At 49.3% G+C, this 102397-nt stretch carries 90 protein-coding genes, 2 tRNA genes and 1 pseudogene; 67 read left to right on the top strand and 26 right to left on the bottom strand.

The features are described from left to right. The 5 genes from EOJ37_RS05400 to EOJ37_RS05380 form a co-directional block, all read left to right on the top strand. Positions 1-852 (top strand): autotransporter outer membrane beta-barrel domain-containing protein (locus EOJ37_RS05400; protein WP_127958619.1); only part of this gene is annotated, 852 nt, incomplete at its 5' end. A 521-nt stretch (positions 853-1373) separates the two neighbouring features. Then, a complete protein-coding gene (locus EOJ37_RS05395) occupies positions 1374-1784 on the top strand; it encodes a hypothetical protein (protein ID WP_127958617.1) in 411 nt (136 codons plus the stop codon). Positions 1785-1810: 26 nt separating this feature from the next. Then, positions 1811-2638 (top strand): heme oxygenase-like domain-containing protein, encoded by an 828-nt coding sequence (locus EOJ37_RS05390; RefSeq protein ID WP_127958615.1) that lies wholly within the window; start codon positions 1811-1813, stop codon positions 2636-2638. 43 nt (positions 2639-2681) lie between these two features. Further along, positions 2682-10511, top strand: coding sequence for a type I polyketide synthase (locus tag EOJ37_RS05385; RefSeq protein ID WP_127958613.1), 7830 nt, complete (start codon positions 2682-2684; stop codon positions 10509-10511). Next, positions 10508-11527, top strand: a complete 1020-nt coding sequence (locus EOJ37_RS05380) for an arylesterase (RefSeq protein WP_127958611.1) — start codon at positions 10508-10510, stop codon at positions 11525-11527. The genes EOJ37_RS05385 and EOJ37_RS05380 overlap by 4 nt, the downstream gene beginning before the upstream one ends. A 253-nt stretch (positions 11528-11780) precedes the next feature. On the opposite strand, the gene dsr1 is transcribed toward EOJ37_RS05380, so the two are convergent. Further along, positions 11781-15530: an anti-phage defense-associated sirtuin Dsr1 gene (dsr1, locus tag EOJ37_RS05375; RefSeq protein WP_127958609.1), complete on the bottom strand. Its 3750-nt coding sequence runs from the start codon at positions 15528-15530 to the stop codon at positions 11781-11783. A 599-nt stretch (positions 15531-16129) separates the two neighbouring features. After that, positions 16130-16267, bottom strand: a tRNA-Ser gene (locus tag EOJ37_RS14400). 5 nt (positions 16268-16272) lie between these two features. Between EOJ37_RS14400 and EOJ37_RS05370 the strand changes: the two genes are divergently transcribed. The 17 genes from EOJ37_RS05370 (at position 16273) to EOJ37_RS05290 (ending at position 32527) form a co-directional block, all read left to right on the top strand. Then, positions 16273-17172, top strand: a complete 900-nt coding sequence (locus tag EOJ37_RS05370) for a ParA family protein (protein WP_127958607.1) — start codon at positions 16273-16275, stop codon at positions 17170-17172. Next, positions 17165-18547 carry an SPI-7-type island replicative DNA helicase gene (gene dnaB-PI / locus EOJ37_RS05365; protein ID WP_127958605.1) on the top strand — a complete coding sequence of 461 codons (1383 nt, stop codon included), beginning with the start codon at positions 17165-17167 and terminating at the stop codon, positions 18545-18547. The genes EOJ37_RS05370 and dnaB-PI overlap by 8 nt, the downstream gene beginning before the upstream one ends. Continuing rightward, positions 18544-20142: a ParB family protein gene (locus tag EOJ37_RS05360; RefSeq protein ID WP_127958603.1), complete on the top strand. Its 1599-nt coding sequence runs from the start codon at positions 18544-18546 to the stop codon at positions 20140-20142. Before dnaB-PI ends, EOJ37_RS05360 begins: the two co-directional genes overlap by 4 nt. Before the next feature lie 33 nt (positions 20143-20175). Continuing rightward, positions 20176-20763 carry a DUF2857 domain-containing protein gene (locus tag EOJ37_RS05355; RefSeq protein WP_127958601.1) on the top strand — a complete coding sequence of 196 codons (588 nt, stop codon included), beginning with the start codon at positions 20176-20178 and terminating at the stop codon, positions 20761-20763. Positions 20764-20842: 79 nt separating this feature from the next. Next, complete coding sequence (locus EOJ37_RS05350; protein WP_127958599.1) at positions 20843-22168, top strand: STY4528 family pathogenicity island replication protein; 1326 nt, start codon at positions 20843-20845, stop codon at positions 22166-22168. Between the two features lie 97 nt (positions 22169-22265). Continuing rightward, positions 22266-22490 (top strand): hypothetical protein, encoded by a 225-nt coding sequence (locus EOJ37_RS05345; protein ID WP_127958597.1) that lies wholly within the window; start codon positions 22266-22268, stop codon positions 22488-22490. Positions 22491-22509: 19 nt separating this feature from the next. Further along, complete coding sequence (locus tag EOJ37_RS05340) at positions 22510-23388, top strand: hypothetical protein (protein WP_127958628.1); 879 nt, start codon at positions 22510-22512, stop codon at positions 23386-23388. Positions 23389-23569: 181 nt separating this feature from the next. Beyond that, complete coding sequence (locus tag EOJ37_RS05335) at positions 23570-24289, top strand: PFL_4669 family integrating conjugative element protein (protein WP_127958595.1); 720 nt, start codon at positions 23570-23572, stop codon at positions 24287-24289. Positions 24290-25214: 925 nt separating this feature from the next. Then, positions 25215-25700, top strand: coding sequence for an STY4534 family ICE replication protein (locus EOJ37_RS05330; protein WP_127958593.1), 486 nt, complete (start codon positions 25215-25217; stop codon positions 25698-25700). A gap of 91 nt (positions 25701-25791) precedes the next feature. Then, the gene (ssb, locus tag EOJ37_RS05325) at positions 25792-26271 is read left to right on the top strand and encodes a single-stranded DNA-binding protein (RefSeq protein WP_127958591.1); all 480 of its coding nucleotides are present in this window, start codon (positions 25792-25794) and stop codon (positions 26269-26271) included. A 147-nt stretch (positions 26272-26418) separates the two neighbouring features. Further along, positions 26419-26943 carry a PFGI-1 class ICE element type IV pilus protein PilL2 gene (gene pilL2 / locus EOJ37_RS05320; RefSeq protein ID WP_127958589.1) on the top strand — a complete coding sequence of 175 codons (525 nt, stop codon included), beginning with the start codon at positions 26419-26421 and terminating at the stop codon, positions 26941-26943. After that, on the top strand, positions 26940-27776 hold the full coding sequence (locus EOJ37_RS05315) for a hypothetical protein (RefSeq protein ID WP_127958587.1): 837 nt from the start codon (positions 26940-26942) through the stop codon (positions 27774-27776). The genes pilL2 and EOJ37_RS05315 overlap by 4 nt, the downstream gene beginning before the upstream one ends. 2 nt (positions 27777-27778) lie before the next feature. After that, on the top strand, positions 27779-28480 hold the full coding sequence (locus EOJ37_RS05310) for a TIGR03759 family integrating conjugative element protein (protein ID WP_127958585.1): 702 nt from the start codon (positions 27779-27781) through the stop codon (positions 28478-28480). Then, positions 28459-29076, top strand: a complete 618-nt coding sequence (locus tag EOJ37_RS05305; RefSeq protein WP_127958583.1) for a transglycosylase SLT domain-containing protein — start codon at positions 28459-28461, stop codon at positions 29074-29076. The genes EOJ37_RS05310 and EOJ37_RS05305 overlap by 22 nt, the downstream gene beginning before the upstream one ends. Beyond that, on the top strand, positions 29073-29591 hold the full coding sequence (locus EOJ37_RS05300; protein WP_127958581.1) for an integrating conjugative element protein: 519 nt from the start codon (positions 29073-29075) through the stop codon (positions 29589-29591). Before EOJ37_RS05305 ends, EOJ37_RS05300 begins: the two co-directional genes overlap by 4 nt. Before the next feature lie 112 nt (positions 29592-29703). Then, positions 29704-31791 carry a type IV conjugative transfer system coupling protein TraD gene (traD, locus tag EOJ37_RS05295; RefSeq protein WP_127958579.1) on the top strand — a complete coding sequence of 696 codons (2088 nt, stop codon included), beginning with the start codon at positions 29704-29706 and terminating at the stop codon, positions 31789-31791. Then, positions 31784-32527 carry a TIGR03747 family integrating conjugative element membrane protein gene (locus EOJ37_RS05290; RefSeq protein ID WP_127958577.1) on the top strand — a complete coding sequence of 248 codons (744 nt, stop codon included), beginning with the start codon at positions 31784-31786 and terminating at the stop codon, positions 32525-32527. Before traD ends, EOJ37_RS05290 begins: the two co-directional genes overlap by 8 nt. Before the next feature lie 127 nt (positions 32528-32654). Here the strand turns inward: EOJ37_RS05290 and EOJ37_RS14950 are convergent, their stop codons facing one another. Next, entirely contained in the window at positions 32655-32789 is a 135-nt protein-coding gene (locus tag EOJ37_RS14950; RefSeq protein ID WP_276318271.1) for a hypothetical protein, read from the bottom strand. 451 nt (positions 32790-33240) lie between these two features. Here EOJ37_RS14950 and EOJ37_RS05285 point away from each other — a divergent pair, with 451 nt between their 5' ends. From EOJ37_RS05285 to EOJ37_RS05200, 18 genes are all read left to right on the top strand, one after another. Continuing rightward, a complete protein-coding gene (locus tag EOJ37_RS05285) occupies positions 33241-33507 on the top strand; it encodes an integrative conjugative element protein, RAQPRD family (protein WP_240651668.1) in 267 nt (88 codons plus the stop codon). Beyond that, positions 33507-33749, top strand: coding sequence for a TIGR03758 family integrating conjugative element protein (locus EOJ37_RS05280; protein ID WP_127958573.1), 243 nt, complete (start codon positions 33507-33509; stop codon positions 33747-33749). The genes EOJ37_RS05285 and EOJ37_RS05280 overlap by 1 nt, the downstream gene beginning before the upstream one ends. Before the next feature lie 51 nt (positions 33750-33800). Continuing rightward, complete coding sequence (locus tag EOJ37_RS05275; protein ID WP_127958571.1) at positions 33801-34193, top strand: TIGR03745 family integrating conjugative element membrane protein; 393 nt, start codon at positions 33801-33803, stop codon at positions 34191-34193. A 12-nt stretch (positions 34194-34205) separates the two neighbouring features. Then, positions 34206-34571: a TIGR03750 family conjugal transfer protein gene (locus EOJ37_RS05270; RefSeq protein ID WP_127958569.1), complete on the top strand. Its 366-nt coding sequence runs from the start codon at positions 34206-34208 to the stop codon at positions 34569-34571. After that, positions 34571-35194, top strand: coding sequence for a PFL_4703 family integrating conjugative element protein (locus EOJ37_RS05265; protein ID WP_127958567.1), 624 nt, complete (start codon positions 34571-34573; stop codon positions 35192-35194). Before EOJ37_RS05270 ends, EOJ37_RS05265 begins: the two co-directional genes overlap by 1 nt. A 3-nt stretch (positions 35195-35197) precedes the next feature. After that, positions 35198-36094: a TIGR03749 family integrating conjugative element protein gene (locus EOJ37_RS05260; RefSeq protein WP_420820619.1), complete on the top strand. Its 897-nt coding sequence runs from the start codon at positions 35198-35200 to the stop codon at positions 36092-36094. Next, positions 36084-37637 (top strand): TIGR03752 family integrating conjugative element protein, encoded by a 1554-nt coding sequence (locus EOJ37_RS05255; RefSeq protein ID WP_127958565.1) that lies wholly within the window; start codon positions 36084-36086, stop codon positions 37635-37637. The genes EOJ37_RS05260 and EOJ37_RS05255 overlap by 11 nt, the downstream gene beginning before the upstream one ends. A gap of 6 nt (positions 37638-37643) precedes the next feature. Next, positions 37644-38060, top strand: coding sequence for a TIGR03751 family conjugal transfer lipoprotein (locus tag EOJ37_RS05250; protein WP_127958562.1), 417 nt, complete (start codon positions 37644-37646; stop codon positions 38058-38060). Continuing rightward, a complete protein-coding gene (locus EOJ37_RS05245) occupies positions 38060-40882 on the top strand; it encodes a conjugative transfer ATPase (RefSeq protein WP_127958560.1) in 2823 nt (940 codons plus the stop codon). The genes EOJ37_RS05250 and EOJ37_RS05245 overlap by 1 nt, the downstream gene beginning before the upstream one ends. A gap of 10 nt (positions 40883-40892) precedes the next feature. Next, a complete protein-coding gene (locus EOJ37_RS05240; protein WP_127958558.1) occupies positions 40893-41288 on the top strand; it encodes an acetyltransferase in 396 nt (131 codons plus the stop codon). A gap of 185 nt (positions 41289-41473) precedes the next feature. Further along, entirely contained in the window at positions 41474-41821 is a 348-nt protein-coding gene (locus EOJ37_RS05235) for a hypothetical protein (protein WP_127958623.1), read from the top strand. Between the two features lie 207 nt (positions 41822-42028). Beyond that, positions 42029-43024: an AAA family ATPase gene (locus EOJ37_RS05230; protein WP_127958556.1), complete on the top strand. Its 996-nt coding sequence runs from the start codon at positions 42029-42031 to the stop codon at positions 43022-43024. A 15-nt stretch (positions 43025-43039) separates the two neighbouring features. Then, complete coding sequence (locus EOJ37_RS05225) at positions 43040-45535, top strand: S8 family peptidase (protein ID WP_127958553.1); 2496 nt, start codon at positions 43040-43042, stop codon at positions 45533-45535. A 154-nt stretch (positions 45536-45689) separates the two neighbouring features. Further along, the gene (locus tag EOJ37_RS05220) at positions 45690-46094 is read left to right on the top strand and encodes a TIGR03757 family integrating conjugative element protein (protein WP_127958551.1); all 405 of its coding nucleotides are present in this window, start codon (positions 45690-45692) and stop codon (positions 46092-46094) included. Then, positions 46091-47059 carry a TIGR03756 family integrating conjugative element protein gene (locus EOJ37_RS05215; RefSeq protein ID WP_127958549.1) on the top strand — a complete coding sequence of 323 codons (969 nt, stop codon included), beginning with the start codon at positions 46091-46093 and terminating at the stop codon, positions 47057-47059. The genes EOJ37_RS05220 and EOJ37_RS05215 overlap by 4 nt, the downstream gene beginning before the upstream one ends. Positions 47060-47070: 11 nt before the next feature. Then, the gene (locus tag EOJ37_RS05210) at positions 47071-48468 is read left to right on the top strand and encodes an integrating conjugative element protein (RefSeq protein WP_127958547.1); all 1398 of its coding nucleotides are present in this window, start codon (positions 47071-47073) and stop codon (positions 48466-48468) included. Positions 48469-48477: 9 nt separating this feature from the next. Further along, positions 48478-48822, top strand: coding sequence for a hypothetical protein (locus EOJ37_RS05205; protein ID WP_127958545.1), 345 nt, complete (start codon positions 48478-48480; stop codon positions 48820-48822). A 2-nt stretch (positions 48823-48824) separates the two neighbouring features. After that, positions 48825-50360 (top strand): conjugal transfer protein TraG N-terminal domain-containing protein, encoded by a 1536-nt coding sequence (locus EOJ37_RS05200; RefSeq protein ID WP_127958543.1) that lies wholly within the window; start codon positions 48825-48827, stop codon positions 50358-50360. Between the two features lie 64 nt (positions 50361-50424). Here the strand turns inward: EOJ37_RS05200 and EOJ37_RS05195 are convergent, their stop codons facing one another. Then, on the bottom strand, positions 50425-50832 hold the full coding sequence (locus EOJ37_RS05195) for a hypothetical protein (protein ID WP_127958541.1): 408 nt from the start codon (positions 50830-50832) through the stop codon (positions 50425-50427). 213 nt (positions 50833-51045) lie between these two features. Here EOJ37_RS05195 and EOJ37_RS05190 point away from each other — a divergent pair, with 213 nt between their 5' ends. After that, positions 51046-51627, top strand: coding sequence for a recombinase family protein (locus tag EOJ37_RS05190; RefSeq protein ID WP_127958539.1), 582 nt, complete (start codon positions 51046-51048; stop codon positions 51625-51627). A gap of 124 nt (positions 51628-51751) precedes the next feature. Beyond that, a complete protein-coding gene (locus tag EOJ37_RS05185) occupies positions 51752-52315 on the top strand; it encodes a hypothetical protein (RefSeq protein WP_127958537.1) in 564 nt (187 codons plus the stop codon). A 176-nt stretch (positions 52316-52491) separates the two neighbouring features. Here the strand turns inward: EOJ37_RS05185 and EOJ37_RS05180 are convergent, their stop codons facing one another. Next, on the bottom strand, positions 52492-52848 hold the full coding sequence (locus EOJ37_RS05180) for a hypothetical protein (protein ID WP_127958534.1): 357 nt from the start codon (positions 52846-52848) through the stop codon (positions 52492-52494). Between the two features lie 1027 nt (positions 52849-53875). On the opposite strand from EOJ37_RS05180, the gene EOJ37_RS05175 reads away from it, so the two are divergent. Further along, positions 53876-54763 carry an integrase domain-containing protein gene (locus EOJ37_RS05175; RefSeq protein ID WP_127958532.1) on the top strand — a complete coding sequence of 296 codons (888 nt, stop codon included), beginning with the start codon at positions 53876-53878 and terminating at the stop codon, positions 54761-54763. Between the two features lie 96 nt (positions 54764-54859). On the opposite strand, the gene EOJ37_RS05170 is transcribed toward EOJ37_RS05175, so the two are convergent. Together EOJ37_RS05170 and EOJ37_RS05165 are read right to left on the bottom strand one after the other, a co-directional pair. Next, positions 54860-55147, bottom strand: a complete 288-nt coding sequence (locus tag EOJ37_RS05170; protein WP_127958530.1) for a type II toxin-antitoxin system RelE/ParE family toxin — start codon at positions 55145-55147, stop codon at positions 54860-54862. Continuing rightward, positions 55140-55382: a type II toxin-antitoxin system ParD family antitoxin gene (locus EOJ37_RS05165; protein ID WP_127958528.1), complete on the bottom strand. Its 243-nt coding sequence runs from the start codon at positions 55380-55382 to the stop codon at positions 55140-55142. The genes EOJ37_RS05170 and EOJ37_RS05165 overlap by 8 nt, the downstream gene beginning before the upstream one ends. Before the next feature lie 435 nt (positions 55383-55817). On the opposite strand from EOJ37_RS05165, the gene EOJ37_RS05160 reads away from it, so the two are divergent. The 6 genes from EOJ37_RS05160 (at position 55818) to EOJ37_RS05135 (ending at position 60570) form a co-directional block, all read left to right on the top strand. Continuing rightward, positions 55818-56186, top strand: coding sequence for a hypothetical protein (locus EOJ37_RS05160; RefSeq protein ID WP_127958525.1), 369 nt, complete (start codon positions 55818-55820; stop codon positions 56184-56186). Between the two features lie 87 nt (positions 56187-56273). Further along, the gene (locus EOJ37_RS05155) at positions 56274-56741 is read left to right on the top strand and encodes an antirestriction protein (protein WP_127958523.1); all 468 of its coding nucleotides are present in this window, start codon (positions 56274-56276) and stop codon (positions 56739-56741) included. 119 nt (positions 56742-56860) lie between these two features. After that, positions 56861-57313 (top strand): RadC family protein, encoded by a 453-nt coding sequence (radC, locus tag EOJ37_RS05150; RefSeq protein ID WP_127958521.1) that lies wholly within the window; start codon positions 56861-56863, stop codon positions 57311-57313. Positions 57314-57635: 322 nt separating this feature from the next. Next, positions 57636-58142: a hypothetical protein gene (locus tag EOJ37_RS05145; RefSeq protein WP_127958519.1), complete on the top strand. Its 507-nt coding sequence runs from the start codon at positions 57636-57638 to the stop codon at positions 58140-58142. 96 nt (positions 58143-58238) lie between these two features. Then, positions 58239-59573, top strand: a complete 1335-nt coding sequence (locus EOJ37_RS05140; protein ID WP_127958517.1) for a TraI domain-containing protein — start codon at positions 58239-58241, stop codon at positions 59571-59573. Positions 59574-59586: 13 nt separating this feature from the next. Beyond that, positions 59587-60570, top strand: coding sequence for a tyrosine-type recombinase/integrase (locus tag EOJ37_RS05135; RefSeq protein ID WP_127958515.1), 984 nt, complete (start codon positions 59587-59589; stop codon positions 60568-60570). A gap of 267 nt (positions 60571-60837) precedes the next feature. Here the strand turns inward: EOJ37_RS05135 and EOJ37_RS05130 are convergent. From EOJ37_RS05130 to EOJ37_RS05120, 3 genes are all read right to left on the bottom strand, one after another. Next, positions 60838-60913, bottom strand: a tRNA-Phe gene (locus EOJ37_RS05130). 256 nt (positions 60914-61169) lie between these two features. Continuing rightward, entirely contained in the window at positions 61170-62963 is a 1794-nt protein-coding gene (edd, locus tag EOJ37_RS05125; protein ID WP_206194025.1) for a phosphogluconate dehydratase, read from the bottom strand. Further along, positions 62963-63472: a gluconokinase gene (locus EOJ37_RS05120; protein ID WP_127958510.1), complete on the bottom strand. Its 510-nt coding sequence runs from the start codon at positions 63470-63472 to the stop codon at positions 62963-62965. The genes edd and EOJ37_RS05120 overlap by 1 nt, the downstream gene beginning before the upstream one ends. A 245-nt stretch (positions 63473-63717) precedes the next feature. Between EOJ37_RS05120 and gntU the strand changes: the two genes are divergently transcribed. The 7 genes from gntU (at position 63718) to menE (ending at position 72199) form a co-directional block, all read left to right on the top strand. Beyond that, positions 63718-65058 (top strand): gluconate transporter, encoded by a 1341-nt coding sequence (gene gntU, locus EOJ37_RS05115; RefSeq protein WP_127958508.1) that lies wholly within the window; start codon positions 63718-63720, stop codon positions 65056-65058. A 285-nt stretch (positions 65059-65343) separates the two neighbouring features. Next, positions 65344-66375: a substrate-binding domain-containing protein gene (locus tag EOJ37_RS05110; RefSeq protein WP_206194024.1), complete on the top strand. Its 1032-nt coding sequence runs from the start codon at positions 65344-65346 to the stop codon at positions 66373-66375. Positions 66376-66516: 141 nt separating this feature from the next. Next, positions 66517-68196, top strand: a complete 1680-nt coding sequence (menD, locus tag EOJ37_RS05105; RefSeq protein WP_127958504.1) for a 2-succinyl-5-enolpyruvyl-6-hydroxy-3-cyclohexene-1-carboxylic-acid synthase — start codon at positions 66517-66519, stop codon at positions 68194-68196. Next, positions 68190-68990 (top strand): 2-succinyl-6-hydroxy-2,4-cyclohexadiene-1-carboxylate synthase, encoded by an 801-nt coding sequence (gene menH, locus EOJ37_RS05100; protein WP_127958502.1) that lies wholly within the window; start codon positions 68190-68192, stop codon positions 68988-68990. Before menD ends, menH begins: the two co-directional genes overlap by 7 nt. Continuing rightward, positions 68974-69831 (top strand): 1,4-dihydroxy-2-naphthoyl-CoA synthase, encoded by an 858-nt coding sequence (gene menB / locus EOJ37_RS05095; RefSeq protein WP_127958500.1) that lies wholly within the window; start codon positions 68974-68976, stop codon positions 69829-69831. Before menH ends, menB begins: the two co-directional genes overlap by 17 nt. Next, complete coding sequence (gene menC / locus EOJ37_RS05090; protein WP_420820618.1) at positions 69831-70814, top strand: o-succinylbenzoate synthase; 984 nt, start codon at positions 69831-69833, stop codon at positions 70812-70814. The genes menB and menC overlap by 1 nt, the downstream gene beginning before the upstream one ends. Then, a complete protein-coding gene (menE, locus tag EOJ37_RS05085) occupies positions 70802-72199 on the top strand; it encodes an o-succinylbenzoate--CoA ligase (protein WP_127958496.1) in 1398 nt (465 codons plus the stop codon). The genes menC and menE overlap by 13 nt, the downstream gene beginning before the upstream one ends. 308 nt (positions 72200-72507) lie before the next feature. Here the strand turns inward: menE and EOJ37_RS05080 are convergent, their stop codons facing one another. Together EOJ37_RS05080 and tssI are read right to left on the bottom strand one after the other, a co-directional pair. Further along, on the bottom strand, positions 72508-72987 hold the full coding sequence (locus EOJ37_RS05080) for a hypothetical protein (protein WP_127958495.1): 480 nt from the start codon (positions 72985-72987) through the stop codon (positions 72508-72510). Next, on the bottom strand, positions 72984-75752 hold the full coding sequence (gene tssI, locus EOJ37_RS05070; RefSeq protein ID WP_420820617.1) for a type VI secretion system tip protein TssI/VgrG: 2769 nt from the start codon (positions 75750-75752) through the stop codon (positions 72984-72986). Before tssI ends, EOJ37_RS05080 begins: the two co-directional genes overlap by 4 nt. 448 nt (positions 75753-76200) lie before the next feature. Here tssI and EOJ37_RS05065 point away from each other — a divergent pair, with 448 nt between their 5' ends. The 7 genes from EOJ37_RS05065 (at position 76201) to EOJ37_RS05035 (ending at position 82469) form a co-directional block, all read left to right on the top strand. Further along, positions 76201-77505: an NAD(P)/FAD-dependent oxidoreductase gene (locus EOJ37_RS05065; RefSeq protein ID WP_127958493.1), complete on the top strand. Its 1305-nt coding sequence runs from the start codon at positions 76201-76203 to the stop codon at positions 77503-77505. 112 nt (positions 77506-77617) lie between these two features. Then, complete coding sequence (gene tmaR / locus EOJ37_RS05060) at positions 77618-77935, top strand: PTS system regulator TmaR (protein ID WP_127958491.1); 318 nt, start codon at positions 77618-77620, stop codon at positions 77933-77935. Positions 77936-78314: 379 nt separating this feature from the next. Next, on the top strand, positions 78315-79460 hold the full coding sequence (locus tag EOJ37_RS05055; protein ID WP_127958489.1) for an MlaE family ABC transporter permease: 1146 nt from the start codon (positions 78315-78317) through the stop codon (positions 79458-79460). Continuing rightward, positions 79454-80254, top strand: a complete 801-nt coding sequence (locus EOJ37_RS05050) for an ABC transporter ATP-binding protein (RefSeq protein ID WP_162473659.1) — start codon at positions 79454-79456, stop codon at positions 80252-80254. The genes EOJ37_RS05055 and EOJ37_RS05050 overlap by 7 nt, the downstream gene beginning before the upstream one ends. Before the next feature lie 3 nt (positions 80255-80257). Beyond that, a complete protein-coding gene (locus EOJ37_RS05045; protein ID WP_127958487.1) occupies positions 80258-81196 on the top strand; it encodes an MlaD family protein in 939 nt (312 codons plus the stop codon). Beyond that, positions 81196-81825, top strand: a complete 630-nt coding sequence (locus EOJ37_RS05040) for an ABC-type transport auxiliary lipoprotein family protein (protein ID WP_127958485.1) — start codon at positions 81196-81198, stop codon at positions 81823-81825. Before EOJ37_RS05045 ends, EOJ37_RS05040 begins: the two co-directional genes overlap by 1 nt. Positions 81826-82037: 212 nt before the next feature. Next, positions 82038-82469 carry an META domain-containing protein gene (locus EOJ37_RS05035; protein WP_127958483.1) on the top strand — a complete coding sequence of 144 codons (432 nt, stop codon included), beginning with the start codon at positions 82038-82040 and terminating at the stop codon, positions 82467-82469. Between the two features lie 67 nt (positions 82470-82536). Here EOJ37_RS05035 and thiI read toward each other — a convergent pair whose 3' ends face one another. Further along, a complete protein-coding gene (gene thiI, locus EOJ37_RS05030; protein ID WP_127958481.1) occupies positions 82537-83985 on the bottom strand; it encodes a tRNA uracil 4-sulfurtransferase ThiI in 1449 nt (482 codons plus the stop codon). Positions 83986-84245: 260 nt separating this feature from the next. On the opposite strand from thiI, the gene xseB reads away from it, so the two are divergent. The 3 genes from xseB (at position 84246) to dxs (ending at position 87449) form a co-directional block, all read left to right on the top strand. Continuing rightward, positions 84246-84512, top strand: coding sequence for an exodeoxyribonuclease VII small subunit (gene xseB / locus EOJ37_RS05025; protein ID WP_127958479.1), 267 nt, complete (start codon positions 84246-84248; stop codon positions 84510-84512). A gap of 2 nt (positions 84513-84514) precedes the next feature. Beyond that, on the top strand, positions 84515-85417 hold the full coding sequence (ispA, locus tag EOJ37_RS05020) for a (2E,6E)-farnesyl diphosphate synthase (protein WP_127958477.1): 903 nt from the start codon (positions 84515-84517) through the stop codon (positions 85415-85417). Positions 85418-85574: 157 nt separating this feature from the next. Continuing rightward, positions 85575-87449: a 1-deoxy-D-xylulose-5-phosphate synthase gene (dxs, locus tag EOJ37_RS05015; RefSeq protein WP_127958475.1), complete on the top strand. Its 1875-nt coding sequence runs from the start codon at positions 85575-85577 to the stop codon at positions 87447-87449. A gap of 160 nt (positions 87450-87609) precedes the next feature. Here dxs and metE read toward each other — a convergent pair whose 3' ends face one another. After that, complete coding sequence (gene metE, locus EOJ37_RS05010) at positions 87610-89889, bottom strand: 5-methyltetrahydropteroyltriglutamate--homocysteine S-methyltransferase (RefSeq protein WP_127958472.1); 2280 nt, start codon at positions 89887-89889, stop codon at positions 87610-87612. A 105-nt stretch (positions 89890-89994) separates the two neighbouring features. Between metE and metR the strand changes: the two genes are divergently transcribed. Continuing rightward, positions 89995-90924 carry an HTH-type transcriptional regulator MetR gene (gene metR / locus EOJ37_RS05005; protein ID WP_127958470.1) on the top strand — a complete coding sequence of 310 codons (930 nt, stop codon included), beginning with the start codon at positions 89995-89997 and terminating at the stop codon, positions 90922-90924. A 181-nt stretch (positions 90925-91105) separates the two neighbouring features. Here the strand turns inward: metR and EOJ37_RS05000 are convergent, their stop codons facing one another. From EOJ37_RS05000 to EOJ37_RS04950, 12 genes and pseudogenes are all read right to left on the bottom strand, one after another. Next, on the bottom strand, positions 91106-91633 hold the full coding sequence (locus EOJ37_RS05000; protein ID WP_162473658.1) for a lysozyme inhibitor LprI family protein: 528 nt from the start codon (positions 91631-91633) through the stop codon (positions 91106-91108). 25 nt (positions 91634-91658) lie between these two features. After that, positions 91659-91976 carry a hypothetical protein gene (locus EOJ37_RS14495; RefSeq protein WP_206194023.1) on the bottom strand — a complete coding sequence of 106 codons (318 nt, stop codon included), beginning with the start codon at positions 91974-91976 and terminating at the stop codon, positions 91659-91661. A 63-nt stretch (positions 91977-92039) separates the two neighbouring features. After that, positions 92040-92567, bottom strand: coding sequence for a lysozyme inhibitor LprI family protein (locus tag EOJ37_RS04995; RefSeq protein WP_127958466.1), 528 nt, complete (start codon positions 92565-92567; stop codon positions 92040-92042). A 348-nt stretch (positions 92568-92915) separates the two neighbouring features. Next, positions 92916-93953 carry a beta propeller repeat protein gene (locus EOJ37_RS04990; protein ID WP_127958464.1) on the bottom strand — a complete coding sequence of 346 codons (1038 nt, stop codon included), beginning with the start codon at positions 93951-93953 and terminating at the stop codon, positions 92916-92918. Positions 93954-94020: 67 nt separating this feature from the next. Next, a complete protein-coding gene (locus EOJ37_RS14490) occupies positions 94021-95208 on the bottom strand; it encodes a PAAR-like domain-containing protein (RefSeq protein WP_162473656.1) in 1188 nt (395 codons plus the stop codon). 345 nt (positions 95209-95553) lie between these two features. Continuing rightward, positions 95554-96552 (bottom strand): hypothetical protein, encoded by a 999-nt coding sequence (locus tag EOJ37_RS04980; RefSeq protein WP_127958462.1) that lies wholly within the window; start codon positions 96550-96552, stop codon positions 95554-95556. 32 nt (positions 96553-96584) lie between these two features. Beyond that, positions 96585-97919 (bottom strand): PAAR-like domain-containing protein, encoded by a 1335-nt coding sequence (locus EOJ37_RS04975; RefSeq protein ID WP_127958460.1) that lies wholly within the window; start codon positions 97917-97919, stop codon positions 96585-96587. A gap of 151 nt (positions 97920-98070) precedes the next feature. Beyond that, positions 98071-98436: a thioredoxin family protein gene (locus EOJ37_RS04970; protein WP_127958458.1), complete on the bottom strand. Its 366-nt coding sequence runs from the start codon at positions 98434-98436 to the stop codon at positions 98071-98073. Between the two features lie 16 nt (positions 98437-98452). Continuing rightward, a complete protein-coding gene (locus tag EOJ37_RS04965) occupies positions 98453-99760 on the bottom strand; it encodes a hypothetical protein (protein ID WP_127958456.1) in 1308 nt (435 codons plus the stop codon). An 18-nt stretch (positions 99761-99778) separates the two neighbouring features. Continuing rightward, positions 99779-100750, bottom strand: a complete 972-nt coding sequence (locus EOJ37_RS04960) for a hypothetical protein (protein ID WP_127958454.1) — start codon at positions 100748-100750, stop codon at positions 99779-99781. Positions 100751-100770: 20 nt separating this feature from the next. Next, positions 100771-102051: a PAAR-like domain-containing protein gene (locus tag EOJ37_RS04955; RefSeq protein ID WP_127958452.1), complete on the bottom strand. Its 1281-nt coding sequence runs from the start codon at positions 102049-102051 to the stop codon at positions 100771-100773. A gap of 135 nt (positions 102052-102186) precedes the next feature. Continuing rightward, positions 102187-102397 (bottom strand): annotated as a pseudogene (locus EOJ37_RS04950) (IS4-like element ISAs18 family transposase); the annotation flags it as partial.

The following is a 102397-nucleotide window of genomic DNA, read 5'->3' as shown; positions in this document are numbered from 1 at the left end:
GGCGAAGCGCGCAGCACCAGCATGTGGTTACGCAGCGAAGGCGCACACAACCGCTCACGCGACAGCAGCCAGCAGTTAAAAACGCAGGCTAACCGTTACGTGATCCAGCTTGGTGGTGATGTTGCCCGCTGGCAGTTTGATCAGCAGCGCCTGCGTATGGGGGTCATGGCCGGTTATGGCAACAGCCGCAGCAGCACCGTTGCTCAGGTTTCTGGTTACAACAGCAAAGGCAAAGTCGACGGCTACAACCTGGGGCTGTATGCCACCTGGTATGCCAATGCGATAGATAATAGTGGTGGTTATCTGGACGGTTGGGTGCAGTATAGCTGGTTTGATAACACGGTATCCGGGCAGGGTCTACAATCGGAGCAGTATGACGCCGATGGCATCAGCGCCGCACTGGAGAGCGGCTACCGCTTCAAACTGCGTGACAACCCGGCCCAGACAGTGAGCTGGTACTTGCAGCCACAGGCGCAAGTGGTCTGGATGAATGTCGAGGCGGATGACCACCGCGAAGCCAATGGCACCTGGGTGCGTGGTGAAGGTGAAGGAAATCTGCAAACGCGTGTTGGCTTAAAACTGTTTGCACAGCGCAGCCATGCTCACGAACAGGCGATGGCATTTCAACCGTTTATTGAAGCCAACTGGGTACACAACAGCAAAGATTTCGCCAGCAATCTGGACGGTGTGGTGATCAGCCAACGCGGTGCAGCCAATATGGGTGAAGTCAAACTGGGCATGACCGGCAAGCTGAACGGGCAACTGAGCCTCTGGGGCAACGTGGCACAGCAGATCGGCAACCACGGTTACAGCGACAGCGCCGCCACACTGGGTGTGCGTTATCAGTTCTAATTGTTCTGACCACTTCTGGCACCGGTGATATTGGGTGCCAGGATACGCAATCGCTAGACACACAGGTGAGAACCAAACGATTCAGTGTATGGTGAGCACTCAACGCCGTATTAAACACTATTTTGTGTTAATTTAAAGAATAGTGATGGCGTAGAGGTGGCTATTACTGATAATCTACCCGTGGCCAGTTTTGTCGCCGATGATTACGGTAAAGTAGTATCACTGTGTAGCGGTATAAATATTTACCTTAATCGACTTGGATAGATAGTAATCAACAGGGAGGTAAGTGACTTCGATTAATTAAAAATAAATTATGATAAAGCTGTCAGTGATAATTTCATTGATGATGGCTTATTGCATTAATGTTGTTGATATTATATTTTCACAGAGTGATTATATACCCTGTTGGCAGTTTTCTATGTGAAAATTGTTTTATGTAAGTTTAATTGTGATTAGTGAAATTTTTATTAAAAAAATAAAATAATAGTTTTTGTTTTTGTTAAATCATAAGGAGAAACACAATGGCTAATCTCAGTGCAATACTGATTGCCTTTGGTTGGTGTGGTATTGTGGTCGGTATTTTAATGGGAGGGATAATGGGAATGTATGCCTTTAAAGGCCCACTACCTGCACCCAAGGGACACGAAAATTATACTGACTTGAACCGAAGAATGTTAAGGCTGGCACATATTGCGTTTATTATGTTGCCATTAATATCGATACTCTACGGCATGTGTATCGATGAACTGCAAATTTCCTACCTCTATAAATATTATGCTGTGATCTGCATGATGGTGCTTTCTATCGGTATCCCTGTGCTATTGATTGCATCATGTTTTTACTTACCTTTTAAATACTTACAGGTAATCCCGTTCAGCTGTGGATTATTTGCTTTGATTGTAATGGCTATCGGCAGGATTGCCGCACTGTAAACTGTAAAATATCGGAGATGTAAAAAATGAAGACACAACTGAGCAGTCGCCAATTGGGACGTGATTCTATTATTTCGACTATTGAAAAACACCTTTATCAAGAGAATAGACAATTTGCTAATCGGTTGATTGATAAAGTTCACTCTCATCCTCTGATGAGAAACTCGATTTTGTCGAAAATGAACAGTGGTGAATTTGATCTTCAACAGATGCGAGTGTTTCATTTAGAGTTTTATCACGCATTTGCACAGGTTTTCACTGATGCAGTCATTGAAGCGTTAAGTGCGGCGAAACAGTTAGAAGCTCGCCTGGGCGCGCGAGCCAAAATGTTTGCACGTTTTCTGTTGCAAATTAATTTGATGGATGAACTTGGCTTCCAGCCTGGTACAGATTGTGAAAATAACTATTGTGGGCAGCCTGGTTTAGCCCACTATGTGCAGTTTTTTAATACCATCGAACAACTGGGTATGACCGAACAGGAGGTAAAATCTTGGCTGCCGATGTCCAGCTCAGTTGCCTGTCGTGCAACGTTTGAGAGCACTTACGGCGATTACACACAATTGGTTGCACTGCTGGCAGTGGCGGAAACCGTCTTCCATGATTTTGCTACACCGTGGGCAAGAAGCGTTGGTAAAGCGACAGATATCGATATTACTGAAGGGTACCATAGCATTCATGTTGAGAGCGAAACTGGAGAGTCGATAGAGGATGGTCACTCTGAAGATGCATGGATCTTGTTCTGCCAGGCCATCACCCCAGAGCGTTATGATGAAATTGAACTGCGGGTCGATCTGTGGTTGAAGGTATGGAACGAGTTCTGTAATGACCTGCTGGCAGGTCGTGCAGGAAAATAGTTTGGCCAATTTGATGACACTTTAAAATATAGAGCAACGTTTTATGCCGTCTTATAAGTTTATTAATAAAGGATATTGCTGCTTTAATCAACTATTGCCTGAGCTAGCGGTACGAAATGCGGATAAGACGGTATTTGAATTTCTACGTGGTGCTGAAGAAATAGAGCACCAAAGCTATCAGCAATTACATCAGCGCGCGGCATCACTCGCCAATGTGCTCATACAATCTGGGCAACGTGGTGATCGGGTAATATTACTCTATCCTGATGGTGAGGATTTTATTGGTGCGTTCTTTGGCTGCCTCTACGCCGCTATGGTGGCCGTACCGGTTCCGATGCCGGTCAGAACATCTACAGAGGCATGGCAGAGTGTTGTAACAGTGTTACGCGATGCGCAAACCGAATTTATTGTTACTACAGCCAAGGGCGTGGAAACATTATCTCGACTGGAACTCGGCCTGTCTGCCACTATTTTCACTTTCGAACACACTGGTAATGTCTCATTACCAAGCGGCTATTCTGTTCATCATCTCGAACGCACTTTCTCCGCTGAGTTTACTCCTGTTAGCGTGGCAGAAAGCGAACTGGCGTTCTTGCAATACACATCCGGTTCGACCGGATCGCCGAAGGGGGTTATGGTCACACATGGCAACTTGTGGGCGAATTCATCGGCGATCTACCGCCATTTTGGTCATCACAGTGAAAGTCGCGGCATGATATGGCTACCGCATTTCCACGATATGGGGTTGATTGGCGGTTTGTTGCAGCCAGTATTTGGCGCATTTCCCTGTCGGGTGATGTCGCCGACGATGTTAATCAAAAATCCACTCAATTGGTTGCAACAGATTTCGGAATACCAGGCAACGACTTCTGGAGGCCCTAACTTCGCTTACGATTTATGTTTGCGCAAAATCAGCCAACAGCAAATGGCGGGATTAGACCTCTCATCTTGGGACGTGGCTTTTTGTGGTGCTGAACCGATACGCTCGGCAACACTGCGTCAGTTTAGTGAGTACTTTGCACCAGCCGGTTTTCGTGCCAACGCGTTATTGCCCTGTTATGGCATGGCGGAAAGCACACTGATGGTTAGCGGAATGGCCAAAGGGCAAGGGGTGCAAGTTGCTACGGGAACCCATGTGGTTAGTTGTGGGCAAGCACAGCCGGAAATGGAGATAGCCATCGTTGATCCGGATAGTCGGCAACGGCTGGCTGAAGGTGAAACCGGCGAGATCTGGCTGCGTGGTGCCAGTGTTGCGGCAGGATACTGGAACAATGCAGCGGCAACAGCGGAGACATTCCGGGCACATATTGAGGGTTGCCAAGCGCACTGGCTGCGCAGCGGGGATCTCGGTTTTCAACAGGGTGATGCGTTATATGTTAATGGGCGGCGCAAAGAGCTGTTGATTGTCAATGGTCACAATCACTATCCAAGCGATATTGAGGAGACCATTCGACATGCCGACCCGCTACTCGTTGATGCCACGGTATGCGTGTTTGCCAGTGAAGCAGAACAGCCAGTGGCACTGCTCAATCTGGCTGAACGCAACAAAAATGGTTTGGACATGGCGCGATTAGCTGCCCGCATCAGTGCTGCGGTGGCTGAACATCACGGTATTACCCTGTATGAGTTGCTTCTGGTCGGGCGTAAAGCAATAACACGCACAACCAGCGGTAAATTGCAGCGCACCCGCGCTAAACAGCATTATCAACAGCAGACATTGACGGTGGAGTGGCGTAGTCGTCAATTAACATCGCAGCCGCCGGTTGATGATAGACAACACGAGAAACAGACCGTACGCAGTGTGGCTGCACTACTCGCCAGCATTATCGCCAGTGCGATTAACCGCACGGTGAACGAATCACAATGGGATGATGCGTTTACCAGCTTTGGTTTGAATTCACTACAGGCGGTGAGCGTTATTGGTGAACTGGAACAACAGCTACAGCGCGAACTCTCACCTTCACTCATTTATGACTACCCGACGATTAACAAACTGGCGGCCTCGCTGATCGCGCCCATTAGCGAACAGCCAGTCAGTGCTACCACGGCACAACATGACATTGCGGTGATCGGCATCGGGGTTGAACTGCCTGGACACAGTGGCGTACAGGCATTGTGGACACTACTACAGCAGGGGCAAAGCACCACAGCCGAGATCCCCGCACACCGTTGGCAGCAGCAAACCCTGCGTGGTTTTAATCCTAACGGCAGCTTCTTCACCCATATTGACCAGTTTGATGCTGGTTATTTTGCCATCTCGCCGCGTGAAGCGCTGTATATCGATCCACAGCACCGTCTGCTACTGGAAACGGTACAGCAGGCACTCACTGATGCTGGTCTTCACTCTTCATCATTGCGTGGCAGCAATACCGGCGTTTTTATCGGCATCAGTGCCAGTGACTATGCACTGGCCTGTGGTGATAACGTTTCAGCATACAGTGGTCTCGGCAATGCACACAGCATCGCAGCTAACAGAATTTCTTACCTGTACGATTTAAAGGGGCCGAGCATGGCGGTTGATACCGCATGTTCTTCATCACTTGTTGCAATCGACAGTGCGCTACAGAGCTTGCGTGCTGGACGATGCTCACTGGCGATCGCCGGAGGCGTGAATCTGGCACTGACCCCACATCTGCAAAAAGTATTTAGCGAAGCACAGATGTTAGCACCAGATGGCCGTTGTAAAACCTTCGATGCCAGTGCTGATGGTTATGTGCGTGGTGAAGGGTGTGGCATTGTACTACTGAAACCACTGGCACAGGCATTGGCTGACGGTGATCGCATCTATGCCACACTGGTAGCAAGCGCATTAAACCAAGATGGGCGCAGCAACGGCATTACAGCGCCGAATGGGCCATCACAACAAGCAGTGATTAGCTGTGCCATGGCAGAGGCAGGCATTGATAGCGACGCTATCGACTACATAGAAGCGCATGGCACCGGAACGGCACTGGGTGATCTGATTGAATACCAGGCATTAGAAACAGTGTTTGCAGATCGCCAACGTTCACAGCCACTGCTGGTGGGATCGATTAAAACCAATATTGGCCATCTGGAAGCGGCTGCCGGGGTGCTAGGGTTAGTGAAAACCGCACTGATGCTCTATCACCAACAGTATGTTCCCCATCTCAATTTTCAGCAAAAAAACCAGCATATTGCCGCTATCAGTCGCAAGGTTGAAGTGAGTGGGCACAAAACGGTGGCATGGCACTCGACGTCTGGCAAGCGCTATGCGGGTGTCAGCAGTTTCGGTTTTGGTGGAACCAACGCGCATGTGATCTTACGCAATGCACCAACGGGTGAGCCACGCATGGAACCGATGCGCCCCTATCAGCTATTACTGCTTAGCTCCCACGATCTCGATGCTTTTAACGCACAGCAACACGCGCTGTTAGAGGGATTACAGGCACAGCCAGAGAACGCCAGTGCAACCTGGTGTCGTCTGGTCAATACCCGTTACGATGCCGCCCGCTATCGCGCGGTGGCCTATGGCACAGATCAACAGCAGTTGGCAGCCAGTCTGGCAACACTCACACCGCAAAAGAGTGGCAACAAACAGCCACAAGTTTGGCTATTCCCGGGGCAAGGAACCCAGCAAATTGGCATGGCGGTCGAACTGTATCAGTACCTGCCACACTATCGCGCCTGTTTTGACACACTGGCAGCGACGATCCAACAGCGTTATCAGATCGACATCACACAGGCACTGTTTGCCGAAGATGATCGTTGGCAACACTGTGCCAAAACCTGCCAACTCTCACTGTTTGCCACCAGCTATGCGCTTGCACAAAGTCTAATGCAGTTTGGTGTGCGTCCGGCGGCAGTCATCGGCCACAGCTTAGGGGAGTATTGCGCGGCAGTGATTGCAGGGCAACTCACACTGGATGATGGACTGGCAATGGTTCACCAGCGCGCACTGTTGATGTCAGCACTGACAGCGCCGGGTGCGATGGCCGTATTGTTTGGTGGTGAAGTTGAGGCGCGATCGGCAATTGCTGCATCGGCAGCAGCGATTGATATTGCTGCCTTCAACACCCCAAACTTGACCACTATCGCTGGCAGCAGTGCGGCGATTGATAGCTGCCTTGCCGCCATTGCGACCCAGGGTGGCCATGCGCGTAAAATTAAAACGACCACGGCTTTTCATAGCATATTGATGGAGCCGATGCTCGCAGCCTGGCAGCAGTGGCTGGCCAATAATGTCAGCTTTGCCAAGGGGGATATTCCGTTCTACAGCAATCTGGATGGCAACCAGTGTGACCAAACGGATGTTGACTACTGGTGCCGACAGATCCGCCAGCCGGTACACTTCCTGCAAGGGATACAGAATCTGATGGCACAACAGCCGCACACCTTTGTTGACTTGAGTGCGGATAGCTCACTGGGCAAGTTTGTCACTGCGATTGATCGACAGCAGCAGGTAGTGACAGCAGGCGATCATCGTCACCAGTACCGATCATACCTGATGCTGCTCGGCAGCTTATGGCAGCAAGGGCATGACATTGATTGGCAAAAACTCTATATCACAACAGAACGTACCGCATTAACGCTACCTAGGATCCAGTTCCATCGCAAAAGTTATTGGTTGCCAGCAGCGCAGCCAGCTCAAACGCTCTCGGTATCTGAGGAAATCATGTCAAATAAACAACAATTATCTGATGAAATAAAAGGAATTATTGCTGGTTTTCTTGCGACAGATCCAGCAACGCTGGACGATAATCAGCCTTTCTTGGAGATGGGTGCTGATTCGTTGGTGCTGCTCGACGCCATCAATACCATTAAAGACCGCTACGGTGTCATTATTCCGGTACGTTCGTTATTTGAGGAACTTAACACACTGGCGGCGGTGATCCGCTATGTGGTGGAACACGCCACTGAGCAGCAGCGAGAGCAACAGGCACTTGTGCAACCGGCAACTGCCACAGAAGACACACAGCAGGGGCAACAGCCGCGCGAACCGAACAGCCGTGAGGCAACGCGACCACCAACAGCAGAGGCCCAACAACTGGTGAACCGACAGTTAGACCTTATCTCACAGCAGTTGGCATTGATGTCACAACAGATGAGCCTGTTGCACGGGGCTGAAAATAGCGTCCAGCCGACCAGCGCGCTGGTAACCGCTGCCGACAGCGTTCAATCTGTGCCAACGCCAACGCCAACGCCAACGCCAACGCCAACGCCAACGCCTGCTCCCGCGTTAACAGTGAAAGCCTCGGCTCACAATAGCTGGTTTAAAAAAGAGACCAACAGAGTCTCTTTGGGTAGCGAACGAGATCGGCATGTGGCGCAGCTCACCGAACAGGTGGTTGCTAAAACAGCCAGTTCTAAACGCAATGCTCAGCAATATCGAGCGCTATTGGCAGATAACCGTGCTTCCGCTGGATTCCGTTTATCGACCAAAGAGATGCTCTACCCCATCGTCGGAGAACGCTCGCAAGGATCGCGTATTTGGGATATCGATGGTAACGAATATATTGATTTTACAATGGGTTTTGGTTGCAACTTGTTGGGACACACACCAGAGTGTGTGCAGAAAGCGCTGGCGGAGCAATTGGCGCAAGGAATGCAGATTGGTCCACAAACTGCGCTTGCCGGTGAGGTGGCCACACTGATTAGTGAATTGACTGGGCTAGAACGTGTGGCATTTTGTAACTCAGGCTCTGAAGCGGTGATGAGTGCCGTTCGCCTGGCACGAGCGGTGACCGGGAAAAATAAAGTGGCGCTGTTCACTGGCTCATATCATGGTGTTTTTGACGGCATGCTAGGACGTCAGCAGGGGGGGACAACACCAGAACGCGCGACACCGATTGCAGCAGGAACACCGCAATCACTGGTAGATGACCTGCTGGTCCTCGACTACGGTAGTGAAAGGAGTCTGGAACTTATCGCCCAATACGCGTCACAACTGGCGGTAGTGGTGGTTGAACCGGTACAGAGCCGTTATCCGGATCATCAGCCACGTGAATATCTTCATGCTTTGCGCAAACTGACGGCAGATAACAACATTGCATTGATGTTCGATGAGGTGATCACCGGTTTTCGTTTAGCCGTGGGAGGCGCACAGGCTTATTACGGTGTTCAGGCCGACATTGCTTCTTACGGCAAAATCGTCGGTGGCGGGATGCCGATTGGTGTTATCGCCGGCTCACGCCGCTTTATGGATAGCATCGACGGTGGCTTCTGGCAGTATGGTGACGACTCCTGGCCACAGGCAGAACTGATCTTTTTTGCCGGCACCTTTTCCAAACACCCACTGACCATGGCGGCGAGCAAAGCGGTACTTGAATACATCAAACAGCACCCTGAGCTGTATGACGAGATTAACCAGAAGACAGCACATATCACGCAATCGCTGAATAACTGGTTTGCGGCTACCAGTACCCCGATTGAGATCGTCTCGGCAGGTAGTCTGTTTCGGTTTAAATTCAGTGGTAACTACGACATTCTGTTCCATCACCTGATGTTGCGCGGCATCTTTATCTGGGAAGGGCGTAACTGTTTTGTCTCAACTGCACACACGGCGCAGGACATTGAGCAATTTATTTCAACGGTAAAACAGTGTGTTAATGCCATGCGAGTCGATGGTTTCTTTGGTGAGCCAGGACTACACCCCGATACCCCTTATGCTACAGCCGATAGCCAGCAACGCTTCTTGCTGTTGGCGGCACAAGATCACAGTGGGCTGGTGGCAGGAAATATTGGTGGTGTGATTGAAACGCCAAAACAACTGGATGCTGATGTGATACGCAACGCTTGGTCTCTGCTCAGTGAGCGCCACGAAGCACTGCGTATGCAGTTCAACCATGCCGGTCAACTACAGGTGTCAGCGACAGCTTCTGTTGATATCTCTGAACAAAGCGCTGAACCATCAACTTGCCTCAGCGCGTTTGCCGCCCGTCCGTTCGATCTCACCAAGGCACCGTTGGCACGTCTGTTATTGCTACACCAGCAGCAGAAAACCACACTGGCGATTGCCGCACACCATAGCGTGCTCGATGGTTGGTCACTGATGGTGATATTGCGTGAACTACTGCAACTTTATGATGCCCTGATTTTGGCACAGCAGCCGAAATTGAGTACAGCGCCAAGCTATCTACGGTTTCTGCAAGTTGAGAAGCGAGCCAGTGGCGTGGAATTAATGCAGCGTCTCTCAGCACTGCCTGCGCGCCGTTTTGTTCCAGCCAGCGATCTGCCACTGTTGGAACCTACACTGACCTATCAGGGGCAGCGTTTAGTGCGGCGATTGGCGTATCCGGCACTGGCTGGAGAGTTGCGTAAGGCCTCGGCAGCGCTGAGTGTCACACGTGTTGTGCTATTAAATACCCTCTTTATTGTTGCACTTGAGCAGGCGATTGGACACTCATTGCTGCCTGTTGCAGTGCCAGATGCCGGACGCAATTTCGAAAATAGTGAAACCATGGTGGGAGAGTGCATTAGGCTACTGCCACTGTGCATCGACAGCGCTACGGCGACATCGTTCTCAGCGCTCGCCAGCACACTACAACAGCGTATCCTTACCCAACGTGAACAGGCTGCATTACCGTCGGATTGTTTCCACGGTGAACAGGCTTTATTGCCTCTGCTGGCGACCTTTAATGTTGAACCGCAACTGCCACAGGCGGAGATGCAGCAGTGGCAGGCCAGTCTATCGTTATTGCCGATTAGCGCAGTCGAGTTTCCGCTGATGATCAATCTGCTTGAAACTCAACAAGGCTTGTCGCTGGAACTGGATTACCAGATGCGTTACTTTAGCGCGGAATGGGCAGCAACTCTGTTAGATCAATATGTTGATTTAATCAAGCTATTGGCTGAACAGGGGGCAGAAATGGTCTGGCAGCAATGTTATTCCGTCGCGGACATGGAGGAAAGATGAAAAAACTGGTCGCTGCACTACTGATCGGCGCGGTAGTGGTATTTATCGTTAACCTATTGATTGATGCTGGTGTGTTCTACCAGGTTGAAGAACATGGCACTGAACAGTGCCAGAAAATTGGCGCGATCCCAGGTGTTGAAGATATTGCGCCTTTACCGCACGGCGATGCACTAGCGAGCAGCGTTGACCAGTATCACAAGACATCGGGTGCGCTTTACTATCTCAAACAGGGCGATACACCGCAGCGATTATCTGGCGATTATCCGACGGCATTTTTCCCGCATGGCATCGATGTTTGGCAACAGGATGGCGAGACGTGGGTCTATGTGGTGAATCATCGCCCTGAGGGAGATTATATCGAGGTGTTTCGCTTTGACCGTGCTGAGATGAGGCTGGCGTATCAGCCTACGATGTCACGCAGCGTGGGCAACAATATCAACGATATAGCTGTAATTGATCAATCACGCTGGTTGCTAACGCGTGATCATCATTGGTCTGGTCTGGCAGGGCGGTTCGAAGACTACCTTCGTTTACCGCTTGCTCGTGTCCTGTTGGTGGATGAGCACGGGCTGCACACCCTGCTTGATCGCCTGCATTTTGCCAATGGCATTTATTACAACCAACAGCGCGGGTTGTTGTATGTGGCAGAAACCACCACAGGCGCAGTGAGTAGCTGGGCATGGCATCCCAACGGCAAGGCTCCTGTGTTGGTAGGGCGTTTAACCGGCTTGCATGGTGTGGATAATATTATCCCGAAGGGTGATCAGTTATTGGTAGCAGCACATCCACAGTTATTAAAGCTGGCTGCATATCAAAAAGATCCTCAGGCACGTTCGCCATCAATGGTCTGGCGGTTAAAAATCAGCCCGCACGGCGAACTGCATGATGCAGAAATATTTTATCAAAGCGATGGCCGAGCATTGGCAGCGATAAGTGTTGCCGCACCGCTTGGCAAGCACGTGATAATGGGCAGTGTTTTTGATAACGGCTTACTGCTTTGCCAAGCACAGCAGTGATCGATTGACTTACTTTTACCCCCACATTACTGGAATAGAACCAGACAGCCTCGATAGGTTGTTTGGTTATTAGATCATTGACTGCCAGCCGACGGAAACCCGCCCTGTCAGCGGGCGGGGTCAAGGCAAAAAGTGTAAAGCCCGAACAGAGGGCATAGAGCGTGATATAGCGAATAAACTTAACGGCACCGCTGAGTAACTTATTCATTAAAATCATCACTTCCATGTTCAAACAACTTTGCCTTGAATCAGACTACGCCATGGGCGTAAAATTTTTCAACTGCTGGTAACGGGGAGTTGTCTTGAGTGAGGGATTTGCGTTACCGATATCATCTAAGCACTGGCTTAGGTCTTCAGGAAAAAAAGGTGATTGTCTGATGACACCATTAAGCAGTTGGAGTGCCTTATCAGGAAATCTGCTACATAAATCCGTTTCATGCAGTAGAGAGATAATATCGTGGTAGTTATCAGGTTCGATTCTGTCTAGCCAACCGTTGATTGCATCTATTGCTGCCGGGAATGCCTCCCGGGCAGTTATCGCTAAACGAGCCAATAAGTAGGACATCGATGGGGTGTTGAGATGTTTATCTTTAGGCCAAACCTGTTGCCAGAATGGCTGAATGCGATTCTCCCAATATGCTTCCCGTTGTGTATCTGCCCCTTCGAGGGCTTGCAGCAGGGCTTGTGCTGATGCCTCTAAGCCTGCTGGCGGAAGTGCTGCAAATACAGGGCAGAACTCTTCTAATGAGAGGCCCTCTAATCGCTCCAGTGCCGCATAGGTAAGGAATGTCGCAAATTGTTTGCCATGATTACCAAGAGCATCATAATGTTTGCTACGTGCTGCCAGCATATCTTGCTTCAATGCGAGCTGCACGGGTGGATACAGGCGTGCGGTGCTCAGAAAACCCGCCCACACCATTTTGGCTTCATCAGGGTTTTCCCAACTAAATAATGGCAAAAGGTGTTGCCTTGTCCATTCACTGTCGACACGAAAAATAGCGATTAGAGCACTCCCTAACAACACACGGGCATCGCGAAATTGTTGTTTCGATGGTTCACACAATAGAGTAAAAAAAACTTTAATATCTGTCGGCAGTGTGTCGCCGTCATTTGGAGTGTGGATTTTCAAGTAACAATTTATCATTGCCCGTGTTATTCGCCCGATAGGACGATTAATGGCACTATCAACAAAGTTAGTCTCGTTATTCTCCTGTTCACCGTCCTCCATAGACTTTAGTAGAACAACAATACGTTGAGCTAGCAAAGCCAGCTCTTCGCATTTGCTGATAGACTCGGCAACTGCCTTTAACCACCAAGCCAGTTCACTGAGCAGATCTTTAAGTTTTTCATCAGGTGCTGACACTATCCACAGTGAAACATGACGCCAAACGCGCTTTACCTTATATTTTGCACACCATTTTTCAAGAGCAACACGCCATCGTTCAATGGGCCAAATGTCGGAATCAGCTAGATCCTGCAACGCATAAAAACTATTCAACGGATGCTTGCGGCAGACATCAGCCCATGTATTTCTGTTAAACGCTGACCATCTATTCTGAACTGGAGTATCTTTAAGCCACTGCACCAGCTCTTTTCGTTTCCTTGGTGCCACACTGATATTGCGGCGATGGTTATCATCGGCAATGCTGCCTATCATCCTCTCATCCTCAGCTAATTGCCATTCTGGATAGCGATGAGTGAGTTCATCGAATTTAGCCATGGCAGAATCACCAAGCGTTACGCCTGAAGATATTAATTTGGCTAAACGCAGCCAGATAGCATAATCTGAGTTCTCTTGTCGCTGATTCTCCGACCATCCAGTGCATAGCATGTTTTCTGGTAGTCCATTTAATATAGCGCTTTCCAAACGCTGTTGTTGGGTGTTAGTCAATCGCCGACCCTGTAGTACAAACAGCCTCAGTACCTCACGTTTTGTTGCTTGAGACCATAAGCAAGACGCCTCTTCTGTTAGCAGCAGATCAATCCATTGCTTTGCTTTAATACCTGTGTGTTGACTAGCTGCAAATAGCGCTAGACGCTTAAAAGTGGGATAAGGTAGCGTAAACCATGTGTTAGCTATGCGCGCTGCTTTAGCTTTATCATCATTCAGCAAAGCTAGCCAGGCATCACGCAGTAGTTCAATCAAGATCATCCACTGTTTGTTTATCCAATCGTGGTACTCTCCGTTTTGTTCATGTGCTGAAATAGAGGGGAGATAGCTCTCCAGATGATCATCGGCATCACCCAGTTCACGCAGCAGATCCAAAGCATCACACAGTAATTGCTGTAACTCTTCCAGCATTGGTGACAATGGTGGCGGATTGTTGCCAGACAGTGTCGAGTTGATCTGATAATAACCACAGTTTAATACGACGCTTTTTCTAACAGGATCGTTACCATAATCTGACTTTTGCAGACACACTCTAGGTGCAAGTAATTGACGCAATTCAAAACGCAGGATATTTGTTGGTCCTTCTTGCTGTAGACGTTTTTTCCAAAACTGTAACTTATAATCATACTGTTTAGGGTTCACCTGGCCATTAATCACCAATTGCCATAATTTGCGCATTTTCTCATCTGGTATCGCATTGGGCGCTCGCTGCTTTATTTGAGCAATTTTGGCCGAGTGACCTTGGTACTGCCATTCTATCCGTTCTTTTAATGTTGCCTCGAGTCGCTGTTTCCAGCGGTTCTCTAATTGATGGTTTGGAGAGGTCACCCAGAGTAACAACTGTGGATCATTGAGATGGTCTAATAACCAGTCTGCTAATTCAACCATCACTTTATCCCATGATGTATTTTGATTATGGGTTATCTGCATCCTCTGTGCACAGTCATAAGATGCCGGGCGATTCATCAGACTAAATGATAACTGACTATTTTCACTGCTGTTTGGTGTGATACCAAACAGGGGGAGATCCTGATGTCCAAACGATGTTTCGGTAAAAACAGCTAACCACTTTAGTGATGGGGTGGGAGTGAAATTAGCGAAAAATTTAGCTGGTTCTCCTGAGCGATCAGATAATGCCCATAACATTCGTCCAACAAAATTATCTTCTTGAGTGTTCTGCTTTGGATCACAGTTAACATATTCGCGAATAATATCTTTTTTAGCTTTAATGCCATTAAGATAGACATTAGCCCACTGTTTTAATGTGTGATGTAGTAAGGAGTGATCATTTTCTTTAACATAATAAAGGATTGGAGTCACTCCTTTGCTTTGCCATTGTGCAGTTTGTTGGACTTCTTCTTCGGGTTCACAATCACTGAAAATCCAAGCTTTTGGGGAGTGTTCACCTAGCAGCCGATCTGCCGCTAGGGCATCGATCATATAACGCAGCACCGGATCATTGATGCTGTAACCAACAAAGCAGACGGTATAATCACGAAATAAGCGGGTAACAAAACGTGCTGCCCAACCCTCGGTCAGATAAGCTAAACCAAAATCACCACTGGTAATCACTAGACGGTTGAGATCGGTGCTATTTGGCCTCTCAGGCAATAAACCATGTAGGTAAACTAATCCATCCCATTGGCTTTTTTTCGGAGCAGGTAACAGTGGCGCAGCATATTCGTAAAATGTAGCTTCAACTGCATGGTGAAACAGGCGGTCAAAGTTAGTAGTGACCAAGCGCAGTTTGCCATCACGATTACGAGCCAGATCTAACAGTGCTCGGTGTGTTTCTATGGCGTTAGGCCGGTTAAGCTGTGGTTGCAACGCCTCCAGTAGCTTTTTTCGCATCTCGTCACGCCCACCAGGCAGGCGTTGTTCAAGCTGATGCAGGGCGACATCATACTGCTTACTGTTGAAAGCAAACTGTTCAGATTTTGAGTGCTCATATGATGTTCCATTAAGCTCGTAGAGCTTTTCTACCAACTTCTCGAACCCGGGTAGCCCAGCAGGATAGGAGATCCCTGCGCCACAGAAAAAGATCACATTTCCTTCTTCATGTGCATGGAGTAATTCATTCGGAATATCAGGTCCATTAGCAATAAATTGCATATTTACTCCTCGTTAGCTTTAACTTTTTACTGTGTTGAACGAGCACGAAGCGGATACATTATCAGTCAACTGAATGTTCTGTTTCGAGCTGGGTTTAGGCGCGATAACAGTTATCTTGGGTTAATTAACAGTAGAATTCTCTGACTGAATACCGCCATTCTTCTGCTGCATAATGATACCGCAACTGGCTATCTTATCACCAAAATCGTGCAGTAATGTTTAGTTGTGTTAATTGATTGATGTATTTGTATGTTGATGCATCAACATAAAATTAAGATTGAACGCTATGCGTTGTGTGGAAGGTTTGCGGTCTAATCTGCGATAGCAACATGATTGTGCTGGCTAGAAAACATGAGTTGGTGAGTGTTTGAGATGCCCGCGCCTGGAATTATTATAATTAATCAAAGGCTAATACACTCAACGCTTGCCGTTTGTGGTGTTCAATCCGCATCAGCAGATCCGGCAGCTTATCCAGCGAGTAGATAAAACAGATGCCTTATTGAAATGCGCTAAAAACGTTAAAGGGGATATTAAATAATGAGATATGGCAGATTGGAGACATAAAAAAAGCCACCGTAAGGTAGCTTGATTTTTATTGATGGTGCCCGGACTCGGAATCGAACCAAGGACACGGGGATTTTCAATCCCCTCTCTGGTGTTAATTTTTGCAAAAGTGGATGTCTTCTCAATAGTTATAATGAGTTAAATAGTTCTGCTTGCAACTTTACTATGCGAGCAGATTATGAAAATTTTACCGATCATTTCCCCTAAAGGCGGCGAAGGAAAATCTACTTTTGCGGCTTATCTTGCGGGCTTTATTGCTGATGCAGGACTCCGAACTCTGCTGATTGATGCTGACTGGTCACAACCCACTGCCAGTAGTATTTTCCCCTTGAAGCAAGAGGCGACCTGCGGCCTCTATGAGCTGCTGATGCAAATGTTACCCGATCCGCTTTTGGCTATCTCACACACGAGTATTGATAATCTCGATGTGATTTACTCCAATGACCCTGACGAACTGCTCCCTACGGCCATGCTACATGCCGCAGACGGTCGGTTACGGTTAAGGAATATTCTCCAGCAGCCTGCCTTTGCCACACATTACGATGTGATTATTGTTGACTCAAAAGGGGCGACCGGTGTCATGACTGAGTTGTCTATTCTCTCGTCAACTGGCACTGTGATGGGTGTGGTGAAGCCTATCCTGCCCGATGTGCGCGAATTTATTCGTGGCTCTCTCCATATGTTTGCTCGCCTGAAAACTTATGAGAACTACGGTATTCAACTACCTGATATCGCCATTCTGGTGAATTGTTTTGAAAACACGCTGCTTGATCGTGAAGCGATGGAAAGTCTCGCCACTATCATCAACCAGAAACAGTATGACAGTTCAGTACTGGGCAATCGTGATATTTATCGTTTGCTCGATACCCGAATTGAAGCGCTTGACATCTATAAACTGGGGCATGTGAAGTCGCAGCCTGTTCACCGTTTGGAGTATAAAACACGCCGTAAGGGGCCAGCGGCCGCAGAGACTATGCACAGTTTGGCCTGTGAGCTGTTTCCTGAATGGAAAGCTGAGTTTGATGGCGTGCTGGTTGCTCAACCAAGTAATGAGCCAGGTGAGGTGAAAAATGCCTAAAGCACAGCAAAGTTCACCGCATGATTTCCCACATTCAGTCGATGCTGAGCAGGCGGTGCTCGGTGGCTTGATGCTGGATAATGATCGCTGGAATGATGTGATCCTGCTATTAGCGCCTGACGACTTCCATCTCGTACCGCATCGTATCATCTATCGTGCAATCGCTGAGTTGGCCAGTGCTAACCAGCCGTTTGATCTGGTGACACTATCCAGCCTACTGGAAAACCATGATCAACTTGTACAGTGTGGTGGATTCGCTTATCTGGCAGAGTTATCAAAGAACACTCCCTCAGCGGCTAATATTCTGGCTTATTCCGGCGTCGTGTTAGAAAAAAGCCGATTGAGAAAACTCCAAAATGTGGGCACTACGCTGATCAGCGATGTGCAAGCACCTCAAGCCCACTCCATTTCAGTACTGGAAGTGGCTGAACAACAGCTCTTTCGGATCGCCGAACAGGGTATCGCACAGCACAATACCGATCTGGCAATTAATGAGGCACTCGATGCCCTGGTCAATCAACTTGAAACCATGATGGCACAAGAAGGTCTGGCGGGTGCGCCAACTGGTTTTAGTCAACTGGATGAGATGACCAGCGGTTTGCAAGCCGGTGATCTTGCTTTGCTGGCTGCTCGCCCTGCCTTGGGTAAAACGTCACTGGCCTTGGCGATGTGTACCGCAACAGTACGCGCCAAACCCACGCAACCGGTTTTTATTTACAGCCTGGAAATGCCCACTGCCCAGCTCACCATGCGCCTGATTGCCATGGAGGGGCGAGTGGAGTTGGCACGATTGCGCAACGCTCAACTGCACGATATTGAATGGGCTGGTATCTCGCGTGCTATCGGTGAGATTGGTCAGTGGAATAACAGACTCATTATTGATGATGCCAGCGAGCAAACGCCTACCACACTACGTGCCAGGACACGTCGCTATATCCGTAAGTACGGCTCTCCCGCCTTGATTATGGTGGATTATCTGCAATTGGTTCGTGCACCAGAACAAGAGAATCGCACCCAGGAAATTGCCGAAATATCACGAGCGCTCAAAGCGATGGCGAAGGAGTTTCACTGCCCGGTGCTGGCACTCTCTCAGCTTAATCGTCAAGTGGAGCAGCGTGCAGACAAGCGCCCCAATAATGGCGATTTGCGTGATTCCGGCGCACTGGAGCAGGATGCTGACCTGATCCTGTTCATTTACCGCGATGAAATTTATAACCCCGGTACGTTAACGCCAGGTATGGCCGAAATCATTATTGGTAAACAGCGACAGGGGCCGACAGGCAGTGTGAAAGTGAAGTTTGATGGTCGTTACACGCTCTTTTCTGATTATCAGGAAGGGTATGACTTGGGGTACCAGACAGGAGGGCAAGCATGAACCGTCATCGTAACAACAATATGGGGGCAGCGATGCTCCAGCCTGGGCGCAAAGCCTCTCAGGTGGCGGTACTCCCTGCGGTAGAAATGCCAATGGTACTGACACTGGATCAACTGGGTCCCAATCCTGACAACCCACGGACTACGCGCAATCCCCAGTATGAAGAGATCAAAGCATCAATCAGTGCACGTGGACTGGATACTGTGCCTAAAGTGACGTGCGATCCTGACGGCGAACCTGATAAATACATTTTCAGCGATGGTGGCAATACCCGCTATCAAATTCTCAGTGAGTTATGGCAGGAGACAAAAGACGAGCGTTTTTACCGGATCCACGTGCTGTTCAAACCTTGGCCGGGGCGACTGCAATGCCTGATTGGTCATCTGGCAGAAAATGAGGTACGGGGAGAACTCTCCTTTATTGAGAAGGCTAAAGGGATCCATAAAGCTCGTACTATTTATGAAGAGCAACTAGGAAAAAGAGTTTCTCTTCGTGAATTATCGGCTTTTTTAAGTAACGCAGGCTTACCTGTTCATAACTCAACGATAAGTCGAATGGAGGATGCTTTAGCGCACCTTTACCCCTGGATGCCAGATCTCTTGGAGTCTGGTCTTGGTGCGCCCCAAATCAGAGTGTTACTCGCACTACGCCAGGATGCTGAGAAAGTATGGGGCAAATTTAGCTTTCAACTCACTGATGGAAAAAACGATTTTTCCACAGTTTTTGGTACGTGCTGTAGCAAGTTCAATGCGCCTGAACTCTGGTCGCTCGATATGTTCAGGGATGAACTGATCGGTGATCTATTGCAGGCTTTACCCCACCCCGAACTGAATTATGACCGCTGGCTATTTGAACTCGATCCTAAACACAAAGGCGTGCTTAGCACGGCGTCGGTGTTACCGAACACTGATGAAGAAACATCAAGGGTTACTGCGCCATCAGACACGACTGAAGCGGCTTTTCCAGTCGTACTCTCATCACGGCAAGTTGAAAAACAGCCATCACCTTCACCGAAAAATGCGCCTGTCGCTGTGGAAGAACCACGTGAGGAAGAAGCACGACATGATGAATACTGCGCTGTCATCCTCAATCCAGAAAGACGTTCAATGGACGTGGCGGACGATGATGAAGACTTGATGTCGATGCTCTCACCAGCATTGGAGCCTGAGGAAGAGGAATACTCCCCTCTCCCTGTTGATGCGATTTGGCCTATCTCCTTGTATCAGGATGATATTGAACATCTCCAGAACCTGGCCTTTGTGAGTGCCTGGGAGTTGGCTGAACAACTGGGCTGTGAAGCAGAGATTTTACCTGATCGCACTCACACACATTCACCTGGTTATCGTGGGGCTGCGGCACAGTGTAGTTCATCTGCGGCACTGCTGTTATCACTGGCAGGCTGTTGTCCTGTGTCGTGCCCACCGATTGGATTGGATGCAATGTTGATCGGGGGGAGTGCCGAGCAGGATAGCCCAGTACTGGATGATACCCATGCGATCAAATTGCTGAGATTGATGCGCATTATGCGCCGGTTACGCGAATTGCAACGGTGCGTGGTTATTCTGGAAGAGGGCGAGCCTGATGAAGATGAATAACACGATATACCAACGAACAGGGAGAATGTGCGGATGAACAATTTATCTCAAGCAGCCAACGGATTACTGATGCAGTTAGTCCTGGATCTGAAAAATGGTTATTTGCGGCGCTGCGAGGCACTTGGCATTGCGCGTGAAGAGATGCAGATGTTGCTCAGTCTATCACTGGAAGAGTTGCACTATCTCTCCAACAGTGAAGTCTCGGTTGTCAGTGTCAGTATCGATCATAACAACTTGGTGAGTATGTTACAGCGAGCTAGGCAAGAGCAACAGCGGATGCAGCGTGTTGATCGTGCACTGGCGCTTGGCGCATCCATCGAACTGATGCAGACCTTTTTCGGGCTGACAAGCAGTGATGTGGCCACACGTCGCCGCATTGCCGGGATCAGTGCGCGTTCTGGTCGCAGCAGTACGCTCGGCGATGAAGAGAGTGCGGAAATCTGGCGGCAATGGAAAAAGTCAGAGGTCAAGGATGCAGAAAGCCTGGATGGACTGGAGGTGATGATGTTGGCTGCCGAGCAGTTGAATATTCCGCTGACCGCTGTTTGGCACGCAGTAAAAAGTTGGCATAAAACCCGCGTTGCCAACAATCGTACAGTCACCGTAAAAACCAATGTATAGCAGTGTGTTTATCCTGCATCTGTCGTTGCGGATGCAGGCATAAGCATACAGCGCTTGTAGCAAGGTAAGGAAGAAGAAGATGGCACTCCCCACAGAAGGTTTAATTGCGTATACGCTAGAGAAGATGAATGCTCGTCTGGTGGCCGCGCCACGCGAAGATGGACGGATACGCAGTGGTTTACTGTTTACTGGCAACGTGCATGATGCCATTCCACGCCGCCTGCTATTGGACACCCAGTTATCCCCCCTGGATAAGATGGCCTGGATGATGATCCGCCTGTACGCACAGAATAATGAAGGCGCGATTTTCCCTCGTTATGATGAGTTGCAGCAGCAACTTGCTTCGCCGGGTAAAGGCAAGGCTTCACGTGAAACGGTCAGCCGTGTGTTGCTGATGTTACGCCTGACGGGTTGGCTCAGTCTATGCAAACAGGTTCGTGATGAGAAAGGACGGGTACGTGGCAATATCTATGCGCAACATGATGAACCATTAACATTTCGTGATGCTGAGACATTTGATCCCCACTATGTTGATATGTTGACGAAGGCGTGCTTGAGTAAAAACCGCACTATCAGTCAAACAGCACAGCGTCTGCTTGAAGAGATAAAAAACGATCCGACCATGCGCCATTATCACAGCCATTTAGCCTTAATAGAAAGCCGGTTGGATCGCCCACAAAATTCGCAGCAGATGGCTACCCGCCTGGCGGTGTACCAGACAAACGAAGCCGACGAACCGGAAGAACCTGCACTGGAGTCAGTACTGAGTTCGGAAACCGAACTTGGCGAAAATGCAGCGCAGACCCTGAGTTCGGATCCCGAACTCAGTCAGGAAAGCATAAAAAGCGACCAGAAAAAGCTGGGTTCGGAAACCGAACTGAGTCACCCCCTACTGAGTTCGGAAACCGAACTGAGTCACCCCCTACTGAGTTCGGAAACCGAACAAACTAAAGATTCAATAAGTTATCCCAGAGTTCGGGATCCGAACCATTACGTACGTAATATTACACACAGTGTAATAAAAAATACGTACGTAGCAGGGGAAGGAGAACTGGTTTTGCCTGATAGCGCGAAAGCTGTGATCACCGATCATGACCAAGCTATGTTACTTGCTCAACTGCGTGCGTTACCTGTGGCGCAGGCTCAACAAATTTTGGCTATGTTGGCTAACCAGCAGGTGTTGAACCCGGTTGGCTGGTTGCTTTCGATGATGAAAAAAGCGCGTGAGGGCAAACTGAATCCTGTCAGAAACCTCAACAAATCCTCAGAACCCTCTCCAACCCAATACCCTGAACAGCGCCCCTTTGTTGCACAGAAATCGGAGGCACCGCCAATATCAGAGGAAGCCGTGCGTGGCTACCTGAAGCAAATCCGTGAGCAACTGAGTTCTAGGGGTAATAAGTGAATGGTCAATAAATACACACTGCTGGCAGTGCCAGCAGTGGTTAATAAGTATACAGCACCAACTCGACTAAAAAACAACCAGACATGAGGATATCTCAATGAAAGCGCCTATTTCTGCAGTCACTCGTACTGAGATAGAAAACAAATGTTGTGACAGTAGTGCAGTTTTTGTGCTTAATAACGGTAGTGATGATTTTGCTGTTTCGCTTGAAACGATACTTGCCTGCCTGAAAATAGCAGAGGAGCACGGGCATATTCCCCCACTCAACGCAGAGTGGTGGGGATTGATTGCCAACCACACAGCCTGGCAATACCATCCATGAAGTGAAACGGAGACGAATGATGGATATCTTCAAAATTTCTGTAGAGTCAATACAGGTTTATAAAATCACACAGGAGAATTTTGATGAAGCAACAAAAAAGCAGGCTCCCTGGTATCAACCCATCAATGGGCATGACGGGTGGTTTGCAGTGTGTCCTGCTTGCGATAATCCTGTGCAAATCATCGGGATGATGAGCAGAGAAAAACCATTTGGTAAGCACTTTCTCTCTTCTCAGGCATCCATGTTAGTGCCGTTAAAAGGCATCGTTGATAATGACGAATACGAATGGTGTCCTTATGCCAGTAAAAATAAAACATTAAACAAAAGTGCCCAGCGACACGCAGACAGCAAAGTGGGGCTGTTAATCAGACAGACACTACTTGAACAATTTGACCGGATCATTTACCTGTTAGAAAAATGTCTGGGCATAAAAATCACATTGGCGTTGGCGGAAAGTATGTTACGTGATTATTGTGCGGTCGAAGGATGGCGTTACCGTGGTGCGACACGACAAAACATTCCCTGGATATTTGCCTACATGATGCAGGCCAAGAAACTTTATGGTCGCATTTTTCTCAAACAGGGGCTGCTATTGGCGGAGGAGTTATGCCGTAAACGCCCTGACTTGCTGTGCAATCAGGAACATAAGATTGTGACGAAAACAGAGAAGGCTTTTTGTGATTTAACTTTTAGCTTTATTAAACATCGCCGTCACCTTGATGGGGAAACTCTGTCAGAGAGTATGGAACTCAACATTGCCGACTCTCGGCAACAGACGGTGTGTAGCAAAATCATCCCGTTTGATTACGACTTTTTCTTTAAGTTAATCAACAGTAAAGATGAGACTTATCGAAATGGGCAACTGCTCCGATTGGCACAAACCTTCTTGGCAGGATAGTGTTTTGATACATCAATATATTAGCAGCATAACGGCGAAACAGCCCAGGCACTGTTAGCCGTGCAAAACTCCCTACGCCGCCATTTTGGTTTTCTCTTGTCCACTGTGGCATTACTGCCGACTATCTCAACCCTGACCTGATACAAGCAAAGTCACTATGCAAAGTAACAATGGGGGCCATATGGCTGAGATAAAAAGTAAATCACAGAAAATAGCAGAGGGAGAACCACCCCGTTCAGGGGCATTAACCTCGACACTCTCTATTGCGCTACACACCCATTACGCCATACGGTTATGGGATGGGCGTAAAAGTGATGATGAGAAACACAAGCGCACAGATATTTTAAGCATGCCAGAAGTTATCCAGCGTGCTGGGCGAGTATTTAGTGATTCAGCCGCCGATAATCCTTATGCTGATGCGTTACTGATGAAACTGGAGACCACGCTTAACGCCAGTTCAGCAAAAATTGCGCTACAGGTGCGTGAGCTGGAGTCCATACTGGCTGACTTGCCAAAAGGTGTCACCCTGTCTGAAGTCACATCAACCCACCCACTGAATATTGGTGTCTACAGCCGTTCCCCACTGGGGTATCGCTGTGTATGGCTCCTTGTGGGTTATGATCAACTGGTGATGAAAACGTTTCAAGCCTGGCATTATGGGCTGATTGCGCGCTCAATGCGTGATCATTATCTCAGTGAAGGCGGGTACGCCGTCAGGCAGGTCTATGGCGTGATCCGCACTTACCGTGTCATGCCCGTTACCCGTGATGATATTCGTCATTCTACGGAACGCGGACAGAAGGCTCTCAGTCAACTGGGTGAGCTTGATCCTGATATTTTTTCAGGTAAAAAGCGATCTTCGTTTGTTTCTTCACAGCTTGTCGAGAAAGACGAACGGTGAGGTCAGCCAGATGGAGGATATTGCTGAAGTTCGGTTACCGTTGGAGAGGTTTATATAAAAGCAGTTTCATTGGTCTCGTCATTGGGTGGGAAAGGGTGTCAGTAGTACCGTAAAGCTCACAGTGGCACTGATGGCGGTATGGTGATTTATTCTGTTTTTTGTGCTATCCAGCATGAGATGGAATTGTTGACAGTAAAAAATCAGAAATAAAAAATGATTTGGGAAAATAACTCTGAAAGAGCAAAGTTAATTCTCTACTGTTTCTGTGATTTCTGAGTACCCCTTCAGGCCAGGTTCTGGTATGGTAAGCGCGCTTTGATGCATCAATAAGTACCCCGTCAGCCTCGGGAGTTATCTTGATCTCTCGCATAGGGTTCAAGGTAACTAGGCTCGACAGACAGTGCTCTGGTTGACGCTGGTCTGTAAGGCGTATGCACTCCGTGAAAACCGCGCCAGGTATCACTGCCAAGCACCTCGGAGCATGATGAGACACTACAGGTTACGTACTTAGCCCAAGGGCACCGGAAACGGTGCCTTTTTTTGTGGTTTTTTCATTCAATCGTGCTGAGAGTTTCCGTGTTGACATTTTACTGACGGGAAACAATGATAAACAGGCTTATCCGTTGCTTGTGAGCAACCACCAATGTTCCCGTCGTCTGTGAGGAACGCCTTAGGGTGGCGACACAATAACACTCCCGTAGCCTGCAAGGGAGTACATGCGAATGTGGTACATCTGCACACCTTTGGAAGCAGATATCGTCAATACAAGCGCACTATGACGCGACGATGAAGGTTGGTTTTATTAACTGCTAGACAGTCAGGATCAGAAAACAGCTAATCCTGATACCCCGACGGGAAGAACTCTCCCGTTAGGGTGATGTTCTTTCTCCGTTGTCCCTATTTTTATCTCCATGGAGAAAACATCATGTCTGAAATTAATACTACTACTGATACTACGGTTACCACTAAAACTGCTGACTACTTCAATCTGACACTAAAAGGATTGGGCTATCTCAGCCATATCCGTCAGGTGAATCATCAGAACGGGTCTTTCCTCTGTTGTGTCATCAACGCACTGAGTGGGCCAACTGATAATCCGACTTATGTACGTTTCGATGTCTGTGTTGCTGGCAAAGAAGCAACCAGCCTGATTGCACGTTGCCATAAGGCGGTGGATGAAGACAAAAAAGTGCTGCTGGGGTTCACCCTGAGCAACCCTTCCACGGATATTTTTACCTTGAACAAAGGTGAACATGCCGGTGAACACCGTGTTAGCCTGAAAGCCCGATTGATCAAAGTTGACTGGATCAAAGTCGGCCAGGTTATGGCTTACAAGGCGGAAAAATCCGACACAACACCACCACAGAGTGATGGCACACTTCAGCGCGAATACGCTGAAAATTCATTCTGATCACTGCGTTTACGCTTCTCCCTGAAAAACAGAACCGCCGTTTTTCAGGGTGGTCTGTTTTCTTTTCATTTCAACAAGAAGGAAATACATCATGGCTTCACGTGGCGTTAACAAAGTTACCTTGATTGGTTTTCTCGGCCAAGAGCCTGAAATTCGCTATCTGCCAGATGGCGGTGCGATTGCAACCTTGTCCGTGGCGACATCAGAAAGCTGGCGCGATAAGCAGACTGGTGAGGCTAAAGAATCTACTGAGTGGCATCGTGTGGTTATTTTCGGCAAACTAGCGGAAATTGTGGGGGAATATGCTCACAAAGGTACGCAAGTTTATGTCGAAGGTAAGTTGCGTCACCGGAAATGGCAAGACCAAAATGGCCAAGATCGCTACACCACTGAGGTGGTGGTAGACATGAGAGGGGCATTTCAGATGTTAGGTGCTCGTCAGCAAGGGCAAGGCAGCACAGCCTCTTCACTACAGAAAGCGGCATCTTCTGGTGTCTCTTCTCAAGCGCAACCACCGGTCACAGCTTATGCTGATATGCCGATGGATTTTGATGATGACATACCGTTTTGAATATGTGGTTTTAATCTTAACAAAACAAAAACGTCAGCCTTTCCGGTTGGCGTTTTTTTCATTTAACGCAGTATGAGTTGTTGATTGAGTGCATTGAGGGAGTTTCGCACAGTGAGCCCAGTTATCACTGTATAAGGAAACTTTCTGATGAAATGGCTATACCTACTGACTTCATCCTTTCTGCTACTCGGTGGTTGCACTCAGCACCCGCCAGAAAAATCACCCTCATCACAAACATCGCTCCGCGCCTCGGTACTGACCAGCAATGTGCAATCCGCTCAGCCAGATGAGTTTGCCAAGCCACCAGAGGTGATCCGTTATGATCGCTATCTGCTGCTCAACACGGATCCGATGGCGGCGCAACGTGATCCGCTTGCTCAGACGATTGAGATACGTATTCCGGCCTCATTAAACCCGACTGTGGGTGAAGCGATGCGTTATGCCATGAAGCAGTCAGGGTTCTCTCTGTGCAACCATGAACCGGCAAATCGGGTGCTCTATCAACAACCGCTTCCCGCTGTGCAGTACCAACTGGGGCCGATGCGCTTGCGCACTGCGTTGCAAGTGATGGCAGGGCCCGCCTGGCAGTTAGAGGTTGATAGTGTGCAGCGTGTGGTGTGTCACAGCCTGCGTCCTGGTTATCAACTGCCAGCGAACGGGGTCACACCATGAATGAGGTGACGAATGACACAGCAGAGAGCCAGCCTGTGCGCCGCCGCCACGGGTTACGCCGTGGTGCCATGAAGATAGTGTTAATCAGTGTGCTACTGATAGGCAGTGGATTGCTTGTCAGCCTGGTTTTTCTAGGGTTGGGCGAACTTGACCAGCGCTTGGCACGTCTGGAGTTGCAGGACAACACGGTGAGCACGGTGGAAGCGCTATCTGTGCTGCAAACCGATGTCTCTACCCTGAAAAGTACCCTGCAAACGTTGCAAGCTAGCCTGACGGAGAGCCAGCAACAGCTTGCTCAGTTGCAACAGCAAGTGACACAACAGGCCGCGCAGCGACAAGCACAGCAACAGGCGCTGGATAGTTTTCGCCAGACACAAACTCACCTGCAACAAACCCTACAAAATGCCCTGCAAACACAAGAGCAACGGTTGAACACGCTCACCGAGCAGTTCACTACGCTGAATGCGGCTGTGGACTCGTTGAAACTGAAACCGCTGAGCAGCGCAGCCAGCGCAACAAACCTGCCTGCCGAAAAAACGACAGCGACAAAAACCACGCCTACCGCAGCAACAAAAACCGCTGCCAAAAAACTCACGCTACCGACATCCCGCGTCCTCACAACAGTTCGCGCCCCGTTTATTTTAACGGCGATAGAGCGACGAGGCACAGCATCCTGGGCAGCGGTTGCGCCACGCGATTATCGAAGCTTGTCGCAAATCACATTAGTAGGAAAAGGTGACACGGTTTCAGGCTGGACGCTGGTACAGACTGGCATCGGTCAAGCCACCTTTCGGGTTAAAGGGCGCTTGGCCGTGGTGAAAGTGGAGAATTGAGCATGAAACGACAACTGATCATCCCATTAATGCTGTTATTCAGCCTGCCAGTAGTGGCAGCAAACAACATAGCAAACAGTGAGATCACACACTCACAAAATGAAAATAGCCCTTCACAGTCCCTTCAGGCACAGGCTAAACAATGGGGATTGAGTGAGGATGCCTATCAGCGTTACCAACAGTTGATGAGCGGCCCACGCGGCATTCAGTCGCCAGGACTTGATCCGCTTTCCGTCTTGGGTATTGAGGCGCGTTCAGCAACAGAACGGCGCGAGTATGCGGAAAAGTGGGTGAAAGCCGAATTTGCCCGCACGGAAAAAGAGCTGGCGTTTCAGCGTGAAATCAACGCTGCCTGGCAACGACTCTATCCCACTATTTTACCCGTGAATATTGGCAATGCTGATGGTGTCACGACAGGGCGCTTTGCGCTGTTTGTCAGAGCCAAGGATTGCCCAACCTGTGAGACGCGGCTGGCGGCTGTGTTGCGCGATAACCGCCAGGTCGATATCTATCTGGTCGATAGTCAGGGCAATGACAATACTCTGCGCCAATGGGCAAGCGATCATCATATTCCACTCGAAAAAGTACGCACACGCCAGATCACGCTTAACCATGATCGCGGGAATTGGCTGCGTTTTGGCGAAGGTTTAATGCCTGTGTTGCTGCAACAAAGGGAGGATGGATGGCATATCGCTGCTTTTTGATGATGCTGGCACTGTGCAGTGCCAGTGTGACGGCCGGTCAGTCAGTGCCTGAGCGCTATGAGCATATTGCCCAAACGCACGGCATTCCTGCTGAAGTGTTATATGCCGTGTCACTGACAGAAAGCGCCCTGTCACCTCAAGCGATCACCGCGTTACTCTCATCCGCTACCCCACAATCGCTAACCACGGTCAGTCGCCCTTGGCCTTGGACAATCAACGTGGCTGGCAAAGGTTATCGCTACCCTAGTCGGCTCGCTGCCTGGCAAGCCTTGCAGGTGTGGATGAAACACACTCCACTCAAGCGCATCGATGTTGGCATCGCGCAAGTCAATTTGGGCTGGCATGGTCAGCGTTTTGCTTCCACCTGGGCGGTTTTTGATCCGCAAGAGAATCTGCACGTAGCGGCTACGCTGCTGCGTGATTGTTGGGATCGCCGCCCCGGTAGCTGGTTAAACGCTATCGGCTGCTATCACCATCCTGCCGGAGGTAAAACGGCAGCACGTTACCAAGCGCAGGTACAACACCAGTTGAATCATGTGCTCGTTGCACCAACGCTGGCCACTTACTGGATCGAACCCAAGGAATTCACCCCATGAAACTGACCTACTCTATTGCTTTGCCATTAATGCTACTGTCGTTGTCAGGACAAGCTGAATTGCGTGTGATCGCCGATCTGGGTGGCGAGTCTACCGAAGCTTACTTTGAGAGTATCAACAAGCAGGAAGAGACGGCTCTCAGCCCACCACTTTCCACTCCGTCTGTCAGCGGATTAGCTGCGATGTTACCCGTGCGAACGCCAGAACTCTCACCGGGTGCGGTGGCTGATCGCCCACTGAATTTACCCGGTATCGGTGCGCTGTTTCTGGTGGGCGATGACGCCTTGTCACGCGCCTGGCTCATACAACATGCTGCCACACTGCGTGAACGGCGAGCGGTGGGCATGATCGTCAATGTTGAGCGTATTGAGGCAGTGCAAGCGTTACGCGATGCCGTGCCGCAGTTACTGTTAGTCCCTGCTTCCGGCTCTGAATTGGCGCAACGCTTGCAGTTACAACACTATCCGGTGCTGATCAGCGATAGTTTGTTAACCCAACAGAAGGTGCAACCATGATAGCGCCAACCCCACAGTGGCTTGCACCGTTTATCAACCCTGTACTTATGTTGTTACTGATTTTACTGGCAGGTAAGCCAACGTGGTTTCCTGCCTTTTATCAGGAGAGATTATGAGCAAGCGTTATGTGATCGAAGCCTTACTGCGACCCGCTGTAGAGCTCAATACTGCTGTGGTTGCTGGGGTGGCGGCCTTTATCTGTGTACAGGCACCGTGGGCGGTGGCGCTCGATCCCACGGTCAGTTACGGCATGGCGGCAGGCTTTGGCGTGTTATCAGTGGTGCGGGGGCGGCAAGGCTGGCAGATCCTGCGTTATCGGCGTAACCTAAAGCGTTTACCGCGTTATGTGATGACCGCACGGCAGATTCCCCTCAGTCAGCAACGGCTGTTTCTTGGTTTGGGATTTCGCTGGACGCAAAAACATACCCAGCGTTTGCAGGATACGCTGCGGCCAGAAGTGGAGAAATACCTGCAACCGAACAGCCTCTACCGTACAGCGCGTTGGCTTGAGCTGAAAACTGAACAGCGTCTGACTTGGCTTGGGCAATTGCTGCGCTATGACAGTCTGCTTAATCCGGTTCGTCCTTTACCACCGGTTGGCGGTAACCCCGTATTGCATGGTGTGGAGCCAGAAGAGCGTGATGTCTGGCTACCGCTGCTTGAGCGTGTCGGACACACCATTATTTATGGCACTACGCGCGTGGGGAAAACCCGCCTAGCGGAATTGCTGATCACTCAGGATATTCATCGGGGCGAGGTCACCATTGTGTTTGATCCGAAAGGCGACGCCGATTTGATGAAGCGTGTCTGGGCAGAGGCACATCGTGCGGGTCGTGGTGACGCGCTGACTATTTTCCATTTAGGCTGGCCGGAAATTTCGGCGCGTTACAATGCCGTGGGACGTTTTGGTCGCGTATCGGAAGTGGCCTCGCGTATTGCTGGTCAGCTTTCAGGGGAAGGCAACAGCGCTGCGTTCCGTGAATTTGCCTGGCGTTTTGTCAATATCATTGCGCGGGCATTGGTAGCACTCGGCGAACGCCCCGATTACACCCTGATCACCCGCTATGTGAATAATATTGCTGATCTCTATATCCGCTACGCCGAGCAAGTCATTCAGGAGCAATTGCCTGCTTTACAAGCACAAATCAGTAACAATGCTCAAGTGTTGGGAGAAAATGATGTGCCGCGCACTATGCAAGGACAACCGCAGGCGGTGCGGATTTGGTCGATTGAGTTAGCGCTCAGCTCAGAAATGGGTAAAGCCCTGTATGATCCGATCCTGGATGGCTTACGCAGCGCGGTACGCTATGACCGCACCTATTTTGACAAGATTGTCGCTTCACTGCTGCCGTTACTGGAAAAGCTGACGACGGGCAAAACGGCTGAACTGCTCGCGCCGGATTATCTGGATATGGACGATCCCCGCCCGATTTTTGACTGGGAACAGGTGATCCGCAAAAAGGGCATTGTCTACGTTGGTCTGGATGCACTCAGTGACAGCGAAGTAGCCAGTGCGGTGGGGAACAGCATGTTTGCTGATCTGGTGAGCATGGCGGGGCATATCTACAAGCATGGCATCATGAGTGGTTTACCTGGCACCAGTGAAAAGAAAACGCCGATCAACCTGCATTGTGATGAGTTTAACGAGCTAATGGGCGATGAGTTTATCCCGTTAATCAACAAGGGCGGTGGCGCAGGAATGCAGGTGACGGCCTATACCCAAACCTCCTCAGATATTGAAGCGCGGATTGGCAATGCGGCGAAAACCGCGCAGGTACAGGGCAACTTCAACAACCTGATCATGTTGCGCGTGCGCGATAATGTGACAGCGGAATTACTGACCAGTCAGCTCCCCCAGGTGGAGATTTATAGTAAAACCCTGGTCTCGGGTCACCAGGATACCGATAGCGAAAGTGGCCAGGATTTTAGCTCGAGCACGCAAGACCGGGTGGGCACAGTGAAAGTGCCGCTGTTAGAACCCGCAGATGTGGTCACCTTGCCCAAGGGACAGGCGTTCGCACTGTTAGAAGGTGGCCAACTGTGGAAAATCCGTATGCCACTGCCAGCGGGTGATCGTCGTGATGTCATGTTACCGGAGAGTCTTTCACAAATCGCTGAAGCGATGCGCCGCAACTACCGTAGTAGCGAAGGATGGTGGCATGAGACACCCGAGGCGGTGAATAGGGGGGAACATGGCTGAAATCAAACGTCAACCGCCCCCACCACAGCCAGAGAAGAAACATGGTCTGCTCTATAACCTGCTCTGGGCATGGCCTTGGGCACTGCTTGGCATGTTACTGGCTTCGCTGTTACTGAGCTTAGTGATTGAATACATCGGTATTGCCTTTTTCTGGCCGGAACTCGGATCAAAACACAGTGAAACGGTGATGAGCACCGAGCTGGGCTGGCTGTCACGCGAATTTACTCGCAGTCTACTGCTCTCTGACCCTGCTGTTACCGTGACAGGCTGGATCACCACAGCCTATCAATGGGCATTTGTTGACAGTGGCCTGTTGGCCTGGATCCAGCAATCGTCGCACGACGGCAATGCGTTCTCGCGCCAATTAGAACAATGGCACGTAGGATTAGCCAACTACCTGCATGATTACCTGATGGCCACCATTTGGGTAACGGTGATCGTGTTGGTGCGTGTCACCATACTGGTGTTATCGCTGCCGTTGTTTGTGATGGCGGTAGTGGTGGCACTGGTTGAGGGGCTCGGGCGGCGAGATTTACGTCGTTATGGTGCCGGTTATGAGAGTTCGTTTGTCTATCACCGTGCCAAAAAGATGGTGAAATCAGCATTTGCGATACCAATTATCCTCTACCTCTCCTGGCCTACCGCTATCTACCCCAACCTGATCCTGTTACCCGGTGCACTGCTGCTGGGCATGGCAATTATGGTGACGACGGCATCGTTCAAGAAATATCTTTAATCGCGCTGGACGCAGGCGCGTAAAACTTGCTTTTGTGCGCTTGCGTCAGCAGACAAGCCCTGTCATTACGGGTACTGGCGCGTCAGTTGTCCGCTAGTCTTGTTAGACTGTCCCTTCCCTGACTTTCTTATTTCCTTTTTTTTGTAGATTCACTTGGTTTTAACTCTGGGGTGTTTCCTGGCGTATCTTTATTATCACGCCGACGTTTATCTGGTTTGCCTGTCGATTCAGCAATCGGTTTCGGACCAGGTTTAAGTGCCATGATGATTATCCTTCAGATAGTTAATAGGAAATTTTTCTGACCGAATATAGTTACTGGTTTACAGCATGTTGATACTCACAGTAACCACATCATTTTAAAAGTACTACACGTTTATTAGAAAATCAATATATGGTGTTAAATTTAACAAAAAACACTATATATAGTATTTCGTCTATCGCGAATTAGTCTTTGACGACAACATTATTAAACTGAGTGAGAACGAATAGGAAACAACTTTTATTATACCACATCTCTCACATCTCCTCAGTCTTCTGATAAAAATCACACAAGATTACCAAATAAGGGAATTAACTCTCACCAACGCAGAAAGAGTTTATCGCTGACTCCTCACTTTAGTTTGCTCATGCTGTAAGCACCTTAACTTTATAAGGAGGTGCTTATGAACCATCCCCGTTCAGCGTGGTGTGCTTACGGCGCACTGCTGCTGGCCATGGCGCTGCCGGTGATGGCCGCCGAAAAAGATGAACTGGCCTCAGCGCTACGTCAGCTCGATCAGGTGCAGGCCGCACTGGAAAGAGCGCGGGTAGCTGCCGTTCAGGCTGACCCCGCTGATCGTGGCCGTTTCTTCTTCGATTATCGCCAAGCTACATCTGATCTCAACACTATCCGTGACGGCATTGGCCGCTATCTCGAACCTTCGCGTGCGCAGCCGCGCACGTTGTCGGTGAGTGGGCAGTTTCGTCGGGAGCGCCCTTGATGGCGATGACGCAAGAGCAATCCGATGCCTTTCTTTCTGCATCCGGTGAACTCGCTATTGATGTGTTGCATTTGACCTGTATCGGGCTATTGCTGGCCTTGCTGTTTCTGTGGTCAGCCTGGGCGCTGGCCGATGTCTGGCTGGGTTGGAGTAACGAAAAAGTGCGCCATGCGGCGCTGGGGCGTTTTGCCATCCGCGCCGTGATTTTGCTGGTGATCACTATCTGGATGTTTGCCAGTTGACGCTTGTTATCCCGTTTTACGCAATCTCAATCTTATTTTTGGAGACACTTAATGACATTACCACCTGCCATTTTCTCATTTTTCTCACTCTCAAATTGGCGTGCGCGTTGGACGCGTGCCAGTACCCTGGTGTTGCTTGCCTGGCTGCACAGCCAGGCTGCCCTGGCAGATTTACCCACCGTAGAACCGCCGACCTCGAATGTTAGCGGGGGTGGCTTGATGGGGCAAATAAAAGGTTACCTACAAGATGGAATTGTTATCGGTGGCTTTGTGGTGGCGGCGATTGCTTTTATCGTCGTCGCATCCGCAGCGGTCAGCACCTTCTCCGAGGTACGTGAAGATAAAGCCACTTGGAGTAAGTTCGGGGCGATCGTTGTGGTCGGTGTCGTGTTACTGGTTGCGGTGATTTGGCTCTTGGGCAAAGCTGCCAGCATCATTACCTAGGAGGAAACCACGATGCAGACCATTCGATTTTTGCCTGATCGCCTGAACTGCGAGCCGATGGTATTTCGTGGGTTTACTACCCCAGAAATGGGGCTGGCCGCGTTGTTGGGCGTTGGTGTCGGTCTGCTGTGGTCGTTGCCGATGGCGATGCTGTTCGGCTGGGTGATGATTCCGAGCGGCATGTTAGTGACCCCGTTATTGCTGATTGGCTTTGGTGGACGTTGGCTAAGCAGCATGAAACGGGGCAAACCGGAGAACTACATCTGGCAGCGACTGGGAGTCTTCAAGCAGCATCACAATCTGGGCAGACGTAAGGGGGGGAGTGTGCTCATTATTGATGCCCGTGGATGGTCACTTAAACGAACCGGGAGGATCTAATGAGCCGTTTTCGTCATGCGGTGAAAGATCGGGATCAGCATATCCTGACGTTGCGTCTAGCTTGTGCGGTACTGACCTTTTTCCTGTTAATTACTTGTGCTGGCTGGATGCTGGCACCGAGCAAACTTACTGTACATAACCCACCAGATTTACGTTCTGGCAGTACCCGCCCCTGGTGGGAGGTGCCGACACCCTCTGTTTATGCCTTTGCGTTCTATATCTTTCAGCAGCTCAATGCCTGGCCGAAAAGTGGTGAGGTGAATTACCCGGCAAAAATCCAGGCACTTTCCGCCTATCTGACGCCGACCTGTCAGGATTTCTTTTACGCTGATGCTAAAAAACGCAGCCAAACGGGTGAGTTGATTGACCGGGTGCGGGTGGTGTATGAGATCCCCGGACGCGGCTACCAACCTAAAAGTGTCACGGTGCTTGATAACGATCACTGGGTGGTACGGCTGGATCTGGTGGCGGATGAGTACTTTCACTCAGAGCCGGTAAAACGCGCTTTGGTACGTTATCCGCTCAAAGTGGTGCGGTGGGATGGCGATCCCGAGCGCAACCCCTTTGGCTTGGCGCTGGATTGCTATGACGGCATCCCACAACGCCTTGAAGCGGCGAACTAGGAGATGATGATGATGTGTCATTACCTGCAACGTGGCGTGCTGCTGTTATTGCTGTCACTGGCAACAGCGGTTCAGGCAGAGGAATTAATGAAATGGGAGCGTATTCCGTTGCAAATCCCGCTGAAAGTGGGGCAAGAGCGGGTGCTCTTTGTAGAAAAAAATGTGCGTGTTGGTTTCCCATCGACGCTCGATGGCAAACTGCGTGTGCAGAGTAGCGGTGGCGCAGTCTATCTGAAAGCGGACACGGCCTTTAGTGCCACGCGCATACAATTACAGGATGTGGAAACCGGCGAGGTGATTTTGCTGGATTTGACGGCAGCCGCCAAGGGTTCGGCTGAGCCAATTCGCTTGGTCTACCATGGTGATGTCACGTCAGTCACGCGAGCCAGTGAACTCCAGCAAACGACAACCCCGCCAGCCACAAGCGATGGCAACCCGGCCAATCCCACTGATAAAAAAGTGACCTACAGCGCACCGTTGCCGGTATTGCTGACCCGTTATGCCGCCCAGAGTCTCTACGCGCCGTTGCGCACAGTAGAGGCAGTACCCGGTATTCGTCCGATTAACCCCAGGTTGGCCGGACGCCTAACCACGCTCTACCCCTCAGAACCGATCCAGGCTACCCCCTTGGCGGCTTGGGCGGTGGCCGATCGCGCTGTGGTGGCCATTCGCTTGAAAAATACCGCCTCACGGCAAATCATCCTCGATCCGCGTGTTTTACAAGGGAGGTTTATCGCCGCCACTTTTCAGCATCGTTGGCTTGGTGCAGTAGGTACACCGGAAGATACCACCACGGTTTACCTGGTGACGGATGCACAACCTGCACACGCTTTTATTGCGGAACCTCGACAGCCTAGCACAACGGGCAGAAAAAAAGCGGAGGTGCATCGTGCAAATTAAATCCAATGCGATAGTGAAAATTATCGTTCCTACCGTGGTGATGATAGGACTGTTTGTTGGTCTGAAAAGCTGCAAACAACAGGCTCCAACCAACAGTGCGGTAGAAGAGATGACCACAGCACTGAAAAGCCTGTCACCGGATGAGCTGAAATCTCTCGGAGTCGAGGGAGATACACCCGCAGACACTTTACGCACGTTGATAGGCAGCCTCAAAGATGTGCGTGATCGTCAAAAAGCGCTGGATAAACGGAATGCAGAGTTGATGAAGGAGAACAAACAACTGTTACGCACCCAAGATGGCACGGCGTATCAGGAGACAGTTGACAGTATCCGTCGGCAATATGAAGAGCGCCATCAACAGTTATTGAGTGAGCAAGCCAAGCTGATGAGCAGTGTCGAGGCACTGTCGACTAAACTTAACCAAGTCAATGAGAACAAAACCCAAAGTGGTTCAAATATTCAGCGCGCCCAAAATACTCAGACAACCGGTACGACTGGTGGCAGTTTGGGTGATATCCCGTTGGGATTTGGTTTTGATAACCTGGGTAAAAGCTTGCCAGGGCAACGCACATCGTTGGAAAGCACGTCCAATGATGGGCTGATTTGGGTACTGCCCAGCGATCAGCAAGCCAGTGATCCGCGTGATGCCAGTGGTAAAGCGTTACCCCTGTTTCCTACCTCATTTTTAGACAACAACCCGCTGACACGGCAAAAAGCGGCCTATGAACAGCAGGTCAAAGGCTACAGCAACGAAAAAGGCGCACAAGTCACCACCACACCGGTTTACACCGTGCCGGAAAACGCCACGCTGGTTGGCAGCCGTGCCATGACAGCCTTGTTAGGACGTGTGCCGATCAACGGCACCGTCACCGACCCCTATCCGTTCAAGATTTTAATCGGCAAAGACAACCTGACGGCGAACGGCATTGAACTGCCGGAAGTAGAAGGGGCGATTGTCTCGGGCAGTGCCAGTGGTGATTGGGTGCTCTCCTGTGTCCGTGGCCAAGTCAATAGCATCACCTTTGTGTTTGCCGATGGCACACTGCGCACGGTACCGCAACCGGATGCCAACGGAAACAACACAGGCAATGGTAATAGCCAGAATAAAACCGGCACTGACGGTGGCATCGGCTGGATCTCCGATAACGACGGTATTCCCTGTATCAGTGGTACGCGCAAAACCAATGCTGGCACCTATTTACCGAGCCTGTTTGCCCTTTCAGCGGCAGCAGCAGCGGGAGAAGCCATCAGCGAAGGTCAGTACACCACACAGAATAATGTCAACGGTATTACCTCCACGTTGACCGGCAGCGCTGGACAGGCTGCGTTGGGTAAGGCGCTCTCAGGTGGTATGAGCGAGACCACCGACTGGCTGAAACAACGTTACGGCCAGACCTTTGACGCGATTTACGTGCCACCTGGCGCGACCGTGGCAGTGCATATCACGCGCCAGTTAGCGATTGATTACGATACGCAAGGGCGCAAAGTTCACCACGATTTTACGCTGCCGGGTGGTATTGCCCAGCACGGCGGCCTGGATTAAGGAGTCATGATGAAGATAAACACAATTCTGGTCGTTATCGCGCTGACAGGCTTATTGGCAGGGTGTTCGACTTCCAAAGAGGAACTGTTACCCGCAGGCGAACATAATATGCTGGCACTGTGGAACGGTGAGGATGGTGCAGGCAGTGTGGTACGACAGCGCAGTATTGCACGTGAAACATTACGGCGTTCGCTCCAGGATGATGAAAGCCAAGCTGCCATGCAGCGCGATCTCAGTTATAGCCGCACACAACAAAGCGAAATTTCCCAGCAATTTAGTCGCTTACCCAATCCCGATATGGTGATGTACCTCTATCCGCATTTGGCACAGGGCAACACGCCCGTGCCGGGCTACAGCACCGTTTTCCCTTTTTACAGCCAAACCCACTATGCGTTGCCGGGTGAACGGCAGGAGACGCTGTAATGTTCTCGTTGTTTAAACCGAAAAGTAAAAAGAGCAAAAACCTATCAGAGGTCGCTGTGGAGGAAGAAGTGGACTCACCGCTGGCGATCCAGGGACGTGAGCCGCTAACACGCCCAGGGAAAATGACACATCAGGAGGAGGCCAAAGTTTACCAGGCCAACCCTTCTATCATTGATTACCTACCTTGGGTCGAATACCTGGATGAGGAGAAATGCTTGCTGTTGGATGATGGCGTGTCAGTCGGAGCAGTGTATGAGGTGATCCCGGTGGCCACCGAAGGACGCACTCAGGCACATTTGGAGCAGATCCGTGATACGGTAGAAAATGCGCTACAGGACAGCCTCGATGAGTTTGATGAACATCCGTGGGTGGTACAGTTCTACTGCCAAGATGAAGAGGATGTCGATAATTACCTGATGCATTTGCGTGATTATGTGAAACCCCATGCGCAGGGAAGTACTTTTACTGAGGCATGGCTTACTGAAATGGAGCGCCATATTCGCGGTATCTCTCGCCCTGCTGGGCTGTTTGAGGATGAACTGGTTACTGGGCAACCGTGGCGCGGACAACAGCGACGTATTCGCATGGTGATTTATCGCTGGTTGGGTAAGAGCACAATAAGCAATGGCTTATCACCGGTGGCACAACTTAACCAGACCGGTGAGCGTATCGAAAGTGCTTTAGGCAGCGCGGGGATCCGCTGTATTCGGCAGGATGGCCAGCGCGTACATCGCTGGCTGTTGCGACTGTTTAATCCGGCACCCGAGTGGATAGATAAACGCACACTGTACCGCGAAGCGCGTCACGTGGATCACCGCGATACTCCCGCTGGGCAGATCCCGGTTAACAACGATTTCACCGAGACACTCTGGTTTACGCCGCCCGTGTCTGATCCTGAGCAAGGGGTATGGTGGATCGACAACCAGCCACATTGCGCGGTGGCAGTAGAAAAACTGCGTGATGCGCCTGAACCGGGGGCTATTACGGGGGAACGGGAGCGCGGCAAAAAAATCAATGCGCTGATGGACATGTTTCCAGAAGGCTCACTGCTGTGTATTACCATTGTGGTGCAACCGCAAGATCGCCTGGAGGCGCAATTTAACGCGCTGGCAAAAAATGCCGTCGGTGAGAACACCGAGTCTGCCCGTGTACGTCAAGATGTGAAAACGGTGAAAGAGTATCTGGGTAATCGTCATAAGCTTTATCGCGCCGCGATCACGGTGCTGTTGCGTGCGCAAGATATGGGTAGCCTGAAACGTAAACGGCTAGAGCTCTCGACCGTGTTATTGAATGCTGGATTGGAGATCATGCGCCCTGAGTTTGATGTTGCGCCGCTTAATAGTTGGCTGCGGGCGCTGCCGATGTGTTTTAACCCGGAGAATGATAAAAAGAATTGGTATACACGCCTGACCTGGGTACAACATTTGGCAGGGTTGTTGCCGATCACAGGGCGGGAAACCGGCACCGGGCACCCCGGTTTCAGCTTCTTTAATCGCGGTGGCGATGTGTTGACGTTCGATCCGCTCAATAAGTATGACCGCACTCAAAATGCCCATCTATTGCTGTTTGGCCCCAGCGGTGCAGGTAAATCCGCGACATTGTGTGCCAGCTTGTCGCAGGTGATGGCGATCCATCGACCACGGCTGTTTATTGCTGAAGCAGGCAACTCATTTGGCTTGTTGGCGGATTATTTTGAAGAGCTGGGACTCACAGTGAATAAAATCAGCATCAAACCTGGCAGTGGTGTCAGCCTACCCCCGTTTGCCGATGCGCATCGGTTGGTGGCGGCAGGGCTGTCGGTGGAGGATGTGCTGGAGAGTGAAGAACAGGACGAAGAGAATGAAGACGAACGTGATGTGCTGGGTGAGATGGAGATTTCAGCACGACTGATGATCACTGGCGGAGATCTTCAAGAAGAGGCCGACCTCAAGCGTGCTGACCGTGCGATGATCCGTGAAGCCTTGCTGGCAGCGGCCAACAAAACTTACCAGGAAGGGCGGCAGATGTTACCCGCTGATCTGCAACAGGCACTGTATGCCATTGCCACTGATAACAATGCGGCACGCAATGCGCAGCGTAAGGCCAAGGCAGCAGAAATGGCGGAATCTTTAGGCATGTTTACCCAGCAAGGCAGCTTTGAAGCTGAGCTGTTTAACCGCGAAGGGGCACTGTGGGCGGAGGCCGATGTGACGCTGGTTGACTTGGGGCACTTCGCTCGCCAGGGATATGAAGCACAAATGGCGTTAACCATGGTGTCGATGACCAACATGATTAACAATATTGCCGAACGTGACCAATATCTGGGGCGCGATATTATTTTTGCTGTGGATGAAGCGCATATTGTGACGGTGAACCCACTGTTATCGCCCTACATGACCAAAGTAGTGAAAATGTGGCGTAAGTTGGGTGCCTGGTTATGGTTGGCGACACAGAACCTGAAAGACTTCCCCGATGTTGCTGAGAAAATGCTGAACATGGCGGAGTGGTGGGTGTGTTTGACCATGCCGCCTGAGGAAGTGAAAGAAGTGAGTCGGTTTAGAGCCTTGACGCCGGAACAACAGGCGGTACTGTTATCAGCACGCAAACAGTCAGGTTGTTATACCGAAGGGGTGGTACTGGCCAAGCGTATCGAAGCGCTGTTCCGTGCCGTGCCACCGAGTCTCTACCTGGCATTGGGCATGACCGAAAAAGAAGAGAAAGCGGCACGCCGCGCCTTGATGCAGCAATACCAGTGCAGTGAACTGGACGCCGCAAAACGGATCGCTCATCAGTTGGATATCAAGCGTGGTCTGCTTGATAGCAACGCGCCACAACCTACATAAAAGGAGTGACATGATCACCTTGACCTACCCAACTCCCCAGATGGCTGGGGAGGAAAGCCTGGATCATCATCTGTTCACCCTGCCACCACAGGGTGAGCCGCTGGTCAGTGCCAGCACACAGGCACATCTACAACGGTTACACTGGCATATCGACCAGCGCCTGACTCGTGTTGTCGGCCTCACCTGCCACCCACACCGTGTGGGCTTAAGCAGTTGTGTGGCAGTGACGATGAAGGGCAAACTGCACGGTATCGTCAATATTTTAATCACCGTCAGCAACGGCCAGGAAAACTGGCCAACAGAAGAGGACTACAGCCACCCACGCTGGTACATCACTGTCACTGACACGGCGGATATGCTGTATCTGGTGTTGTGGTTGGGGAGGGTTGGCGAAGGCCGATCGTGATGCCTACTGTTTAAATGCGATTAATTGCGTGTAAAATACATTGATTCTATTTATGGTTGCAGATTTTCCCACAGCCTCAAGCTTGTGATCAGGTTAATGGATACAGCCTAGAAGAAAGACAAAGTGGAAGTCACTTGTTATCTGGCTAGTCATGATTACTCTACAATGAATCTAAGGAGTTTATGATGGGATGTTCTCAAGCAGTCACTATCGGAAAACGGGAGTTTAGTTCTCAAAAAATGGCAGTCGGGTATTTCATGGATCAGCGTGAGGCAATCAAACTCAGTGGTCCAGTTACGCAAGGTGATTTTTTTGAGGAATTGAAGGATCTCTATACTCGCTACTGTGAATGTTCATCATCGTGGGAGTTGAATGGCCGACGTATTGAAGGGTTTGTTGTGGAGTATGAACTACGTGAAAACGGGAGATATGCACAACATCTCTGTTATAAAGTTTTATTCTCTAATAAAGAGTTACGACCATTTTCGGTGAAAAAAGCCGTACAGGCGATTGTGAAAGCATCTGCAGAATAGGCTGATCAATAATGGTAAACAGGACACAATTTCTTGTGCCGCTGATTGCGGCGTTGAGTGGTATTGTAGGAACACTACTTTGTCATTATTAGTTAGAGAATCAAAATACTAAGTGGGGGTGCAAAGACAAGGAAACGTCTTGATGTTTTTGGTCGTGATCATCCGCTTGGCAATGTACAATGGCACCTCATGTAGGGGGATCACAGCATGGCGATTGCAAACCAACTTAAGGCATTGCTCCAGTCACATCTGGAGGGTGACGATAACCGCTTTTATTCCGTGGCCATGCAGGTGGCAGCCCACGAAGCCAAACTTGGCCATGGTAAGCTGGCTGAAGAATTACGTACACTGGTCGATCAGGCTAAAGCCCAGCGTTCAGTAACAACTGAAAGCAAAGCGGTACCCATCAGCAAGCCAAGAGGCGAGCTGGCCAACCTCCTGTCCGTAAGTTACCCCAAATCTCGACTGAGTGATATGGTGCTTAGCATTGAGCTTACCCAACAACTAGAACGTATCGTCTGCGAACAGCGTCATGCTGCAGAAATCTTGTCTCATGGCTTATCTCCTCGACGTAAGTTGCTTTTAGTTGGGCCACCTGGTACTGGCAAGACCATGACCGCTTCAGTACTGGCTGGTGAGCTGGGACTACCCTTGTTTCAGGTTCGCCTAGATGGATTGCTCACCAAGTTTATGGGTGAGACTGCTGCTAAACTCAGACAGGTTTTCGACTCAACCCAGCAAACTAGGGGTGTCTATTTCTTTGACGAATTTGATGCTATTGGCTCCCAGCGAGGTTTGACCAACGATGTAGGAGAAGTGCGGCGTATTCTCAACAGCTTCCTACAAATGATCGAGCAGGATAAATCCCATAGTCTTATCATTGGCGCGACCAACCACCCAGATATTCTGGATAATGCCTTGTTCCGCCGTTTTGATGATTTGCTGCATTATGAACTGCCAGATGAAGCACACATAGCGAGTGTGCTGAAGTCGCGCTTGTCTGGTATGTCGCTCAAAAGTACATCATGGAAACGCTTAGCATCCAAGGCCGTAGGTCTTAGCTATGCGGAGTTGACCCGCGCAGCAGATGAAGTGTTAAAAACAGCCCTGATTGAGCGCATACAAAAAATCACCGAAAAAAATATTGCTTATGCCTTGGAAGAACGCCGAAAGTTATCAGAACGATTTAATAAGATGAGTTAACAGGAAGGATATGGCATGGTAGATAGAGAGCAGAATAACCGTCGGCACTTTATTTTCCAAAATAGTGCTCAAGCTGAAGGCTTTACTTCACCTGGCAGGGGGGGAAGTAACGATTTGCCTACTAGAGACAGACATGCTCACGGTAATATGCTACTTAGTAAGCTCCAGCAACTGAATCCTGTCTTGCGCAATGCAGTAGAACAGCAACGGCAAGCAGGTATTGATGAAGGCTTCGGCTTGCAAATTGAGTTTGCCAGCTTCCCCACTGTTGAACTTGCTTTTGAATCCCTCGCCCGTGAGCGTTCAGGTATCGAGCTGCGTAACGTCAGGCAACAAGGAAACATAACCTTTGCCACTGTTTTTGTGCCCGATGGTAAGCTGACTGTTTTTGAGAAGTGGATATTAGCTTACCTGGATGAAAGTAAAGATAAAAAAAATGGTCCAGCGCATAGCCAGTTACTGAATACCATTGCAGATATTCGCGCCGCAACCTTGCAAGCGCTGTGGACCGACGCGCTAGAGTCCATACCAACAGCAGATGATGAACATCTCTGGTGGGAAGTTTGGCTACCAACGCGAGGTGATCGTCTAGGGTTAGTGGAACAATTCAAGGCAATGGCCACTGAGCTGAACTTCCGTATTGCTGCGGGTGAATTATATTTTCCCGAGCGCTCTGTTCTGCTGCTTTATGGTTCAGTCGGCCAGATGAAGCGATCAATGATGATGTTAAATTGCATTGCAGAGTTGCGTCGCGCCAAAGAAACTGCTGAGTTCTTTGATTCCTTGCCACCTAGCGAGCAATCAGAGTGGGTTGATGAGTTGAACGAGCGCTTGGAAATAGTAGAAAATGGTAGCGATGTACCCTATGTTTGCCTGTTGGATACTGGTGTGAACAACGGTCACCCATTGCTACAGCGAGCCATTACTGAGGAGGATAAACATAGTGTTGATCCTAACTGGGGCTTGGATGATGTTGGAGGCCACGGCACAGGATTGGCAGGCCTTGCGCTACTTGGTAACCTAACGGATGCTCTTTCTCAACAAACATCAATATCTGTTTCACATCGGTTAGAATCAGTTAAATTGCTTCCAAAAGATGGAGCCAACAGCAGTGATTCTCAACTACATGGCTACCTTATGACAGAAGCTGTTGCTCGCCCGACAGTGACCGCACCTCATCGTAAGCGCGTTTTCAGCATGGCTATTACCGCCAAGGATAATCGTGACCGTGGACGACCTTCTGCTTGGTCAGCAACCATAGATAGACTTGCTTACGATGCTGATGAACAAGGAGAAACACCAAAACTCTTTGTCATTTCTGCAGGTAATATCAATGATCCAAACGCTTGGATGGAATATCCAAACAGTAATTCCTCTGATGGTATTCACGACCCAGCACAAGCTTGGAATGCATTGACCGTAGGCGCGATGACCGATCTGGTTAACATTCAGGAAGATGCAAGGCATTACACCCCCATTGCAGAAGCGGGCGGTTTAAGTCCGTTCAGTACCACATCACAGACATGGCAAGCTCATTGGCCATTAAAGCCAGATGTGGTTTTTGAAGGGGGCAATGTAGCAAAAGATGGCTTAGGAGCCGCATGGATGCCTAGTTTAAGCCTGCTAACCACCCATGCTAGCCCTAGTGAACGATTATTGACGACCAGCAACGCCACTAGTGCCGCCTCTGCACTGTGCGCAAGAATGGCTGCTCAACTAATGGCTAACTATCCTGACCTATGGCCTGAAAGTATTCGTGGCCTCATCGTACATTCAGCAGAATGGACAGCAGCGATGAAAAGCCTTTTTTTGCCTGCCCGAGGAACACCTACCAAAGCTCAAATGACCCACTTGGTCAGGCACTGTGGTTTCGGTGAACCCGATCTTGAGCGGGCTCTTTGGAGCGCCGGCAACTCGCTAACCATGATTTGCGAGGAAACTCTGCAACCGTTTAAACGAGAGCCAGGAAAAGATGCTCAGCTACGGGATATGAATCTGCATCGCCTGCCATGGCCATTGGATGAGCTTGAAGTTTTAGGTAATACCCAAGTAGCAATGCGGGTAACACTTTCATACTTTATTGAACCGAATCCATCAGCCCGTGGTGTGACCTCGCGCTATTGTTATGAGTCTCATGGTCTTCGGTTTGATGTTAAACGCCCCTTGGAAAGCGAAGAACAGTTCAGGGCGCGAATAAATGCTGCTGCTAGAGACGATGATGAACGTGCAAACAGAAACGATAATGATCCGGATTGGATCATTGGAAAAATGAATCGGCATAAAGGTTCACTGCATGCCGATATTTGGCGGGGTAGTGCAGCGGAATTGGCTAGCAGGGGAGCTATCGCCATTTATCCTGCTCGTGGATGGTGGAAAACAAGACCAGTACTAGAGCGTTACAATCAGCGAGTAAGGTATTCGCTGATTGTTTCAATCAGCGCGCCTAGTGTAGATGTTGATTTATATACGCCGATTGCCAATCAAATTGGCATACCGGTTGTCATCGAGTAGTTGGTTTTCACCTGCACTCGTTAAAAAAGAAATTTGTGGGATATTTTCTGAGATCCCCCAATTTAACTCACCCAATCGCATTTTGAGTTTTTTGCAGCTTTTCTAAGCTTCCCCGCGCACGCTGTCAGGCGAGTTAGTCTGATGGAGATGCGCAATGAAATTCAGTCATTTTATCTTTCCGTTGCCGGCCTTATGGTCGGCTTCTGTGTTGGCAGGGACGGTGCTGTATACCGACAGCCAGCACATGCCTAATCACTTGCCAACAGATGTCATGGTGGTGCCACTGGATGCACCTGAACAGCTACAAGCCCAGTTTTTTGGTTCACTTTCTGCTGATCCGGTTCAGGCTGCCGCCCAGGTGAAGCAGGTGATGGCTTCACCACGCTGGGCGCAACAGCAGCAGCAATTGGCTCACGCCTATCAGCAGGTAGTGAAAGCCTGGGAACTGGGGGTGAGTAAAGTGCCTGCGGTGGTGTTTGATGAACGTGATGTGGTGTATGGCACCACGGATATTGTCCTTGCCACGGCACTGCGTCAGCAGGCAGGAGGGCAACCATGAAGCGAACCAGCTCAGCAATTGCCGTGGCCACCACGCTGTTTACTGCGACACTACCGGCTACGGTGGCGGCAATGAATACGGCACAGATTGCGGCCAGCGCATTGACACAGGATTGTATCAGTTGGCGTGTCAGTGGCGTCTGTTATTGGCTGTTCTGCTCGATGTTTGGCTGTACGGTTAAAACTTCAGTAAAAGTGACCCACTTTATTCCTGAAGTGGTGGTCTCGACCTATGGCACACCAGGGGGGAATCCCTGGAAGGAAATGGCGTTGGTCAGCAAGACGTCAGGGGGGATGGAAAATCTGCTCACCAGCAGCCTAACCGGGTTCTCTGCGGATGGCGGTAATCCTGCTGATATGAAAAACCCCAAGCAACGTGATACCAAGTTGCGTTTTAAATACGCCGATGCCATCGGGCATCCGGCCACTTCAACGATTGGTGGCAGTGTACCCGGTTACTCCTGTAGTACTGCTGCCACGCCGTTTATGCCCTATTTTCTGAGTCCTTTGGATGTAGTGGCCTGGCGTCTGAGTATCCCCGAAACGCTCTACCCGGAAGCCTTGATCCCCGGCTCGCGTGAAGTGGGTAGTCAATTGAGCGGCAATATGTGGGGCGCGGTCTACCCGCGTTCAGGGTTTATTCATCAGGTTGATGATGATAAAGCCGCCGCCGTGGTGGCACAGCGGGTAGCAGACATCATTACCCGCAGTGGCCAGGCACATGTTTATCAGACTTTAAAAGGCAACCGTAAAGACGGTTATTGGCCACCGGATCCCGTAGAAGAAAACAACGCTCGCAATCACAAATGGCAACGTTTAGCACCGCAAATGAGCCGCCAGTGTGCGGTATTTCCCGATGGTAGTCACAGTGCGGCCAGTGACAACACTGCGGCATTTGCACTCTGGCAACCTTATAGCTGTTGCCAGCGTCGAGGACAGCGCTTTTTAACTAGTACTAATTTTTGAGGGGGATCGTGATGAAAATTTCGCAGATGTTTGTTGTGGCTACCTTCGCATTGTCCAGCCTGTCTTCATGGGCAGCCCTCCCCATTTTGTCATCCCAGATGAGCGGAAACAGCACCGGTGCAGCGGTCACTGGTGCTGTTTCCGACAGGTTATTTTATACCCTCGGTGGCGGTTCGGTGATTTCACAACCGCCAACCCGCAGTCAGATGCAAAAGCTAGGGTTCAACATCGGTTGGCGCAGCAATCTGATGTGTGGGAATTTTGATTTGAAAACCACAGTGGGCAACCAGCTTAACGGCATGACAGCAGGGTTTAAAAATCTGATGGGAGAAGTGATCCAAGGCGCAACGGGAGCGGTGGCCAGCCTGCCCGCCATGCTTATTCAACGCGCCAATCCCGGTCTGTATGAGATGCTGACCAACGGTATGTTGCAGGCCAATGTGGCGTTTGATAAGGCACAACTGAACTGTGAGAGCATGGCGAAAAAGATGGCGGATTTCACCACCAATGACTGGTCACAGCAGGCGATGTTCAGTGAATACACCTCGATTGTCAATAACGGCGGTGGTGATGCGGTGCGCAGTGATGAAGCGGGACGTAAGGTCACGGGCACAGGAGGGAGTCCCTGGATCGGTGGGCAACAGCGTGGCGGTGCCGGGCAACCGGCTATTCGCCCCACCCATGATTTGGTGGCTGCTGGCTTTAATATGATGAACGGTCTGCCGGTGACCAGCACTCAGGCTGTCAGTGGCAGTCAGTGCAATGGCAGCGTCTGCCAGAAATTCAGCCGTGCTGAAGAAGCCGCACAAGCGGTAGTGAAAGTGTTGGGCGACAAAACCCAGCGCACCTGTAGTGATGCGACAAAGTGTACCAGCGGCAGCAGTGACGATCAGGCAGGCACAGTGGCAGGTACCGGCTTTTCACCCATGCTGGAAGAAACCACTAAAAGCAACAGTGAGCAGTTGGTCAAACTGGTGAATGGTGCAGTTCCCCTTTCGGTTGAGGAACTGGCGAAATTAAAGAGTGGTGGGCTTCCTATCACTGCCAATGTAATCACTGCACTGAAACGTGATCCCGATAATGCCACCCTAGTCGCACGTTTGGCTAGTGAATTGGCGATGGCCGAGACAATAGAGACCGCTTTATTGATGCGTCGCATGTTGATCACCGGCATGGCTGAACCTAATGCCAGCAATCAGAAAGCGGCGATGGAAGAGGCGCAACGTCGTATTGATGCGCTTGATCGTGAACTGACTGCATTGAAAAACGAGATGGAAATCCGGCGAGCGCTAGCGAACAACTCGGCGTTAACCATTATTGAGCGCGAGAACCAGCGTATTGCTACTCATCCCCAGACCCAGATTGACGACGACACCGACAGTCGCGTCAATCAGTTGGAAAATCAATAAGGGGGCACAATGAAACCGATTCACTGGAAACACTGGAAAAAAATCCTGCTGCCTGCTGGCAAGGTGTTGTTAGGGCTACTGCTGTTCTCTGTTGTCGCCCTGCTGGGTGCCTATCTTGCCTTGCAACATCCGTCTGAAATCGTGGCGGTACAGGCATGGTTTTATGCTCACCGTTTGGGTTGGCTGTTGTGGCGGTTGATGCTGTATGTCGCACTGGGTTGGCTTTTCTGGAAAATTCACCACGCGCCAGGCTTTCGCACGGAATATCGTCAACCACTGAGGCGCATCATGCTGGCCAGTGTGGCGTTTATCGTGGTGTGTGAATACACATTCTTTAAACAACTGGGAGCGTGATGATGAGCACTAACAGTTATCTTGAATTTTTTCTAACGCTCTTGGGCTGGGTGATCAATAACGGCCTGTGGAGTCTGTTGGTTGGCACGGGGTTGTTTGCGCTGCCCCTGGCCTTCAAAGTGATGAGTATTTGGCTGAAAGTACGTGAAGAGGGCGAAGATGAAGGCAACAAGGGAATGCTCTCGTTACCGCGTATTGAGAACACGGTGTATGGGGCATTTTTTGTGATCATTACCTGCTGTGCGCCGCTGCTCAACGTCAGCCTGAGTACTTTACAGTATGACGCTTCACGCGCTGCAACATGCGGTACCTGGACACCGAAAAAACCGGATCAAAGTGGTTATGCCAATGTGATTTCCAGCCTGAATGGCAAAACGGCTGCCGCGCCGATATGGTGGGTGTTGGTGCATAAGCTGTCAAAGGGGATCACCCAGGCTTCGGTGGCCACCATTCCTTGCCGCCCTGATCTACGACAGTTGCGTTTTGAGATCCAACATACCCGTATTGCCAACCGTGCTTTGGCTGAGGAGTTACAGGATTTTGCCAATGACTGTTATTCGTTGGCATTGTACGACTGGCAGCGAGCTGATCGTGGATATACGACTGACAAAGCGGTGCTGAAAGATATCGAATGGTTGGGCAGTAAACTGTTTTTGGCGGAGTACTACCCGAAAATGCAATCGAAAATGCCTAGACCTGACTTTCCTTATATCAAGAGCCGTGACAGCGCACGCCCGAACACCGGGCAAGGGGGCTATCCCTATTGTACGGAATGGTGGAGTGATGCGGATGATGGTTTGAAAGCGCGGGTGATGGCACAAGCCAATCCGGGCATGTGGTTACGTATTTCGGCGGCAATGAAACTGATTAACGCGGCAAGTGGAGATTATGAAGAAGCAGTGATCCGCCGCCTTGTCAGCCCGAAAAGTCTGAATGCCTCACAAAATGGACACGCCTATGCGGGCTACGGTGGCAATGCGGATTTTACCACCACCAATGCCATTACACGCGTCGGTTCAATTGCGGGTACGGCATTAGGCAGCCTAGCGGCATTTCCGGCACTGGATGCGATGCGCCAGGCATTGCCAATGGTGCAGGCGGTGTTACTGATGGCGCTGTATGTGATGTTGCCGCTGATTTTGGTATTTGCCGCTTATGAGTTCAAAACGGTGATCACATTGACGTTTGTGATTTTTGCATTGAACTTCCTGACGTTCTGGTGGGAGCTGGCACGTTGGCTGGACAGTTGGCTGTTAACGGCACTCTACAGTTCCGATACCCATAGCCGTTTTAATATGGCTGGGTTACAAAATAGTTCAGATGATCTGATCATGAACATGGTGATGGGTTCGATGTTCTTGGTATTGCCGATGGTGTGGATTGGGGCGTTGTCATGGGCTGGGGTGAATGTTGGCGATGCAGTAGGGAGATCATTGAGTAATGGTAGTCAAGAACCTAAAAACACGGGCGGTTCACTAGGTTCCAAAGTTAGCGGAACTGTGGCGACGAAGGGAGTAGATAATGTAATGCCTAAATAACTTGCTGGTAAAGAGCACCATCTAGCGATTGGTGCTCTTTACACCATTTATTGCCTTCATGTCATTACCACCAGTTATTAAACCACTTATCGTGTTCTTGTTGATGGTGTGTAACTTCGCTGTACTCCATACCAGAGTAAATAGAGTAAGGAGAGTCGACCGTTGGTTGTACTGCTTTCGCTTGGTTGCCTGATTCAGATTGGGTTGGAGTTTTGAGTAGAAGTACAGCCAGTAACGTTGCGAGCAGGGTGAAAACGATACTGGCAACCATAAACAAGCCCATTGCAACCAGTATAAGGCTTGTTAAGCCAATGATGCCCAGTGGCGTATGCCCTACCCAACCAGGAAGATTGCGTTTTTTCGCCACAGCAACACAGTGTGCATCCCAAGCTAACACGCCACTTTTCACTTTTCGCCAAAACGCAGCAGCTCGAATACCACGCTGGAAAGCACGTTCTTGTCTGGTTGCCATGTTACTCTCCTGCTTGCCTGGTTGTTGATTATTTGCCCGACTGCCATCTTGACACCATCAGCGGGTGGCTTCAAGGGGTTTGTAGTTATCGTGATGAGTGTCAGATATTATAATATTTGATACTCATCAAAATTTGCATAAAAAGGAGTATCATAAATCGTATTTTATATATTATGATACTCTTGTGTATCAAAAACGATTTATGAGACTTAAATGGCGTTATTGGGCTATGCCAGGGTATCAACCAGCCATCAGAAGCTGACGTTACAGCTCGCTGAGCTAAAAGCTGTTGGTGTGAGGGAAGATAGAATTTTTACCGACACGATGACCGGAGCCACTGACGAACGTGAAGGTCTACAGCGTTTGCTTGGACGTGCTGAAAAAGACGATATCATTATCTGTACCAAGATGGACAGGCTTGGACGTAATACTGCTGATATGATTCACATCATTGATGCCTGCCACAAAAAAGGGATTGCTATCCGCTTTTTGGAAAACGGTCTTAGCACGGAAGGTTCCATGGGGAAAATGGTGATCCAGATCCTGGCTGCTGTTGCCGAGGCTGAACGTGAACGTATTTTAGAGCGCACCAATGAAGGACGTATTGCGGCGATGGACTCTGGGGTAAAGTTTGGAAGGAAACCTCATCCTGCAACAGCAACAGCATTATCCCTGATTCAGCAGGGGTTGCCATTTAGAACAGTAGCAGAGAAAACAGGTATCTCGCGACCCACCTATTTTAGATTGAAACGACGATTGATAAACGAAAAACGGGAAGACAAAGAACGCCAGTGAACTTGACAGATGTCTTCTTGGGGTTTCACCTGAATTACTTCAGGTTCTTGTAAATGTTTTATAAACGAATTATTTTTTTTATTACTCATTCCACTATACGTGATATGAAAGCAAGGGGTATGATATGTTTATAAAAAAGGTTCTGGTGATTGGTTTATTGTCAATTCTTACTACAGCCTGTTCTATGTCTGAAATATCAGAGATAAATAAAAAAGTCAGTGATGGCGCTGAAAGTCTTATGAATGCGTTCAAATCTGACAATGGCTCAGCAGATAAGACAGCATCAGCTTCATCTAGTCAAAAAGTTGCGAAGAAAGAGTCGACATTAAAGCAATATGACATTCCTGTTGATGTCGATACTGCGGCAGCAAGATTGAAGCGGCATTATAAGTTTTATTCTAATGAAGAAGTAGAGGCCATTAGAAAAAAGAATACATCAGGTGATTGGGTTGCCAGTGCAATTACTAGTAATGGACAGAAATGGGAGTCGATGCCTGGCAGTTATTACAAAATGGGTAATAATTGGGGTGATTATGGTGACCACCTCACCATCGAGGTTGAAAAAAATGGTGTAGGGAGTCGGCTGTATATAACTTATAGTTCTTCATCCCCTCAAACGTTAACAGGTGAAGGCTTAAAGGAGTTAATGGCAGAAGTTAAAGGTGTTGCAGAAGGTACTGTTCGATAATTATTGGAATTGTCTCGAGTCTTAGAACTATTTTCCGTACACATTCCTATGAATTGAATTGTGTCATCTATAAATCCCTCATGGGCAACAGATTGCGTGAAGCCAGGCGCTAACCAGCGTCCTGGCGAACGGTATGGAGTCGATTGCTGATTTGTCGAAAAAAATCAGTTTTTTCTTTAACTACCACCATCATCATTTTTAACGTTGCTCACATTTTTATTTTTTGAAAAAATGATTTTATCAATAATGTGCAATGTAACCAGCATCGCTATTGATAATACAAGCATGATTATCAAAAAACTAAAACCAGTATTATAATAATCTTCAATTGTTCTATTCTCCTGTATGAGTTCTTTTATGTTTATAATGTATCCATGAAATATATTTAGAGTGACCAGTGAGCCAGCGCTTGCCCCGAAAAGACAATATCCAAAAACCCAGATTTGATTTCTGATGAATTTACAGTAAATATCTTTTTCTTTGTAAGCAAGAGCACATACAGCAATAAATGATGCTCCAAAAAAGCTAAACAAGTATCTTAACCATTCATCCTTTTAGATTTATCTCTTGTAGTGTCAATAAGTCGCTACATTTTACATCCATCAAGCAGCACTGAACAACCTCCTCATCTTACGGAGTTGTTTGGGGTTGGGCTGACACCGCTTGACGAACACCTCCACCACTGATAGTCTTCAATCGCTTTATCTGTCGTCAAACGACGACCACCAATGTTCCTAGTAGCCTGTGAGGAACGCCTTCGGGTGGCTACATGAGCTCTCGTTACCTGCAAGAGAGTCCATGCAAATGGGTAAATCTGCTCACCTTTGAAAGCAGATGTCGTCAATACAAGCGCACTATGACGCGACGATGAAGGTTCTTGGCAGCCATGTATATGTATGTTGGCTGTAATTCCACTTGCACATGCATAGCGTTGTCCATGCATGCTAGCCAGTTCGCTCATATCGGGAATTTTTGCCGAGATGAGTTTCAACACGTCTTTATGACGTAACGTCTTTATTTCTTTGCATGACGCCTTGAGATCCGTATGACTTTTGCATGACGTAATAAGGCCAATTGGTACATTTGGCCGCTTTACGGCGATGCATTAGGAACACGGAGCTTTGCGGCGTCACTTGTGAAGTGGCGAAGACACTACCAAGTGACGCCGCAAGCGTCATTAACGGCAAACCACGCCATGCGTGGTTTTCACCATTCCAGTACCCTCTGACACACACGTAGTCACTGTGGTAACTGGGATTGACTTTCAACATCAACGTAACGATGACGGTAAACCGTCTAACCGTTCCATTTATAAGGAGGAAATCAATCAACTCGGTATCGATGGCGACACTGCGAAAGTAGTGTCGGAGGCAGCTTGACGAATGTCAGCTCTGCATTAGCAGCAAACAGGTCAGAGACCTGGGGAGCCTTGCAATAACTCAACATTTCGCCGCTCCGATGCACAGGTACCCGTTGAGACGCAGGAAGCGCAAGAATAACCGTGTCGTCGGAGATGAAATTATTTTGTTGACGGTTGGGTGAGCCATTGGAGATATCGATATGTCTAAACTGAGCAAGCAACTTGTAACATTCGCTCGTCAGGCGGGTGGGAGCTTTAAAACTGTGGCGGATCGTTCGAAAATTGCTGACCGATTTTCTGAGCGCCTGGCAAAGCTCAATATTCAAATCAAAGATGTAAAACACATCAAGATTAAGCATATTGAAAATTACATTAATAGTCGAAAGGTGGAAAATATATCGCTGCGTACACTGCAAAATGAAATGGCAGCGCTGCGCGCCATCTTGTCGGTGGCAGGCAGAAATAAGCTATCTGATTCTCATCATGAACAACTGAGTAATAGGGCATTGGGGATTGCGGGCGCCAGCCGAGATGGCACTAAACGACCTATCCCTGATGAGAAGTTGCATGAAGTGATTAAATTGGTTTTAGAGAAAGATCCTGGTGTTGCATTGGCGATTGAACTCTCTCGCTATATTGGTTTAAGAACAGAAGAAGCGGTGCAATCAGCAAAATCGCTTAAGACGTGGCAGGCTGAATTACAAAAGGGTCATGAACGGGTGCGTGTGGTATTTGGCACTAAAGGGGGGCGTCCTCGTGAAACAACGATTTTTGAACGTGATAAAGTATTGTCTCTACTTGCTCGTGCAATAACGTACTGTAATGAAAATGACGGCAAGCTGATTAATCGGTCTTCACTACATACTGCCATTGATCGGTATAGAAATGTCGTGCGTGAAGCCGGTTTAAACGGCAAATATTCGCCACACAGTTTACGTTATGCTTATGCACGCGATGCAGTGGATCATCATATTAAAATGGGTATGAGCCGTGAAGAAGCAGGCGCATTGGTCTCTATGGATTTAGGGCATGGTGATGGCAGAGGCCGATATGTCAAACAGGTTTATTTTCGTCAGGGCGATGAATAACGGTTACACAGCGCTGGACGTTTCGGTCACAGCCCACACTGGCTGTGACCTTTTACAAAGTATGTAAACAGTATGATCGTCACATTAATTAAAATCTCAATGCCCTACATGGCGCTCATGACTCATTTGTTGGTGTAATATACGGATAATCAGAATATCGTTATCCCGAACAGAATAAAAAATAACATGCTGTTGGAATTCAATACGCATTATGCCAGGAACGACAAGATAATCACGTCCGATAGTAGGCATTTCAGCTAATGTTTCGAAGAATGCCTCAAGGGTATCGGTGTAAAGATCCGCCTGTGCTTCGCCAAATTTCAGCAAGGTATAATCATAAATGCCGCCGAAGTCATCAGCCGCGCGTTCAGTGAGTTTATACACGATGCTTTTGCTTTTTTTGTGCAGCGATGTCACTCAGTGAGAGAGGGCTCTCGCCGCTTTCCAGTCCGGCGAGAACGGCCAAGCGAATTTGTTCATCTTTGGCTTCCTGCTGCTCAAGCAATCGTAACGCGGAACGCATCACTTCACTGGCAGAGCCGTAGCGTCCACTTTCGATGAGACGGCTAATGAATGCATTGAGTTGTTCGCCAATGGTCACACTTGTTGTTCTGCTCATGCTGCCTCCAGTGTTAATTATTCACACAATGATAGAGTGCCTGACTTTTCACGTCAAGTATGGTTTGATTGGAGCCAGGAACCCCAAAAAGAGTATCGTCTTGACATTTACGAAAAGTCATTCAAGAATGTTCAGGCTTATCCGTTGCTTTCGAGCAACCACCAATGTTCCTGTCGCCTGTGAGGAACGCCTTCGGGTGGCGGCACAACAACACTCCCGTAGCCTGCAAGGGAGAACATGCAAATGTGGTACATCTGCACACCTTTGGAAGCAGATATCGTCAATACCCGCGCACTATGACGCGACGATGAAGGTTTCTTGAATCTACCGCCATGTCTTCAGTGCTAACGCGCTGGGCATCCAATCTAAACTCACCCTGAAGGGAGCATCCATCCCATCAGGGGCATGGTGTTCCCTTTTTTATTGGAGTACACCATGCAAATAGCAACTGAGATCCGTGTTGGATTTGAGATCCAGACTGTTCCTTTTTTCAAATACGCCGCTTCATTTTTACGTCATGTTTTGCCGAAAAAAATTAAGCAAGCAGAACGTGAAATGTACCAAGTGATTGAAAGTAAATGGATGGAGAGCAAGTCAGGAAGTTTTGGCTGTCGCGTGATTGTTGATAACTTAATTGAGGGTTATTGCCAATTCACTATTTTATGTCGCTATTTCACTGCCTCTGGCGATTATCACTATCAATATTGTGCGATTGATGACTCTATTCGGTGTGATATCAACAGTGCCTACATTGAAGCGTGTTTTTTAGCTAAAAAACTTGTGTGGTCTTATCGTCACATCTAAGTCAAGTTATTTGAATACTGCCATTTTACCCACACTTTGCGGGATCTCTCCGCAAAGGGCAGATCCTGCATGTTTTGAGGATCGACCATGACACAATCCATTGAAGTTAATATAACCGGCATCCAAGCATTTCGGGAGGAGTCTCTGGCACTGGGCTGTTACAAACAGTCCGTCACGATGAGGCAACAGGGTAGACAGAACATTGAGTATAATTTATTTGTCTTCAATGACCTCTGCTTCCGTTTTGCTCGACAATTCTGTGATGATTACCTGATTGATAGTTGGGATTGGTACACGCTTTCAAATGGAGGTTTTTTTATCTGTCCTAAGACTGAAAAGACCTATCGGATCAGCGTGCAATCCAATTATTACCAAGGTGAGATGAGCGCTCAGGCATTAGGGATAACGGTTTCACTGTTTGCATTGTGTGCATTAGCTGAGCTGGCGCACGATAAGAACCAAGAGGACGAGTACTTCACCGAATGTTATCACTGGCTTCGTGATTACTCATTTGACGTTCGCGAGAGTTTTGCCATTGCCGGTGCAATTGATTAGCATCACGTTTATTCATGCCTGAAGCCGTTACCGGTGAGGCAGATGAATTCATTAACCTTTGCGGGAATACGTCCCGCCAAAGGCAGGGTATTCCCCCCTTTTTATGACGGGAAAATACCATGTATTATCAAGATCATGAACAGAAAATCATCACACAGGCAATCAGTTTGTTGGAGAGCCGACTACAAACATGTGAGATCCAGTTCACTCATTCTGGTACGGTGCGTCGCTACCTGCGTTTACATCTGGAAGGGCTAGAGCGCGAAATCTTTTTTGTGATGTATCTAGACAACCAACATCGTTTGATTGCCGGTGAAACGGTATTCACTGGCACATTGAATTCAGTCAATGTTTATCCGCGAGAAATCGTCAAACAGGTGCTGTTTTACAATGCAGGCGCTGTCATTTTTGCCCATAACCACCCTTCAGGTGTGGCAGAACCCAGCCAAGCAGACAGGCAGGTCACTGATAGGTTAAAGCAAGCACTGTCATTGATAGATGTCCCTGTGCTGGATCATATGGTGATTGGTCATGGGCAAATAGTCTCCTTTGCTGATCAAGGCTTATTGTAGTGTTTTTACCCAATGTGATCTCATCACCATTTACTGTTGGATAGCAGCAGTTATAACCCCTGTTATCTCCCCATGGGGCCTTGTTCCTCATGGGACAAGGCCCTCTTTTTTTCTTAAAGAGAGGATGTTAACTATGTCTCAATGGTGCCAGAACGCTTGACATTACAAGTAGTCATTCACCTTGGAATAACCTCATCCCCTTCGAAAGAGGGGGATATCTGTCTGAATAAAACTCTCACTTCGCTGTTGAGAGTTTTTTATCGTCACAATGTTGTGTTTTTGTCATGGTAAGCTGACTTAATCTGCGATTGGAAAGAACACAATGAATCCATTGAAAAACGCCATTAATCCGTGCAAAAGACTATTACCCCTGCTGATCCATGCACTGAAAGAGAGCATGTTATTTACGCCATTTTTCGTAATGATGTCTGTTGTATTCTTCCCAACAAGCGGATTGATTGAGATAGGGCAAGAGATGGTAGACACCACTATTGAAGTCAAAATGGGTTTTGCCAAGCACTTGATCTTACAAGCCTGGATGCTCACTTTTACTGTGTCCTTTTTCACAGCGCTATTTGTTGGTATCGGCAATAACATCAGCAGAAAAAAGGGAGAATATCAAGACGCAGCAGGAGATCTTTCAAAGGAGCAGGAGAGTGCAGCACCCGTCAGTGGGTCAACGCACTGGCTGCCACTCTGGCTACCGCTTGATGAACCGTTGTGGAAGCGTGCTCATAATTTGGGGCAAGGGGATATTTATGAGGGGGTGAAATTGGCTTTGATAAACATTGATCTCCACGAAAAAGACCTCAAAGAAGAGAAGCGCTGATGAATTTGTAACTTGCTCTTAACTCTTTCATTTAGAATGAAATCAGCGATAACAAAATTAATCGTCTATTAGGGTTGATTCCCTCGGCTCCTTTTCATGCTCAGTAAAATCAAAACATTGTTATTACGTACAGCGCTGCGTGATACCTCGTTAGCACCAACGCACGAGGGGTACTATGCCCCTGAATCCGTAGATAGCTTGCTGACCAGCGCATTACGCCAAGATTGCCTGCTAAAGATTAAGGAGAGCAGTTCACTGCCCAGTGAGCTGTATCAGAGCCTGTATCTGATGCCCATCACCCAGTTACTGGAATATGTGCAGCATGTTCCTGCTGCTATCTGTGGTGACTGGGCATACACCGGTGGATTTGGTGATTTAACGCTACGCTTTACTGCCAATGCCGTTAGGCTGTCGAAAGGCTATATGTTCCCACCCGGTGCCACACCAGAAGATCAGGCATCACAAGGCGTGATGTGGCAAGCGGTCATTTTCTGGGCTGCCCTGTTTTACCATCTGCCCTTATTAACTCACCTGGAGGGTGAGGAGAGTACGGGAAATATCTGGCAACCGGGGATCACTGTGCCTGCTGGGCCTTATCGCTTCCGGTTTCGTCCATCTTCGCTGGCTGCTAAGGACATTTCGGCGTTGGCTGCGGTGATCGCCAATCAGTTGATGCCCATAGCGGGGATCCGTTGGTTAGCAGGCAATCCGGCAGCCTTGAGTAATCTTGCTGGCGCATTGTGGAATAGCAAGCCAGCCATGCCATTAATCAGGTCATTACTGCAACAGTCGGCAGAACGTGTTGCTTCACCGTTGGCCATGAACCAACCCGCCACAACGATTGAACCTCTTGTGCCTTCGCATGAGTTCGATATCGTCACATTACTGCCATCAACAGCGCAGACAGTGCCCAATGTAGCACCTATTCAGCCTGATGTGATGCCATCACAAAGTGAGATTGCTGAGGACACACCGATCCCTGTCATGCTGCCAGATGAACCCACAAAACTATCACCTGTACCGTTGGAGGATTATGGAGACACGGAAATAGTACCTGTGCGGTCACTCGGGGAACAGTTCCTAACTTGGCTGATTCATGGTTTGTCGACTGGTACGATTAGCGCGAATGAACCTGCGTCACGCGTGCATTTTATTGCCGGTTTCGTGTACCTGTTGGTGCCAGATATTTTTTATCTATTTATTAAAGAAAGTGGATGTCAGCACAAACGAGAGAAGATCCAGTCTGCTTTTGAAAAATTACAACTGCACCGTACACGAAAAGGAGAACGTTTTACTCCAGCGAACTTATCCCAACCTGATGAAAAAAAGATGAAGTTTAACAAAGTTAATGGTTATCTTATTAAGGTTGCCCGCTTGAGAGGCATTACTGTTCAAGCGGACAGTCAGCATCTTTTCTTTTCACAAGGATAACGGAGAAGGTCATATGTGCAATGAAATCACTTGGGATGAACTCTTGGAAGAATATTTTCTCGCGCGCCGACTTAAAGCTATTTCAGAGCAGAGCTACCGTAAAGTCGTTAAGGGGTTTGTTGACTATCTGGATGAAGGTGTGCCACCGGCACGGATCAGCCATCAACAAGTGTTGCGCTGGCGGCGTCATCTGCTGAATGATAAGAAACGATCATCGCAGACATGGAACAATAAAATGGCACACCTGCGGGCGCTATATAACCATGCGCTGGAGCATGAGTTATTGCCTGCGGGTAAAAATCCCTTTAACCAATGCAATGTTCCACGTGACAAAAAGAAAAAGAAAACCTTGACGCGAACACAGATGCTCAAAATTTATCTGTTGATGGAGCAATGTGAAGAGGCGGAAGGCAAAGGTCAGGGACAACGCGGCGGACGTAATGCCCTTTATCCAGCTTGGTATTGGCTGACAGTGCTTGATATGTTGCGTTACACCGGTATACGATTTAATCAACTTTTGCATATCCGTTTACGTGATGTGAATCTCCTTGAAGGGTACTTGGATCTGTGTCTGGAAGGGAGTAAAACTCGCCGAGAATGGCGAGTGCCGATTGTGACGGTACTAAAATCACGTTTGCAGCGATTGATGGCACAGGCTGAATCTGTCGGAGCGACGGCCAATGACTTTCTGTTTGATGTCGATCGCGTGGTGCTCAATCAGCAAGTCGAGTGGGATGTTGAACATGCTCGGCAGAAAGTACGTTCATTTTTCAATCGACTTTCCAAGATGTGTGGTTTTGAGGTGTCACCACATCGTTTTCGCCATACCTTGGCCACAGATTTAATGAAGTCGCCCGATCGTAATTTGCAACTGGTGAAAAATCTGCTGGGACACTGTTGTGTCAGCACCACAATGGAGTATGTAGAGTTAGATATGAAAATCGTCGGGAAGACATTAGAATCGGAATTGGCGATTTATACCGATAAAAAGAGATAAAAAACCCTTCATCCCTTGACATAAGTCTAGTTGACTGGGATGATGATTATTGACTTGACATGAGAATAGGGATCCTGTTACCAGCAGGTTCCCTATTTTTGGCAGTCGAACGTATTATCAACCAGCACAGAACTATTTAAAATCACAACGATTAAGAAAACCACTTTTAAACAGCAATGCCAGAGGACAAAATGGACGATGCCAGTATTAACCACCCGTTAAGGCTCTCATCTCTTAACCAGCGTGCTTTGATGCAGGAAAAGATGATGGTGCCCGGACTCGGAATCGAACCAAGGACACGGGGATTTTCAATCCCCTGCTCTACCGACTGAGCTATCCGGGCAACGACGCGCATTAAACCCCATTTGCCGCAGGGCGTCAAACAGTTTTTACTGTTAGTGGATTTAGTTGTCTTCTTTTCAGGCAGTGTATCTGGTTATGTTATTGCTGCGACGGTAAGTCGCTCTGTTTTAGTGCCAATTTCAGCAAAACGGTGTCAGGTCGGGGGGCTTTTAGCTGGTTGTTAGGCTAGCGTGTTAACCACCGACAACGCGTGCTACCGGTTGTCGGCAGTGTGAGTTAATCGGCGATTATTGGCTTTAATCAAAAATAGTGGCACCACACTCAGCGCTGGAGATGGTTCGGCGCATCACATTAAACAGTTCACGTCCCCAACTCTGCTGTTGTTGCGTGAGATCGATGTCAGCCTGCGCACGACCACTCAAATTACTCAGGCAATCGATACTTCCTGTTTCTGCATCGATACGCAGTAGGTCGCCATCTTGTAGCAGTCCAATGGTGCCGCCATGCAGTGCTTCCGGTGTGACATGAATGGCTGCCAGGATCTTGCCGGATGCCCCAGAGAGACGCCCATCGGTGACCAGTGCGACCCGGTGACCAGCATTTTGCAAGTTGCCCAATATTGGCATCAGCTTATGTAGTTCAGGCATTCCGTTCGCAGCCGGACCATTGTGACGCACGACAATCACCACATCCTGATTAAGCTCTCCAGCTTGATAAGCCGCTTCGACTGCATGTTGGCAGGAAAAGATGCGTGCTGGCGCTTCAATGGTGCGGTATTCCGTGGCAACAGCAGAAACTTTGACCACCGCACGGCCAAGATTACCTGTCAGTAGGCGAGTGCCGCCGGTAGCTTGAAAGTATTGACCGCTGGTCGCCAGTACGCTTGGATCTTGGCTCTCACCTACCGCTTGCCATATTAGTTTTCCCTGTTGTAGCGTTGGTCGAGTCAGATAATCCGCCATGCTACCAAAGACCGGCAGTGCATCCATGTGGATCAACTGCTGTTCAGCCAAACGGCGCATCAATCCAGGAACGCTACCAGCCTGTTCGAAGGCGTTAACATCGGCGGAACCGTTGGGGTACATGCGCACCAGTAGCGGTACGACCTCTGAGAGGTCGTTAATGTCATCCCAAGTTATTAGTAAACCAGCCATTTTCGCTACTGCCACCATGTGAATGCTGTGATTAGTACTCCCGCCAGAGGCGAGCAGCGCAACCAGGCCGTTGACCAGTGAGCGCTCATCTAACACGCTACTTAAAGGGCGGTAGGCTGGGGCACCGGGGATCATCGCACTGATGCGGCGAGCGGCCTCTGCGTTTAGCGCTTGGCGCAGTTCGCTGTCTGGCGCGACAAAAGCTGAGCCTGGTAACATCAGACCCATCGCTTCAAACACCAATTGATTGGTGTTGGCAGTGCCGTAGAAGGTGCAGGTGCCAGGTGCGTGGTAGGCGTTACACTCCATCTCCAGTAGTGCATCGCGCCCTAATTTGCCCGCTGAGTAACCTTGGCGTACTTTGACCTTTTCATCATTACTGATACCGCTGCTCATTGGGCCTACCGGCACAAATGCAGTGGGCAAGTGAGCATGGGAGAGTGCCCCCATAATCTGCCCTGGTGCGATTTTGTCGCAGACACCGAGCAGCAGCGTGGCATCAAAGGTGTTGTGCGAGAGCGAAACTGCGGTTGCTTGTGCAATCAAATCACGTGAGAACAACGACATATCCATGCCGGGTTGTCCCTGGGTGATGCCATCACACATTGCCGGTACACCACCGGCTACCTGTGCGCTATGCCCGAGTTCACTTAACGCCTGTTTGATTTGATCTGGATAATGTTGGTAGGGCTGATGGGCGCTGAGCATATCGTTGTAGGCGGTAACAATCGCGACATTGGCGCGCGTCATATCAAGGATGCGCCGCTTGTCGTCACTGCTACAGGCAGCAACGGCATGAGCCAGATTACCACAGGCCAATGTTGCACGGGTTTTCCCTTGCTCGGCTTGTTGCTGGATGCGGGCAAGAAAAGCCTGACGCCGCTGCTGGCTGCGCTGGCGGATCCGTTCAGTGATTGCAGAGATATCAGGGTTGATCATGGCGCCTGCTCCAGTGCTGCCAGTGCCCGATCGACCACTTGGTTAAAGCTGCCATCGATATCTACCCGAAAGACACCGGCTTCGCCATCTGGGCGCTCTAAGGTATCAAATTGACTTTGCACCATGTTTTCACGCATGAAATGGCCTTTACGTGCGCGCATTCGTTTCAGGATCAACGGCTGATCACCATCCATAAACAGAAAACAGACTGATTGATTGCCTTCACGGATCTGATCACGATATTGACGTTTTAGTGCTGAACAGACGATAACACCCACCTCATTTTTCTGTTCAAGACTGTAAGCGGCATCACGGATCCGCTCCAGCCAGGGCGCACGATCCTGATCATTAAGCGGGTTACCAGCAGCCATTTTCTGGATATTGGCTTTTGGGTGCAGATCATCACCGTCAATAAACTTAGCCCCCAGTTTTTGCGCAACACTCAAGCCAATACTCGATTTGCCGCTACCGCACACGCCCATAACAATAATGCATTTCCCCGCCATAATTTGACCTCTGTCTCATTTTGCAAAAAACGCGCTGTTCAAGACTGTTAATCCACCACGTTACCGGTAACATGTTACCGGTAACGTGGTCGGTTGTGAAAGCACGAAGCTTGAAAGTGTGAACTCTGCCACAGACTGAACTCCGATATGACTGCCCAGAGTAGCAATCAGCACTCTGGCAGACATTGCTTAAAAATAGCCCCTGCCATGCCATTATTGCGGGGAGATTGAAGGAATATATACCTATGTCTGACCTCTCTTTGATCATGACCGCAGCAGGTTCGATTGTGCTGCTGCTTTTCCTGGTGATGAAGGCACGTCTGCACGCCGTTGTTTCACTAATTTTAGTTTCTATGGTGGCGGGATTGGCCGCTGGTATGAGTCCGGCCAATATTGCCAGTACTATCCAAAAGGGAATGGGCGGAACCTTGGGTTTTGTTGCTGTGGTGGTGGCATTAGGGGCAATGTTTGGCAAGGTGATGGAAGTGACTGGGGCGCTGGATCGTGTGGCACACACGCTGCTGGGGCGCTTTGGTGTCAAGCGTGCCAACTGGGCGATCACACTTACCGGCTTTGTCTGCGCATTACCGCTGTTTTTTGATGTCGCGGTGGTGTTGTTGATTGGGGTGGCGTTCGCGATTGTGCGACGCGGTGGTGGCGGTGTGGTCAAAATTGGTATTGCACTGTTGGCCGGTATTGCCACTTGCCAAGCATTTTTGATCCCTGCACCAGGGCCGATCCTGGTGGCTTCTGAATTGGGTGCCGATTTCGGTTACATGATTTTGTTCGGGCTGATGGCAGCGATCCCGGCGATGATCTTGGCAGGGCCGCTGTTTGGTACTTTTATCAGCAAATTTGTTGATGTACCACTGCCTGCCGAGGCACAAACTAGCGTGCATGACCAGAGCAAACCGTTGCCTTCGTTTGGTTTGGCGATGGGCCTGATTGGTTTACCGCTGCTGATGATAGGATTGAAGACCATTGTTAGCCGTTTTGTTGAGCAGGGTTCTAACTTGCATAACTGGTTAGGATTTATTGGTCACCCGTTCACGGCGATTATGGTTGCCTGCTTGGCGGCGTTCTATCTGCTCGGTATTCGTCGCGGTATGTCGCGTGAACAGGTGATGAATGTCTGTAACAGCGCACTACAGCCAGCCGGTGTGATTATTCTGGTTACCGGTGCGGGCGGGGTATTCAAGCAGGTGCTGGTCGATTCTGGGGTAGGTGCTGCGCTGGGCAATATGCTGGCCGATTCAGGTTTGCCGATTGTGGCGCTGGCGTTCATTCTGGCAGCAGCAGTCCGTGTGATCCAAGGTTCGGCGACAGTGGCGATGTTAACTGCGTGTGGGTTAGTTCTGCCAATGTTGACACCGCTCGGTTTGAGTGGTGCACAACTGGCGGCAGTGACGATCGCAATTGGTGGAGGTGCTATCGTGCTGTCGCATGTCAATGATTCCGGTTTCTGGTTAGCTAACCGTTATTTAGGGCTTTCAGAGAAACAGACATTGCAGACTTGGACTGTGATGGAGACGATCATTGGCACTACCGGTGGAATAGTGGCGATGGTGATCTACAGCTTCCTCTAGCAGCTTGATGTGAGATTCGGCAGTTCAGTGGATCAGCACAAGAGTTGTTGAGCGCTCGACAGTGGTTGAACTGCATCGATAGTGGTTCAACCAGATAGGGTTGTTGAGCTGCATCTGGTTTTGAGCAGCATACAGGTAAAGTGGCCTCATTAGCGTATTGTCGTCTAAGGAACGGGTGTAGAACTGCATCTGATCATCATGTGGTCAGATCGCGCCTGCTGACTTTTTCCACCCAACCGGGTAATGTTACAAGTAACATTCAGCCAGGATATAGAGATGAACGCGATACGCAAACGCAGACCAACGCTACAAGATATTGCCGATCAAACCGGTGTTACCAAAATGACGGTGAGTCGCTACCTGCGTGATCCGCTCACTGTTGCTGAAGCGACCCGGGCACGGATTGCACAGGTCGTAGAACAACTGGGTTATATTCCCAATCGCGTGCCAGACATTCTCTCTAACGCCACCAGTAAGGCGATTGGTATCTTGATCCCATCGCTGTCTAATCAAGTATTTTCTGCCCTTATCCAAGGTATTGAGTCGGTGACTGAGCCGGCGGGTTATCAGACGCTACTGGCGCATTACGGCTATAGCCCGCAACGCGAGGAACAGCAGATCGCCGCGCTGCTCTCTTACCATGTTGATGGACTGATCCTGGCAGAGAGTCAACATACCGCGCGGACACGCAAGATGATCGCCACCGCAGCAATTCCGGTGGTGGAGACGATGGATCTGCCGCAGGATCCGATCGACATGGTGGTCGGCATGGATCACCAGGCAGCGGCGCGCGCGATGGTGACAGAAATGTTACGCCGTGGCCGACGCCAGGTGATTTATCTCGGTGCGCGGCTGGATAGACGCACCCAGTTGCGGATGGAGGGCTATTACCAGGCAATGCAGGATAATGGTTTGTCTGGTCGGCATCTGTTGACCGAGCAGTCATCCACTTTTACCCTAGGCGGCGAGTTGTTGGAGGCGGCACTGGCACGTTACCCAGAGTTGGATGGCATATTCTGCACCAATGACGATTTGGCGGTTGGGGCGTTATTGCGTTGTCAGGCCAGATCGATTGCGGTGCCACAGCAGATAGCGATTGCCGGTAGCAATGCCTTGGACATTGGCCAGGCATTGACACCCAAACTGGCCACTATCGTAACACCTCGTGAAACTATCGGACGCATGGCTGCCAGCATGTTGCTGGCTCGTCTCTCGGGGCAAGCAGTGGCGGAGTGGCACAAAGATGTCGGTTTCTCGCTTGATTTTGGCCAGAGTCTGGGCAGCGAAGTTGTTGAGCAATCTGCTGCTTTGATTTAACAGCAATAAGTTATCTCACTTTGCGCCAGCGCAAAGTGCTAAGCCAATGTGCAGCTATAATGCAGCGCAGCGGATTGGGCTGTTTCCTGGGCCCGATTCGGAAGCTGAAAGGAATTTTGTTTAACGATTTGTGAGCCAATCATGTCTACAAGTGTTTTCAATCGTCGCTGGGCAGCGTTGCTGTTAGAGGCGTTGGCGCGTCATGGGGTACGACATGTTTGCATCGCCCCTGGTTCGCGCTCTGCACCGTTGACACTGGCTGCGGCTGACAGTCGCAAATTTATCTGCCACACCCATTTTGATGAGCGCGGATTGGCGCATTTAGCGTTGGGGCTAGCCAAAGCCTCTGCCGAGCCAGTTGCAATCATTGTCACTTCTGGCACAGCGGCTGCCAATCTCTATCCGGCCTTGATCGAAGCCGGATTAACCGGTGAACGTTTAGTGCTGTTAACCGCTGATCGCCCAGTAGAGCTGATTGATTGTGGTGCTAACCAAGCGATTCGCCAAACTGGGCTGTATGCCAGCCATGCTAAACAGACTATTGAGTTACCGCGCCCCAGCCCAGAGATCCCTGCACGCTGGTTAGTTTCGGTGCTTGATAGTGCTATGGCTCAGCTATCACACGGTGGCTTGCATATTAACTGCCCGTTTGCCGAACCGCTCTATGGTGGTGATCAGCAGCAATATGCCGAATGGTCAGCAGCGTTGGGGGACTGGTGGCAACAGCATCGTCCCTGGTTACTGGAGTCTGTGGCACAACCAATCAGTGCTGAACTGGATTGGCCAGTATGGCGGCAAAAACGTGGCGTAGTGATTGCCGGTCGCTTAAAACCGTACGAGGGTGAACTGCTGGCTAATTGGGCTGCAACACTGGGTTGGCCACTGATTGGCGATCTGCTTTCACAGACCGGGCAACCACTGCCGTGTGCAGATCTCTGGCTGGCACACCCACAAGCAGGCAAATGGTTGTCACAAGCTGAACTGGTGCTACAAGTCGGCAGCCGCTTGACCGGAAAACGCTTATTACAGTGGCAGGCAACTTGCCAACCGGCAGAGTATTGGCTGATCGACCCGCTACCGGGACGGCTTGATCCGGCACACCACCGAGGCCGACGCATCTGTGCCGACATTGCGCAGTGGTTGGCATTGCATCCGCCACAATCCCAGCCTGCTTGGGCGAGCGGGCTTACTGAGTTAGCCAGCAAGAGTGCCAAACTGGCTGCTAACCATGTTGCCGAACAGTTTGGTGAAGCACAGTTAGCACAACGATTACCACAGTTATTGGCCGAACAGGGGCAACTTTTTGTTGGTAATAGTCTGATTGTCAGACTCATTGATGCATTGGCTCAGTTACCCGTCGGCTACCCGGTGTTCAGCAATCGCGGAGCCAGTGGTATTGATGGGCTGATTTCTACTGCTGCCGGTGTACAACGCGCCAACCAGAAACCGACACTGGTGATCATCGGTGATCTCTCGGCATTGTACGATCTGAATGCACTGGCACTGCTGCGCGACTGCACCACACCGTTGCTGTTATTGGTGATCAACAACAATGGTGGACAGATCTTTTCTTTGCTGCCGACACCAGAGGCACAGCGTCAACGTTTTTTCTGTATGCCTCAACATATTGAATTTAGCCACGCGGCGGCAATGTTTCACCTGCAATATGCGCGAGTGGAAAACTGGTGCCAACTTGAGCAGGCGGTTGAACAGGGCTGGCAGCATCAGGGGGCAAGCTTGATTGAAGTGACGGTCGCTGCGAGCGAAGGGGCAGAGAGCTTGCGTCAGTTGGTGAATCTGCTGGCGTCAGGCCAATGTTAGCGGCTCAAGTATGGCAGCGCGCAGGGCAGCCGATTGCCGCAGGGCAACCTTGGCTAGTCTGGCTACATGGTCTGCTTGGTAATAGCCGCGAATGGCAGCCCATCGCTGCCCGTTTTGCTGATTGGCCCTCGCTGGCGGTTGATCTCCCTGGCCACGGCGGCTCAGTGACACAACGTTGCCACGGCTTTGACGATGTTAGCCAACAGTTACTGGCGACACTCAGACAGCACCGAATTGAGCGCTATTGGTTAATTGGTTATTCGCTGGGTGGACGTATCGCCATGTATCATGCCTGTCACGGGCAGTCTGCCGGGCTGCTGGGGCTGGTGGTTGAAGGTGGGCACCCGGGGATCGCACAACCGCAATTGCGCCAGCAGCGTTGCCAACATGATGCCGACTGGGCGCAACGTTTCCGTTCTCAGCCGCTCTCGCAACTGTTGCCACACTGGTACCAACAGGCGGTTTTCGCCTCGCTGACTGTAGCACAACGGCAACAGTTAATTGCTAGCCGGTTGAAAAATCACGGGGCAGCAGTCGCTGACATGCTGGAAGCCACCTCATTGGGGCGGCAACCCTGGTTAGTGCCGAAACTGCGACAGCTCACACGGCCACTACGGCTGATATGCGGTGCGCAGGACGCCAAATTTTTGGCATTGGCACAGCAGGCTAAATTACCATTGTGCTCTGTAGCGGCGGCTGGGCACAATGTGCATCTGAGCAATCCGGCGGCTTTTACTGCGCTGTTAGAGACCTTTTTTGATGAGATAGGAAGCAAACATGCTGTACCCGAATGAACAACAACTGTATGCCGCGATTGAGTGGCAACCATCTGGCACCAATTTTGACGATATCCTGTACCACAAATCGGCGGATGGCATTGCCAAAATTACCATTAATCGTCCACAGGTTCGTAATGCCTTCCGGCCACATACAGTAAAAGAGATGCTCGAAGCGCTGGCCGATGCACGTTATGACGAGCAGATCGGCACCATCATTTTGACCGGTGCGGGTGAACAAGCGTTCTGTTCAGGGGGGGATCAGAAAGTACGAGGTGATTACGGTGGCTATCTGGATCAGCGTGGCACCCATCACCTGAATGTGCTCGACTTTCAGCGTCAGATCCGCACCTGTCCAAAACCAGTAGTGGCGATGGTAGCCGGTTATGCGATTGGTGGCGGGCATGTACTGCATATGATGTGTGATCTGACTATCGCGGCGGATAACGCTGTTTTTGGTCAAACAGGGCCGAAAGTTGGCTCGTTCGATGGGGGCTGGGGCGCATCCTACATGGCACGTATTGTCGGGCAAAAGAAGGCGCGTGAGATCTGGTTCTTATGCCGCCAGTATGATGCTGCTGCTGCACTGGATATGGGGCTGGTGAATTGCGTGGTTCCGTTGGCACAGCTAGAGCGTGAGACAGTGCGCTGGTGTCGCGAAATGTTGCAGAACAGCCCAATGGCACTGCGCTGTTTGAAAGCAGCACTGAATGCCGATTGCGATGGTCAGGCAGGATTACAGGAGTTAGCCGGTAACGCGACGATGCTGTTCTACATGACCGAAGAGGGGCAGGAAGGGCGCAATGCGTTTAATCAAAAACGCCAACCAGACTTTAGCAAATTCAAACGTAACCCATGATGACCAACCCAACGCGCCAAGCAGTGCTCTACCGCTATCAATTGCCGATGGAGGCCGGTGTGGTATTGCGCCATCAGCGCCTGAAAACCCGAACCGGATTACTACTCCAGCTACGCCAAGGTGAACAGCAGGGGTGGGGGGAGATCGCTCCGCTGCCAGAATTTAGCCATGAAACCCTGGAGCAGGCGCAGAGTGCCACGTTAGTTTGGCTAGCGGATTGGTTGGCGGGAGCATCAGAGCCAGCGACAGCCTGGCCTTCGGTGGCATTTGGCAGCAGTTGTGCGCTGGCCGAACTGGCGGGTGAGTTGCCGCTGGCGGCGGATCACCGCAAAGCACCACTGTGCAGTGGGGATCCGGACGAACTGTTTGCTCGCTTGGCTGCGTTACCGGGTGAAAAAGTGGCCAAAGTGAAAGTTGGGCTGTACGAAGCGGTGCGTGATGGCATCGTGGTCAACTTGCTGCTGGAAGCACTGCCTGATCTGAGATTGCGACTGGATGCTAACCGCAGTTGGACACGCGCTAAAGCGGATGCCTTTGCCAAGTATATCAATCCACAATGGCGAGACCGCATCGCTTTTCTCGAAGAACCGTGCCAGACGCGCGACGAATCGCGCCAGTTTGCCCAAGCCAGCGGTATCGCGATTGCCTGGGATGAGAGCGTGCGAGAGGCTGATTTTGTGGTGGCAGCGGAGCCGGGCGTAGCAGCACTGGTGATTAAACCTACGCTGGTGGGAAGTTTGGCGCGCTGTGGTGAACTGATCACACAGGCACAACAGGCAGGGTTGGTGGCGGTGATCAGTTCCAGTCTCGAATCAAGCTTGGGGCTAACCCAGTTAGCGCGGTTAGCGCACTGGCTAACGCCCGGCACCGTTCCGGGGCTGGATACGCTGGATCTGATGCAGGCACAACTGCTGCGTGCGTGGCCGGGCAGTGAATTACCGCTTTGGCAAACTGACAGCCTGGAATTGGTATGGCAGCGTTAACCGATTGGCCCTGGCGCTACTGGGCAGCACAACGCCCACAAGCAACCGCATTACTCGATCAACAGCAGCCAGTCAGTTGGCTGAGCTTACAGCAGCAGATTGATCGACTGGCTACAGGCTTTTATCAGCAGCGGGTCGAGCCTGGCCAGGTGATTGCGCTACATGGTCACAATAGCTACACACAGTTATTGGCCTATCTGGCGCTGTTACAGTGTGGTGCTCTGGTACTACCGCTCAACCCGGAATTGCCTGGCTCGATACTCAACGCGCTGTGGCAGGATTTACCGATCACTGCGGTTGTTGCCATCGAGACACCATCAACGCTACCTGCAACGGTCACCCGGCTATCGATGGAGCCAGCTGGATGCTCGACTATCGCACAGCTTGAGTGGCAGCCTACACGTCTAGCAACACTGACACTGACCTCTGGTTCGGTCGGTTTGCCTAAGGCAGCAGCGCATAGTTATCACGCACACCTACGCAGTGCCGATGCTGTGCTACAACGGTTCACCTTTCAAGCGGACGATCGTTGGCTGCTATCGTTACCGCTGTTCCATATTTCTGGCCAAGCAATTATCTGGCGTTGGCTATCGGTGGGCGCGCAACTGGTGTTGCGTCAACGGCAACCCTTGTTGACGGCGTTAGCGGGCTGTAGTCATGCTTCATTGGTGCCAACGCAGTTATGGCGTCTACTTGCACAACCGTCAGCCGTACCTGGTTTAAAGCAGGTGCTATTGGGAGGAGCACAGATCCCGCTTGAATTAACACAGCAAGCTGAACAGCGCGGTATTGCCTGTTGGTGTGGTTATGGGCTAACTGAGCTGGCCTCTACTGTGTGCATGAAACGTGCGGATGCACACGCGAGTGTCGGTGAACCACTGGCTGGCTATCAACTGCGTCTGGTTGATCAAGAGGTGTGGATCCGTTCAGCCAGTTTGGCTGCGGGGTATTGGAAACAGGGGCAGTTGCGCCCGATGGTAGATCGCCAAGGCTGGTTCCATAGCCGAGATCGCGGCAGTTTGGTTCACAGCGAGTTGAGTCTGTTAGGACGTCTGGACAATCTGTTCTTTTCTGGCGCAGAGGGAGTACAACCGGAGATGATTGAACGTGAATTGGCAGCACATCCGCAAATCCGACAGGTGATCATCGTGCCGGTGAATGATATCGAATTTGGTCAGCGGCCGGTGGCCGTGGCCGAGTGGCAAGGTGAGCTATCACTGGCTGGACTACTGCACTGGGCACAGTCACGGTTGACGAACTTTCAGCGCCCGATTGCGTTGTTACCGCTACCGGCTGAATTGCGAAACGGTACACTCAAAATCGCACGCTATCGAGTGCAGCAGTGGGCTGCCACGCAGTTAGCGCTAGGCTCGCGGATGGATTGACCATCAACATCACAGCAGTCGCGGCAGCGAGAAAATCGAACGTGTCTTCCGCTTCGGCAAAGCCTTTAATATCACCGACCACCAGGACAAAATCGGCCAAGATTGAGAGCTGGCTGATGACCTTCTGAGAGCGCGGGTCTTGGTAATCAGCATGATAAGTGCTTAGCGCCTCACCGCCCAACTGTTCGGCGATAGTGGTAAATGTAGCCGGGTTCCTGTCGGTAAGCCTAGAAAAACTTCAGTATACATATAGCCTGTGACACAGCCGATAAACTCACCGTGTAGCACTAAATTAACTCATATAAAAATCAAATAGTGACATCAATATAAGTTATCCTCTCTTCTTTCTCGTACTGTAATGATAGAGAATCAAAAATACTTATCTCATCGCCTGTATTCAAGATAATTAAATTAATCTGATTTTTAAAGCAAAGCTTCATTCCAATAATCGAATTTTCAGTCGCAGAGTAAATTGCAAAAAAACCTGACAACACCTGACCAAGGTACTGTTGAAAATGGGGGGTGTAAGAAATATTCATAATTACTTCTCTTCCATATTCTCCAAGATCACTTTCTTGCATTTCTATATCAGTAAACTCAAGTGTTGAACCATCCATCCCACAACGAAAACTAATCTTAGTTTGTGCCCTGGAAAAAGTAAATTGTATCTGTTGCGGATGAATGAGATCGGGTTCTTCAAGCCAGTAAATCAACCCATTAATACCCAATAGACTTTCACCTATAATCGATTTTATAATTTCTGCATGTTCATTTTTAAAGCGGGTCATTGTGGGTTCCCTCTTAGTGCATTGTTTACTGAGGTATTGTTCCTCACGCCATCCTTAAGAATAGTGATAAAGCTACCATTAGGTTTAGTCACGACCACATCATTACCTTTTATTCTAAAAAATACATCTCCACGACTAGCTCCACCACCAATTCCCTGACCGGAAAATTTTCCTGGAACAGTTTTATCCGGATTGGAGCCAATGTTATTTATAACATCTAATACTCGCTGTCTATCCTCTGGATTCGAGGGGTTGCCACCGAAATCCTCAACATGCTTTCCAAGTTTTTTACCTACCTGGGCTTTATTAACCGTAAATGGAGCACTAGCCCCAATACCAGAACTTGATATTTTCCCAGGAGCAGGTAGATATTCCGAGATCTGATTGCTGGCCTGATTAACCAACTTCGACGCCCCGGCGACATCGCCTTTTTTCAGTGCTTGTTTCGCTGCTTTCAGCGCGTTGCCAGCGGCGTCGCCGACGACTGGGATCACCCCGATAGCGGCGGCGAGAAAATCGAGTGTGTCTTCCGCTTCAGCAAAGCCCTTAATATCACCAACCACCGGGACAAAATCGGCCAAGGTTGAGAGCTGGCCGATTAACTCTTTCGAACGCGGGTCTTGGTAGTCGTTATGATAGGCACTGAGCGCTTCGCCGCCCAACTGTTCGGCGATAGTGGCAAAGGTCTCTGGGTTTTGGTGATACAGCGCACCGGCGGCCAGTAATCGACCCACCGCTGCGCTGTTGAGTGTGCTCAGTGCCGGTTCAGTGCGGTTGTGCTCGCCGTCCGCTGCGGTGCTTGCCGTGGCAGCCGCTTCCGCTGTGATATTGGTGCCGGTTTCGACCGTTAATGGCTGGCCAATCAACGCATTTTTTATCCATTGGCTGGCTTCGGCAAGCTGCTGTTCATCGTTGAGATCGAGCGCTTGGCTGGCGGTGATCTGGCCGTTGTGTGTGGCGTAGAGGTTGAAGTTTTTGCCGTGTAGGCTGATACGCCCATCGGCGTGCAGTTCCAGTGCCGATGCGCCGCTCTCCAGCCGAATGCCGCGCGCCGAGGCCAGTTCCAGCACCTGTTGTACCGTGCGTTGCTGTTGGCCGTTGATCTCGGTGTGTTGATCGCCCTGAACCGTCAGGGTGTGGTTGCCGTGCGCGGTGAAGTGATAATGTTGGCCAATTTCAATCTGCTGATTTTGTCGCACCGTTTCGATGTGGTTAGCGCCGACTTCAGTCACTCGGTTGTTGCGCACTTGGGTGGTCATGTCGCGCTGGGCACGCAGGAATAGGCTTTCCCTGCCTTTGGCATCTTCAAAACGCAGTTCGTTGTAGCCTTCGCCTTTGTGGGTTTTGCTGCGCAATACCATCTGGGTCTTCGCCATCGGCAGTTTCAGCGCGGCGCGGTTGACCGCGTGATAGGTGCGGCCGGTGACGATCGGTTGATCCGGGTCGCCGTGCAGGAAGTGGATCACCACTTCCTGGCCAACGCGCGGGATGGCGATCATGCCCCAGCCTTGTCCTGCCCACGGTTGGCTGACGCGGATCCAGCATGAGCTGTGGTCGTCGTTGTTGCCGTAGCGATCCCAACGGAACTGCACGCGGATGCGGCCATGTTCATCGCAGAAGATCTCTTCGTTGCCGGGGCCAACCACGTTGGCCAGATGTGGCCCGTCGATGACCGGTTTCGGCAGTGGCGTTGGCCGCCAGGTTTGGCTACGCGGGATAAATTGGAACTCGGTATTCAGGTGGGTGCCTTGCTCGCCGGCTTCTTGTTCCATGGCTTGCGGCTGTTGGCCGCTGTGGCGGGTGGCGATCAGTTGCCAGGCGCAGTTCAGGTCGGCGCGCGGGTGCTGGCTCAGCGTCAGGAGAATGCCGGGTTGCAGGCGGAAGTCGTTGCTGTGGCCGCGCCCCAAACGGGCGTCGTTGCGCAGCGCCTCCAGCCGGTAGCGGGTGAAATCTTTGCCGTGCTGCTGATCTTTGAAGCGACCAGGAAAATCAAACTGTTGGTAACTACGACGCTGAGCGATTTCACCGCTGGCTTGTTGGCTGAATGTCGCATCCCAGCGCGGGTTTTTGAAGGTGTAATCCTTCATTTGTACCACGGCGGGGCGCACTTGGGCGCTACAGATAAAGCTGTTGACACACAGCTCTTGCGCTTGTGCGGCGACGTTCGGGTTGTACGGCAGGCTGGTTTTTTTCCGGATGATGCCGCAGTCATCGGCAAACACTACGGTATGGCGGCCTTGGTTGAACTCAAAATAGTAGAAGATGCCCTCTTCGGCGGTTAGGCGCTGGATAAACTCAAGGTCGGTCTCTTGGTACTGCACGCAGAATTCGCGCGCCGGGTGCGGGTGGCGCAGACCGAAGGCGTAGTCGACGATTTGTGCTTCACGCAGCAGCTTGCTGATGATCTGTTCGATGGTTTCAAGCTGGAAGATACGTGAGTTGCGGCGCAAGCCCAAGCGCCACAGGCTGGGGCGCACGGACATGCGGTAGCGGGTTTGCTGGAAGCCGGTGTCACCCTGTTGAAAGCAGGTGACGATGCCGGAAACCGCGCGTTGTAGCACGCCGTCACGCCAGACCGAGAGTGTGGCACCGCGATCAAGCACGGCATCAAAATCAACCGCCGGGTTGGCGCTGGCGAGGTTAAGTTCCAGTTCAAACAGCGAGGAGTAGTGTTCGTTAAGGGTGAAATCGACCACCGCGAAGGTGCCTGCCGGTTGGCCACCGGCGCTGAGGGTAAATTGCAATCCACTGGGTTGAGTGCTCATGTTCACATTCCCTGATCTCGCGTTGATTACGCGCGTAAATGGCTTGGTTTTAGTGCTTCTGATCACGGTGAGTGATGGTCGGTACAGAAACGGCTAAAAGACTAGCCTAGACGATAGCTTAATCACTGCTTGCGGATTAAATCACGCAATTACATGCAAAGAAACTGGTTTTTTCACCCTGCTTTAATACAGGGTGTCTGGCTGTTACAGAGCAATAATCGGTGTTAGCGCGTAAACGAGAGGCGGTAGTCACCAGTACCAGGATGGGCATTAAGCCATTTTTTTGTGCCGATCAGTAAAAAAATTTTGATGTATGTCAATATTTGGTATGACCAAATAACCGCTCGTGCTATCCTGCTATTGGGTAGCAAACTTGTAGGTGAGAGCGGCTCCTGATGGCGTTTTCACTTTGATCTGTTGATAATCATTGCTTGCATTTGGGGGCATCTTGACAACGCCAAAGAAAAAAATCGTTATTGTTGGTGGGGGCGCTGGTGGTCTGGAACTGGCAACCCGTTTAGGGCACAAATTGGGCCGTAGGAACAAAGCGGATATCACCCTGGTAGACCGCAACCATAGCCACTTGTGGAAACCGTTGCTACATGAAGTCGCCACCGGATCTTTGGATGATGGCGTTGATGCTCTCAACTACCTTGCCCATGCACGTAATCACCATTTTCACTTCCAGCTTGGGTCGTTAATCAATATCGACCGTGAAAATAAAACCATTCAACTTAAGCAAATTTGTGATGAGCATGGTGATGAACTGGTGCCTGAGCGCACGTTGCCGTATGACACACTGGTAATGGCGCTGGGTAGTGTTTCAAATGATTTTTCTACTGCTGGGGTCAAAGAGCACTGTATCTTTTTGGATAGCCCAGATCAGGCACACCGTTTCCATAATGAAATGATGAACCTGTTTCTCAAGTTTTCCGCCCACGCTACAGAGAAGAAGAGCGTTAACATCGCAATTGTCGGTGCTGGTGCGACTGGCGTCGAGTTGTCTGCAGAACTCTATAATGCGGTGAAACAACTGCATAGCTACGGATTTGAAGGCCTGGACAGCCACGCATTGAAAGTCACCTTGGTTGAAGCGGGTGAGCGTATTTTGCCAGCATTACCGACACGTATCTCCGCTGCCGCCCACTCCGAATTGGTACAACTTGGGGTTCGGGTGTTGACCAATACCATGGTGGTGAGCGCCAATGAGAATGGTTTGAATATTAAGAGCGGTGAATTTATTGATGCCGATCTGATGGTTTGGGCCGCTGGCATTAAAGTTCCTGATTTTATGAAGGAGATTGCCGGGCTGGAAACCAATCGTATCAACCAGTTACTGGTGTTGCCAACGCTACAGACGACACGTGATGCTGACATTTTTGCTATTGGTGATTGTGCCAGTTGCCCACGTGAAGAGGGGGGTTTTGTGCCGCCGCGTGCGCAGTCGGCGCATCAAATGGCGACGCTGTGTTTTAAAAATATCTTGGCACAAATCAACAATCAGCCGCTGAAGCACTATGTCTACAAAGATCATGGTTCGCTGGTATCGCTGTCGCGTTTTAGTACCGTAGGCAGCTTAATGGGCAACCTGATGCGTGGTTCAATGATGGTTGAGGGGCGTATTGCGCGTGCAGTCTATATCTCACTGTATCGAATGCATCAGGTGGCGTTACATGGTTACACCAAAACTGGCCTGATGATGCTGGTTGGTGGCATTAACCGGGTAATCCGGCCAAGATTGAAGATGCACTGATAGTCATGTAGGACGGTAACATTAACGGATTAGCGCTACCGTCCACAAACTGGTATCTTGGTGAACGTCAGTGAATCAACAATCTGTGTACTACTAACGCAAAGGTGTAAGTATGGATAATGCAAGTAAGCCAAGTTTCCAGAACGTCCTGGAGTTTGTGCGTATATTCCGCCGTAAAAATAAGTTGCAGCGTGAAATTGTCGATAATGAGAAGAAAATCCGCGACAACCAGAAGCGTGTGTTACTGCTCGATAATCTGAGCCAATATATCAAACCAGGCATGACTATTGAGGATATTCAGAACATTATCGCCAATATGCGTAGTGACTATGAAGATCGTGTTGACGACTACATCATCAAGAATGCCGAGCTGTCGAAAGAGCGCCGTGATCTCTCCAGCAAGTTAAAAGCTATGGGTGAGATCAAGTAAGTGATGTTGCGCAGAGTGGGCGATTGTTCCTGCCCTGCGCCCCTTTCCCACGCCTCGTTGCGAAATGTTATGTTACTTATTGCCTGAGAGCGATAGGATAGCAAACCATCTTAAAAGCGCTACGCTAGTTGATAGATAGAGTAACTAGTCAGTAAGCTGCTCGTTTTATAATCCTAAAGTGGTATGTTATGGTACTTACAGAGGCTATTGATGATATCCTCGCACGTTGGTGTATTGTCATCAGCCTGAGCAGGGAGCGTCATTACCGATCAGTAAATTGGATCGATTGTTAACATAATATCGTGCGTTATGCAGGCAGAGCAGCAGCGCCAACAGTGAGCAAACCGCGCAACTGTCTGGCATGAGGTAACCGGTTTTTATGACACAACAGCAACTTGGAACATTACTCACCTGGAGTGAACAGCTTCATCCTACCCGCGTTGTGATCAGCGGAGAGTGGACACTCATTCACTATCGCTTGCTAGAACCCGCAGTGACGCAATTAGCTGCGCGTCTCGATGTACAGACAACCTTCGATTTTAGCCAATTAAAAGCACTCGATACCTCAGGAGCTGCGCTACTGGTCAAATTGCTTGGTGAACAGCGTGTCGCCGTGCTGGAGCAAATTGCCCCGCACCTTGCACCGGAACGCCGGGTATTATTAGCGACGGTGGCGCATTCATTGCGAGGATTTACGCCACCGCCGAGTGAAAAACCACCGGGATTGCTGTTGGAATTGCTGGCGACTGTCGGCCGTTCGATAGAAGGTTTTTGGCATAATTTGTTGGCACTACTTGCGTTTATTGGCTTGACCTTACAGACGTTATTGAGCGTGCTGCCACGGCCTGCGCGCTGGCGTGTCACATCGCTGGTGGCCAATCTGCAACAGATTGGTTTAAATGCGGTGCCAATCATCATGCTGCTCACCTTTCTGGTTGGAGCGGTGATCGCCTTTTTGGGGTCGACAGTACTGAGTGTTTTTGGCGCGACTATTTTCACCGTTCACCTTGTGGTGTTCTCGTTTCTGCGCGAATTTGCCGTACTTCTCTGTGCGATATTGATGGCTGGTCGCACGGCCAGTGCTTTTACGGCCGAGATTGGTTTGATGAAGGCCAATGAAGAGCTGGATGCGATCCAGACATTAGGGCTAAACCCGGTTGAGCTGCTGGTGTTGCCTCGGGTGTTGGCGCTCCTGCTGGCACTGCCGATGTTGACCTTTATTGGCATTATCAGTGGCATCTTCGGTGGCATGGTGGTGTGTGCACTGACGCTCGACATCTCGCCAACCATGTTTCTCTCCATCATGCAGTCAAGTGATGCCTTTCAGCATTTTCTGGTCGGGATGAGTAAAGCGCCAATTTTTGCTTTTCTGATCGCGATCATCGGCTGTCTGGAAGGATTTAAAGTTTCCGGCAGCGCCGAGTCAGTGGGCATTCACACGACCGCCAGTGTGGTTCACTCCATTTTTGTGGTGATCTTGCTTGATGCTGTCGCGGCACTGTTCTTTATGGAGATGGGATGGTGAAACAGCAGATGGCAGAGTCAATCATTCGTATCCGTCAGTTACGCAACTGTTTTGGTCAACAGTGTGTGCATGACAACCTTGATCTGGATGTGCGCCGTGGCGAGATACTCGGCATTGTTGGTGGTTCAGGCACCGGTAAATCGGTACTGCTGCGCACCATCGTTGGTTTGCGTCGACCCAATGCAGGGAAGATAGAGGTTTTTGGTGAGGATCTACTGGCACTCACTGGATCGCGGCGTTCAGCGCTGGAGCGGCGGTTTGGTGTGCTGTTTCAGCGTGGTGCGTTGTTTAGTTCATTGACAGTAACTGAAAATGTCGCTCTGCCGTTGATTGAGTATGTAGGCTTGCCACGTAGTGAAGCCGAAGCGCTGGCACAGGTCAAGCTGGCATTGGCGGGCTTACCGGCCAATGCGGGGAGCAAGTATCCGGCCTCGCTCTCTGGCGGCATGGTGAAACGTGCGGCGTTAGCCAGAGCGTTGGCACTCGATCCGGAAATTCTGTTTCTCGATGAACCGACAGCCGGGTTAGATCCCATCGGCGCAGCCGCGTTTGATAACCTGATTCTTACTTTGCGTGATGCACTGGGGTTGACGGTATTTCTGGTCACTCATGATCTTGACACGCTTTACACCATCTGTGACCGCGTGGCGGTGTTATCACAAAAGCGGGTGCTGGTGGTCGATTCGCTGGATGTTGTGGCAGCAACTGATGATCGCTGGATCCAGGACTATTTTCATGGCCCACGAGGCAGAGCAGCACAGCAGGCCGTTACCAATATACCTGAGAGGAAATAATCGATGGAGACCCGAGCTCACCATGTGTTGATTGGGCTGTTTAGCGTGCTAATTTTCAGCGCCGTGCTGATGTTCAGCCTGTGGTTAACCAACTCTGGCAGTGACCGTGAGTTTAAATTGGTTGATATCGTATTTAATGAACCGGTGAGTGGATTGTCACAGGGCAGCACCGTCAATTACAGCGGTATCCGCATTGGTGAAGTGGTGCAGTTGCGGTTAGATCGTGAAGTACCCAGCCGCGTATGGGCGCGCATTCGAGTCTCTGCTTCGGCACCTATTCGTCAGGATACTCAGGCACGTTTGGCGGTAGCGGGTATTACCGGCACCTCGAATATTCAACTGATCGGTGGTGGTGAGGGCAGCCCGCTGCTGCGCGGCGTGAACAACCAAATCCCGGTGATCATCGCCACGCCTTCACCGTTGAGCCAATTTATTAGTAATGGTGAAGACATTGTGACTAATATTAACGAGGTATTGATCCGGCTCAATCAGGTTTTAACGCCAACCAACCAACAGCGGTTGACCAATACCCTGGAAAATCTGGATAAGATCACCGATACCATTGCCGAACAGCATGAAGACATCCGCACCATTTTGCAGCAACTGGTCGTGGTCACTAAACAGGGCAACGAGACGTTGCTACAGACCAGTCAGTTGATGAGCAATGCCAACAGGTTACTACAAGGGCAGGGCAGACAGTTGGTCGGTTCGGCAACCAACACCATGGCATCGCTGGAAAAAAGCAGTGCCATTCTCAACCGGCTACTACGCGACAACCAGGAATCATTGAACAGTGGCATACAAGGATTTAAAGATTTTGGCCCAGCGGTGGATGAGTTGCGCCGCACACTGGTTGCGCTGCGCGCCGCAGTCAATCGTTTGGAAGAGAATCCCTCAGCACTGTTAAGAGGCCGTGAGCGAACTAAGGAGTTTACCCCATAATGCGTTACTTCAATCTGATGGCGAACAGTTGGCGTCGCTACCTGCCGTTGCTGCTGGTGATGATTCTGGCCGGTTGTACCATCATACCGGAAAGCCCAGTGTCACAAGTTTATCTGTTACCCGCTAAACCGGGCGTGGCAACGGCAACGGCAACGAAACCGCTTAACCGTTCACTCCGTATCGCCCAGCCGAATACCAGCCAGTTCTTGGCTGGAGCCAGAATTGCGGTACAGCCACAAGGCTCAGAGATCACTGTTTACAGTGGTGCTCGCTGGAGTGATCCAACACCAGCGCTACTACGTAACCGTTTGATCCAGGAGTTTCGTGCTCATGGCTATTTCCGCTCGGTAAGCAGTGATGAAGATAATCTTCAGGCTGACTATGAGCTTGGTGGGGATCTGACATCGTTCCAGAGCATCTATCAAGGCAAGCAGGGCGAGGTGGTGATCCGTTTCGATGCGCGCATCCTGCGCGTCTCTGATCGCCGAGTGGTTGCCAGCCGCAGTTTTGTGGTGCGTCAACCGATCGAAGGGCGAAACATGCAACTGGTGGTAAAAGCGTTTGGCAACGCAAGCGATCAGCTAGCAGCAAGCATGGTTAACTGGACAACACAACAGGTGAGGAATTAATCGGTTGTGGTGTAATGTTCACGCGGTTGATCAATTGGCGATTAACGTGGCCCAACTGGATAGGCGGTTAAGATGGCACAGATTGTGCTGACTTGTGCGGATACTGCGCGATGATAAGTCTTGTCAAGCAGCTACTGATTATTTTATGCTACACAAGGCTCTCTCACAGCGGTAAATCGCGCCATTCCCTTGCTTCCCGGAGTTTTTGAGTAATGAAAAAAATAGTAGCGGTAGCCACATTCAGTTGTCTGTTGCTGGCAGGGTGCCAGAGCGCCAATGAGAGCGGCAAAGCGCCAGCAACAACTCAGACATCGGCATCAGCCGCCTCGAAACCTACCGGTGGCATGTTAAGCGCGCCCTCTTCAGAAGCAATGGCATCGATTGGCAGTGATGGTGTGATGCAGAGCTGTGTCAGGGAACTCAATGCGCTACGGCAGATCAATGCCAAACGTTACCAGCAGCGCAGTGAAGAGCTGGAGCAGATTGTCAGCGAAGCCAAGTTATACATCAGTGTGCGCGACAAGGTGAGTGACTCGATCCATCAAATCATGGATCCAGCCTATCAATTCCGCATCTCAAAAGTCTGTAGCCGCATCCGTTCTGATCTCACCACATCACTGGTCGAGCGTGTCTCTGGTGCCTGATGTTAATTGACCTTGTATTCAGGGGAGCCGACTCGCTCCCCATTCCGGTGCAGGGTAACCTAGGTTATCAGTGACGATAAACCTTAACGTTGTGATAGCCCTGTTCCAGCAGATAGAGCGCCTGTAGACGGCTCATCACACCACGATTGCAGTAAAGCAGATAGGTTTTCTGCTGATCCAGTTCACTAAACTGGTTACCCAATTTATAGAACGGCAGTGATTTCACCTCGATTTGCGCCAGTTGCAGTGGCTGCTGCTCCTGCTCATCCAATGTGCGGATATCGAGGATCACCTGATTGTTGCCAACCTCGCTTACCGTCTCAACTTCCTGCACTTGCTCTGCTGCCAGTTCGGCAATGGTGCGAATATCAACATTACAGGCCTCGCGCACCACACGATTTAAAATGGCAACGTCAACAAGTGACTCTTCTGCCTCAATACGCGCTTTTACCGCTTTCACTGTCGGGCTTTTGGAGATCACACCGCAGTACTCAGGCATGGTTTTGGCGAAATCCTCAGTGCCAATTTCACGCGCGATTTTGATGATCTGCTCTTTGTCATGCGAGATTAGCGGTCTTAAGATCAGCGTATCACTGGCGTTATCAATCAGACGCAAGTTGGTTAGCGTCTGGCTGGAGACCTGCCCCAGAGCCTCACCGGTCACTAACGCCTCGATACCATAACGCTCAGCCAGCAGTGATGCGGCACGCACCATCATGCGCTTCAGTACCACCCCCATTTGACCATCATCGACTTTCTCCAAGATCTCGGTGACGACTGGAGCAAAGTCGACCGCGATAAAGCGTACTTTGTGTGAGCTGCCAAAACGGTTCCACAGATAGTGCGCAACCTGTTTAACGCCAATTTCATGCGCAGCACCGCCAAGATTGAAAAAGCAGTAGTGAACACGGCAACCGCGACGCATTAACATAAAGCTCGATACACCGGAATCGAAGCCGCCGGAGATCAGCGACAACACATCTTCCTGAGTACCGATCGGGTAGCCACCAAGTCCAGTAAGGCGGTTTTTAACCAACAACAGACGATCATCCTCAATCTGTAGGTTCACGGTAATATCCGGCTGCTCCAACTTAACGCGCGCACTGGCGATATGTTGATTCAAACCGCCGCCGACATAGCGCTCGACATCCTGTGAATTGAAACTATGCTGGCCGCGCCGTTTGACACGCACACAAAAACTCTTACCAATCAACTGCTGCTGATAGGCGGCCAGTGTTTGCTGAAAAATATCATCCAGATCGACATAGTGGCGATCTTCGACCTCAAGAATGTGGTGAATACCTGGAATACGCGTCAGCGCTTCGGCCAACATCGGACGTAGGCTCTCATTCTTGCTGCGCACTTCGATATAATCCCAATGACGCACGACTGCCAGCGTTTCATCGTGTGGCTTCAAGATATTACGGATATTGGTAGTCAGGATCTTAATGAAGCGCAAACGCACCGATTGGCTCTTAATGGTGATTTCGGGGAATAATTTAACGATAAACTTCATGGTAGTTTTGATTTTTTGGTGTCAATGATAAATAAAAGAAAAAGATCTGTTTGCTTTCCGGCAACTCTGTTTACAGCGTGAGAGGGCTACTGTTTGTTAATAAGCATTCATGCGTTTCCCTTGGCTGAACTTGGCGGCGAGTATATCACCAACTGATGCTACAGAGTGCATAAAAGCGTGCAGATGCACCATGATTTGCGCGGCAAGATCCGTTAGGATAGGCAACCATAAGCCCGTTGATCGGATATGAAAGGGAAAGTATGCCAAAAAAAACTGTGCAATCAGATAATAAACAGCCGGATATCAGCTTTGAGAGTGCATTGCACGAACTTGAGAACATTGTCGCACACCTAGAGTCTGGTGAACTGCCATTGGAGCAAGCGCTGAACGAGTTTGAACGTGGTGTACAACTGGCTCGTCAAGGACAGCAGACACTGCAACAGGCGGAGCAGCGTGTCCAGATCCTGCTGAATGACAACAGTGACAGTGCGACGCTATCGCCTTTTAGCCAACATATTGAGCCATGAAGATGTCTGATCTTGAACAGCAGTTCACCGCCTTTCGTCAACGTAGCGATCAGGTACTGCTTGGTTACATTGCTGAATTGCCACTCAACCAGAGCGAGATGGTGGCCGCGATGCGCCACAGCGTGCTCCAGGGTGGAAAACGGTTGCGGCCATTTTTGGTTTATGCCACCGGACAAATGTTACGGCTGGAACTGAATAGCCTGGATGCCGCAGCGGCGGCGGTGGAGTGCATTCACGCCTATTCATTGATCCATGATGACCTGCCAGCGATGGACGACGATGATCTACGCCGTGGGCAACCGACCTGCCATATCAAGTTTGGTGAAGCAAACGCAATTTTAGCCGGTGATGCGCTGCAAACACTGGCCTTCTCGATCCTGGCTGATGCGCCAATGCCGGATGTCACGATGCGTGACCGGCTGGCAATGTTGTCAGAACTGGCCTCAGCCAGCGGTGCTGCGGGTATGTGTGCTGGCCAGGCACTCGATCTGCAAGCTGAAGGCCAGCAGATTGATCTGACAGCACTGGAACAGATACACCGCTACAAAACGGGAGCGCTGATCCGCACCGCAGTGCGTCTGGCGGTGCTGGCAGCGGGAGAAAGCGGTCGCCATCTGATGCCACAGCTTGATCACTATGCCGATGCAATCGGTTTAGCATTTCAAGTGCAGGATGATATTCTGGATGTCATTGGTGAAACGGAAAAACTGGGCAAACGGCAAGGCGCAGACCAGCAACTTGGCAAAAATACCTATCCGGCACTGCTAGGATTGCAACAAGCGCAGCAAAAAGCACAGGCGCTACAGCAACAGGCGCTGGCGTCGCTACAGCCGTTGACTGCACAAGGTTATGACACCGCAGTGCTGCGCGCGCTGGCCAGTTTTATCGTGGAACGTGATAGATAACGTGATACGCCAGTGAGATCAGCCAATACTGGGCATAGCGCTATTGCAGTTCAGCCTATCCGCACTGGCACTTATATCATGCTCAAATCGTGCCTACTTGCTCTGTAACGGTAACTTGGCGTACTTTGAGCATAAACACCTCGGACATGAATATCGAATGAACTTTGATATAACCAGATACCCTACATTGGCATTGGCTGAAACGCCACAGGAGCTACGCTCCCTGCCAAAAGAGCTGCTGCCAAAGCTGTGTGACGAACTGCGGCAATACCTGCTCGATAGTGTCAGCCGCTCTAGTGGACACTTTGCCTCTGGCTTGGGCTGTGTGGAACTGACAGTGGCGCTGCACTATGTCTACAACACACCGTTTGACCAGCTATTATGGGATGTAGGTCACCAAGCCTATCCACACAAAATCTTGACCGGTCGCCGTGATCGCATTGCTAGCATTCGGCAAAAGGGCGGCCTGCACCCGTTCCCGTGGCGCGAAGAGAGTGAGTACGATGTGTTATCTGTCGGTCACTCCTCGACCTCGATCAGCGCTGGGCTTGGCATTGCAGTTGCCGCAGCGCGTGAAGGTAAAAACCGCCGCACCGTCTGTGTGATCGGTGACGGCGCCATCACTGCGGGGATGGCGTTTGAAGCGATGAATCATGCTGGCGACATCACTCCCGACATTCTGGTGGTGCTCAATGACAATGAGATGTCGATCTCAGAAAATGTTGGAGCATTAAATAATCACCTGGCGCAGCTATTGTCCGGCAAGCTCTACTCGACCTTGCGTGAAGGGGGCAAAAAAGTGCTCTCCGGCCTGCCGCCGATCAAAGAGTTGATGAAACGCACCGAGGAGCATCTGAAAGGCATGGTAGTGCCCGGTACGCTATTTGAGGAGTTGGGTTTTAACTACATCGGCCCAGTTGACGGTCATGATGTGCAGGGCTTGGCAGTGACGCTAAAAAATATGCGCGATCTGAAAGGGCCACAACTGCTGCATGTGATGACCAAAAAGGGGCGTGGCTACGCACCAGCAGAACAGGATCCGATCAGCTTCCATGCGGTACCGAAGTTTGATCCTGCCAGCGGCTGCTTACCGAAAAATAGAAGTGCCTTGCCGACTTACTCAGAGATTTTTGGCCAGTGGCTGTGTGAAACCGCAGCACAAGACCGCCAGTTAATGGCGATCACACCGGCGATGCGTGAAGGCTCCGGCATGGTGCAATTCTCACGCGACTTCCCACAGCAATATTTTGACGTGGCAATTGCCGAACAACATGCGGTCACTTTTGCGGCTGGCTTGGCGATTGCTGGCTATAAACCGGTAGTGGCGATTTATTCCACCTTTTTGCAGCGTGCTTACGATCAGGTGATCCACGATGTCGCGATCCAGAACCTGCCAGTGATGTTTGCTATCGATCGTGGCGGTATCGTCGGCGCTGATGGACAAACCCATCAAGGCGCGTTTGATCTCTCATTCCTGCGCTGTATCCCGAATATGGTGATCATGACCCCGAGCGACGAGAACGAATGTCGGCAAATGCTCTACACCGGTTACCACTATCAAGCAGGCCCGAGTGCAGTACGTTACCCGCGCGGTAATGCGATTGGCGTCACCCTGCAACCACTGGCACCACTCCCCATCGGCAAAGCGCGGCGGCTACGTGAAGGAAACAACATCGCGATCCTTAACTTTGGCACTTTACTGCCGCAAGCGGCAGCAGCGGCAGCAGCACTGGATGCCACCTTGGTAGATATGCGTTTTGTTAAACCGCTGGATCAACAGTTGCTGCTTGAACTGGCTGCCAGCCACACAGCATTAGTGACAGTAGAAGAGAACGCAATCATGGGGGGGGCTGGCAGTGCGGTGAATGAACTGCTGATCAGCAAACGGCAACATATCGCGGTATTGAACCTTGGCCTGCCGGATTATTTCATTCCACAGGGCAGCCAAGAGGAGATCCGTGCCGAACTGGGGTTGGATGCCGCAGGCATCCAACGCCAGATCAGCACCTGGCTGGCAGAGGCGGTGGTTTAACTCGGCAATAAATAACAGGGCGCGCCACTGTGCGCCCATCGGGTTTTAATACACGCTGTTTGTACCATGCTCATTTCAGCCAGGTGCTTTCACTGGTGGAGATCAGCTGTCGCATCAAGCGACTCGCTCCAGCCAGAACGTCAGTTCCCAGTTAGCCACGTTAACCCAATTCACTGCTGCGTAATCGCTTGGCTGCCAGCACCATATTGGCTAATGCAGCACGGGTTTCTGGCCAATCACGCGTTTTTAGTCCGCAATCTGGGTTAACCCATAGTCGCTGTGCTGGGATATGCTGTGCCGCTTTGCGTAGTAGCGCCTCGATCCACTCCACGTCTGGCACATTCGGTGAATGAATATCGTAGACACCGGGGCCGATCTCATTCGGATAATCAAATAATTGAAAGGCTTCCAACAACTCCATATCTGAGCGTGATGTCTCGATAGTGATCACATCAGCATCCAGTGCCGCAATGGCTGGCATAATGTCGTTAAATTCACAGTAACACATATGGGTATGGATCTGAGTCTGATCCTGCGCAACCGCAGCATTGAGGCGGAATGCGTCGACCGCCCAATTTAAATAAGCTTGCCACTGCGATTGACGCAACGGCAACCCCTCACGTAGAGCAGGCTCATCAATCTGAATAATGGCAATCCCAGCCTGTTGTAAATCTGCTACTTCATCACGCAGTGCTAGGGCGATCTGCTTCGCGATCAGCTCGCGGTCAATATCTTCACGCGGGAAAGACCAGCAGAGAATGGTCACCGGCCCAGTCAACATCCCCTTTAGCGGTTTTTGACTCAGTGACTGGGCAAACCGCGCCCAGTCAACGGTAATGGGTTGTGGACGACTAATATCACCGACAATGATTGGCGGTTTGACACAACGAGAACCGTAACTCTGTACCCAGCCATGTTGCGTAAAGACAAAACCCTCCAGATGCTCGGCAAAATACTCCACCATATCATTACGCTCAGCCTCACCATGCACCAGCACATCCAGCCCCAGTTGCTCCTGCTCGTTAATCACTCGCCGGATCTGCTCAGCAATTTGTGCTTGATAATCAGCCGCGCTGAGGCGTTGCTGCCTGAATTCGCGGCGCAAACGTCGGATCTCGGCGGTTTGCGGGAAAGAGCCAATAGTGGTGGTTGGCCAAGCGGGAAGCTGCAAGCGTTGGCGCTGTAACTCTGCACGTTGTGGGTAGTCGTGCTGACGTTGTAACGCCTGCGGTGTGAGCGCAGCCAGCCGGTGAGCAACCTGCGGGTTATGCACCGACGGTGAACATTGCCGCGCATTCAGTGGCGCACTATGGTCGATTAACAACTGCCGATGGTGATCACTCGGCTGACTTAATGCCTTGCTCAGCAGCGCCAACTCGGCACACTTTTGCAGAGAAAATGCCAACCAGCTTTTTACTTCTGCGTTTAGACGACGTTCAATGCTTAAATCGATCGGGCAGTGCAGTAGAGAACAAGAGGTTGCCAGCCACAGCGAACGTTGATCTAACAACGGTTGCAACTTGTTAAACCACCTATTGAGATCTGCCCGCCAAACGTTGCGACCATTAATCACCCCAAGAGAAAACAGCCAATGTATCGGCAGTGTGTGGTGCAGGGTGACAATATCATCGTTACCAGCCACCAAATCGACATGTAGCCCTTGCACGGGTAGCGTGCGCAGTGTAGCCAGATTATGGCTAATGCCATCGAAGTAGGTGGTCAGCAGCAGCTTCACCTGCCCCTGCAATGAGGCATAAGCGGTTTGATAAGCCAGCAACCACTCCGGTGGCAGTTCTAACACCAGTGCTGGCTCATCGATCTGCACCCATTCAATATTGCGTTTTGCTAGTTCAGCCAGCAACTGCTGGTAAACCGGTAGGATCTGCGGCAACAGCGTCAGCCGATCAAACGCTTCTCCCTTCACCTTACCGAGCCAAAGATAGGTCACCGGCCCGAGCAGGACGGGCTTAATCCGATAGCCCAATGCCAGTGCTTCATCCACCTCTTCCAGCAGTTGCCGCCAACTCAGGCTGAACTGTTGGCCTAAACTAAATTCCGGCACGATGTAGTGATAGTTGGTATTAAACCACTTGGTCATCTCAGCGGCTGCAGCCGGTTTACCGCTTGGCGCACGGCCCCGGGCGATGCGGAACAGCGTATCAAGATCGATAGAGCCATCTTGGCTGCGGTGACGCTCAGGCACATTGCCTAGCATCAGGCTGGTGGTCAACACCTGATCGTACCAGGCAAAGTCCCCGACCGGCAGCAGATCGATGCCGGCTTGCTGCTGCTGTTGCCAATGGCGCACACGTAACTGGCGACCCACCGCCAACAACTCAGTGGCACTGCTACGGCCTGCCCAGTAATCTTCCTGCGCTCTCTTTAACTCCCGCTGTAGGCCGATACGTGGAAAACCGAGTGTGTGAGTCACTATCTTCATGTTAATTTCTCCCAATTAGCCATCTAGATGTTTACACATCCATCATTGACGGTTAGGGTAGTGATCTCAAGCGCAATTTGTTCACTGTCATTGTGAAGGTTTCTCATGATCGAACTAAAACATCTACGCACACTACGAACACTGCGCAGCAGTGGTTCACTCTCTGCGGCGGCATTACAACTACACCAAACTCAATCGGCATTGTCACATCAACTGAATGAACTGGAACAGCGTCTTGGTTTTAGGCTCTTTATGCGCAAAAGCCAGCCGCTCAGCTTCACCGCACAAGGGGAGATCTTGCTACAACTGGCTGATCAGGTGTTACCTCAGGTTCAGCAGGCGTTACAGCAGTGCCAACAACCGGTACAGGATCGGCTACGGATCGCCATTGAGTGTCACAGCTGCATCCAGTGGTTAACACCGGCACTGGATAACTTTCGTGCCGCCTTCCCACAAGTGGTGATCGATTTTAAATCGGGGGTTATTTTTGATCCGCAACCGGCGTTACAGCAGGGCAACCTCGATCTGGTACTCACCTCAGACATTCTGCCGCGCAGCGGCTTACACTATTCGCCACTGTTTGATTTTGAAGTGCGTCTGATCGTGGCACCAAACCACCATTTAGCGCTGAAAAGTGAGATTGTGCCTGAAGATCTGACACAGGAAACCTTGCTGATCTACCCGGTACAGCGCCAGCGCTTGGACATCTGGCGACGCTTTCTACAACCTGCCACTGTGGCCCCACAGTTAAAAAGCGTGGATAACACACTGCTGTTACTACAAATGGTAGCGGCAAAACTCGGTGTTGCAGCACTACCGCACTGGGTAGTGGAGAGCGTCGAACGTCAAGGCCTGGTGGTCAGCAAACCTCTAGGCAGTGGTTTATGGAGCCGGTTATATGCGGCCACCCGTGAAGGAGAACAGCGGCAACCAATCACTCATGCCTTTATCTGCTCAGCCCGGCAAAACGCTTGCAACCACTTACCGTTTGTGCGTGATGCCCAAGTGCCTGGTGATCACCGGACAGGGCATTAACATCAGGTTCTAGCTCGCTGGAACGGCGGTGTCAGGAACTGTTCTCCCATAGGTGCGGTGACATAAATCCGGATGGGAAAACAGTAGACAAAACGCAGCATAAAAAACAGGCAAACAGTGACAACTATCTTGAAAAACACCGCTAAACGCTCATCCTCAATTGATAGCGAATTAAAAAGAGCTATGGCTGCTCTGGATTAGCTACTTTAAGGTCTTTAAGTAACGCTTGACAGAGTTCAAGGCTTCTTATTCTTTTCCTTGTTTCTCTAGGCTGGAATGGCTCTAAGGGTCTAGTCGCAGGGATCGGTGTTCCACCGTAGATTTTAAGGTCTTCTATTCTTTCGAGTGTTTTTTCAATAAGGCACTGGGTATAGATGGTATCAAAAGTTGGTGCTATTCGAGATGCATATGTCTCATAATCGCAACTGGTCGCTCTCATTTTCACCCATGCTAGCTGGGCTTTTTCTAGTACTAGGTGCTCTGGATCCCTTTCTCTTATCCTCTGAAATAAATCTCCTTCCACAACAGTATCATCATTATATCGGGCCACTCGCCTTGCAATAGTATATATCATATCCAACTCTTCCTCGATATATCTATATTCTTGTTTTATCAAAGAACTGAGACAGGTGTCGCTTGGATTGGAGGCATAGCCCGCAGAGGAAACAAAAAAGCATATAGCGATTGCAGGTTTACTTAACTTAATCATAAAAATTCCTTGTTTTATTAAAATATTATGCAAGCTTCTGCACTGGTCTGGTAGCAGGAGCATCCCCAGAAAAAATAGACAGGCATAAGGTACCGTGATCTAATGAACTCAGCACAAAATCAGCGATTGAACTTATACTGATTCGGTAGTTATACCAAAAAAATTGTCGTGAAGCTTTATTTTCTGTGCGCCAATTATAGAAAACATACTTTATTGGCTGCCCTGTTACTTGAAAAACAGGGCAGCGAGTCAGGGCAAGATCACGAATATTTTTTGAACAAACAGGAACGATTTGACGAGCTGTTTTCGTTGTGATCTTATACTCTCTTTCAGGGGAGTTCATCATGCCATTCAGATTATTTCACTTCATGACAAAAATCCTCAATTGATGGCGAATTAAAAAGAGCTATGGTTGTTCTGAAGTATATAGTCCAAGGTATTTGGATAAGTATTCACAGTGTCCATAGGCTGTTATTTTTTTCCTTGTTTCTCTAGGTAGGAATGGATGTAAGGGTTTAGTAGCAGAGATCGGTGTTCCACCGTGGATTTTAAGGTATTCTATTCTTTCCTGTGTTTTTGCAATAAGACATCCCATATGGATGGAACCAAAAGCTGATCCGATTCGAGATTCATATGTCTCATGATCACAACTGGCCGCTCTCATTTTCACCCATGCTAGCTGGGCTTTTTCTAGCACTAGGTGCTCTGGATCCTTTTTTCTTATTCTCTGAAATAGACTCTCTTCCACACTAACATCATCATTATATTGGGCCGTTAGCTTTGCAATAGTATATACCATATCCAATTCTTCCTCGAGATGTCTATAGTCTTGTTCTAAAAAGTAATCTAAACATGCATCTTCTGCATTGTAGGCATAACCCGAAGAGGAAATAAAAAAGCATATAGCGATTGCAGATTTACTTAACTTAATCATAAAAACTCCTTGTTTTATTAAAATACTATGCAAGCTTTTGCTCTGCTCCGGTAAGCAGGAGCATTCCCAGAAAAAATAGACAGGATAAGGAACCGTGATCTGCTGAACTCAGCACAAAATCAGCGATTGAACTTATACTGGTTCAGTAGTTATACCAAAAATTTTGTCGTGAAGCTTTATTTTCTGTGCGCCAATTATAGAAAACATAGTTTATTGGTTGCCCTGTTACCTGAAAAACAGGGCAGCGAGTAGACAAAATCGGGCAGGATAGAATGGCTGCTTCAGAACGGAACTGTTTTTTGGTTGAATATCAATCAAAGTGGAGTCCCGCTCTGCTTCACAGTGTGGTTAAACAATAGAATGCCAATCGGTGCCATCAAATAGAACTGCCGAATTTGTATCGACAACCAACAACACACCATCTCTGGCATCCATATGTCCGCGAAGCTCTATTTCTTCACCGTTATGCACCGGATTGACCATTTGCTTACCATCCCAGATTTTTAACTCATAGTCTGAACAGAGCCATAATTGCTCCTGAAACCAGCGCATTTCATTCCATTCTACAGAGGAAGTTCCTTGATAAATGCAACGCCAACTATGCTCTCTTCCTGCCCATAAATTACCTCCTTCACCACCAATATAAACCTGTCCATCTGGCGCACAAACCACGGTAGTCAACTCTTCATTAGAGGGAAAGCCACATTGATTCCAAATTGTACCATCGTAGTACCAGAGATCCCCTTCACTGCCAACTACATAAATATCTTTCTCATTAAAGCCATCAATATCGTTGAAGTTTTTTTCTTCAATGTCTAAGCTGTCAAAATAATCATCAAAGTTATCAAACTTATCAGCTTCACTTTTATCTATCGATATTTCTGGTAATCCATTTTCAAGCTTAATCCATTTATTTAAATCTTCTCTTTTATAAACGGAGCGGTCACTACCTACTGCATAAGCGTAGCCATTGACACACTTTATATTTATTACTCCTGGCAAATGTCCTTCATCGATGGCTTCCACCAGCCAATCATTATCTCCTTTAAGTAATACGGTACCATTAAGATCAAAAAAGGTAGACACCATTAACAGATGCTCTTGAGGGAAAATAGAAATGGCTATTTTCGGTTTGTAAAGACTATCAACTTCAATTTGTTCAATATGTTCTGAGTTTTCTTCTTGATTAGAAAGCAACACCGTTTTATCTATTTGTATGGTTAGTAATCTGGTAGGTATTTCATCATCAGAAAGTGAGCTTGCCTTTTTAGATGATATCTCTTTTCGTAAGCAAAGAGATATCAATTGATTGCTTTTTACCACGCAAGATGTCACTACCCAACCAGAAAAATATTTTTTATAACTACTCTTTGATATATATGTCATTAGAATAACCTTTGTTGTTGAATTTTATCTGTAAAATGCAATGTATTCACTTGGTCACATGATTGGTTTATGTGGCTTTATAAGCACTTTTGATTGAAGCAAGAAAATTATTCTTGACGTCATTGAGGCTTTTGTTAACTAATTTTATCTTTGGTTTACAGATGGGTTTATCTTTATCCTGCTTTTCTGAATAAAATTTTTCTAATTGTGAACGCACACACTCATCGGTACATCCTGAGTTTTTAAAGGTTTTTAAATGAGAGTTCACTGCAGACTCAATCGTTTCATTCATAGTTAGTTCTATTCCATTCTTAGCATCTGGTAATTTTGCACTAAGCTTAAGTAACACCTTAAGTTTCTGCTTTAATTTTACAATCATCTCTTTGTCCATCATGTCATGTATCTTTTTATGTGAACCAAAGTGCTGATTTGTCGATTCAACACATACGGTGGGAGCTTTATTATGACTATACTTACAGTGCTCTACCATTGTTCTAGGTATTAAATGATGCCCTGTTTGTCCGGGACAGCATCCGCCATTTCTTGATGAATTATCCCCACTGTTATAATTTACTAGCTGGCATCTTCTTGCAGTGAGGCATTTATTTTTATCGACAAGCTTGGTTTGTTCATCTGAGAGTAATGGCAATGATTCTTCTTTTTTTGATCCTGTGGGTAAATTAAGTGCTTTTAGAATAGATTTTGCTCGGGCATGTGCTGACGTTTTTTTCTGTAATGCCCCGGTACAATGCTTCTCAACCCAATTGTTTCCACATGCGTCTTCCATCTCCTTTTTTCTCTCTTCGCAACTTTTTGGTGAGGTCATGTCTGCTTGGTTAACTGTAGTTGCGGTATTAGCTGGTTGTGCACCATGATTATGCGTGGTTAAATCCATATTGCGCGGTATGCAGCAGCCTTCAAATTTGACATTTTGTGACCAATTGACGAAATAGGTTTTACCGGTGATTTTTCCGGTCGCCACGCCCTTGTTAAAGGCTTGTGTCGCGCCTTCATTACCCGTACTGGTGGAAAAATAGGAGCGATCCTCTTTCGCTACCATGCCGCGTTTAATAAATACCGTGGTGGTGCCCTTGGCCATATCAGCGGCTTTGCTGGAGTTAGGATAGGGGATCACCACTGGCCCGGCCGGTGGGCTAGGTGGGCTCCAGCAGGGATCCGGAAAGGCTGCCTTGGAAGCGCTATTAGAGGATTTGCTACAGGCTTCATGATTATTGATATAAACATGGGTGCTCATTATTAATCACTCCGTTGTGAGAACTTAGTAATAATGACTGCCGCCGATTGACAGGTATTACAGTAGAAGCGGGAGCAGCAGCCATCTATTGGCTCTGTTTTAGCATCTTACTTACACTATCCCTTTATATGACGGCACGTTACGATTTGCTTCACTCCAATAAAAACTCTCGAATACCCAGATCGTGGCTGTGCATTATGGCCACCTGGTCAACGGCTGGATAATTAAGCATAAAACCTCCTTTGCGACTTGCCAATAAAATGCCGCATCCGCCACATGTTGGTGCACCAGTGGTGTGGTCATTGATGGGTAATCTGTAGTTACCATGCTTCCCTCTCAGTGTGGTTAAACAATAGAATGCCATGTTTTACCATCAAACAGATCAACGGAATTCAGATCAGCCACCAGCAAAATGCCATCACGAGCATCCATATGGCCACAAGGACCGCTTTTGATGCCTAATTCTATTAGGACAGCATCTTCATCACTATATTCTGGATCCACAAGCTCTTTTCCATTCCATTTTTTAAGTGCATAGTCTGAACAAAGCCATAACTGATCTTGAAACCAACGCATTTCATTCCATAATTTTTCTTTACCTTGATAAATACACTGCCAGCTGTGTTGCCTGCCAGCCCATATATTTCCACCATGGCCGCCAATATAAACCTGACCATCAGGGGCACAGATTACAGTACTGAGTTTTTCATTCGAAGGGAAACCACATTGGCTCCAAATGTTTCCATCATAGTGCCAAATATCACCTTTACCTCCAACTGCATACATGTCTTTTTCATGAAAACCATCAAGATCATAGAATCCTATATCGGAATTATTATCACTTTTTGCAACTTCACGGGTTAGTTTAATCCAATGATCAATATTGGTTCTTTTGTAGACACTACGATGCAACCCAACAGCATAAGCGAATTCATTGATACATTTTATTTTTTTTACACCAGGATAGTTTTCTTTATCAATATACTCGATAGAGAAATCTTCATCAGCCCCTTGAACTAAAACGGAGCCATCTTCGTCAAGATTGGATGATGCCAGTAACGTTTGTGTCATAGGGGAAAATGTAACACCTAATTTTGGTTTATACATGCCTTCAAATTCTAATACGTCATAGACATCCTTTGATAAGTCACCTGAAAATAGGTTGTCAAGATGAATGGCCACAAGTCTGCTAGGGATTTCACTGTCCCACAACATACTGGCTTTTTTTGCTGACACTTCTTTTCTTAAGCAAAGATAGGCGAGGTTTTTATTTATTACGATACAATCAGTAATAAGCCACCCTTTAAATATTTTTTTATAAGACTTATCAGATATATGTGGCATTTTAGGCTCCATTTTAAGTGGTTAGATAAAAATTATCGCTTGCTATTTAATCTGTTTTTTATTAATAGCTTTCCTCCTATTACTTTCCTATCAAACCTATCTTTTTTTGATATAAGCTCTATTGCTTCTTCTTTATTTTTTGTGATGGCAGGGGCAGCACGGGCTATGCAGCTTTTAAGCTGATTATAGTATCCATTTAGTTGGGCTTTAATACATTCTTTTGAGCAATTTGGGAAAACTTCTTCGTGAGCCTCTGCGGCAAGTTCTACGGCTTCATCCATTTTCATAAGTGGGCCATTCTGTTTTATATGGTTCAGTAGTTTTTCATCCATTATCTCATGGATTGTTTTATGACTTCCTTTATGCCATGAGTTTCCTTCTACACAGACAGTTGGTGCGAGGTTATGCTTATAATCAGGACAATCTTTAACCATTGATCCATAGACCAAATGATGGCCCGTTTGAGCTGTACAGCATCCTTTTTGAGTGGATGATTCAAGTTTGTCTTTTTCAGCAGCTTGTTTGCCATTAAGCGAATAAGGAACAAGTTGGCATTTTCTTGCTTTTAAGCAGGGGTTTTTCTCTGCAGCTTTTTCTTGCTCTTTGATTAGATTATTGAGTAAATCTTTACGCTGTTTTCTTATCTGTTCGTGAGTGTATGATATTCCATCAATTACTATGGGGGAAGGGGTTATATCAAGGGCTTTCTTCAGAATCCTAGGATCTGATAAGAACCTTTGTATTTGTATTGCTGAGTTATTATTTTGCAACTTGGCTGCTGATTCGATGACCGCTTGATCTTGTGAAATGAACTTTTTATTCAATCCCTCACAATGATCCTGTGTCCAATGCCAACCTTCTTTTGCAGGTTTGTCATTAGGTTTGCATTTGCTCAGAATTTCATGCTGCTCCTTTTTACAATGTTTTTTTATTTCCCGTTTAGAAAGATAAGGAAACGTCGCCGAATTACCCGGTTTTGAGCCATGATTATGTGTGGTTAAATCGATATCACGCGGTACGCAACACCCTTCAAATTTGACATTTTGCGACCATTTGACGAAGTAGGTTTTACCGGTGATTTTGCTGGTCGCCACGCCCTTGTTAAAGGCTTGTGTCGCGCCTTCATTACCCGTACTGGTGGCAAAATAGGAGCGATCCTCTTTCGCTACCATACTACGTTTAATAAATACCGTGCTGGTGCCTTTGGTTAGATCGCTAGCCTTGCTGGAGTTAGGATAGGGGATCACCACTGGTCCGGCAGGTGGGCTGGGTGGGCTCCAGCAGGGGTCAGGAAAAGCGCCGTTAGACGCGCCACGGGAGGATTTGCTACAGGCTTCATGATTATTGATATAAACATGGGTGCTCATTATTAATCACTCCGTTGTGAGAACTTAGTAATAATGACTGCCGCCGATTGATAGGTATTACAGTAGAAGCGGGAGCAGCAGCCATCTATTGGCTCTGTTTTAGCATCTTACTTACACTATCCCTTTATATGACGGCACGTTACGATTTGCTTCACTCCAATAAAAACTCTCGAATACCCGGATCGTGGCTGTGCATTAGCGCGTTACTCGATTGCAGCAAACGCTCGGTCACGCCAGGTTCGGGTGTCACCGGACCGAGATAGCACACTTGTTCAGGCTGCTGGATTAATAAAACCGGTAAAACATCCAGATCAACTTCAGCCACCATATCAGGGTGTTCATCGATATCTAGCCAAACAAAACAATCAGTTGGGTGGTTGGCTGCCAGTGTGTTGAGTGTTTTTTTCCACCCCTCACAGTTATTACACCAAGCGGCACATAATCCGACCACCAGTCTTTTCCCTCGTTCCAGTTGCTGTTTAATGGCCACCTGGTCAACGGCTGGATAATTAAGCATAAAACCTCCTTTGCGACTAAAAAATGTCCTTGCTAAGATCAATGTGTTGTTCTGCGGTGCGCTGGCGAAACAGATGCCAATTGGCGATATAACGCTCCACCTGACGCCCTGTTGCTAATACTGCCTGACAATGGGCTACCGTGATCGGTTGGCCCAACAGCAGTGGGGCACTGGTACTTATTTTTTCCTGGCAGAGTGGTGTTATCACCGGTAGGTTCGGCCAATATAACCCAGTGCTCAGTTGTGACACGCGATCGGTAACGGCATTTTCATCATCAATATGATTCATCGCTAGTAGAATGTAACGGCTGTCTTCCATATTGAGCCCCGTCAACACATGGATAGCCCAAAAGGCGAGTGGTGCAACTGCATTATTACTGATTTTTACAGTGTCATCACTGCTTTCGGCCTGTGCATTTTCACCACAAAGCGCTAGCAAGTGTGGTAACTGTCGAGCATCACCCGCGTGCGCCAGAAACAGCACTGTCAGGTAGGGGGGCAATGCGGCGAACACACGGTTAATATCGTCACCACTGGCGGCAAAGTTTTGTCCGGCCAGCCGTACTAGGGTTTCTAACCGTTGCGTGTGCTGTAATCCGGCCAATCCTTTGCGTGAGGGCGCTTGTTGATAGGCTTCGATCACTGTCCAGAGTTGCGCAAAAGTGGTTGATTGCCCGGCCGCCAACCAACCGATAGCTACAGCGGCGCTATAGCGCACCATGAGCGATTGATCGTTTAGCCGTGCCTGTAAATGGGGTAGCCAGGTCAACTGCTGCTGTTGCACGACATAATGGCATACCGCAGCCCTGACATTTTCATCGTCATGGTCAAACGCCTGCTGCAAAATATCTGGCGCTAATAATTGCGTTAACTGGCTACTCGCGAGCAGAAACACGTGCAAACTCAAACTATCTCCGGCGGTATACAGTGTACGCAGGCGGGCGAGCAGGATGTCAGTGGGTTGTGTTATCAGCGCTGCAATATGACCCTCCAAACTGGTTTCTGGCATCGATGTGACTAACTGCCAGCAGGTGTCCAGCTTTTCCTGGTCACCAAATTGGTAGGCCAACCGGGTGCAGACATAGGCTTCGCCTTGTGTTTTCCAGCGCTTAAATGCTTGCAGTGCCTGCCGCCACCCCTCATCCCCGGCAATACGCAGACCATCCAGATTGGCTTGCAGGTAGTGCTGAAACACGGTGATATCTTCTGCCGACTGCAGCGCAGACAAACGACTACTATTGAGTTGCTGCCAATAAAATGCCGCATCCGCCGCATGTTGGCGCACCAGTGGTGTGATCACTGCTGGGTAATCCGTAGTTACCATAGTTCCCTCTCTGTGTGGTTAAACAATAACATGCCACTCAGTGCCATCAAATAAATCAACAGAGTACGCACTAGCTACCAACAAAACGCCATCGCGAGCATCTATATGGCCAAAAAGATCCAGTTCTTCGCCGTTATGAACTGGAATAGTCATTTGCTTACCGTTCCAAACCTTAAGTTCATAATCTGAACAAAGCCATAATTGATCCTGAAACCAGCGCATCTCATTCCATTCCAAAGCAGAATCACCTTGGTAGACGCAACGCCAACTGTGTTGTCGCCCAACCCACAAATTGCCACCCATTCCACCAACATAAACTTGACCATCGGGAGCACAAACTACTGAACTTAGCGTTTCATTTGAGGGGAAACCACACTGTGTCCAAATACTGCCGTTGTAGTGCCAAATATCTCCACTGTTTCCTACTGCATATATATCTTGTTCGTTAAATGCATCCAGATCTACAAATCCTTGATCTGACTCCATGTCATCTTCTGGAAACCCAGCGTCTAGTTTTACCCAATAACCAATCTCTGGTCGTTTATAAATAGCACGTCTTAACCCTACGGCATAAGCATAACCATTAATGCATTTTATATTTTGAATTCCTGGAGCATTCCCCTTGTCAATACATTCAACTGAACCGCCATCACTTCCTCTGACTAAGACACTGCCATCTTGGTCAAGAGTAGATGATGCCAGTAGTACCTGCTCTCTAGGAAAAAATGTGATTCCAACTTTAGGCTTATAAAGCCCATCAACTTCAACTGAGCTAAAAATATTATCTGTTTTTTTTGTCTGAAAATTATTTTTTACATAAATGGCCAATAACTTACTAGGGATTTCATGATCCCATAGCAAGCCAATCTTTTCTTCAGGTAATTCTTTTCGTAAGCAAAAATATAACACGCTTTTGTTTTTTACTGAGCATCCAGAAATAAACCATTCATGAAAAATTTCAGCTTGCAGTTCGTCTGATATGTATGACATAGTTTCCTCTTTTATTGAAGTTATTTCCAGCCAGAGTCATGATTCTGATTGTTTTTCGTTATTGCAATAGCTATTCCTTCTAAGGAAATAGGCATTGCAGCTAATCCTGCGTTAAACATTTCATTACCTGGTTTTGTAATGGGGTTTATTTCTAGATTACTTTCCTTACAATTAAGGATGTAATAGTTCTCGAGCTGTTTCTGTATGCATTTCATATTGCAATTTGAGTATGGAAGAGCTTCTTGAAAAGATCTTACTGCTGCACCAATCGTTTCCCCCATACTGATCATGCGATTTCCACCTTTTTTAACGAACAATTTAAAAAGTTGTTGATCAAATGCTCTATGTAATTTCCCGTGAGTTCCCGAATCCTGTGTGGTTCCCTCTGCACATACTGTAGGAGCCCTGCCATGATGATAATTTTTACAGGCTGGCCTCATCATTGCCCCAGGGATTAGATGATGTCCTGTTTGTCCAGGGCAACAACCTTTATTGGTGGACGGTTCTGCCTTTGATTCTTGTTTGGGGGTGATTTTTGTTTTTGTCGAATAAGGAACTAATAAGCACTTTCTAGACTTTATGCATTTATTGCTAGCAGCTCTTTTAACTTGTTTGGCTAGTACTCTATTACGTACCTTTTTATTAATGATGTCCTCTTGATTTTTATTTTTCGGAGTTGATTTTATGAGTTTGTCAAATTTTCTCTCAAATTTACTTAAGCTATTTTTCATGAAGTCTTTAGCTTTATCAAAACTATTAAATGTTATACTCAACTCATCTGTGCAGTGGGTTTTTGTCCAGTGCTCATCTTCAGTTTTACAATTTTGCTCAATTGCCTTTTTCTCTTCCTTACAATATTTATTTACTGCTCTTTTAGAAAGATAAGGAAACGTCGCCGAATTACCCGGTTTTGAGCCATGATTATGTGTGGTTAAATCGATATCACGCGGTACACAACGCCCTTCAAATTTGACATTTTGCGACCATTTGACGAAGTAGGTTTTACCGGTGATTTTGCCGGTCGCCACGCCCTTATTAAAGGCTTGTGTTGCGCCTTCATTACCCGTACTGGTGGCAAAATAGGAGCGATCCTCTTTCGCTACCATACCGCGTTTAATAAATACCGTGCTGGTGCCTTTGGCCATATCAGCGGCTTTGCTGGAGTTAGGATAGGGGATCACCACTGGCCCAGCAGGTGGGCTGGGTGGGCTCCAGCAGGGGTCAGGAAAAGCGCCGTTAGACGCGCCACGGGAGGATTTGCTACAGGCTTCATGATCATTGATATAAACTTGGGTGCTCATTATTAATGACTCCTTTCCGAGAAATTAGTGAGAATGACGGCTGCCCGTTGTCCGCTATCAGCACTGAAGTGCAGTAGTCCGCTCTGCCCGGGGCTATCGGGTAACGGCCTTAGTGATCCCCTCATTTCTATAAACTCAAATAATGCCAAGTGTGCGGGTATATAATCGATGCTGCCTCAGGTAATAAGTAAATTTCTCCATCAACAATATCGCATAGGCTTCTTTCATTTTGGGCAGCAACTGATAGTAGATGACACCTTGACGGAAAAATGAATACGTTCTGCTTTTGCTGGTATTGACCTTGATCGTTCGCTCCAGACCCGCGCTGTCCCCCGCCTTGCCCAGC

Source organism: Serratia microhaemolytica (assembly GCF_004011885.1).
Classification (GTDB): Bacteria; Pseudomonadota; Gammaproteobacteria; order Enterobacterales; family Enterobacteriaceae; genus Serratia_G; species Serratia_G microhaemolytica.
This window is presented reverse-complemented; position numbering and strand designations above follow the sequence as displayed.

What these genes read in the sequence shown, in the direction of transcription:
- tssI (WP_420820617.1), bottom strand. Translation starts at nt 75,752, where the DNA reads ATGAGCACTCAACCCAGTGGATTGCAATTTACCCTCAGCGCCGGTGGC.
- EOJ37_RS05355 (WP_127958601.1), top strand. Translation starts at nt 20,176, where the DNA reads ATGAACAATTTATCTCAAGCAGCCAACGGATTACTGATGCAGTTAGTC.
- EOJ37_RS04965 (WP_127958456.1), bottom strand. Translation starts at nt 99,760, where the DNA reads ATGGTAACTACGGATTACCCAGCAGTGATCACACCACTGGTGCGCCAA.
- gntU (WP_127958508.1), top strand. Translation starts at nt 63,718, where the DNA reads ATGTCTGACCTCTCTTTGATCATGACCGCAGCAGGTTCGATTGTGCTG.
- dnaB-PI (WP_127958605.1), top strand. Translation starts at nt 17,165, where the DNA reads ATGCCTAAAGCACAGCAAAGTTCACCGCATGATTTCCCACATTCAGTC.
- EOJ37_RS05000 (WP_162473658.1), bottom strand. Translation starts at nt 91,633, where the DNA reads ATGATTAAGTTAAGTAAACCTGCAATCGCTATATGCTTTTTTGTTTCC.
- EOJ37_RS05290 (WP_127958577.1), top strand. Translation starts at nt 31,784, where the DNA reads ATGGCTGAAATCAAACGTCAACCGCCCCCACCACAGCCAGAGAAGAAA.
- EOJ37_RS05280 (WP_127958573.1), top strand. Translation starts at nt 33,507, where the DNA reads ATGGCGATGACGCAAGAGCAATCCGATGCCTTTCTTTCTGCATCCGGT.
- EOJ37_RS05300 (WP_127958581.1), top strand. Translation starts at nt 29,073, where the DNA reads ATGAAACTGACCTACTCTATTGCTTTGCCATTAATGCTACTGTCGTTG.
- EOJ37_RS05265 (WP_127958567.1), top strand. Translation starts at nt 34,571, where the DNA reads ATGAGCCGTTTTCGTCATGCGGTGAAAGATCGGGATCAGCATATCCTG.
- EOJ37_RS05200 (WP_127958543.1), top strand. Translation starts at nt 48,825, where the DNA reads ATGAGCACTAACAGTTATCTTGAATTTTTTCTAACGCTCTTGGGCTGG.
- EOJ37_RS05235 (WP_127958623.1), top strand. Translation starts at nt 41,474, where the DNA reads ATGGGATGTTCTCAAGCAGTCACTATCGGAAAACGGGAGTTTAGTTCT.
- EOJ37_RS05285 (WP_240651668.1), top strand. Translation starts at nt 33,241, where the DNA reads ATGGCGCTGCCGGTGATGGCCGCCGAAAAAGATGAACTGGCCTCAGCG.
- EOJ37_RS05140 (WP_127958517.1), top strand. Translation starts at nt 58,239, where the DNA reads ATGCTCAGTAAAATCAAAACATTGTTATTACGTACAGCGCTGCGTGAT.
- EOJ37_RS05040 (WP_127958485.1), top strand. Translation starts at nt 81,196, where the DNA reads ATGCGTTACTTCAATCTGATGGCGAACAGTTGGCGTCGCTACCTGCCG.
- EOJ37_RS05380 (WP_127958611.1), top strand. Translation starts at nt 10,508, where the DNA reads ATGAAAAAACTGGTCGCTGCACTACTGATCGGCGCGGTAGTGGTATTT.
- EOJ37_RS05135 (WP_127958515.1), top strand. Translation starts at nt 59,587, where the DNA reads ATGTGCAATGAAATCACTTGGGATGAACTCTTGGAAGAATATTTTCTC.
- EOJ37_RS04980 (WP_127958462.1), bottom strand. Translation starts at nt 96,552, where the DNA reads ATGCCACATATATCTGATAAGTCTTATAAAAAAATATTTAAAGGGTGG.
- EOJ37_RS05145 (WP_127958519.1), top strand. Translation starts at nt 57,636, where the DNA reads ATGAATCCATTGAAAAACGCCATTAATCCGTGCAAAAGACTATTACCC.
- EOJ37_RS05315 (WP_127958587.1), top strand. Translation starts at nt 26,940, where the DNA reads ATGAATGAGGTGACGAATGACACAGCAGAGAGCCAGCCTGTGCGCCGC.
- EOJ37_RS05045 (WP_127958487.1), top strand. Translation starts at nt 80,258, where the DNA reads ATGGAGACCCGAGCTCACCATGTGTTGATTGGGCTGTTTAGCGTGCTA.
- EOJ37_RS05050 (WP_162473659.1), top strand. Translation starts at nt 79,454, where the DNA reads ATGGTGAAACAGCAGATGGCAGAGTCAATCATTCGTATCCGTCAGTTA.
- EOJ37_RS05245 (WP_127958560.1), top strand. Translation starts at nt 38,060, where the DNA reads ATGTTCTCGTTGTTTAAACCGAAAAGTAAAAAGAGCAAAAACCTATCA.
- EOJ37_RS05155 (WP_127958523.1), top strand. Translation starts at nt 56,274, where the DNA reads ATGACACAATCCATTGAAGTTAATATAACCGGCATCCAAGCATTTCGG.
- EOJ37_RS05220 (WP_127958551.1), top strand. Translation starts at nt 45,690, where the DNA reads ATGAAATTCAGTCATTTTATCTTTCCGTTGCCGGCCTTATGGTCGGCT.
- EOJ37_RS05035 (WP_127958483.1), top strand. Translation starts at nt 82,038, where the DNA reads ATGAAAAAAATAGTAGCGGTAGCCACATTCAGTTGTCTGTTGCTGGCA.
- EOJ37_RS05175 (WP_127958532.1), top strand. Translation starts at nt 53,876, where the DNA reads ATGTCTAAACTGAGCAAGCAACTTGTAACATTCGCTCGTCAGGCGGGT.
- EOJ37_RS05335 (WP_127958595.1), top strand. Translation starts at nt 23,570, where the DNA reads ATGGCTGAGATAAAAAGTAAATCACAGAAAATAGCAGAGGGAGAACCA.
- EOJ37_RS05345 (WP_127958597.1), top strand. Translation starts at nt 22,266, where the DNA reads ATGAAAGCGCCTATTTCTGCAGTCACTCGTACTGAGATAGAAAACAAA.
- EOJ37_RS04975 (WP_127958460.1), bottom strand. Translation starts at nt 97,919, where the DNA reads ATGAGCACCCATGTTTATATCAATAATCATGAAGCCTGTAGCAAATCC.
- EOJ37_RS05260 (WP_420820619.1), top strand. Translation starts at nt 35,198, where the DNA reads ATGATGATGATGTGTCATTACCTGCAACGTGGCGTGCTGCTGTTATTG.
- EOJ37_RS05185 (WP_127958537.1), top strand. Translation starts at nt 51,752, where the DNA reads ATGTTTATAAAAAAGGTTCTGGTGATTGGTTTATTGTCAATTCTTACT.
- EOJ37_RS05370 (WP_127958607.1), top strand. Translation starts at nt 16,273, where the DNA reads ATGAAAATTTTACCGATCATTTCCCCTAAAGGCGGCGAAGGAAAATCT.
- pilL2 (WP_127958589.1), top strand. Translation starts at nt 26,419, where the DNA reads ATGAAATGGCTATACCTACTGACTTCATCCTTTCTGCTACTCGGTGGT.
- EOJ37_RS14490 (WP_162473656.1), bottom strand. Translation starts at nt 95,208, where the DNA reads ATGAGCACCCATGTTTATATCAATAATCATGAAGCCTGTAGCAAATCC.
- dxs (WP_127958475.1), top strand. Translation starts at nt 85,575, where the DNA reads ATGAACTTTGATATAACCAGATACCCTACATTGGCATTGGCTGAAACG.
- menC (WP_420820618.1), top strand. Translation starts at nt 69,831, where the DNA reads ATGACCAACCCAACGCGCCAAGCAGTGCTCTACCGCTATCAATTGCCG.
- EOJ37_RS05165 (WP_127958528.1), bottom strand. Translation starts at nt 55,382, where the DNA reads ATGAGCAGAACAACAAGTGTGACCATTGGCGAACAACTCAATGCATTC.
- EOJ37_RS05360 (WP_127958603.1), top strand. Translation starts at nt 18,544, where the DNA reads ATGAACCGTCATCGTAACAACAATATGGGGGCAGCGATGCTCCAGCCT.
- EOJ37_RS05190 (WP_127958539.1), top strand. Translation starts at nt 51,046, where the DNA reads ATGGCGTTATTGGGCTATGCCAGGGTATCAACCAGCCATCAGAAGCTG.
- EOJ37_RS05340 (WP_127958628.1), top strand. Translation starts at nt 22,510, where the DNA reads ATGGATATCTTCAAAATTTCTGTAGAGTCAATACAGGTTTATAAAATC.
- ssb (WP_127958591.1), top strand. Translation starts at nt 25,792, where the DNA reads ATGGCTTCACGTGGCGTTAACAAAGTTACCTTGATTGGTTTTCTCGGC.
- menH (WP_127958502.1), top strand. Translation starts at nt 68,190, where the DNA reads ATGTTAGCGGCTCAAGTATGGCAGCGCGCAGGGCAGCCGATTGCCGCA.
- EOJ37_RS04970 (WP_127958458.1), bottom strand. Translation starts at nt 98,436, where the DNA reads ATGCTTAATTATCCAGCCGTTGACCAGGTGGCCATTAAACAGCAACTG.
- EOJ37_RS14495 (WP_206194023.1), bottom strand. Translation starts at nt 91,976, where the DNA reads ATGAACTCCCCTGAAAGAGAGTATAAGATCACAACGAAAACAGCTCGT.
- EOJ37_RS05215 (WP_127958549.1), top strand. Translation starts at nt 46,091, where the DNA reads ATGAAGCGAACCAGCTCAGCAATTGCCGTGGCCACCACGCTGTTTACT.
- EOJ37_RS05225 (WP_127958553.1), top strand. Translation starts at nt 43,040, where the DNA reads ATGGTAGATAGAGAGCAGAATAACCGTCGGCACTTTATTTTCCAAAAT.
- EOJ37_RS04960 (WP_127958454.1), bottom strand. Translation starts at nt 100,750, where the DNA reads ATGTCATACATATCAGACGAACTGCAAGCTGAAATTTTTCATGAATGG.
- EOJ37_RS04955 (WP_127958452.1), bottom strand. Translation starts at nt 102,051, where the DNA reads ATGAGCACCCAAGTTTATATCAATGATCATGAAGCCTGTAGCAAATCC.
- EOJ37_RS05210 (WP_127958547.1), top strand. Translation starts at nt 47,071, where the DNA reads ATGAAAATTTCGCAGATGTTTGTTGTGGCTACCTTCGCATTGTCCAGC.
- menE (WP_127958496.1), top strand. Translation starts at nt 70,802, where the DNA reads ATGGCAGCGTTAACCGATTGGCCCTGGCGCTACTGGGCAGCACAACGC.
- EOJ37_RS05205 (WP_127958545.1), top strand. Translation starts at nt 48,478, where the DNA reads ATGAAACCGATTCACTGGAAACACTGGAAAAAAATCCTGCTGCCTGCT.
- tmaR (WP_127958491.1), top strand. Translation starts at nt 77,618, where the DNA reads ATGGATAATGCAAGTAAGCCAAGTTTCCAGAACGTCCTGGAGTTTGTG.
- EOJ37_RS05055 (WP_127958489.1), top strand. Translation starts at nt 78,315, where the DNA reads ATGACACAACAGCAACTTGGAACATTACTCACCTGGAGTGAACAGCTT.
- menD (WP_127958504.1), top strand. Translation starts at nt 66,517, where the DNA reads ATGTCTACAAGTGTTTTCAATCGTCGCTGGGCAGCGTTGCTGTTAGAG.
- EOJ37_RS05250 (WP_127958562.1), top strand. Translation starts at nt 37,644, where the DNA reads ATGATGAAGATAAACACAATTCTGGTCGTTATCGCGCTGACAGGCTTA.
- EOJ37_RS05240 (WP_127958558.1), top strand. Translation starts at nt 40,893, where the DNA reads ATGATCACCTTGACCTACCCAACTCCCCAGATGGCTGGGGAGGAAAGC.
- radC (WP_127958521.1), top strand. Translation starts at nt 56,861, where the DNA reads ATGTATTATCAAGATCATGAACAGAAAATCATCACACAGGCAATCAGT.
- EOJ37_RS05270 (WP_127958569.1), top strand. Translation starts at nt 34,206, where the DNA reads ATGCAGACCATTCGATTTTTGCCTGATCGCCTGAACTGCGAGCCGATG.
- ispA (WP_127958477.1), top strand. Translation starts at nt 84,515, where the DNA reads ATGTCTGATCTTGAACAGCAGTTCACCGCCTTTCGTCAACGTAGCGAT.
- EOJ37_RS05120 (WP_127958510.1), bottom strand. Translation starts at nt 63,472, where the DNA reads ATGGCGGGGAAATGCATTATTGTTATGGGCGTGTGCGGTAGCGGCAAA.
- metR (WP_127958470.1), top strand. Translation starts at nt 89,995, where the DNA reads ATGATCGAACTAAAACATCTACGCACACTACGAACACTGCGCAGCAGT.
- EOJ37_RS05390 (WP_127958615.1), top strand. Translation starts at nt 1,811, where the DNA reads ATGAAGACACAACTGAGCAGTCGCCAATTGGGACGTGATTCTATTATT.
- EOJ37_RS05275 (WP_127958571.1), top strand. Translation starts at nt 33,801, where the DNA reads ATGACATTACCACCTGCCATTTTCTCATTTTTCTCACTCTCAAATTGG.
- EOJ37_RS05385 (WP_127958613.1), top strand. Translation starts at nt 2,682, where the DNA reads ATGCCGTCTTATAAGTTTATTAATAAAGGATATTGCTGCTTTAATCAA.
- EOJ37_RS05160 (WP_127958525.1), top strand. Translation starts at nt 55,818, where the DNA reads ATGCAAATAGCAACTGAGATCCGTGTTGGATTTGAGATCCAGACTGTT.
- metE (WP_127958472.1), bottom strand. Translation starts at nt 89,889, where the DNA reads ATGAAGATAGTGACTCACACACTCGGTTTTCCACGTATCGGCCTACAG.
- EOJ37_RS04990 (WP_127958464.1), bottom strand. Translation starts at nt 93,953, where the DNA reads ATGACATATATATCAAAGAGTAGTTATAAAAAATATTTTTCTGGTTGG.
- EOJ37_RS05305 (WP_127958583.1), top strand. Translation starts at nt 28,459, where the DNA reads ATGGCATATCGCTGCTTTTTGATGATGCTGGCACTGTGCAGTGCCAGT.
- thiI (WP_127958481.1), bottom strand. Translation starts at nt 83,985, where the DNA reads ATGAAGTTTATCGTTAAATTATTCCCCGAAATCACCATTAAGAGCCAA.
- EOJ37_RS05195 (WP_127958541.1), bottom strand. Translation starts at nt 50,832, where the DNA reads ATGGCAACCAGACAAGAACGTGCTTTCCAGCGTGGTATTCGAGCTGCT.
- xseB (WP_127958479.1), top strand. Translation starts at nt 84,246, where the DNA reads ATGCCAAAAAAAACTGTGCAATCAGATAATAAACAGCCGGATATCAGC.
- EOJ37_RS05350 (WP_127958599.1), top strand. Translation starts at nt 20,843, where the DNA reads ATGGCACTCCCCACAGAAGGTTTAATTGCGTATACGCTAGAGAAGATG.
- menB (WP_127958500.1), top strand. Translation starts at nt 68,974, where the DNA reads ATGCTGTACCCGAATGAACAACAACTGTATGCCGCGATTGAGTGGCAA.
- EOJ37_RS04995 (WP_127958466.1), bottom strand. Translation starts at nt 92,567, where the DNA reads ATGATTAAGTTAAGTAAATCTGCAATCGCTATATGCTTTTTTATTTCC.
- traD (WP_127958579.1), top strand. Translation starts at nt 29,704, where the DNA reads ATGAGCAAGCGTTATGTGATCGAAGCCTTACTGCGACCCGCTGTAGAG.
- EOJ37_RS05080 (WP_127958495.1), bottom strand. Translation starts at nt 72,987, where the DNA reads ATGACCCGCTTTAAAAATGAACATGCAGAAATTATAAAATCGATTATA.
- EOJ37_RS05395 (WP_127958617.1), top strand. Translation starts at nt 1,374, where the DNA reads ATGGCTAATCTCAGTGCAATACTGATTGCCTTTGGTTGGTGTGGTATT.
- EOJ37_RS14950 (WP_276318271.1), bottom strand. Translation starts at nt 32,789, where the DNA reads ATGGCACTTAAACCTGGTCCGAAACCGATTGCTGAATCGACAGGCAAA.
- EOJ37_RS05330 (WP_127958593.1), top strand. Translation starts at nt 25,215, where the DNA reads ATGTCTGAAATTAATACTACTACTGATACTACGGTTACCACTAAAACT.
- EOJ37_RS05230 (WP_127958556.1), top strand. Translation starts at nt 42,029, where the DNA reads ATGGCGATTGCAAACCAACTTAAGGCATTGCTCCAGTCACATCTGGAG.
- EOJ37_RS05310 (WP_127958585.1), top strand. Translation starts at nt 27,779, where the DNA reads ATGAAACGACAACTGATCATCCCATTAATGCTGTTATTCAGCCTGCCA.
- dsr1 (WP_127958609.1), bottom strand. Translation starts at nt 15,530, where the DNA reads ATGCAATTTATTGCTAATGGACCTGATATTCCGAATGAATTACTCCAT.